Here is a 112,756-nt window from a genome sequence, read left to right as displayed (position 1 = left end):
CTCACCTTCTCGCCGGTTGGATACTGGTCGTTACTCAGCTGCTGATAGCATACCGATGATCAAAGCGTAGAGCGGCAGAAGCCAGAGCAGCGTGGCGCCGAAACCGGAAATCCAAAATCGCTTGGGAATATCGTCATCGGCCAGCCGCCGTACCCGCCGTCGCGGTTTCCGCGCCTCTGACATCCTCCATGTCCAACCTGTGAAGAACAGCCAACTTAGGATGCCGCCGATTAGCGTAACAGCGACGAACAACACCATCCCAAGACCGATCGCCAATGATGCAAGAAGGCCGCTGAATTCGTAGTTCACGAACGCTATTATTGCCGTGACGCCGGCCAAACAGAGCAAGACCAAAGGCCAATTGGCCCGAATGCTTACAATGGTTTCTTTCGCTTCAGATGGTACGGCGCGTATTGCAGCCGCGATGTTGTCGTTCAATTGATCCTCCCGAGGGTATGGCCTTTCCGCTGTTCGCGCGGATTGCAGTATTTCAATCGGGATGAGTGGCAAAAAGTTCCGGATGATTTGATATCGGGAGTACGTGCGGGTTTCTAATTATACCGGCGGCATTCAGCCTTGACGTCATCGGGCGATGAATTGCCCAACCCAAACGCCACATCTGTCGTCTGCAGGTCGATCACGGCGTCGGCCGCTGTGTTGCTGCGAGATATCTCGATCGTTTCACCGATTTCGCGGTCGTATCGCGCGGTTAAGGAGGCGGCGAGCTTATTCCATGTGGGGCTCCTCGACCTCCTTCGCGGGTTATTACCAGCCCTGCAATAAAGCCGGGAACGCTGCCTATTGGTGCATCTTCTCTCTCGACCCATCAAATCGGCGAGGTCGTCGAGAATCCCCGCCGCTCCGACGTGGCTCTCGTTCGCCATTGCTGCGAAGGCCAGCCGTAGATCCATTGCCGTTGGCGGTCGTCATTCCCGATTGCTCAAGAGTTTTCACTAGGGTCAATATCGCCGCACAATGCGCACGGTTCATGCGGACCACGACATCCATCAGCTCATCATTGGCGTTATCTTTCTTGCTACGCACCTGCAGCGCTCGGGCAGCATCAGCGGCACAGGTTTCGGCCAGTTCAGCTTATAGGCCGCAACAACGTCGGCCAGACCGAGCGCCACCACCTCGGGGTCCGGGCGAACGGCAGAGATCGCCGTTATCAGGTCCGCCACCGCGAAGGGTGCTGCTCGCCCGGACTGGATGGCAGAGTTGACCATGTCGGGTATTCGAGGCAAGGCTGTCGTCCCACTTCATCCCCAGCAGTTTTGCGAGTTCCCTAACGAAGGGTGTGGCTAGTGCCTCGGATCGGTGCGTCAGCAATCGTGTAGCCGAAAACAGCTTGCATTTCCCCCTCATTGCGGCCGAGCATTTTGGCGGCGACGGCGCCTGATTTGAGGGCCAAGCGAACACGCCAGCAGCCGAGCCAGGCCGGGTCGGCGCGGATCAGATCATCAATGGATTTCACGACGACACCCGCCGCGAAGGCGACGTCGGCTTCGTTGACGTCGCAACCACGCGACAACCCCCAACCTGGGACGGTGAGGCCATGTTGGCGTCGTTGGAACGGCGGGGGATCGATTCCATGCAGAAGAATACCAGTCGTTTTGGTTGCTTGCTCCCGACGCTTACAAAACGATGGTTTGCGCCATTCGGAGTGGAACCACTAGAACTGCCAGTGGACGGTGCACGTTCTTTCACCTATCGATTATTCATGAAATCGTCGATCAATCATATGCCTGCGCGCAAACAGCGCGAGCTCGGCAGGGTTCTGGAAATCCTGCACGAGGAATTCGAGGATGCGCTGAAACAGGGCACGGCCGAGTTCAAGAAGCGCGGCCGGATCCTGAAGATCATCCTGTTCGGCTCCTATGCCAAGGGCGGCTGGGTCGACGAGCCGTTCACCATGAAGGGCTACCGCTCCGATTTCGATCTGCTGATCATCGTCAACGACCGCAGGCTCTGCGAGTTCGCCGACTATTGGTACAAGGCCGCCGACCGGCTGATCCGCGACAAGTCGATCGAAACGCCGGTGAGTTTCATCGTCCATTCCAGGCGGGAGGTGAACACCTATCTGAAGGAGGGACAGTACTTCTTCTCCGATATCCGCAAGGAGGGCATCGTCCTTTATGAACTGGACGATGAGCCGCTTGCGGAGCCGCAGGCTCTTTCACCAGCGGATCGGTTGCGGGTCGCGAGAGAGCACTTCCAGGACCGGGTATCACTTTCGAGGTCTTTCCTAAAGATTGCCACGTCTTGCATTGTTGAAAAGGAATTCCGAATTGCGGCATTCGAGCTCCACCAATCGCTCGAGCAGGCTTATGCCTGTGTCTTGCTGACGCTAACGAACTACGGCCCGCCCTCCCACAATATCAAGTTCCTGCGCTCGCTTGCCGAGGAACAGGACCGGCGTCTGGCCGAGGCATTCCCGCGCGATCAGCATCGCGAACGGGCCTGGTTCAACACACTGAACGAAGCCTATGTGAAGGCACGGTATTCCAAGCACTACGAAATCAGCGAGGAGGCGCTCTCGTGGCTGGGGGAACGGACCGCAGTCCTGCTCGAGCTGGTCAATTCGGTCTGCTCGGGACATCTGCAGTTTCTGGAACGCAGCTCCAGCTAGTGCCGATTTAAATGCGGCCGATTCGGCTGTCTGGCAATCGCAGCGCTGCGTGACCCGACAGTTGGTTCCCGTTGAGAAACCTGATCGGCACCGCAGGAACAATATGGGCTTTCATTGCGAGCCCGCCCTTTTGAACATTGGTCGTCGGTCCAGATCCCGGTGGCCGATTTGAGCAGAGCCATCCTTCCATATTCGGCTAGACGTCCACACGAGCCGGCCGGCGTACCTGATCGGCAATCAGCACGCGCGGTTGCGAGCCGCCACGATCATGCGAGGCGCTGCTCGGTCTCGGCGTCGAACAGATGGACACTGCTTGCGGCAAATGTCAGCCGGACGCTTTCGCCAGCCGCGACCGCACTCCTGCCGTTCAGGGCGACGACAATCTCGGGCGTCGTGGCGGTGGTGATGAACGTCACCGCGCCGGTCGTTTCAACTGCCGCGACATCCACCCTGAACCCGGCGGCATCAGCCGCCGCCAAAATAAGATGCTCCGGGCGAATGCCGACCATCAGGGCGCGCCCGGCCGGCAGCGGATAGTCGAATTCAATCGTTTGCGGCTCGGCAAGATCCAGAACAAGGGCCCTTCCGTCAGGCGTCGATCGCGCCGGAATGAAGTTCATCGCCGGTGAGCCGATGAAACCGGCGACGAAGCGATTGCTCGGTCGGTCATACAGATCGAGCGGCTTGCCCTGCTGTTCGATGACGCCGTTGCGCATGACGACGACATGATCCGCCATCGTCATGGCCTCCACCTGGTCATGTGTGACATAGACCGAGGTCGCGCCGAGGCGATCATGCAGCGCCCTGATCTCCTTGCGCATGTGAACACGCAGTGCTGCGTCCAGGTTCGAGAGCGGTTCGTCGAACAGAAAGGCCTGCGGGTTGCGGATGATGGCGCGGCTCATCGCGACCCGTTGACGCTGCCCCCCCGAGAGTTCCCGCGGATACCGGTGCAGCAGGTCCGACAATCCGGTAATCGCCGCGACATCGGCGGCCGCCCTTTTTCGCTCGGCCTTTCCGACCCCGTTGATCTTCAGGCTGTAGGTCAGGTTTTGCTCGACGGTCATATGCGGGTAGAGCGCATAGGACTGGAACACCATGGCCAGATCCCGCTTTCGCGGCGGCACCCCGTTCATGCGCTTTCCGGCGATGATGAGATCGCCGCTCGATATGGTTTCCAGCCCCGCCAGCGAGCGCAGCAAGGTGGACTTGCCGCAGCCGGACGGTCCGACAAGAGCCACGAACGAACCCTTTGGAATGGAAAGATCGATATCCTTCAGCGCGTGATAGGCGCCATAATATTTGTTGACGGCCGAGAGTTCGATTTGGTGGGTCATTTCAATGCTCCCGATGTGAGCCCGGACACGATGCGGCGCTGCAACAGAACGAAGATGGCAAGGATGGGCGTCACATACATGGTGGCGTAGGCCATGATGTTGTTCCACTCGCTGGTGTTCGGCCCCATGAAGGAATTGAGCCCGACGCTGGCGGGCTGGAGCTGGATGTCCTGGATCATCGATTTGGAATAGACGAATTCGCCGAAGGCCTGCATGAAGATCAGGATGGCGCTCACCAGAATGCCATTGCGCGCCAGTGGCAGAACGATGTTGAAGAAGGCGCCGATGCGGGAATTGCCGTCCACCAACGCCGCCTCTTCCAGCTCCATCGGCACGGCCATGAAGGTTGCGCGCACAAGCACGACAAAGAAGGGCATGCTTTTGGCGGTAATGGCCAGGATCACGGCAAGGCGCGGATATTCGAGCAGCCCCAGCTGCGAAAAGCCGACGAAGATCGGCGTTATCATCAGCGAGGCGGGCAGCACCTGAAACATCAGGATGAGGAACAGCCCGACATCCACCCAGATATTGCGGTAGCGCGCCAGTACATAGGCGGAGCCGGTGCCGAGGATCGCAATCAGGGCCACGGCACCGAAGGCGATGACCGTCGAATTCCACAGGTAGCGGCCCATGTTCCGGCTTTCCCAGACATAGGCGAACGTGCTCCATTGGGCCGCCGAGGGCCAGAAACTCGGCGGGGTGGCAAACATTTCCGAGCCGCTTTTGAGCGCCGTCACGTACATCCAGTAGAGCGGGAAGAGATAGATCGCCGCCATCACGATGGACAGGGCGAGCAACAGCCGGTTGCGTGCGGTTTCGCTCATCCGCGCACCTCATGACGTGTGGAACGGACGTAGACGGTGGCGGCAAACATCACGAAAACGGTCATGATGACGGAAATGGTGGCACCCTTGCCGAAATCATATTGCCGGAAGGACAGATCCCAGGCCCAGTATTGCGCGACATTGGAGGAATTGTTGGGACCGCCGTCGGTAATGGCGGCAAACAGATCGAACTGTTGCAATGTGAAGATCAGCCCGAGCGCGATGATCGCACCGATCGTGGAGCGCATCATCGGCAGGGTGATGGTCCAGAAGCGCTGCCAGGCATTGGCGCCGTCCATCTCAGCCGCCTCGTAGAGATCTGCCGGAATGGCGGCAAGGCCGGTGGCAAGCAGGATCATGTTGAAGGAAGTGCCAAGCCAGATATTGGCCAGGATGACCGCCCAGAGCGAGAAGTTCGGGTCAGACCGCCAGAAGATATTGCCGTTCAGGAGGCCGGTTTGCTGCAGCAGGAAATTGAGTACGCCGAAATCGCCCGACAGGATCCAGTTCCAGATGGCGCCGACGACGAGGCCGGGCATGACCCAGGAAACCAGAAACAGGCCCCGCAACCAGGATGCGCCGGGAAAATTGATCCAGAAGAACAAGGCGAGCGCAAAGCCCACAAGGAACTGCCCCGTGATCGACCCCACCACGAAGACAATCGTGTTCCTGAGGATGGACATGGTTTCGGGCTGGGTGAGCAGGTCCACGTAATTCTTGAAACCGACAAAGGGCCGGATGACGCTGCCAAGGCTGAACATATCGACTTCCTGGAAGCTCATCAGGATGTTGTAGGCCAGCGGAAGTCCTGACAGCGCCAGGAGAAACGTGAAGGGCACCCCGACCAGAACAAGGTCGAAACCACGGCCGTCCGTTATGCTGGAGAACAGTCTTTTCATCAAAACCTCGCGGAAGCCTGGTTGACGGCGCGGCGGGTGAGTGCCGGGCCGTCACTGCGGGATGGCGGCGGCTTCAGCCCCCGATCGACTTGATCCTGGCAGCCGCCTGATCAAGTGCTGCCTTCGGCTCCGTCTGACCTGTCAGGGCTGCCTGTATCGCGTCCTGGATGGCCTTCGAGATTTTCGGCCATTCCGGCGACGGGCCGCGAGGCTGCGCGTATTTCAGCTGTTCCACGAAGGTGGCGAGCGCTGAATCCTTCAAGGCATTGCCCGTGGGCGGAACCGGAAGGTCGGACCGGGCCGGAAGCTGGCCGAAATCCTTGTACATGGTCACATCCTTGGACGCGAAGAATTCCAGGGCCTTGAAGGCCTCCTTCGGATGCTTGGTGCTGGAAAAGATCGCCCAGTTGAAATCGCCCATGGCGGATGAACGCTGAGCACCCTCACTCGGCACCGGCAGAAGGGCAGTGCCCCACTGGAATTTGGCATCTTTCAACATGCGGTCGATTTCCCAGGGTCCGGAAATCGCCATGGCCGCATTGCCGGCATTGAAGGTGGCCGTCGAATCCCACTGGCTTCGGGTGAGGGTGTCCGGCGAGGCCAGCTTTTCATCCAGCATCTGCTTCCAGACCGCAAGAGCCTTGACGGCACCCTCGCTGTTGATCGTTTTATAGGTAGCGCCGCCCATCTGCGCCCAGGGCAGGAACTGGAAAGTGCCCTCCTCGTTGGCCTTGGCGGAAAAGGTGATGCCGTAGATGTTCTTGGAAGGATTGGTGAGCTTTTTCGCCGTCGCCACCAGTTCGGTCCAGGTCTGCGGCGGCTTTTCGGGATCGAGACCGGCGGCCTTGAACAGATCCTTGTTGTAATAAAGCGCAATCGTGTTGGTCGCCTTCGGCACCCCGTAATATTTTTCGTCCCAGGTCACCGATTTCAGCGGGCCGGGGAAATAGTTTTCCGGCTTGATGACCTTCGATTGCTGGATCATGTCGGTCAGGTCCAGAAAAGCCTTGCGCGACGCGAACATGGCATGGTTGGGATTGTCGATGGTGATGATGTCCGGCGCCTTGCCGGTGGAATAGGCGCGCATCGCCTCGCTCACCACATCGTCGAACTGAAGCTGGCGATATTCGATCTGGATGCCGTTCTTTTGCGCGTTGAACTCCTTGACGAGGTTCGGCGCGGGCTGGATATCGCGGTCCAGCGACCAGAGAACGAGTTTCACATCCTCCGCTTTCGCACTCATGCCGGCAAGGGACGCACTGGCCAGAGCCAATGCAACGGAAATCATAGTCCTGCGGATACCCATGGTTCTCCTCCTTCTTGGTTATCCTCGATTCTCATCCGGCCGGCGCAGAGCTCCTTCTCTGACCAGCCGGTCTGCGCATCAGACGGGATCGACGACGAATGTGCCGCCTCTTGCCTGTTTGAGATGGTTCAAGGCATGGATCTGGCCGGTCATTTCCAGCGCATCCCGGTAAACGGGATCATGCCATCCCTCGATGTCGATCGAACCCGACCAGCCGGCCAGCCGCAGTTCGGAAATGATGTCGGTCCAGTTGCTGTCGCCGAAGCCCGGCGTGCGCATGAAGACGAAGGGGTGCCTTCCGAAGATGCCGTGCTCGCGGATCACGTCCCAGCGGATGGTGGCATCCTTGCCGTGGACGTGGAAAATCCGTTTTGCCCATTTGCGGATCTGCGGCAGGGGCTCGATGAGATAGACCATCTGGTGGCAAGGCTCCCATTCAAGGCCGATATGCTCGTCCGGCGTCTCATTGAAAATGAGCTCCCAGGCATCGGGGTTATGGGCGATGTTCCAGTCGCCGGTTGCCCAGTTGCCGTCCATGGCGCAGTTTTCAAAGGCAATCCGAATGCCCCTGTCGGCGGCGCGGCGGGCAAGCTCGCTCCAGATCTGCCGGTAACGCGGCAGGCTTTCCGTCAGCGGCCTGTTACGGATGCGCCCGGTGAAGCCGGCAACGCAGGTGGCGCCGAAGTGATGGGCGTTGTCGATGCAATCCTTCCAGCCCTGAAGCGTCTGGAGATCGAGTTCCGTTTCTTCCAGCGGATTGCCGAACATGCCGATGGTGGAGATGGTAATGTCCCGCGAACCGATCGCGTCGCGGCAACGCTTGCCGAGTTCGGCGATGTCCTGACCGTTTGTGGTCTGCCAGAAAAACGGCTGAAAACTTTCAAAGCCCATGTCGGCAATCTGGGAAATCCGCTGGGAGGCCTGCCCTTTTGTGGCGCTGACCATGGTGCCGATGCGGATGGAATGGTTTACCTGTCCGGTCATATTGCTGGCCCTTATGCTGCAAGGTCGATGGTTTGCCGTGACCTGGCGCTGTCGATTGCACCAAACACCATGGCAAGGCTCTTGATGTTGTCCTGTCCCGCGGTTTCCGGCACGCCGCCGGTTTCGATCGCCGACAGGAAGTCGGCGATGACGCTGGCATGGCCGTGGGTTTCCTCCTCCCGGGCGGGCGGCAGAACCTCGATCGGCACTGCGCCGCGCAGCAAACCGCTGTCGCTTCCCGCAGCAAAGGCGAGGAAGCGGTCCTCCCCGTCCCAGGTCAGCATTCCGTTCGAGCCGACGAGGCGCCATTCGCTTTCCCAACTGGTGCGCTGGCCTTCGGCGCACCAGGAGCCGCGATAGGTGAAGACCACGTCGTCGGTGAGTTGAAACACCGCATTGGCGCTGGCGCCGTGGGCGTACCAGGAGCCGGGCGGATTTGTTTCCAGGCAATAGACCGAAAGCGGTGTCTTGCCGGAGACAAAGCGGGCGGCGTCAAAGGTGTGGATCGCCATGTCCAGAAGCAGGACATTGTCCATCTTTTCGCGGAAACCGCCGAAATGCGGGGCGATGAAGAAATCGCAATGGATCGCGGTGAGCTGACCAATCGCGCCGCTCTCGACGAAACGCCGCATGCGCCGCACGCCGGAAATGAACCGCCGGTTCTGTACGACGGCATGAATGCGCCCCGCGGCCTCGGCGGCGCGGATGAGGTCCGTCGCCTCCTCCATCGAGGTGGCCATGGGTTTTTCGCTCAGCACATGGCATCCGTGGGAAAGCGCGGCCTTGACGACGGAATGGCGGGCGGCGGGAATAACGACGTCGAACACGATGTCCGCACCGGTTTCGGTGAGCACCGCGGCAAGGTCGGATCCGACGGAGATGGGCTGAAGGGAAAACTCGGCGGCCAGGGACTGCGCCACCGACACATCAAGATCGACCAGACCCACGACGGTCAGCGCCTGCCTCAGCTTCGGCCTGGACTGGAGCGCCCGCAGCCACCCTTTGGCCATGGCTCCGCAGCCACACAAAACGACCTTGTATGTCACCGATATCCTCCCATGCAATGTTTACGGGACAATACCTCCGCGCATCCGTAAACGTTTACGGCACTATGAACGCCGCGATTTTTTTGTCAATACTGTTTCCGAAAACGATTACGGTCGTATGTCGAACCCCTGAAAGGCTTCCCCTGTGACAGGCATCCGCCAACTTGCCGATTATCTGGATATTTCCATTGGCACCGTGTCGCGCGCGCTCAATGGCAAGGCGGATGTGAATGCCGACACCCGCAGGCGCGTCCTGGAGGCGGCAGAGAAGCTGGGCTATGTTCCCAACCAGTCGGGCCGCTCGTTGCGCAAGGGCTCGACCGGCGTGGTCGGTTTCATGATGCAGACCGGCCCGGAAATCACCAGCCAGGGCGATGCTTTCTTCATGAGCGTCTTCGACGGGGTGCAGACCGTGCTCAGCCGCCACAAGCTCGATCTCGTCGCCCTGCTCTGCTCTTCCAACGAAGATCCCTATGCCTATCTGCAGCGCACCGTGGCGCGCGGTTTTGCCGATGCCATCATCCTCTCGGCCACCCGCCGCAATGATGCGCGGTTCGAACTGCTGCACCGGCACGACATTCCCTTCATCTCGCTCGGCCGCAGCCTGACCGATGTCGGCCAGCCCTGGATCGATCTGGACTTCGAAGGAATGGCGGAGGTGGCGATCAAACGGCTGGTCAAGGCGGGCCACAGAGATATCGGGATCATCTGGCCCCATGGCGATCTCAACCTGGGTTACCTGTTTGCCGATCGATGCCGCCAGGTGCTCGCGGAACATGGGCTTGCCCTCAGCGACGATCATGTCTTCCGGGCAAAACCGAGCGAAGCGGGGGGCTACGCCGTGGCACACGAGATCGCCTCCAGATCTCCGCGCCCTTCGGCAATCGTCCTGGTCAATGAGATCCTGGTGACAGGGCTTTACAAGGGACTCGAGGACGCCGGCGTCAAGCCCGGCAAGGACATTGCAATCATCGGTCGCTATAGCCCCCAGGCACAGTTTCTCTCCCCGGCATTGACCTGCTTTACGTTGTCGCTTCGTGATCTGGGGATCAGCCTGGCGGAGCATCTGCTGTCGGTCATGCCGGCCTACCAGTCCCACTATGTCGGACAGACGCCCCGCGTGGTCTGGCCCATGACATTGATCGAAGGCGCAAGCGGCTGAACGGCAGTCCCGGCGGATATCTCAAGGTCGACGCAGTAGATGACGTCTCGGCCATGGCCGGCCTTGAGAATATTGGAACTGGAGACCTCCGTTCGGACCAGCGAGTTTCGCAAAACACTTGACATCCGGACTGGCTGAGGCAAATTCCCTGTCATGGGGTTGCGATCACCCCACGAGGCTACGGCCGAAGAATCGCGTCCACAAAACCGCTGGAACGGAGGACGCGTTATGCCGTCATTTCTGGAAATCACACCTGACAAACTTGCCCGCATCATTGGCACACCCAATCTGCCGACGATCATCGACGTCCGCAACGATGAGGATTTTGGAAGCGATCCTCGTTTGATCCCCGGATCGATCCGCCGAGACTTTCGCCGCGTCACCGAATGGGGCCCTGAAACATCCGGTCCCGCCATCGTCCTTTGCCAGAGAGGACAGAAGCTTGGCCATGGCGTCGCGGCACATCTCAGGGCGATGGGGAAACAAGCGGAGACGCTGGAAGGAGGGTTTGAGGCCTGGCGTGATTCGCAAGGCATTCTCGTTCCTGAGGAAAAGCTCCCTTCGAGAGACGTCCAAGGACGAACCGTCTGGGTGACGAGGTCCCGCCCAAAGATAGACCGCATCGCCTGCCCGTGGCTGATCCGTCGGTTCGTCGATCCTTCCGCGATCTTCCTGTTCGTTCCGGCGAGCGAAGTCGCGCTGGTGGGCGACCGCTTCAACGCGACGCCTTTTGACATCGAGGACGTCTTCTGGAGCCATCGCGGGGAACTGTGCACCTTTGACATCATGATCGACGAGTTCGGATTGAAGAGCGACGCTCTCTTGCATCTCGCCACCATCGTGCGGGGCGCCGACACGGCCCGGCCCGACCTCGCCCCCGAAGTGCAGGGTCTGCTCGCCATCTCGCTCGGACTGTCACGGATGTTCAACGACGACCTTGAACAGCTGCAGGCAGGCCTGCTGGTCTATGACGCGATGTATCGCTGGTGTCGCGACGCCACGGAGGAGACTCATAATTGGCCAAATCCGAGGAAGGGGTAACGGTCTTGACGGATACGGCAAAAAGCCTTGTCGACAGGCAGCCGGTCGCTGGCGGCGACGTCGTGCCGCTGTCCGAAGCGGTCAAGGTCTGGGCACGGGTCGCCGCCCTCAGCTTCGGCGGCCCGGCTGGCCAGATCGCGGTGATGCACCGGATCGTTGTCGACGAAAAGCGCTGGGTGGGAGAGCATCGTTTCCTTCACGCCCTCAACTATTGCATGCTTCTGCCGGGTCCGGAGGCCCATCAGCTCGCCATCTATATCGGCTGGCTGCTCAACAAAACCAAGGGCGGCATGATTGCCGGCCTTCTGTTTGTCCTGCCCGGTTTCATCTCCATCCTGGCGCTGAGCTACATCTACGTCCTGTTCGGCGACGTGGCCGTCATCGAGGGGATGTTCTTCGGCCTGAAATGCGCCGTCCTCGCCGTCGTCGTTCAGGCGGTCCTGCGGATTGGCAGTCGCGCCCTCAAGAACAGGGTGATGGTGGCGATCGCGGCCGTCGCGTTTGTGGCGATCTTCCTCCTCCACGTGCCGTTTCCGCTGATCATCATAGGTGCGGGTGCCGTCGGATATTTTGGCGGCCGGGCCGGGGTCGCCGCGTTCAGGGTCGGCGGCGGGCACAAGTCCGGTTCGGGCAATATCCTGGAAGATCGGGACTCCGTTCTCGGCGAGGACATCCCCCTCCATGCACGGTCGAACCTGGCCTGGTCTCTGAAGACCTCAGGCGTCCTCGCGGCGCTGTGGCTGCTTCCGGTCGTCGTTCTGCTGCTGACGCTCGGGCGTGACAACGTATTTTCGCAAATCGGCGTGTTTTTCAGTCAGATGGCCGTCGTCACCTTCGGCGGCGCCTATGCCGTGCTCGCCTATGTCGCGCAGGAGGCCGTCGAGCAGTTCGGCTGGCTCCGTCCGGGTGAAATGCTCGATGGGCTCGGCATGGCGGAGACCACACCGGGTCCATTGATCATGGTCACGCAATTTGTCGGCTTCCTGGCGGGCCATCGTGATCCGGGAGCTCTCAATCCACTGACCGCAGCCACCCTCGCCGCCATCCTGACGACCTGGGTGACGTTCCTGCCAAGCTTCCTGTGGATTTTTGCTGGCGCACCATTCATCGAGAAGATGCGGGGCAACATCGCCCTGACGGGGGCAATGTCGGCGATCACCGCGGCCGTCGTTGGCGTGATCCTCAACCTCGCGGTCTGGTTCGGCCTGCACGTCCTGTTTGGCGAGGTCCGGCAGATATCGGCGGGTCCGTTGTCCGTGGATATTCCTGTCCTGAGCTCGGTTATTTTGCCCTCGCTGGTTTTGACGGCCATTGCCGCCATGGCCATCTTCCGCTTCGGCCTGTCGGTCATCACGACGCTTCTCGGATCAGCGGTTTTGGGAATCTGCTGGAAGTTTATCGCCTTGAGTTGATGTTGGTCGAGACGCCTGGCGTCGCAGCATCGTTCAGATTGATGCCAGTGAAGGGGCGATCGCCGGTAAATGCTGCGCTCGACGCGACTGGCGCCTGGCTACTTCCACTGCGTCGCATTGCCCGCGGCGCAGCCGTAAGGCGGCAAGGACGCTGCAAAGGTGGTCTTCAGCCTGGCGCAGCCCCAGCCGTTGATCGGACCGGGCATGGCGCTGTTGAGCGTGATGCCGATTTCATCATAGGGGCTGTCGGTGTTGGTGACGTAGCGATGCCAGCGGAAACCGACAAGAACGACGATTGCAAGGACAATCGTCAGCAGCAGGCGAAACAATTTCCTCATGGGAGTATCCTTCAGACGCACAAAATCCAGCGTCTAGCACCCCTAAGCCGGAGCTGGAAGTGCTGCTGCCAAAGCGCCTGCGGATCCTCTCGGGCGCAAGGGCCGCAACGGGATTGCGACCCTTGCCGAGACCGGCCCCCCGAGGGGCCGGGATTTTATACGCCTTGCCGATCAGCCCCACTTCATTTCACCGGTGGCGACCTTGGAGCCTATGTCGAGCGCGATGCCCATGCCAAGGCCCGGAAAGCGTGCTTCCATCGCCGCCTTGAGCCCGGCCGAACCCTTGGCCTTTGCCAGTTCTTCCTCGAACGCCTTCAGATAGGCGAGCGTATGCGCGACGCCGGACAGGTCGGTCAGTGCGTCCGGCGTCATATGGCCGGCGACCACGATCGCCGGTTTGCGTGCCGCGATCTTTTCGAGATTGGCGATCCAGGCGGCCCGCAATTCGGCGCTGTTGGTATCTGCCGTCCAGACGTGAACGCCGTTGAAGATCATCACGCCGCCGACCACGGCGTTCAGCGACGGGACGAACAGATAGCGGCGATTGGACAAGCCTTCCGCGTCAACGATCTCGACAGTTTCACCGTCGACCGTCAGCGTCTTGCCGTCAAAGGCCTCCGGCATGACGACGTCGGCCAGCGCCTGCGGGCCGTTCTCCTTGAGCTGCGGCCCCCAGACGGCAAGCTTCTTGTCGACATTGCCCTTGATGGCCGCGACAGTTGCCGAGGCGGCGATCACCCTGGCATCCGGGAAAGCAGCCCTGATCGGGCCGAGGCTGAAATAATAGTCCGGATCGGACTGGCTGACATAGATCGTGGTGAGCGTCTTGCCCGTGGCCTTGATCGCTTCAGCGACGGCCCTGCCGTCGGCGAGCGTGAAGCCGCCGTCGATCAATATGGCTTGCGTCGCGCCGGAGACCAGGACCGGGCTGCGGAAGAAACCATTCTGCCCGGCCGGAAAGTGCTTCCACGCCAGGCCCGTGGCGGCATGGCCGGGACCCGCGGGCGCGAAGACGGCGGTAGCGCCGGCGGCGAGAGTGGTTTTCATGATCGTTCTCCTCGTGAACATGGAATGTCTCCTGGTGTTGCGTTCGGTGTCCGGAATTCAAGACATCACGGCGGGACAGGCCGCCTGATGGAACCAGAGAGAGGGTGATGCGGACCTTGCCGCTCGTGCCGCGCTCCTTGTGACGCCGTCAATGACATGACGGAATAGAACCAGGAAGACCAACAAACACGACAGAATGTATGCTAGAAGCTGACAATCACGGGGAAAACCTTCATGCAGGATGCGACCAACCTCAATCGGCTCGCCTATTTCGTGGCCGTCATCGATGCCGGATCCTTCACCCGGGCGGCCGAGTATCTCGGCATTACCAAGGCGGTCGTCAGCCAGCAGGTTGCAAGGCTCGAGCAGGAGGTCGGCACGACCTTGCTGATGCGCACGACGCGGCGTCTCCAGCCGACCGAGGCGGGCCGAATGTTTCACGCCCGATGCGTGTCGATTCTCAGAGAGGCCGAGGACGCCTTGGGGGAACTGGCGCAGGCCAGGTCAGAACCCAAGGGCCTGCTGAGGGTCACCGCACCCTATGACTATGGCACCTCGGTCATCGTGCCTGTGGTCACCGCCTTCACGGCCCGCTATCCGGATTGCAAGGTCGAGCTGAACCTCAGCGACAAGATGGTCGATCTGGTCGCCGACCACATGGACCTCGCCATTCGTGTCGGCTGGCTGGCCGATTCAAGCCTGCAGGCAAGGCGGATCGGTTCGTTTCAGCAATATCTGGTCGCTCCGCCTCAACTGGCCGGCAGGATAAAGGAACTCGATGGGCTCGCCGATTTGCCCGCCCTGCCCTTTGTTGCCAACAACGCGCTGCGCGAGCCGTTGGAGTGGAGGTTCACGCGCGGTGATCAGGAGACGTTCACGGTGCGGTTCAAGGCATCGATCTCGATCAACACCACGCCGGCGGTCATGCACGCGGCAAGGCATGGCGGCGGCTTGTCGGTCCTGCCGGACTTCCTTGCCAGGGCCGAGCTGGCCAGCGGACGCCTGATTCACGTCCTGCCGGATTGGCAGCTGCCCTCGGGCGGCGTGTTCACGGTCTATCCGGCGGCACGCTTCCGTCCGCCCAAGGTCTCTGCATTCGTGGAAATGCTGATCGCGGCGTTGAGAACCGAAACACCGCGCGGGGAATGACATCCAGGTCTCGACCATCTGCGGCTTGACAGATTTTCCAATTCACTCATAGTAGAAATTGGTCAGACAATCTGACCGCCTGCGCATCAAGGGAGTGATGCGCTCGGAGGAGTTCGATGTTCGTGGCTTTGGAGCCGCGCCGGCTTTATCGCCAGGTCGCGGAACAGATTCGTGTGCTGATCGATACGGGGGAGCTTAAGCCGGGTTCGAGGCTTCCGCCCGAACGGGAGCTCGCCGAACGATTTGCGGTCTCCCGGCCGACAGTCCGCGAGGCGCTGATCGTGCTCGAGGTCGAAGGTCGGATCCAGATCCGCATGGGATCCGGCGTCTACATCATGAGCACTCCGAGACAGCCCACGGTTGTCCTGCCCAACGACGAAGGAGGCGGCCCCCTCGAGATCCTTCAGGCGCGCTGCCTGATCGAAAGCGGCATCGCGGAAGAAGCCGCGCGTCTCGTGACGCCCGAGAGCATTGCCCGCATCGATCTGCTCCTGGAGCGCATGGAGCAGTCGCTGAACGACGGCCCGGTCGCCCTTGCCTGCGACCGCGATTTTCACACGGCAATCGCCGACATCATCGGCAATTCGGCGCTGAAGCACTTCACGGGACTGATCTACGATACGCGGATGTCGCCCTATTTCACCAAGCTTGCGAGCTATTTCGAGGGGCCGCACACATGGAAGCTGGCGCTCGAGGAGCACCGTGTCATTCGTGACGCCATTGCCGCGGGGGACCCTGCCGCGGCGCGCGAGGCCATGCGTCGTCACCTGACGCTGGCGCAAAAGAGATTCTCGGAAAGCTTCGGGGAGGAGCCGACCAGAGAAGACTGACCGTCCGCGATCGCGGCCGGATCGACCATACAGTTCCGTTTCACCTGGGAGGAAAGAATGAAACACCGACTGAAGACACTGCTTGGCGCCGCCGCACTCATCGTTGCATCGACGCTTTCGGCGCATGCCGAGACCGTGCTGAAATGGGCTCATGTCTATGAGACGCCCGAGCCTTTCCACACCGACTCGGTCTGGGCCGCCGGAGAGATCGCCAAGCGAACCAATGGCCGCTACAAGATCGACGTCTATCCGGCTTCGCAGCTCGGGAAAGAGGCCGACATCAACCAGGGCCTCAAGCTCGGCACCGTGGATATCATCATCTCCGGCTCCAGCTTTGCCGCGCGCGATCACAAGCCGATCGGCGTCACCTATTATCCCTATATCTTCCGCGACCCGAGCCATCTTCTGGCCTACACCAAGAGCGACGTCTTCAAGAAGCTCGCCAAGGGTTACGAAGACAAGACCGGCAACCACATCGTCGCCCTCAGCTATTATGGAACGCGCCACACCACGTCCAACCGGCCGATCTCGAAATGCGCCGACATGGCGGGCCTGAAGATGCGCGTACCGGATGTACCGGCCTATCTGGCCATGCCGCGCGCCTGCGGTGCCAACACCACGCCGATCGCCTTTGCGGAAGTCTACCTGGCACTGCAGAACGGCACTGTGGAAGCCCAGGAAAATCCGCTGACGACGATCGAGGCCAAGAAGTTCTACGAGGTCCAGAAGAACATCGTGCTGACCGGCCATATCGTCGATCACCTGAATACCGTCGTCTCCAAGACCCGCTGGGCCAGTCTCTCCGACGAAGACAAGAAGATCTTCTCGGACGTGATGCTCGAAGCCGCAGCCCGCACGACCAAGACCATCGAAGCCCGCGAAAAGGCGCTCGTCGATGAATTCAAGAAGAAGGGCCTGACCGTTACCGACGTCGACAAGGCAGACTTCGAGAAGAACGTCATCGACAAGGTGAAACTCGAGGACTTCGGCTACGAAAAGGCCGACTGGGACGCCATCCGCGCATTGAAGTGATGATCCCGGCCCCGGCGTGCAACGCGTCGGGGCAACCCCCTTGCGATTTTTCATGAACGGAGTGGACCCGATGACGGAGCATTCGCACGCGCCGATAAGCGTGGAAGAAATGGCGCATGCCTTTGAGGAAGAAGCAGCGCCCGTTGACCTGTCTCCCTATGCCATCGAGGACTGGGTGACGCTTGCGGTCTTCTGGGCCATGGGTCTGGCCGTATTCCTGCAATTTTTCACACGCTACGTGCTGAACGACAGCTTTGCCTGGACGGAGGAAATCGCCGCCAACTGCCTTGTGGTCGTGGTGTTTCTCGGCTCCGTCATGTGCGTGCGCATGGTCCGCCACATTCATGTCGACCTGCTCTACCGTTTCCTGTCCAAGCGGGCCGGACGGCTCCTGGAACTCGTGGTCGATGCGATCAGCATTGGCTTCTTTGCCTATATCACTTGGCTGATGTGGCGTTATCTGGAGATCGTCGGGGAGGAGCGAATGGTGACGGTCGACCTGCCGCGCGGCATCGTCTTCTACACCGTCTTTGCGGCATTCGCCCTGATGTTCCTGCGATCCGCCCAAAACCTGGTCAAGGACCTGACCGGCACCGAGAGCGTGCGTGAGCAGGCGCAGGACGACATCCACACGGGGGGAATCTGACATGCTGCTCCTGATTGGATCATTCCTCGCACTTTTGATGATCGGCTCACCGGTCGCCGTGTCCATGGCTGTCGCGTCGCTGCTCTATCTGGTGATCTACGGCGTGGCGCCTGACATCATCGCCGCCCAGCGGATGATCGCCGGCGTCGAAAGCTTTCCGCTGATTGCCGTGCCGTTCTTCATCCTGGCCGGCAACCTCATGAACATTGCCGGCGTAACGGGCCGCATCTATCGCTTTGCGCTATCGCTCGTCGGCTGGATGAAGGGCGGCCTGGCGCAGGTCAACATCATCGGGTCGGTGGTGTTTTCCGGCATGTCCGGAACGGCGCTGGCAGATGCCGCCGGTATCGGCACGATCGAAATCAAGGCCATGAAGGATCATGGCTATCCGGTCGAGGCAGCTGTCGGCGTCACCGCAGCGTCGGCAACGCTCGGCCCGATCTTTCCCCCGTCACTGCCGTTCGTCATCTACGGCATGATGGCGAATGCATCGATCGGTGCCCTGTTCATGGCCGGCATCATTCCCGGCATCGTGATGACATTGCTGATGATGCTCACCGTCTATATCTTCGCCAAGCGCAAGGGCTGGGGCTCGGATACGCCCTTCGAGTTGAAGCAGTTGCTCGGTGCCTCGCTCGAAGTGGCGATCGTGCTTGCCTTCCCTGCGACCGTCTACCTGATGATCCTGGCGGGCCTATCGGTCAATGTCGCGGTGCTGATCGGACTTGCCTTCCTGGTGGCGCTCGACTGGTATTTCGATTTTTCCGCCGTCATGGCCCTGATGACGCCGGTCCTGTTGATCGGGGGCATGACCATGGGCTGGTTCACGCCCACCGAAGCCGCCGTTGCTGCGGTCCTCTGGTCGCTTTTCCTCGGCCTGGTACGCTACCGCACGATGACGGTAAGGGCATTGGCCAAGGCATCCTTCGACACGATCGAAACGACGGCCTCGGTTCTCTTCATCGTCACCGCGGCATCCATCTTCGCCTGGCTGCTGACGGTCAGCCAGGCAGCTCAGCTGTTCTCCGATTTCCTGTTCGGCCTGACAGACAACTGGTGGACCTTTCTGATCATCGTCAACGTACTGCTCCTGATCGTCGGCGCCTTCCTCGATACGATCGCCGCCATCAGCATCCTGGTACCGATCCTGATGCCCGTGGCCGCGCGCTATGGCATCGATCCGGTGCATCTCGGTCTCATCATCACCCTCAACCTGATGATCGGCCTTTTGACGCCGCCGGTCGGCATGGTGCTCTTCGTTCTCTCCCGCATCTCCAAACTGTCGGTGGAGAAAACGGCGCTCGCCATCCTGCCCTGGATGATCCCGCTGTTCGTTGCGCTCGGCCTTATCACCTTCATCCCGGCGATCACGCTCTGGCTGCCCACCCAGCTCGGCCTCATCCGATAACCGCCGGTCCCCGATACTGGGGAACGGCAATCTCTTGAACGAAAGGTACAGTGCGATGCAGACGCGCGTTGCCCGCCTTCACGCTCAGCGTGACCTCCGAGTGGAGACACTGGATGCCCCCGACCTCGGCCCGGGCCAGGTGCTGCTTAGAATGGCGGCGGGTGGCATCTGCGGCTCCGATCTCCATTATTATCAGGACGGCGGGTTCGGCCCGGTGCGGGTTCGCGAACCGATCATCGCCGGCCACGAGGCCTCCGGCTTCGTCGAAGCCCTGGGCGCAGGGGTTGGCGGGCTGGAACTCGGGCAGTTGGTTGCGGTCAATCCATCGCAGCCATGCGGCCATTGCCAATACTGCCGGACCGGCCAGCCGATCCATTGCCTCGACATGCGCTTCATGGGTTCGGCGATGCGCCTGCCGCACGAAAACGGCATGTTCCGCGAGAGGCTGGTCGTGCCCGCAATCCAGTGTCATCCGGTTGGAGATGGCGTGTCGCCGGGCGAGGCCGCCTGTGCGGAGCCGCTTGCCGTATGCCTGCATGCTGTCGCCCAGGCCGGAGACCTGTCGGGCCGCACCGTGCTGGTCACCGGGGCAGGCCCGATCGGGCTTCTGACGGTTGCCGCGGCCCGGCATGCGGGTGCCGCCAGGATCGTGGTAACGGATCTGGCCGATGCAGCCCTGTCGCGGGCGCCGTCCATGGGCGCGACCGAGACGATCAACGTGGCTTCCAATCCGGAGGGGCTTCTTCCCTTCCAGGAGGGCAAGGGCAGTTTCGACGTGGTGTTCGAATGCTCGGCTTCCGCTGCGGCCCTGCGATCGGCCTTTCCCGCGCTCAAGCCCCGCGGAACGCTCGTCCAGATCGGCGTGACCGGTGACATGACCATCCCGCTCAATGCGCTGGTGGGCAAGGAGATCGTCTGGCGCGGCTCGCAGCGCTTCCATGCGGAATTCGCCGAGGCGGTCGATCTGATCGCCAGGCGTCGCATCGACGTGCGGCCGATCATCTCGCACAGTTTTCCGCTGGATGCGGTGACCGCGGCTTTCGAACAGGCCGCGGACCGATCCAAGGCCTGCAAGGTACAGATCACATTCGAGCAGACCCAGACAATCGGGAAGGACAGGACATGAGACATACGTGGCGCTGGTTCGGCCCGATTGACAAAGTGAGCGTCAGAGATGCGGCGCAGGCCGGAGCGGAAGGCATCGTTTCCGCGCTCCATCACATTGCCACCGGCGAGGTCTGGCCGGTCGACGAGATCGCCAGGCGGCACGAGGAGATCAAGGCCGGCGGTCTGGTATGGGATGTCGTGGAGAGCGTTCCGGTCTCCGAGGATATCAAGACGCAGACCGGCGACTGGAAGCGCCATATCGCCAATTGGCAGGAAACGCTGCGGCGTCTGTCGGCCTCCGGCATTCGCACCGTCTGCTACAATTTCATGCCGATCCTCGACTGGACCCGCACGGACCTGCGCTGGGACACACGCCACGGCGCCAAGGCCATGCGGTTCGACCTGACCGATTTTGCCGCCTTCGATATCCATATCCTCAAACGTCCCGAGGCCTGCGGCGATTATCCGGAATGGCTGCAGCAAGAGGCGGCGCGGCGGTTTTCCGGGATGGCGGATGCGAAGATCGCAGCCCTGGGCAAAAACATCGGGGCGGGGCTGCCGGGCTCGGCGGACGGTTATACGCTCGACCAGCTGCTGGAAAAGCTTCGTTCCTATCAGGGTATCGACCGGGCACGACTGCAACAGAACCTCGTCGACTTCCTGACCGAAGTCACGCCCGTGGCGGAAGAGGTCGGCATCAACATCTGCGCGCATGGCGACGATCCGCCCTGGCCGCTGCTCGGCCTTCCGCGCATCCTGTCGACCGAAGCCGACTACGCCCATATGCTGGATCAGGTCGGGGCGCGCGCCAATGGCGTGACGCTCTGCACCGGCTCGCTCGGCGCCAGGGCCGACAACGACCTGCCCGTCGTTGCCTCGCGCTTTGCCGACCGCATCCATTTCGTGCATCTGCGCAATGTGACGCGGGACAGCGACACAGTCCCCTGCTCCTTCTTCGAGGACGAGCATCTGGAGGGCGCAACGGACATGGTTGCCGTGATCGCCGCGCTGCTTTCGGAAGAAGCCCGCCGGCGCGGCGAAGGCCGCGAGGACCATTGCATCCCGATGCGGCCGGATCACGGGCAGGAAATCCTCGACGACCTGACGCGCGGCGCGCAGCCGGGTTATCCTGCGATCGGACGGCTGAAGGGGCTGGCGGAGCTTCGCGGCATCGAGCGAACGCTCTCGCATCCCCGCTATGGCCTGGGGGTCTGATCAGGCACCGGGTGCGGCCCGGCACCCGGTTCACGGATAGGCGGTCGAGCCGTCCGGCTTGCGGGTGACCTTGCGCTCCCAGTGCACGTAGTCTTCCGTCTCCAGCACCTTCTCATCGATCTCGATGCCCCAGCCGGGTCGATCCGGGCGCAGGTTCATGTGCCCGTCCACCGGCAGATAGGGGTCGAGCGCCCAGGGCGCATGCACGTGCGGCTTGAACTCCAGGATCTTGAAGTTCGGCTGGGCGGCGCAGAAATGGATGTTCACGGCGGTCGCCAGCGGGCCCATCGGATTATGCGGCGCGATCGTCACGTAATGCGCCTCGGCGATGGCCGCGATACGGCGCATTTCGGTGACACCGCCGACGACGCAGATATCCGGCTGGATGATGTCGGCGCCGCGCGCGGACAAAAGCGCCAGAAACTCGAAGCGATTGTAGAGAGATTCGCCGGTTGCCAGCGGCACGGTCACCTTCGATTTCAGCTCCGCCCAGGCAGGGATATGTTCAGGCCGTATCGGCTCTTCATAAAAGAGCGGGTCATAGGGCGCGATCGCCGCCGCCAGTTGGACGGCCTGGTAGGGTTCGTAGATCTTTGCATGCGCATCGAAGGCGAATTCAAAATGCGAGGGGGTGATCTCGCGGATCTTGCCGAAATAGTCGCCGGTTTCCTTCACCAGTTCGCCCCAGCGGCTGTTGTGAAGATCGCGGCGGTAGGGGCTCAGCTTGAACGCGGTATAGCCGTAGTCTTGGTTCAGCCTGAGCGTCTGATCGAGCGCGTCCTGCGGATCGGGTGCGGTATAGACGCCGCAATAGACGCGGACGCGATCACGCACATTGCCGCCAAGCAGCATGTAGACCGGCAGACCCGCAGCCTTGCCGGCGATGTCCCACAATGCATGATCGATTGCAGAAATGGCGGCAAGGCCGAGCGCTCCGGGAGGAAACCGGCACTGTTGGTTGAGCTTCAGGACGAGGAATTCCACGCGGCGCGGGTCTTCTCCTTCGATCTGATGGAAAAGATAGTCGAGAAGCGGGGGGAGTGCCCAATCGGGGCCGTGATTGTAGCATTCGCCCCAGCCGGAAATGCCTTCGCTGGTCTCGATCTTAAGCAACAGGCGCGGACGGTCGTCCACGCGCTGCATGTATGTTTTTATTCCGGTAATACGCACTTTGGTTTCTCCGTCAGGCGACGAGCGCTTCGTTTTTGACCCGATCGACAATGCCGCGCAAAATGCGCCGTTCATCGCCGTCGAGAGCGACGACGCCCGGAATGCGGACCGGGCCGACATCGGTGCCAAGCATGCCGAGCGCTTCCTTCACAACGGTCACGTTGGCGCCATTGTTGTATTTGGTGCGCAGCATTTCGAAGCCGGCAATGCCGTCGATCAGTTGGCGCGCCGCCGCATAGTTTCCGGCCTCCAGCGCGCGATGGATCGCGTGCGAGCGTTCGGGGAATACGTTGACCAGACCCGAGGTGAAGCCCTTGGCGCCCATGGCGTAGAATGCCGGCGCCCAGCCTTCGGCGAGACCGCAGACCCAGATCGCCGGAGCGTCATGGGTGGCTCGAATGACTTCCGCCAGCAGCATCAGGTTCGACGAGGCGAACTTGATGCCGGCAATGTTCGGATGCAGGGCGAGTTTTCTGAAATCCTCGACCGAGAAGCCGTCGCTGCGCACATAAGCGATGACCGGTACGGTGCAGAAATCCGCCAGTTCCAGGAAATAGCCGGCCTGGTAGGACGGCCCGGCGAACGGGTCCATCGGATGGTGGCCCATGATCGCATCCGCACCTTCGGCAATCGCGTCCTTCGCAAGCGCCTTTGCTTCGGTCAAAGAGCGACCGACGGCAGCGCTCACCAGCGACTTGCCTTCGGCGGCCTTGATCGTGGCGGCATGCACGACGCGGACTTCGTCCATGGTGAGCGTGAAGAACTCGCCCGTATTGCCGGCCGCCATCAGGTTGTGCACCTTGGCGACCGCCAGGCGCTTGATCAGCGCGCCGAGCTTTTCGACGTCGACAGTCCCGTCTTGCCGGTAAGGCGTCACCGGGACACCCGAAATGCCGGTCAGCGCCTTTCTTACAGTCTGCAGCCTGTCATTCACGTCAGATATCCTTTTTGTTGCCGAAAACGATGTTCAGATAGGTTTCACCGGAGCGGACGACGTGGTTGCGCATCTGCCGCTCGGCGAGATCCGCATCGCCCGTGACGATGGCCTTGGCGATGGCGGTGTGCTCCTCGAGCGCTTTCTGACGTTCGGCGGGATCCATGTGGATGACGCGGCGGATGCTGGCGTCGTAGAATTGCTGCCGTTCAATCAATTTCGCCAGGTAACCGCAGCGGGAGCTGCGGTGAATGTGTTCGTGGAATTGCTCGTTGAGGGAAATCAGGCTGTCCGCATCTGCGGACGACGTCGCCTTGGCCATCAGATCGGCGATTGCCGTCAACTCGACGCCGGCCGGCTTGCCGATGCGCTTTGCGGCCAGGTGCGCGATCATCGATTCGAGCGCCGCGCGGGCGAGAATCATCTCCTCCGCCCAGCCCATATCGAACCGAATGATCACCCCGCGCCGGGGCAGAGCCTCGACCAGGCCTTCCGTCTCAAGCTGGCGCAGGGCCTCTTTGATCGGCGTCGTGCTGACGCCGAATTGCTCGGCGAGGCTGCGCTCGTTGACCTTCTCCCCCGTCGCGAACCGTCCGGCGAGGATGGCGGCGCGCAGGGTGCGATGGACGTGATCCCGCACCGTCATCTGAAATTTCGGGTCGATCTTCGCAAACGCTTCGGACCGTGGGCTTCCAGTTGGCTCAGGAATCATTTTTCGCGAAATCCGTTGACGAGGCAGTGAGAGTGTGGGATCTGATATACCAGACTTCAGATCTATGTCGATACGAAAATCTGTCGTCGATGCGATTTGAGGAGCCCCGGAGGAGGATTTTTATGCTCAGACGTCACGTCATTCTGCTTTCCAGCATTGCTGCCCTGTCATTGGTCGCGCCAGGCCTCACTTCGGCGGCGACGCCGAAGGATCAACTGGTCGTGGCCATGGACACTTCGTCCCTGCGCGGGGTTGACCCCAACGAGATCAACCAGCTGGAAGCCGCCGAGATCGTCGCCAATCTCTACGAGCGACTGATCGTCCTGCCCGCTGCCGACATTTCCAAGCCACAGCCGGGCATCGCCGAGAGCTGGACGGTTTCTCCCGATGGCAAGACGTTTACGTTCAAGATCCGCTCGGGCGTCAAATTTCACTCCGGTAACCCGTTGACGGCAAAGGATGTCGAATGGTCGCTGCGCCGGCTGGTCAAGCTCGGCCTCGCGCCCTCGACGGACCTGCGCCAGTGGGGCTTTACGGCTGACAACGTCGAGAAGCTCATTCGTGCGACGGACGGATCGACCGTCGTTGTCGAAACCCCGGAGGTCTGGAATTCAAACCTCATCCTCTATTCGCTCGCGAGTTTCTCCACCTCGATCCTCGACAGCAAGTTCCTTGCCGACAAGGACAAGGGCGGCGATATGGGGAGGGAATTCCTGCAGACCGCCGACGCGGGCTCCGGCCCCTATACGCTGCGGACGTGGCGCGTCAACGAGCTGATCATCGCCGATGCGTTCAAGGACTACTGGCAGGGCGAACCCAAGATGCGCCGCGTTTTGCTGCGCCACATCCCTGAATCGTCCGCCCAGCGCCTTCAGATCGATGCCGGCGACGCCGATGTGGCGACGCGGCTTTCGTCCACGGACCTCGGCGCGCTCGAAACGGGCGGCAAGGTGACGATCCAGAAGACCCCCGGCTTCGGCTTCTACTATCTGGCCCTGAACCAGAAGGATGAAATTCTGTCGAAACCGAAGGTGCGCGAGGCGTTCCGCTACCTGATCGATTATGACGGCCTCGCGGGCACCGTCATGAAATATTACGGCATCAAGCAGCAGACGATCGTGCCGGCCGGCCTGCCGGGCGCGATCGACAAGAACCCGTACAAGCTCGATATCGAAAAGGCCAAGCAGCTTCTCACGGAGGCCGGTTATCCGAACGGTTTCTCCAAGGTCTATTATGCGACGCCAGTGACGCCCGAATATGAAGTCGCCCAGTCGCTTCAGGCCAATGCCGCCAAGGCCGGCGTCAAGCTCGACCTGCAGGGCGGCGACCATATCGGCAAGTTCCGCAACCGCCAGTTCGAGATCTTTTCGGCCCGCTCGGGCGACCGTTTGCCCGACCCGCATGCGGTTCTGCAATCCTATGCGACGAACGCCAACAATACCGACGAGGCCAAGCTCGTCGGCCTGAATGCCTGGCGCACGGCCTGGGATGTTCCCAAGGACATCCAGCAGATGGTCACCGCCGCCGCGCACGAGACCGACCAGTCGAAGCGCGCCGGACTCTATACCAAGATCAACGAGGCCTATCTTGCTTCGTCGCCGGCCCTGGTCACCTCGTTCCTGCGCACCGACGCCAAGGCGGTTCGCAACGAAGTGAAGGGCTATATCGGCCACTCGACCTGGCTGACCCGCTGGGACACGGTCAACAAGGGCAATTGATCGCCTCTTCTAGGAACTGCGCAATTGAGCATGTCACAGACCATCGAAACGCGACGCGCGGGCAGCAGGAAGCTGCTGTCCGCCGGGCGTAAACTTGCCACGTCCCTCGCGGTGATCGCGACGACGTTGCTTGGCCTTCTGATCATCACCTTCGTCGTCGGCCGGATGATCCCGGCGGACCCGGTTATCGCCGTGGTCGGCGATCAGGCGGATCAGTCGACCTATGATCGCGTCTACAAGGAGATGGGTTTGGACAGGCCCATCTATGTGCAGTTCGGGTCCTATCTTGCCGATATCGTGCGCCTCGACTTCGGCCAGTCGCACGTCACCAAGAACCAGGTGGCAAGCGATCTCGCGCGGGTATTCCCCGCGACACTGGAGCTCGCCACGCTCGCGACGATCATCGGCGCAGGGTTTGGCGTTCCCCTCGGCATCCTGTCGGCGGTACGCAAGGGCACCTGGGTCGATCATCTCGCCCGTATCGTCGGGCTGCTCGGACATTCCACGCCGATCTTCTGGATCGGCACGACTGTGATCCTGATCTTCTACGCCAATCTCGGCGCCATTCCCGCCGGTGGCCGCATCGACATCTATAACGAGGGGCTTGTCGAAGGACCGACGAACTCGCTGATCATCGACTCGATCCTGGCCGGGGAATGGGACGTCTTCTGGAGCGCACTCCACCACGTCATCGCACCCGCGCTCATCCTCGGTTATGCGGCCATGGCCTATCTCAGCCGCATGAGCCGCAGCTTCATGCTCGAACAGCTCAGGCAGGAATATATCCTGACGGCCCGCGCGAAAGGCCTCGGCACGCGGCCGATCATCTGGCGCCACGCCTTCCGCAACATAAGGGTTCAGCTGCTCACGGTCGTGGCACTCGCCTATTGCGGCCTCCTTGACGGCACCGTGCTCATCGAAACGGTATTCTCCTGGCCGGGCCTCGGCCAGTATCTCACCTCCGCCTTGTTCTTTGCAGACATGAACGCGGTTCTCGGCAGCGTCCTGCTGATCGGCATCATCTCGATCGCGATCAACCTCCTGTCGGATATTGTCTACCGCTTCATCGATCCCCGAACCCGATGACCCAGGACCCCGGTACCGCCATGACCAAATCCGGTTACTTCACCGACCTCCACAACTGGCTCATCAACGAGGACTTCACCTCCACGAGACAGGCCAGGCTGCACAAGGCCTATGTGGCATGGCTCAGCCTGCTCGCAAACCCGCTGGCGTTTGCAGGCTTCGCCGTGGTCGTGACCCTCGTCATCATTGCCGCCCTGGCGCCCGTGCTGACGGTTTACGACCCCTACGGCCAGGACTTGACGATGGCACTCAAGGCGCCCTCGGCAAGCCACTGGTTCGGGACCGACGAGTTCGGCCGCGACGTTTACACCCGCATCGTCTACGGAGCGCGCACAACGCTCTACATCAGCATCCTGGTGACCGTCATCGTCGCTCCGATCGGCTTCGTGATCGGGGCGAGCGCCGGTTATCTCGGCGGCTGGGTCGATGTCGTGCTGATGCGCGTCACCGATATCTTCCTCTCCTTCCCCAGCCTCGTCCTGGCGCTGGCGTTCTCGGCAGCGCTCGGGCCCGGCATCGAAAATGCGGTGATCGCCATCGCACTGACCATATGGCCGCCGATCGCCCGGCTGGCACGGGCGGAAACACTGACCTTCCGCAATGCCGACTTCGTCGTCGCCGCAGAACTGCAGGGCGCGCGCATGGGCCGCATTCTGCTTCGCCATATCGTGCCGCTGTGTGCGCCGTCCATCATCGTCCGCCTGACCCTCAACATGTCGAGCATCATCCTCACCGCCGCCGGCCTCGGTTTCCTCGGCCTCGGCGCCCAGCCGCCCATGGCCGAATGGGGTGCCATGGCCGCTGCCGGACGCAAGTATCTTCTCGATGCGTGGTGGCTGACGACGATCCCGGGTCTTGCAATTCTGGTCGTCAGCCTGGCGTTCAATCTCTTCGGCGACGGCCTGCGCGACATACTGGATCCCCGCAATGCTTAAACCACCCGAAAACATCCTGACCGTTCAGAACATGTCGGTGGAATTCCCGACGCTGTCGGGCGTCGTCACCGCCGTGCGCAACGTCTCCTTCAGTGTCGGCCGCGAGAAAGTCGGCATCATCGGCGAGTCCGGCTCGGGCAAGAGCACGGTCGGGCGAGCGATCATGCGGCTGCAGCCGCCACAGGCGGTCGTCAAGGCCGACAGGCTCCAGTTCGAAGACATCAACCTGCTGACCGTGCCCGAAGAGCAGATGCTTTCGGTGCGCGGACGGCGGATCTCGATGATCCTGCAGGACCCGAAATATTCGCTCAATCCGGTCATGACCGTCGGAGAGCAGATTGCGGAAACCGTCATCCTGCATGAGCGTGTCTCGCGCAAAGAAGCGCGGCAGCGGACGCTGGCCATGCTGGAGCGCGTCAACATCCGCGATCCGCAGCGCGTTTTCGACCTTTATCCGCATGAGGTTTCCGGCGGAATGGGGCAGCGCATCATGATTTCCATGATGCTGATCGCATCGCCGTCACTGATCATCGCCGATGAGCCCACTTCGGCGCTGGACGTGACCGTGCGCCAGCAGGTTCTGTCGATCCTCGACGACCTGGTGACGGAGCGGAACCTCGGGCTGATCTTCATTTCCCACGATCTCAATCTCGTGCGCAGCTTCTGCGACCGCGTGATCATCATGTATGCGGGTCGAGTGGTGGAAACGATCGCGGCCGCTGATCTGGACGACGCACAGCATCCCTATACCCGCGGCCTGTTGAACGCGCTGCCGAGCCTCGACCATCCGCGCGATCGGCTCGAGGTCCTGCGCCGCGATCCGGCCTGGTTGGAGAACTGAACCATGACCATGATCAAGGTCGATCATCTTGCGGTTTCCTATGGCCACGGCGACAGCCTTCTCCGTGTCGTCAACGATGTGTCCTTCGAGGTTGCGAAGGGCGAGACATTCGGACTGGTCGGCGAAAGCGGCTGCGGCAAATCCACGGTCCTTGGAGCGCTTGCCGGCCGGAACCGACAATGGAGCGGCTCGATCCGCATCGACGACGAGACGATCGGCCTGAAACGCTCGATTTCGCAGCTCGCAAAGCAGCAGATGGTGTTCCAGGATCCGTTCGGCTCCATCCATCCCCGCCATACGATCGGGCGAACCTTGCTGGAGCCTCTCGAAATCCACGGCAAGGACAACCGGCAGGAGCGCGTCGAAAAAGCGCTCAAGGATGTCGGACTGCCCCTCAATTTCCGTTATCGTTTCCCGCACCAGCTTTCGGGCGGACAGCGGCAGCGTGTGGCGATTGCCCGGGCACTCATCCTGGAACCGCGGATCCTGCTGCTCGACGAGCCCACCTCGGCTCTCGACGTCTCCATCCAGGCGGAAATCCTCAATCTCTTGAAGGATCTGCGCGATCGGGAGAAGCTGACCTATATCCTTGTCAGCCACGACCTGGCGGTCGTCGCTCATCTCTGCGATCGCGTCGCCATCATGCAGAACGGTGGCTTCGTGGAGGTTGCGACCAAGGCGCAACTGCTCGCGGACATCGTCGCGCATCCCTATACCCGTGTGCTGATGGATGGCAGCAGAGGTTATGTCGCCTCAAGGCGCCCGGTTGATACTACAGCCTGAATGCTGGGGTTCATCCGGCGGCCGCCGGAAGCGGCAGCGGTCTCTTTGCAGAAATGCGCATGCTCTCCTCTTCTTGTCTCCCGGACATCGTTTGCCTTGCCGGCTTCTCCGCCGGCAGTCGTCACGGCAAAAGCGCGGGGGTCTCCAACCCGAAACGTTCGCCAAGCGTGGCGAACGCCTCCCGCGTTGCCGGATCCAGTGGAACGCCACGCCGTTCACGCTCTTCGGCGACCGCCCATTCGCGGTCGCCCGGTGCCATCACCCGCATGCCCTCGCGCGGCGGCGAAGAGCGCAACACCTCGACATACCGCTGCATTCCGGCGGTGAAGACGTCTTCCGGCACGAAAGCGCCGGGTTTCATGGCCAATACGAAAGCGCCAAGGGCGCGGGGCGTGGAAAAATCCGGACCGTTCATCGGCAGGAGGTCGAAGCTCAGCCGCATGCCCGACAGAACCGCACTCAGGATTTCCACCAGCCCCGCGAGCCCCGCGCCCTTGAACCCGAACTCGCCGCCGACCGGCGCCAGCATCTCCGCCAGCGACGGATCACGGATGTCGCGGCCCTCGACATCGGAGGCGACCCCCGCCGGGAGCTCGCGGCCGAGGCTGCGGTAGAGCTTGACGCGGTTATAAGGAATGGCGCTCGTCGCCATGTCGAGCAGCCAGGGCCTTTGTCCGGCAACCGGCACGGCAAACGCGATCGGATTGGTGCCGTGGAACCGCATCGCCCCGTCGTGCAGACGGACGAAACTGTCGGAATTGCAGAAAGCGGCGCCGATATACCCTTTCTGCGCCGCATCCAGCGCATAGGCGCCGGCCGGACCAAAATGCGAGCTGTTGCGGATCGAGACGACGCCGATGCCGCATGTCTCGGCAAGCTCGATCGCCTTGTCCATGCCGCGATAGGCGGCAAGCGCCCCGTGGCCGTGATCCGCGTCGAGCAAGGCCACCGCCGGCAGGGACTGCACCACCGTGATGTGCGGGCGCTTGTTGACGCGGCCGCCGGTCATCACGGTGATATAGTGGTCGAGCAGGCGCACCCCGTGGCTGTCCACGCCGAGCCGCGAGCCATGCATCATCGCCCGGGTCGCGGCATCCGCGGTCGCTTCATCGGTGCCGGCGGCGAGAAAAACCGCGCGGCAGAACCGCTCGACATCGCCGATTGCCGCATGGACCGTATCCTCGGTGGCTGAAATCTGGCTCAAAGCGTCTGTCCTCCGTCGATCACCAGTATCTGGCCGATCATGAATACTGCTTCGTCGCCGGCAAGAAAACCGCCGCCGCCATCTCGTCCACTGAACCCAATCGGCCCGCCATGCGCCTTCCTCTTCCACCAACGCAGGCGGAACGCGCGGCGCGCTACATGGTTTCGGAAACGGTGTAGCCGGTCAGCCAAGCCAGCAGCTCGCCGCTATCGACGAGCAGCAGATCAACGCCGACGAATGCCGTGGCGCCCCGGGCGTGTGCGATACGGTGATCGAACTCCGCCCGGGAGGGCATGATCAGGCAAGCTCGCAGATGTCGAGGATGGTCAGCATGTAGACGCGGATCATGTCGAGATAATCGACGATATCGACACGTTCGTCGGGCATGGTGTTGTAACGCCCGCCGGGGCCGCAGACGATGCCTTCCATGCCAAGTTCCTGGTAGAGGTGGCCGGCATCGGTACCGTAGAAGCGGGTCGGCGTGATCGCGCCGGTCGGCTGCTTTTCGCCGCGCACGGCTTCATAGGCCGCATTGATGGACTTGACGATGCGCGATGTCGGCGAGACCTCGAAGGGCGGCATGAGCGGGCGGCCCTCGATCAATTCCGGAACCAGCTTTGCCTTCAGGCCGGGGAAGCGGCCTTCGAGAGCCACAAGTTCCCGTTCGAGATCGGCGAGCACACCCTCCTGGGTCTGGCCCGGCGCATAACGGCACGAGCCCTTGAGGCGAACGAAATCTGCCACCTGCGGCGGACGCCATTCCTCAAGGCCGCGGCCGAGCGCACCGTGAACCACGCCGACATGACCGCGGTTGATCGACCGGTGCACGTCGCTCCTGGCGCCGCTGAAGGTCATCGCATTGATGCGCGGGATGATGTCACAGGCCGCCGCGATCGCATCGACGGATTCTTCACGCTTGGACAGATGGCGGGTGTCGCCCGTCAGTTCGATCACGTAGCTGAGGGCCGCCGCATGCATTGTGACGGCGACCAGATCGCTCGGCTCGCTGTTGATGAAATAGTCCGCCTTGACACCGTGTTTGATCGCCGCAAGCGTGCCGACGCCGCCCTGCAGTTCGCCAACCACGAAGGTCAGGATGACGTCGCCCTTGAGCTTGACGCCGGCATCGAGCAGCGTCTTGACCGCGCAGAAATAGGCGGCATCGCCGGCCTTCATGTTCGACACGCCGATACCATAGATGAACTTGTCATCGATCAGACCGGCATAGGGATCGACCGTCCAGCCTTCCGTCACCGGATTGGTGTCGAGATGACCGTTGAACAGCAGGCTCTTGCCACCGCCAGTGCCTTTCAGCCGTCCGATCGTGTTGAAGCGCCGGCCTTCATCAAAGGGCTGCAGTTCCGCTTCGACGCCGATCTTTTCCAGTTCACCGGCCATGTAGCGCGCAAGATCACGTTCGCCGTCGGTTTCCGAATGGCTCTTGTGCTGGACCAGTTTCGACAGGAAATCGAGGCAGGCCTTTTCGTCGATCCGATCCACCAGGGACTTCGGGTCCATTGTCATGCTCCTTGATGCATTGTCACAGGTATTGGCCGGCTGGGCGCGGTACCGCCTCGATCAGGCGGCGGGTATATTCGGCGCGATCCGGGCTATCGATATCCGCAGCCGGTGCGATTTCGACCAGATTGCCGCGATACATCACGGCGATCCGGTGGGCGATCTGGCGGATAAGGTTCAGGTCGTGGGTAATGAAAAGGTACGAGGCACCACTGGTCTTCTGCAGCTCCAGCAGCAGCTGGACGACGGATGCCTGAACCGATACGTCGAGCGCTGAGGTGATCTCGTCGCAGATGACCAGTTTCGGCTTCGAGGCAAAGGCGCGAGCGATCGCCACGCGTTGTTTCTCGCCGCCCGACAACTGATGCGGATAGCGCTGGGCATGGGTGCGTGGGAGGCGCACCTGCTCCAGCATGTCGCCGACCTTCTGGTCGAGATGAGACGCGTCCCCGAACAGCTTTAGCGGCCGCGACAGGATCTCGCTGATCTTCTGGCGGGGATTGAGCGAGGCGTCGGGGTGCTGGAAGATGATCTGCACGTCCTTGCGATAGGCATTGTCCATGTCGCCAAGGTTCCTGATCTCGCGACCGTCGAACCAGATCCTGCCCTCGAAGCGGTTGAGACCGGTCATCGCCTTTGCCAGTGTCGACTTGCCGGAGCCGGACTCACCGACGACGCCGAGAATCTCGCCCGGATTGATACTGAGGCTGATGGCATTGTTGCCGGCGACACGTTCCGTCTTGCGGCCGGTGATCGCTGCCAGGAACGGCCTGCGGCCATAATGGACGCTGACGTTTTCGATCCGCACCAGCGGCTTGCCCGTTTCAACGACCGTGTCGCCGACAAGCCTGTGGGCCGGATCGGGAACCGCGGCAATCAGCTCGCGCGTATAATCCTGCTGCGGCCTGGCAAAGATGTCACGCACCGCACCCTGCTCGACGATCTCGCCGCGGCGGATGACCGCGACGCGGCTGGCCGTGCGCGACACCAGCGCCAGATCGTGGGAAATGTAGAGCGAAGCGACGCCGGTCTCGGCCTGCAGTTCCACGAACAGGTCGAGGATCTGGCACGAGGTGATGACGTCGAGTGCCGTCGTCGGTTCGTCGAAGATGATGCATTCCGGATTGCACGCAAACGCGGATGCGATGACGACGCGCTGCTTCTCGCCGCCCGATGCCTCGTGCGGCATGCGGTTCATCATCGCTGCCGGCGTCTTCAGGCCGACGCGGTCGAGCATCGCCTCGCCTTCCTTCCATGCCTGCTGCCGTGTCAGCCCGCGGTGACGGACGAGCACTTCGGCCAGCTGGGTTCCGAGCGACAGCGTCGGGTTGAGCGACGTGCTCGGGTCCTGGAACACCATGCTGATGCGCCGGCCGCGAAAGGCCTCGATCTGGGCATCGGTCTTTTCGAGCAGGTTCTCGCCGCTCAGCAGGATGCGACCGCCCGGTTCGCGGGCGTTCTTGGGCAAATAGCGCATGATCGACCAGGCAAGCGAGGTCTTGCCGGAACCGGATTCGCCGACCAGGCCGAGGATCTCGCCGCGGTGGACGGCAAGATCGATGTTCCTGAGCGCATGGAAGACGCCGGAGGCCGTGTCATAATCCAGCGAGTAGTTCTCGATCGCGAGGACCGGAGTTTCTGGTGTCGTCGTCATGGTCGTGGCCTCAGGTTCGCGGATTGAGGGCATCGCGAAGACCGTCGCCCAGAAGGTTGAAGCCGACGGCGACGATGGCAATCGCCACGCTCGGCCAGATCAGGATACCGGCACTCAGGTGCATGTAGCGGCGTGCTTCCGAGACCATCAGGCCCCATTCGGCGGCCGGCGGCTGCGCGCCGAGGCCGAGAAAACTGAGCGTCGCAAACAGCATGACCGCGAAGGAGACGCGGATGGTCATTTCGACGATGATCGGTGCAATCACGTTCGGCAGCATTTCCCGCAGGATGATGTAACCAGAGCTTTCGCCACGGGCGACAGCCGCATTGACATAATCCTGCTTGCGCACCGACAGCGCGACGCTGCGGGTGATGCGGGCCATGCCCGGCGCGAACGCGATGGCAACGGCGATCAGCGCGTTGACCGTGCTGGAACCGAGGAGATTGACGACCAGAAGCGCAAACAGCAGGCTCGGGATCGACATGACGGCATCGATGGTGCGCATGATCAATTCGTCCGCCCGACCGCCGAGGAAGGCGGAGGTGGTGCCGATGAAGGCGCCGATCAGCGTGCCGGCGATGGTTGCGAGTACGGCCATGACGACGGTGGCGCGGGCGCCGATCAGCAGGCGGCTGAAAATGTCGCGGCCGTATTGGTCGGTTCCCAGCCAATAGGCAGCGCTCGGCCCCTTGTAGCGCGCCAGGGGAGAGAGGGTTTCAGGGTCGTACGGCGCGAGCATTGGCCCCAAAAGCACGACCACCAGCACCAGAAGGACGAGGAACATGCCGATGGCGCCCTGCGGCGTGCGCAGCAGGCGTTTGACGAAATCAGTCATACTGGATCCTCTTGTCGAGCAAGGCATAGAGGATGTCGGCGATGAAATTGACGATCGAATAGGTGGCCGCCATGATCAGTACGCCGGCCTGGATGGCCGGCAGATCGCGCGCCTGGATGGCGACGATCAGCTGGCGGCCGATGCCAGGGATCGCGAAGATCTCTTCGACGACGATGACGCCACCGAGCAGGTAGCCGACATCGAGCGCAACGATGGTGATCGTCGGCAGCAGCGCATTGCGCAGCGCGTGGCGACGAAGCACCGTTCCGCGTGAAATGCCCTTCAATCGGGCGGCGCGGATGTAATCGGTGTGCAGCACATCGACGAGTTCCGAGCGGATCATGCGCGAGACGTGGGCGATCAGGATCACCGAGATAACACAGACCGGAAGGACCAGATGGGCGATGCCGCTGGTGAAATTTTCCGTGAGCGGCACATATCCGGTCGGCGGCAACCATTTCATCAGGTCCGCAAAGACGAGGACGGCGACGGTGGCGGTGACGAATTCGGGAAGCGCGACGCCGGCATAGGAGATCAGGCTGACGATCATGTCGGCGATCTTGCCGCGGCGGACGGCGGCGATGATGCCGAGCGGAATGGCGAGAACCAGCATGAGGCCGATCGACAGGAAGGCCAGAAGCAGCGAGCGGCCGAGAGCTTCGAGCATGACCGGACCGACGGGCTGGCCGGTCCGCAGCGAGGTGCCGAGATCGCCCCGCAGCACGTGGCCGAGCCAGGATGCGTATTGCTGCCACACGGGGGCATTGAGCCCCATGTTTTCGCGTAGCGCAGCGAGGGCTTCCTGGGTCGCATTCTCACCCAACATCATGACGGCGGCATCGGCCGGCAGGACCTGCGTGATGGCAAAGACGATGAGCGATACGATGAAGAGCGTATAGACGATCATCACCAGCCGCTTGGCAACATAATTCGGGGACACGATCGTGTTCCTTGTTCGAGTAGCCGGACGCTCCTCGAGCGTCCGGCATTGTTCGGGGTCAGCCGCGTTTCGGCGCCTTGTCGGTCAGGGACACATGGTCGAGGCGGAAGACCGAGGCGCGCGGATGCGCCTGGTAACCGCTGACCCAGCTGCGCTTGGCCGACAGTACGTCGAAGAAGGACGGGATGATCGAGGGGACTTCCTCGTTCATTAGCTGCTGGGCCTTGGTATAGAGCTCTGTCCGCTTGGCCGCGTCGATCGTGCCGCGGGCTTCGGCGACCAGGGCGTCGAAGGCCTTGTTGTTCCAGCGCGTCTCGTTCCAGGAGGCATCCGAGGTGTAGAGAAGCTTGAAGATTCCGTCCGGTGTCGGCTGCATGTTGTAGAAGCCCACGTAGAAGCTGCCCTTCTTCCACACCTGCTCCAGATAGGTGGCATGCGGCATCGTCTGGACATTGATGGTGATGCCGGCTTCCTTGGCCATTTCCTTGAGGGCGACGGCAAGCTGGGTGCGCACGGCCGGGCGATCGGAGGCGATCAGTGTGGCCTGCAGGCCATTCGCAAAACCGGCTTCCGCGAGAAGCTTCTTGGCTTCGCCGATATTTTTCTGACGCTGCTTGGTCGCCTTGAAGAACTGGTAGGACGGGTTCAAAGGCGTGTCATTGCCCGGCGTGCCAAAACCTTCGGTCACAAAATTGACCATGGCTTCGCGATCGACGGTCAGCGCAATCGCGCGACGGACGCGCGGGTCGTTGAACGGCGCGGTGTCGCAACCGAAGTTGATGTTGCAGAACTGGCCGGAGGGGGTGCGAAGCACCTCGACACCGCTATTGCTGTCGAGACGCAGGTATTCGGTGGGCTGGAGCGTCGAGATGATGTCGATATTGCCGGCGATCATCGCCGAACCTTCGGCGGAAATGTCCGGGAACACCTGGATCTCGACACGATCGAGATAGGGGCGTGCCGGGTCGTAGTAGTTCGGGTTGCGTTCGACGACGATCAGACGGTCAGGCTCGTAGGAGACCAGCTTAAACGGGCCGGTGCCGACCGCCTTGGTGGAGAGGCTCTTGAGGTCGCCGGTAGCGATCGAGGCCGGGATGATGCGGGCGGTGGTATAGGCCATGGCGACAGGCAAGTCGGCATAGGCGACCGAGAGCTTGAACATCACCGTCGCGTCGTCCACGGCGACAATGTCTGAGATCGGGCCGACATTGTTGCGGCCGGGCGACGCGGTTGCCGGATCGAGGATTGCCTTGAAGGTCGCCACGACGTCCTTTGCCGAAAACGGCGAGCCGTCATGGAATGTCACGCCCTTGCGCAGCTTGAACGTCCATTCGGTCAGGGCGTCATTGGGCGTCCAGCTTTCCGCCAGATCCGGCTCGACCGACATGTCGACCTTGAGGCGCGTCAGGTTGCTGTAGAGCAGCTCGGTCACCAGGTATTCCGGGTTGACGCGGGTCAAAAGCGGATGGATGACACTTGCCGCCTGGTCAACGGAGATCCGCAGCGTACCGCCCTTGACCGGTTTTGTGGCCTGGGCCAGGCCAAGCGCCGGCGCGGCAAAGACGGCGGCGGTGCCGGCGAGGAAGATGCGACGTTTCATTTCCAGCATTTTTCAGTTCCCTTATGGTTCAAGCGCGGTTTTCAGGAATGGAGTCGGCGGCAAAGTCCGCCGCGAGATAGGCCAGTATGCTTTGCGCCAGGGCGATGATGTCCTGGCGGGTCGTATGCTCTTCGGGACTGTGGATGCAGCTTTCCGGGCGGCCGAGCCCGCCCAGCAGCACTTCCTGCGCAAAGCCGGACTTCTGCACGTAGCCGAAGTCGGAGCAGCTTGCGGCGCCCCATTTTTGAAAGTCTTCCGGCTTGTAGCCGAAGCCCCGCGACAGCGCTTTTTGCCAGCGTGGCCAATGGGGACCTTCCGGATCGTCCGTGGGGATGAGGTGGCCGACAAGATCAATTTCAAGCCCGAGCCCCGAGCTGGCGACGCTGTCGCGGACCAGGTTTTCGATCTCGGCGCGTGCATCCTCATAGCTTTCTTCCGGAGCGTAGCGCCGGCTCACGAGAATCTTGATCTCAGCCGGGACCTGGCCGCCGGCAGTGCCACCGTTCACGGCCGAAATGGAAAGCTGGGGTCGCAGCGGGCCCGATGCGTGCGGCGGCGGCGTCAGCGCGGATGCCCGGCTGGCCACGTCCGGCTTCAATGCCGTCAAGGCATTGAGCAAGGGCAAGGCGGCTTCGATAGCATTGATGCCGGTACCCGTGCGGTTTCCCTCTCCCGCATGAACGGCGTGCCCCCTGATCGTCACCTGCAGGTGGAAGACGCCGAAGCAGCCAGCCCAGATGCGCGGCGCCGCGGACCCGTTGAAATTGAGGATATGGCCTTTCAGCATGCCCTGCTCCGCCAGATAGCGAATGCCGGGATAAAGGCCGCCCTCCTCATCGGTGCAGAGGAGCAGCATCGGATCGTAGGAGAGCGGCAGACCGCATTTTTGGGCGGCCCGCAGTGCCAGCAGGGTTGCGGCGATCGTGCCCTTCATGTCGGCGGCGCCGAGCCCGAACAGGTCATCACCCTCGACCGTCAGCTTCAGCGGATCACGGACCCAGCCCGGCGCGACCGGAACCGTGTCGACGTGATAATAAAGACCGCAGACGGGCTTTCCCGTGTCGCGGGTGGCCACGAGATTGGTCCGCTCGCCAGACGCCGGACCACCGGCTACGTACCAGAGATCACGCGGCACGACGACCCGCTCGAACTCAAACCCCAGCGGCGCCAAAAGCTCGGTCATCAGGTCGGCGAAAGCGTCATAGCCCAGACCCGGCGGGAACGAGGTGTCAACTTTAATCATCCGCGCCAGATCATCGACAGCAGCCTCGACATCCAGCTCAATCGCTGCCATGGCAGACTGAAAGACCTGTTGCGAAGATACTGGCGGCTGCGTGTTCATGGCAGTGTCCTCGGTACCCGTCACGCCAGCCTCCTCAGCTTGCGCTTTAATATAAACTATATAGTAATAGTGCGTAGATCGAGACTATGAGTCAACTCCAAAGAAGAGGCAAATAATTGCCGGAATTGCCCAATAATTCATCAGGAGCGATCAGGCTGACGGAACTGTCATTGCCGCTTTACGAAGTGGTCAAACGACAGATCACCGAAGCGATCATGCTCGGTAAACTGGAACCCGGCTCGGTCCTGCCGAGCGAAGTGGCGCTGTCGCAAACCTACGGCGTGGCGGTCGGCACCATCCGGCGAGCCCTGATGGACCTGACGAATGACGGCCTTCTCAGTCGCCGTCGCAAGACCGGCACCGTTGTGACCGGCCGCAAGCCGCAGCACAGCCTGCGACTGTTTTTCCAGTACTTTCGCCTGCATGGGCTGGATGGCTCGCTCAGCAAATCGGTGACAAAGGTGACTTCGCTCGACAGGAGCTTTGCTTCCGCCGCCGACGCGGGGAAACTACAGATCGAGGAAGGATCGCCGATCGTCACCTTCCACCGGGTGCGCTACATCGACGATCGGCCGATCATGCACGAGACGCTGACACTTTCCTGCGAACGGGTCCCGGACTTCCCCGACAGGCCGGAGGAGATCCCTCAGCTCTTCTATCTCCATCTACTGGAAAATTACGGGGTCCGCATCTCGGCCATACGCGAACAGATCGGTGCCGATCTCGCGAACGACCTCGATTCCCGTTGGCTGGATCTGGCACTGCCCGCTGCAGTCTTGACGATCGACGAGGTCGCCTATGATCAACTCGCTGTGCCCGTTCTCATATCCGCTCATCGCGCGACGACCGCGCATCACAGGTATGTCAACGAGATCCAATGAGCATGCGCCTGTCGTGCCCGGTGGAGTTCCCTGGCATAGGTGACAGCCGGGCCAGGTCTTGGGCGGCGAGCGTCAGCAGGAGACCGTTGAGCAATTCCGGCTCAACGGTGCGGATGCCGTGTCACGCGCCGCCTTCGACGAGAAGCCGAATGACGCTCTGCTTCATGTGGAAACTCATGACTTCCTGCGCCTGCACCGGGTCGCCGGCCTTGATGGCTTCAAGGACGCGTTGGTGCTCTTCGACGACCCGCGGCGCCACCTGGTCGCGCGGCCGTTCTTGCAGCTTGCGGGTGAACTCCATCATCAGCTTGATCTGGTTGCGCATCGTACCAAGCGCAAAGGGGAAATACGGGTTGCGGGTGGCTTGCGCCACGGCCATGTGAAAGGCGAAATCTGCTTCAAAGACGCCCTCGCCGGGCGGCAGGGTCAGCATCCGCCGGTGCGCTTCCTCGATACCGCGGATCCCTTCGGGATCGCAAAGCCGCGCTGCATCCTCCGCCGCCGCACATTCCACCACCTGGCGAAACCGCATGCAGCGCTTCATGTCGAACACCGTCTGGATCGACAGCCCTTCAATATCGGCGGCCGACGGCACGACATCCGCTCGAGGCTGCACGAAATTGGCCGAACCTCGTCGGGAAATGATCCGGCCGGCGTCACGCATCTTCACCAGGGCCTTTCGCAGGACCGGGCGTGACACGCCGAATTGACGTGCAAGCTCCGCTTCCGGAGGCAGGCGTCCGCCCTCCTGCCAGGCCGGCGCCTCCAGCATCGCTTCGAGCCTGGCGAACACATGCGACGACAGGTCCTTCACCGAGCGGGTTTGCTGAATTTTCTCATCCATTGCCGCATCCTATCCCCGCCACCCCTCCTTTCCAATAGGGCCGGATAATTACTAATATTTACTTATATTGACAAATGAGTTCGCTTGCGCGATCTATATGAAGGGCTCCCACGCCCAAGCCAGCCCCGACACCGCATGACCTGAAAAACGCCGACATGACAGAGAACCGCATGTTCATCGAGCCGAATTCATCGACCCACCCCGCAAACAGCCATCTCGCCCGGCATACACCGCGCGTGGTTTCCGTGCGAGCGATCCCGGTTGCGGGACGCGACAGCATGTTGCTCAACCTCAGCGGCGCGCACGCTCCCTTCTTCACCCGCAACCTCGCGATCATCGAAGATGATTCGGGTCATGTGGGGATTGGCGAGGTTCCGGGCGGCGAGACGATCCGTCAGACGATCGAGGAAGCAGGCCCCCTCCTCATCGGGCAGACGATCGGCGGTTATAACGGTCTGCTCGACCAGGTGCGCAAGACTTTCGGCGACCGTGACAGCGGCGGCCGCGGGCTGCAGACCTTCGATCTGCGCACGACAATCCATGTGGTCACGGCGCTGGAGTCGGCGCTGCTCGACCTTCTTGGCCAGCATCTCGGCGTCCCGGTGGCGGCCCTTCTCGGCGACGGCCAGCAGCGCGACCGGGTCGAAATGCTGGGTTACCTCTTCTATGTCGGTGATCGCCAAAAGACCGACCTCCTCTATCGTGACGGCAAAGGCGAGACCGACGCCTGGTTGCGGTTGCGCGACGAGGAGGCGCTTACGCCGGAGGCGATCGTCCGGCTCGCCGAGGCGACGCAGGAGCGCTACGGTTTTCGCGACTTCAAGCTGAAGGGCGGCGTCTTGCGGGGCGATGAGGAGATCGAGGCGGTGACGGCCATTGCTCGCCGCTTCCCCGATGCCCGCGTCACGCTCGACCCGAATGGCGCCTGGTCGCTGGAGGAAGCGGTTCGTCTGTGCAAGGGGCGCGGCGACGTACTTGCCTATGCGGAGGACCCCTGCGGCGCCGAGCAGGGTTATTCCGGCCGCGAGATCATGGCCGAGTTTCGCCGCGCCACCGGCTTGCCGACCGCCACCAACATGGTGGCCACCGATTGGCGCCAGCTATCGCACGCGATCCAGCTGCAATCGGTCGACATCCCGCTCGCCGACCCGCATTTCTGGACCATGCAGGGCTCCGTGCGCGTCGCACAGGTCTGCCAGACCTTCGGCATGACCTGGGGCTCGCATTCCAACAACCATTTCGACGTGTCGCTGGCGATGTTCACCCATGTGGGCGCGGCAGCGCCCGGGCGCGTAACCGCACTCGATACCCATTGGATCTGGCAGGACGGGCAGCGGCTTACCCGCGAGCCGCTGAAGATCGAGGACGGGCATATCGCGGTGCCCGACCGTCCCGGGCTCGGCGTCGAGCTGGACATGGAACGCGTCGAGGAAGCCCACCAGCTCTACCTGAAGCACGGGCTGGGCGCGCGCGACGACGCGACCGCCATGCAATATCTCGTCAAGGACTGGCGCTTCGACAACAAGAGGCCGTGCCTGGTGCGCTGACGAAGGAACGACAGGCCGCCATGCGCCGCGGCGGCCATCACCAGGAAGCGGCGTCAAGGATCATTGAGGAGGATGAACCATGAAAGCACGAACACTGCTCGCCATCTCGCTTAGCCTCGGCATCGCCCTTGCCGCAGGCGCCGCAAGGGCGTTCCCGGACGGCCCGATCACCATTATCGTCCCCTTCCCGCCAGGGGGCGCGACCGATACGACTGCGCGGTTCATGGAGCCGCACATGTCCAAGGTGCTGGGAGCAAACATCGTCGTTGAAAACAAGCCGGGCGCCACCGGCGCGATCGGCGCCGGCCTGGTCGCCGATGCCGAGGCTAACGGCCAGACCCTGTTGGTCGCCTCGCTCGGCACTTTCGCCACCAACCCCTATCTGCAAAAGAAGCTCTCCTACGATCCGATAAAGGACTTCGATCTTCTGACGGTCGCAGTGAGCACGCCCAACGTGCTGGTCGCCACGCCGAAATTCAAGCCGGCCAGCGTGCAGGAACTCGTGGCTGCGATGAAGGAAAAGCCGGAAAGCGTCACCTTCGCAAATTCCGGCACCGGCTCTTCCGATCACCTGACTGCTGCCCTCTTCTGGCAGGCGACCGGGACCAAGGGCGTGCATGTGCCCTACAAGGGAGGCTCGGCGGCACAGGCCGACCTCGTCGGCGGACACGTGGACGTATCGTTCCAGAACCTCGGGGCCATCATCAACTTCGTGCAGGGAGGGCAGATGAAGGCGCTCGCACAGACGGGCGAGAAACGCCATCCGCTGCTGCCGAACGTGCCGACGCTCACCGAACTCGGATACAGCAATATCGTCGTCAACGCCTGGCAGGGCGTTGCAGCCCCGAAGGGTCTGCCGGCCGACGTCAAGGCAAAACTCAACCAGGCGATCCAGGCGTCGCTCAAAGACCCCGAGGTCGTTGCCAAGTTCAACAAGCTGGGCTTCGACGTCGTCGCCAATTCCAACGAGGAATTCGGCACCTATCTCAACAAGGAGATGGCGCGCTGGAAGGACGTCATCGAAAAGGGCAATATCAGCGCAGAGTGATCTGGAGATCGACGGGCAACCTCAAGCCCTTGGGCGGCTTCCTGGCATCAGAGGGGAAGTCGCCTCAAGGTCCGAAGGAGGCTTTTCCGGGATCCGGTCCCGTATCTGCGACCTCGATGCGAAAGAGATCTTTGATCGAGGCGACCACATCCTCGATCCGTTCGACGGGGCTGCGGCTCTCCGGTTCGACCGGAACGACTTCCAACACGCTTGACAACTTGAACGACCGGACGCCGTCCGTCACAGTTGTGTACAATCTTCCGTTTTCAATCCTGATGCCTTCGGCAAAAAAATCGTCACTGTCCTCGACTGCCACCAGAAACATTCACCACTCCACGCCATCTTCGGATAGCCCATAAGATCGAGCGGGATGCATCATTTCAAATCGAGAAAACGAGGTAGGCGCGGCTGCTCCTTTCGGAGGTGCCGGGTGGGGCAGGCTCACAACTAGCTCTTGTTGCGCGCCAGGCCCGGCTTTCTCCCCCATCAAGAGGCGGAAATAGCTCTTCTGGTGGATATGCGAATCACGAACAGTCAACAATGATGGCGATGCGGGAAGACCCCCACCATCAGCAATGGTCCCGCCTCGCGACTGGAGTCCGGAATCCAGTCGCTTGCTTTCAATAGCGCAACGCCAGGGGGCCTATGTCAGCGGTTTCGGCAGTCGAAACTTGCCGCGTTGTCGACATTTCCTTCGCCCTTGTATTGCGCATAGGACGGGTAGGGGCATAACGGACGGGTCCGACCAGGAAAAGCCTTCCCCGAAGCTTCGACACTTCGCGGAGCCTCATCCTTTTCCACCCAGTCGACCAGCCTGGTCAACATGTCGAACTGGTCGAGACCTGAGGGGCCGCCACGGCAGTGGGCCATGCCCGGAACGAGATAGAGCCTGGCCCAGTCCTCCACCCGCTTGCCGGCCCTGGTCGCAGTGCTCATCCGGTTGAAGAAATCGACCGTATCGTTGGAAGAGAACCACGGATCGCTGACCCCGTGGAAGAAAATGATCTTGCTGCCCCGGGCGGCGAAGGAACTGAGATCCGCCCATTGATCGGCGTTGATCAACCGCTGCTGCGGATCGTCGATATCGGCCTTCTGAACGGCATCGTCCACATCGAAGCTCGTGGCGTTGTTCTTGAACTGCCGGTTGCGCTTGTCATCGAACCGCATGAGGCCTGGAATGGGATCTGCCGTGCTCATGACGCCGGTATCGTAGGGAAACGCCACATAGGCGGGGCGGCCTGACGCATCGAGCGTCGGCGAAAACGTCTCGGTCACCACATCCACCTGCTGCTTCGTTAGGCAGCCCTCGGCTTTACCGGCGAGGCAAAGGAGGTTCGCCGGATCGAATTTGCAGGCGGCTGTATCTGCGATCATCCCGTCCTCGATGCCATCAAGACCATCGCAGGACTTCAATATCCCCTTGAGGACCAGATCGCGATCGCCATCCGAAAAAGCTTTCGCTCGGTCGGGCGCGCCGTCGGCGCCGGCCGGAGATATCTTGTTCATCGCAACGTTCTTGGCGGCAAGCGACATGTTCGAACGGCTCGTGCGCATGGCCGGAGCCCCGGCGATAATACCGTCGAACAGCATAGGGAACCGTTGCGCAGAGGCCATGGCCTCGCGCCCGCCGGTCGAGCATCCCGCGAAATAGGAGCGATCGGCGACCTTGCCATAATAAGCCGCGACCAATGCCTTGCCCAGCACCGTTACCTTCTCGACCGACCAGCCGGCGAAATTCAGCGTCGCGATCTGATCCGCCCTGAAGGAGGCGTCCCAGGCTTCGCCCTTGTGGCCGCTATCGTGGGAAATGACGGCGAAACCACGCGAAAGACCGTTCTGAGTTCCGGTGGCCACGTCTCCCAGGGCTGGCCGCACCACACCATTCAGACCCCCGCCACCCTGGACCAGAAACCTTGCTGTCCATTCGTCCGGCAGGGCAATGGAAAAACCGATGGCATAGGGCTTGCCGTCCGCGCCGGTGCGGTGTTCGAACGACCCGCTGACGAGACAATGCGCCGGCCCCTTGTCCTTGATGTGATCGGCGCTCGCGACCTTCATGTCGAACCCGGCAAGATGAAGGGTCTTCGCCGCCGAGCATCTGGCCTCGGGCAAAGAGCCCGCGGCGACGGCCGGCGTCAAGCCGGGCATCAGGGCCGCAAAAACTGTGGCAACAACCAGCCTGGTCATATCCGATCGTCCTCCTCCATGACGCAGCCTCCTCAAGCCGCGCCGCAATCGCACCAGATTTCAGGCTCCCTGTCAATTAACGGCTGCGCCGCTTGCCTGTCAAAGTCGGTCAGTCGAACCGTCCGTCGACCGTTTCCAATTGTGCCGGCGGGATGGACCGGGCTGGCCACGTGATAGCGGTCCTCACGTCCTTCATTGCTGCAATTCGACGCGTCGTCTCGACGAAATCGAGCACGATCTTTGATTTTTCCTCCGCATGCCAGGCGACGAGCAATTCGACTTCTGCTGGAATGTCGTCAAGCCGCCTGTACACGAGATAGGGGCTTGGATTGTGGGCGAGCCAGGACGGCGCGATCGCAATCCCCACTCCGGCCGCCACCAGCGTGCCGATCGCCAGGGTATGCGAGACCTCCTGCACGATGACCGGATAGACGCCGGCGCGGCGCAATGCGCCCATGATCGCATGGTAATAACTCGCCCCAACAGTCGGGGCATAGGTGATGAGGGGTTCGCCGGCGAAATCCTTGACCGTCAGGTCTTCCTTCTGCGCCAGCCGATGTTCCCTGGGCAGTACCGCCACGAAACCCTCCTGCAGGATATGTTCGGTCTTCAGGAAACCTGCCGGGTTGGTCGGACGGATGAAGGCCACCTGAACCTTGCTGCTCTGGAGCAGTTCGAGTTGCTGCGCCGTACCGAGCACCTGCACGTCGACGGTCATCGCCGGATAGCGTTTTCGAAAGTCGGAAATTACCGGCGGCAGGACATGCGATAGCGCCACATGCACGCCGCTGACGGAAATCGTTCCGCTATCGTCACCGGAAATGGAACGGGTATGCGTGACCGCCCTGTCGATGCCACCTAGTATTTCCTGGGCGTGGCGCAGGAAGATTTCGCCGGCCGGCGTCAGCTTCACGCGTCGGGTGGTGCGGCGGAAAAGCTTGGTGCCGAGGCGATCTTCGAGCTGCCGGATCTGCTGGCTGAGCGGCGCCTGCGCCATGCCGAGCTTGTCGGCGGCGCGGCTGAAATGCAGCTCTTCGGCGACGCAGGCGAAGTAGTGGAGGTGACGAAATTCAATGCCGTATTTCATATCCAAAACATATCAATACTCCCGTGATTTTGTAATAGATAATAATTTATTCCCGTGATTAGTTTTAAAAAAAACGACAATAAAATTGGAACAGCTGGAGCTTCGGCTTCCGAAACGGAGCGTAATGACGCGTTTCTGGGTGTTAAAAATTTTGCGGACCGTGCTGACGCTTTGGTTCGTGGTGACTTTCGTATTCGTGGTCCTGAGAACGTCCGGGGATCCGGTCGTGGCGCTTGTCGGCGCCGATGCCACGCCTGAGGAAGTCGAACAGTTCCGCCAGCTCTGGCGTCTCGATGATCCGCTCTGGATCCAGTATGTGCGCTACGTCATGCAGATGGCGACCGGCCAGTTCGGCATTTCCTATCGCGACGGCCGCGAGGTCATCGACATCATCGCCGAACGGGTTCCGTGGACGCTGATCCTCGGTATCTTCTCCTATATCGGCGCCATCCTGATCGGCGTTCCGGCCGGTATCATCGCCGCCATCAAGCGTGGCTCGACCTTCGACAACCTGATCATGGCGACCGCTGTCTTCGGTTTCGCACTGCCGAACTTCTTCCTCGGCATCCTGATGATCCTGCTCTTTTCGCTGAGCCTGCAATGGCTGCCGAGTTCCGGCACCGGGACCGTCTGGCACCTGATCATGCCCGCCATCACGCTTGCGACCTTCACGGCCGGCACGCTCGCCCGCTTCACCCGCTCGGCGATGCTGGAAGTGCTGGACAAGCTCTATATCCGCGCCGCCGCCGCCAAGGGCGTCGGTTACTGGAAACGCATCATCTTCCACGCGCTGCCGAATGCCAGCATCCCGCTCGTGACGATTATCGGCCTCAATCTCGGCGAACTGATCGGCGGCGCCATCGTCGTCGAAACCGTCTTCGCCTGGCCGGGCATCGGGCGCCTTCTGGTAACGGCGGTCTCCTCGCGAGACCTTGCGGTCGTGCAGGGGTTGGTGCTGATCATGGCGGTGACGATGGTACTCGCAAACCTCGTCGTCGACCTGCTCTACGGCCTTCTCGATCCGCGCATCCGCGTGCAGAATTGAGGGCCGGCCGATGAAGCGCATTTCTCCCATTCTCGTTTTTGCCGTTGTCATCCTGGTGATCGCCGTGTTCGTCGCGATCGTCGGCAATATCTTCACGCCGCACGGCATGTCGCAGCAGAACCTGCTTGCCCGCCTGAAACCACCGGCCTTCATGAGCGGCAGCAATCCAAACTTCCCGCTCGGCACCGACCGCATCGGTCGCGACATGGTGGCAAGGGTGATCGCCGGGCTGCAGATGTCGCTTTCGGTGGCGATTGCCGGCACGATCATCGGCGCCGTCTTCGGCTCCCTGATCGGCTTCATCTCTGCGCATTTCCGCGGCTGGGTCGAGGAAGTGCTGATGATGCTGGTCGACTTCCAGGCGTCGCTGCCATTCATCCTCATCACGCTCACGCTGCTCGCCTTCTTCGGCAACAGCATGACGCTGTTCATCATCCTGATGGGCCTGTTCGGATGGGAGAAATACGCTCGTCTTTCGCGCGGCGTGGTTCTGTCGGCGATCAACCAGCCTTACGCCAAGGCCATCGTCGCGCTCGGCGCCGGCAACGGCCGGCTCTACCTCAAGCATGTGCTGCCGAACGTGGCGAGTGCCCTGATCGTCCAGGTAACGCTGACATTCCCGCAGATCATCCTTCTGGAAACCTCGCTCAGCTTCTTGGGGCTGGGCATCCAGGCGCCGCAGACCAGCCTCGGCCAGATCCTCGGCGACGGCCGTGACTATCTCTCGACCGCCTGGTGGATCTCGATCTGGCCCGGCCTGGTCATCTTTCTCGTCACGCTTTCGATGAGCATCGTCGGCGACTGGCTGCGTGACCGCCTCGATCCGATGCTGCGTGCCCGAACAACCTGAAAATGCCGTTCGAACATAAATGAACAAGGGAAGGTGGAACGATGTTTACAAGACGTGAAGTAGGAAATCTCATTCTCGGAGCGGGGGCGCTGTCGATGGTCGGCAGCCTCCCGAAGGCCAATGCCGCCGAGCGACCGTCGCTCAATATCGCGGTCGACAATCTCTGGGCCAATATGGCGACGATCAACGGCATCTCCACGACGTCGCGCCGTATCTTCCCGAATTTCTACGACAACCTCGTCGACCGCGACTACATCAAGGACGAGAACGGCCTGATCTTTGCGCCGAAGCTTGCCACCAAATGGGAGCAGAAGGGCAATATCTGGACTTTTACATTGCGTGAGGGCGTGAAGTTCCATGACGGCACCGAGATGACGGCGGAAGACGCGGTCTTCACGCTGTCGCCCGAACGGCTCTGGGGCGCAAAGCCCTTCGAGCCGCGCGGCAAGACGTTTACCGCCGGCTTCAAGCGCGTCGAGGCGACCGGCAAATACACGTTCGAGATCGAGACCGAGCGGCCGGACCCGAACATGCCGAGCAAGCTCACCGGTTATATCGGCTTCGTCGTGCCGAAAAAATATTACATGGAAGTCGGCGTCGATGCCTTCGGCCAGAAGCCGATCGGCACCGGTCCCTACAAGGTGACGACCTTCCGTTCCGGCGAAATCATGGTTCTGGAAGCCTTCGACGACTACTGGGACGGCCCACCGCCGGTCAAGCAGATCTCCTGGAAGATCGTTCCGGAATTCGCCGCCCGCATGGCCGGCCTCGTCTCCAAGGAATTCGACTTCATCGTCAACATTCCGACCGACCAGGAAGCGGCGCTTGAGAAATACAAGGGCGTGACGCTGAAGCGTGTCCTGGCCGACAACTATCCGGCCTTCGCCTTCAACACGCGTCCCGATCCGGTTGACAATCCGCTCGTTGATCCGAACCTGCGCTACGCCATGGTCCAGGCGATCGACATGAACGCGATCGTCCAGGCGCTGTTCAACGGCACGACCGAGCATCCGGCTGTTCCTTTCAATTTCAAGGAATACGGCAAATTCTACGACCCGAACCTGCCGGTGAAACTGCCTTATGACGTGGCCGCCGCCAAGGCGCTCGTCGCCAAGACCAAATACAAGGGAGAGAAGCTCCTCTGGCACATCACTCGCCAGTTTTACCCGAACTACGAGGCGGCTGCCGAAATCATGGTCGAGCAGTGGCGCGAGATCGGCGTCAATGTCGAGGCCCAGGTCCTCGACAATTTCGAACTCGTCTATCGCCGCCCCTATCACATGATGAACATGTCGATGAGTTCGGACTTCATCCCCGGCGATCCCTACCAGCCGCTGTGGCTCGATTGGGGTCCGACCGCATCGCGTTCGACCGCCACTTGGAAGACCTGGGACCCGTCTCCGGAATTTCTCGCACTCGGCAAGAAGTTCGATGAGGCGACCGGTTTCGAAGAACGCAAGAAGGCCTATCTGGCGCTCTCGGAAGAATGGCAGCGCATCACGCCCGGCTACTACATGTGGAAGAGCGTCTACAACTGCGCTCACCGCGCCGGCATCGAGTTCAAGTTCAAGCCGAATGGCGAAATGCGCATCTACGGCGATTACTTCAAGTTCGTATGATGAGCATCAAACGCAAGCATGCGCTGAAGGACATGACGTTCGCGGAGTTCCGCGAACGTCTTTCCGAAAAGCCCGTCATCCTGCTGCCCTTCGGAAGCCAGGAGGAACAGGGACCCCATGCCCCGATGGGCGATTTCATGCTGACCGAAGCGGTGGCGGCAAAAGTGGCGGAAGCCTCCGATGCGATCGTCGCGCCGATCATCCCGTTCGGCTACGCCGATTTCTTCAAGACCATTCCCGGCGGCATCCAGTTCCGGGCCTCGACCTTCTCGGCCGTGGTCGAGGACACCGTCACCGCTTTCCTCGATCACGGCATCGAGCATATCCTGATCCTGAACGGCCATACCAGCAACGCGCCTCTCTTCGACCAGACGCTTCGCCGCATCCGCGCCGAGCGCGGGGTTTCCGTCGCCTTCATCAATCTCTGGCAGGCGATCCCGGATGCGCTCTGGAAGGAACTGCACGGTCCCTCAGTCGCCGCAGCCCGCGGCCATGGCGGCGATCCGCTGACCTCGATCTACCTGCATCTCTTCCCAGAGCTGATGCGCATGGATCTCGCCCGCCCTTCGGTGCGTGAAAAGGCCTTCGGCCTGCCGACCGGCGGTGTCAACAATGTCCAGTTCGAGGGCATGCCGGTGCATGTACCGCTCAACTGCCATGAGGTGAATGCCGACGGCATGCTCGGCGGCGACCCGTTGCTGGCCAGCGCCGAAAAGGGCGAGAAGATGGTCGAACATCTGGTCGGCTTCTGCGCCCGTTTCGTGGAGCACCTGCGCTGCTGCGACATGCGCTCGGTCACGGCCTTTTCACGCCAAGAGGAAAAGGCGACATCATGAGCAACGAGCGGCTTACTATCGAACATCTGAGCGTGCCGCTGCCCCGCGGTGCCGATCGCGCGCATGCGGTCGAAGATCTGTCGCTGTCGGTCAGCAAGGGCGAAATCCTCTGCATCGTCGGCGAATCCGGCTCCGGAAAATCGCTGACCGCGCTCGCCACCATGGGCCTCCTGCCCCGCAACCTCGGCAAGCCCGCCGGCAAGGTGATGTTCGAGGGCAAGAACCTGCTCACCCTCGACGAGGCGACCCGCCGGGACATTACCGGCCGGCGCATCGCCATGATCTTCCAGGAGCCGACCGCCGCGCTCAACCCGATCTTCCGGGTCGGCGAGCAGGTATCCGAGACATTCCGCATCCACACATCGCTGAGCCAGGCGGAGATCCGCAAGAAGGTCATCGACCTCTTCCGCGAAGTGCAGCTTCCCAATCCGGAGCAGATCTTCCATTCCTATCCGCACCAGCTGTCCGGCGGCCAGTGCCAGCGGGTGATGATCGCGACCGCCCTTGCGCTCGATCCGTCCGTGCTGATCGCCGACGAACCGACCACGGCACTCGACGTCACCACCCAGGCGCAGATCCTAAAGCTGATGCTGGAGCTTCGCGCCCGGCACGAGACCGGCATCATCTTCATCACCCACGATTTCGGCGTGGTGGCCGAGATCGCCGACCGCGTCGCCGTCATGCAGATGGGCAAGCTCATCGAGATCGGCACCCGCGACGAGATCCTCAACCATCCCAAGCAAGATTATACCCGCCGCCTGCTCGCCGCCGTGCCGACGCTGACGCCGAGGAAGGAACGCGAAGGCCTCGGCAGTCCGGTTCTGATCGCCAGGAACATCGTCAAGACTTTCACCCGCTCCGGCCTGTTCGGCGGTGGCCGCACGGTGAAGGCTGTTGACGATGTCGATATCACCATCCGCCGCGGCGAGACGCTGGGCCTGGTCGGCGAATCCGGTTCCGGCAAGTCGACGCTGGCACAATGCGTCATCCGCCTCGTGCAGCCGGAAAGCGGCGACATCCTGATTTCCGGCGGCGATTTCGCCGGCCTCAACGGCAAGGCGTTGCGCGAGGCGCGCCGCAAGGTGCAGATCGTCTTCCAGGATCCGTACACCGCGCTCGACCCGCGCCAGAAGGTCGGCGATTCCATCGCCGAAGGCCCGGTCATTCACGGCCTCGACCGTAAGGCGGCGATGGCCCGCGCGCTCGACCTCCTCGAAGCCTGCGGCCTCGACCGTGCCTCGGCCACCCGTTTCCCGCACGAGTTCTCCGGCGGCCAGCGGCAGCGCATCTGCATCGCCCGGGCGCTTGCCGTCGAACCGGAGCTGCTGATCGCCGACGAGAGCGTTTCGGCCCTCGACGTCTCGGTGCAGGCGCAAGTGCTGAAACTGCTCGCCGACATGCAGGAGCGGCTCGGCTTCGGCATCCTGTTCATCACCCACGACCTCAGGGTCGCGAGCCAGATCTGCGACAATATCGCGGTGATGCGCAACGGCCGCATCGTCGAACGGGGCGATCCGGCCTCGCTGTTCGGTGCGCCGAAGGAAACCTACACGAAGGAACTGCTCGCCGCCGTGCCCGGCAAGGGCTGGCAGCACCACGCCGCCAAAAACGAGGCCGGGACGGAAAGATCCCGGGAGGAAACCCCATGAAGAAATATCAGATCGGCAACGTGCCGAAGCAGCTCGATCCGGAACTCATCGCCAAGTTCGAGAGCGTCGAAGTGGCGACGATCGGACATTTCCGCCATCGCGGCTTCGTGCACCATTCGATTGCGCCGGTCGTCGAGCCGGGCAGGACACTGGTCGGCACGGCGGTGACGGTGGCGATCCCGGCGACCGACTCTACCCTCCTCCACCACGCGATCGGCTTCATCCGCCCGGGCGATTTCCTGTTGGTCGACCGGCTCGGCGACGACCGGCACGCCTGCATCGGCGGCGGCGTCGCCTTCGCGATCAAGACGGCGGGGGCCATTGGCGTTGTGCTCGACGGGCCCTGCACCGATGTCGAGGAAATCCTGGAACTTGATTTGCCGTTCTGGTCACGCGGCGTCTCCGGCATCACCACCAGGCTCAACGATCTCGGCGGCTCGCTTAACCTGCCGATCTCGTGTGGCAACGTTCCGGTGCTTCCGGGCGATGTCGTGGTTGCCGATGCGAGCGGCATCGTGGTGATCCCGATCGACGAGGCGGAGGAAGTCGTCGAGGAGGCGATTGCACGACAGGCACGCGCGGGCCGCAACAAGGACAAGATCGCAGCCGGCGAAAAGCTCGGCGCTCTGTCGGGCGCAAGTCGCCTGGTTGCCGCCGCGCTGGAGCCGAAATGATGGAAAATCCGCAATACAATCACCTGCGCGTCGAGCGCGGCGTCTACCGCAAGATCGCAGGGGTCAGCGAACGTGGCGTCGTCACCTCCCAGCACTACGCGGCGGCCGAGGCAGGCGCCGCGGTCCTGTCGGCGGGTGGCAATGCCGTCGACGCTGCGGTGACCGCCGCCTTTACCCTGCAGACCGTCGAACCCTGGATGACCAGCCTTGCCGCCTGCGGCTACATGCTGGTCGCCCAACCGGACGGCAAGGTCGAAGTCATCGAATTCACCGGCCGCGTGCCTTCGTATTTTGACGAGGAATTCTACAAGCCCGATCCGACCATCAAGACCTTTATCGGCCATCCCGCTTCGATCGACAACCGCAACGTCCGCGGCTTCACCGCCGCCGTGGTGCCCGGCTGCGTGCGCGGCTTTGCCGAAGCCCTGAACCGTTACGGCACGATCGGCTTCGACCGGGCACTTCAGCCCGCGATCGACCGTGCCCGCAAGGGCATGTATGTCGACTGGCACACGACGCTGGCCATCGCGATCGCCGAGGGGGAACTCGGTTTGGATCCCGGCGCCCGTTCGATCTTCCTGCCGAACGGCCATGCGCCGGAGCCCGGCGCCACCCTGCCGCTCGACCAGCTTGCGAAGACACTGGAGCAGCTGGCCAACGAAGGCCCGGATTCGCTCTATGGCGGCGCGATCGGCGAGAAGCTGGTGACCGACCTCAACTCCGGCGGCAGTTCCATCACCCTGGAGGACCTGGCCAATTACGCCCCCCTCCTCTATCCGTCCCGGACCATGTCGCTGCAGGGGAAGACCGTGCATGTGGCCGGAGAAACCAGCGCCGGCCAGCGGCTCTTCGACGCGCTCGATCACTTCGACAGGAAGCGCGGCAAAGGCCCGGTCGACGCTGATTTCTTTACCGCCATGGCGCAAGCCCTCTGGGAGAGCTTCGGCGCCCATCGCAAGCGCCTCAACCCGGCCGAGACGACCAACAAGACCAGCACGACGCAGGTCAATGCGGTGGATTCCGAAGGCCGGATGGTGGCGATCACCTTCACGCTGCTCAACCGGTTTGGCGCCCGCGCGCTGTCTCCTTCGACGGGCATTCTCTTGAACAACGGCATGTCCTGGTTCGACCCGACGCCTGGACGCGCCAACTCGCTGACGCCGAATGCCTATGCGCCGAGCAACATGTGCCCGGTGGCAATCACCGACGAGGGCGGTGCGTTCGCGGCCTATGGCGCCGCCGGCGGCAACCAGATCGTGCCGTCGCTTGCCCAGCTCACCGGCATGATCCTGCATGCGGGCATCGACATCGAGGAAGCGATGAACATGCCGCGCATGACGACCGGGCCGCATAGCGACATCATCGTCAATGTCGACATGCCGGCAGAGCAGATCGAAGCGCTTGAAAAGATCGCCAAGGTGAAGCCCGCAGCGGCGGTCGTCTATCCCCGGCCCTTTGCCGCTCCCGGCATGGTCGGCAGGCGCGGCAATGCCTTTATCGGCATGCCCGACATCACCTATCCCGCCGCCTACGCCGCCACGGCCTGAACGAGACTCCTATGACCGACCTGACCTTCGCCCCCGTCGAGATCGACGGCGTTCTCGAGATCATTCCGCCGACTGCGCCAGCCATCCCCATGGTGTTCGACTCGCCCCATAGCGGCTTGACCTTGCCGGATTTCGAACGCACCGCTTCCGACGAACTGGTACGCGCCGCTTCCGACACCTATGTGGACGACCTCTTCGGCTTCGCACCCTCGATCGGGGCTCCGCTGCTGATCGCCCATTTTCCCCGCAGTTTCCTCGACCTCAACCGGTCGATGAAGGACGTCGATCTGGAAATGGTCGATGGAGAATGGCCTCATCCGACGCGCGACAGCGCCTCGGCCCGCCGCGGCATGGGGCTCACCTGGCGTTACGCCTGGGGCAACACACCGATGTATGGTCGCAAGTTGACAGTGAAGGAGCTGGAGGACCGTATCGACACCTATTGGCGGCCCTACCACCGCGAAATTGTGCGGCTGCTCGACGAAACCCATGCCGCCTTCGGCAAGGTCTATCACGTCAACTGCCACTCGATGCCGGCGATCGGCCATGTGCTCTCGCCCGATCCGGCCGGCACCGTCCGCAAGGACATCGTGGTCGGTGACTATGAGGGCGTGTCGAGCGAGCCGGATTTCGTGAAACTGGTGGTCGAGACGCTGGAGGGGTTCGGTTATTCGGTGTCGCTCAACGTGCCCTTTAAGGGGGCCGAGCTGGTTTCGGCCTACAGCTCGCCTGGAAAAAACCGCCACAGCATCCAGATCGAACTCAACCGCAAACTCTACATGGACGAGAATACCCGAGAGAAAATCGCCGGTTATGATGAATTGAAAGCCAATCTCGCCAAGCTCGGCACGGTCATGCGCGACTATGTCATCCACGAAAGCTGAGAGGCAGCGGGCGCCACCAGGTCCCGCGACAGGGCACATAAGCTCTCCTTAACGCTCAATACGTATTGTGAGGTGCAACAGGCCAGCGCGGAATGGTAGGCGATCTTCATTGACGACAGCGGTTCCCCTTCAGTTACATTCATCGTCGCTGCCCGCGGCCCCGGACGGCCGGGCCGCTCCGATGCTGGTCACCCGAAACATCGCTCATCTGCCGACGGATGTTCTGGTCATGGGCACCGATGCAGCCAAGCTGGACCTCGATCGACTTCCGGTGGGAAACATCGAGCTGTCGGTTGTTCCAGCGTGTGACCGCCTGGAGAACCTGCAAACGATCGTGGAGGGGTCACAACCCCACCTTATCCTGCTCGACATTCAATTCGCGGGCTTGTGCGGCGTGCAGATCTGCCGCCAGCTGAAACGCAGTTCGGTGACGTCTGAAATACCGGTGATCCTGGTCACTCCCGAGGGCGATATCGATGGAAGGATCGCTGGTTTTGAGGCCGGTGCGGCTGACTGTGTCTCAAGCACGATCGACAGCAGGGAACTGGGTGCGCGCGTCAACGCGCACCTCGCGTCAAGCCGCAGTCGCAAGCAGATCCTTGACCAGGACGAACAGCTTCGGACTGCACTTGCGAGCATGAGCCAGGGTGTCTGTCTCTTCCATGCGGACGGCACATTGGCCTTGTCCAACAGTCGCTATGCCGAGGTTTACGGCGTCGATCCGGCCTTGATTCATCCCGGACAGTCGCTCGAAGACATTATAAAGTTGAGGGACGAAGTCGGAGCCTTTCCAACGATGTCCAGAGAGGAATACCTCGCATGGGCTGAAGACACGAACGCCGGCGCTTCCTCGCAAGTCTGGATCAAGGAACTGAGATCGGGCAAGGTCATCCGAGGCTGTCATCAGCGCACGGCTGACGGAGGCTGGGTATCGACGCATGAGGACGTTACCGAGGCGCGATTGGCCGAACGATCTCTTGCTCAAGCTCATGCGCAGGCCGAGCGCGCAGAGCAGGAAGCAAGAGCCGCCCATGCGCGCCTGCTGGCCGCCTTCGAAGTCGTCCCGGAAGGCCTGGCACTGTTCGATGAAGACGATCGATTTGTGATGTGGAATCGCCGCTACGAACAGCTTTACGCCGATAGTGGTGCTCCCCTCGCCAAGGGCATGGGTTTCGAGGAGAGACTTCGCAGCGGGCTGCAGCGTGGCCAGTATCCCGACGCGATCGGCCGTGAAGAGGAATGGCTGGCGGATCGATTGGCGCGTCACGCGGAGCCGAAGAGTGCCCATGAGCAGCGCCTGCCGGGGAACCGATGGGTCCGGATCGAGGAACGACGTGTTTCGGGCGGCGGAAGCGTCGGGATTCGCGTCGACATCACGGATCTCAAGATGCGCGAGGCGTCCTTTCGGCTGTTATTCGAAGGAAACCCGCTGCCGATGTGGGTTCAGGACCGGAAGAGCCTTCAATTTCTCGACGTCAACCAGGCCGCTCTCGATCACTACGGTTATGATCGCGACCTTTTTCTTTCCATGACACTTCTGGACATCCTTTCACCAGAGGATCGGGAAAGAATGAAAACCGCGGTGCCGGGTGAGGAGCAGGTGAGCGACGCCAATCGTTCCCAGCGGCACCGGACGGCTGGCGGTGCCGAAATCGAGGTCTTTATCTATTCGAGCCAACTTGCCTTCGACACCCATCCGGCGTCGCTGATTGCCGCAGTCGACGTCACCGAGCGAAAACGTGCGGAAAGGGCGCTGCTTCAGCATCGCGACGATCTCGAGGAAACAGTGCGCAGCAGAACTGCGGAAATTGCCCGTCAGGCTGCGGAACTGGAACGGATGCTCGATCAAGAGCGGCAGGTCAACGAATTGCAGCGGCAATTCGTCTCCATGGCGTCTCACGAATTCCGGACGCCGCTTTCGATCATCGACGGCGCGGCGCAACGTCTGGTTCGTCGCAAGAACGCGGTGACATCGGAATTCATCGGCGAGAAGACGGAGCAGATCCGCAGCGCCGTTTCGCGAATGCTGGAGCTGATGGAAAGCATCCTCGCAGTCGGACGCCTGGATCACGGGCACCTCGATATCGTCCGCAAGCCATGTGCATTGGGCGACATCATCAGCACCTGCAGCGCGCGGCAGGAAAGCATACGCAAATCACACCGGTTCCTGCTTGATCTGGAGCGGCTCCCCTCGACTATCTATGGCGACGGTGCCGCGCTGGAGCAGGTGTTCACCAATCTCTTCTCGAATGCCGTCAAATACGCGCCGGACTCTCCGGACGTCTATGTGACGGGGTGGCAGCAAGACGACTGTGCCCAGATCACCGTTCGAGACGAGGGCATAGGCATCGATGCGGACGACTTGCCCAAGATGTTCGGGCGCTATTTCCGGGCCAGAAGTTCGTCCGGTATCGCGGGTACGGGCATCGGACTCAACCTGGTGAAACAGGTGGTTGAACTCCATAACGGGGAAATCCACGTTGACAGCGTCAAGGGTGAAGGAACTGTGTTTACGATCAAGCTGCCGATCGCGAGGCCTGAGCAAATCGTGGAGGACGAGGCCCAGACGTTGACCGACCGGGCCGGGCCGCCGATCGACGGCCAGTCCTTAAAGTAACAAAGCGCAGGCTCGCGGTGATTGGGACCCGGCTCCGATCGGTTCGATAACCCGTCTTGTCCCCGGTCATCCGGGCCCTAAATCCGGCTCATGGACGCTGAGCGAATCACAGGTTCTACCGAATCGGCAAGGGCGTCTTCGCGGAAACCTCTCCAAAGGCCGAGCCCGGCCATTGTGGAACAAGTCGAGCGTCTACTGGGTGGGCGCACGCGCAATATCCGGCTTCACGGAGAGCTGGCCCGGCTTTTTCGCGAACGCTCCTGGCCGCAGACTGCCAAGATCATCCGCGCGTGGATGATCTGGGTCATCGTGCTCGACGTCCTGACATTGGGCCTCTACGCAATCCTGCTTCCCACCCATACCGTGATGTCGATGCTTTGGCCGGCATCCATCCTTCCCCCCGCAGCGCTCGTCGCCGCGATTACCTTTCTGCGGCCGCGCGCTTTGTGGCTGCAGGGAGTTTTGCTCCTGACGTCGGTCTTTTTCATCCTCCTGTCCGTAGCCTTGGTGGGCGTCAGCGCCGGTGGCGAGTTTTATGAGCGCCATCTGACCATCATGCTTTTTGTGGCCGTCACTGCCATCATTATCTTTCCCATCCTGCTTGGCTGGGCCGTGGCGATCGGTGCTTCGGCCCTTGGTATCTACCTCGTGTTTCAACTGCACAATCCAGGTATCGAGGTGGGGAGTGCCGTAGCCGGCACGCTCTTTTTTGCGAGCGGCGTGGCAGCAACCATCGTTGCCCGGCGCACCGCCACGATCTTGGCTCACAAGAGCTTCCTGCTCGAGTTGCGGGACCGAAGTCGCCTTGCCGAGCTTGCTGATGCCAATTCCCAGCTGGAACTGCTTGCACAAACCGATCCGCTGACCGGTGTTGCCAACCGGCGCTCGATGATGGAAACGCTCTATCGGTTCTGGAACGAGGACCTGACACGAACCAGAGGCGCGGCGATGCTGATGTGCGATGTCGATGACTTCAAGCGCCTCAACGACAGTCTCGGGCATGCTGAAGGCGACCGCTGCCTGGTGAAGGTAGCCGGCATCATTCAAAGCAGTATGAGAGACGAGCGGGACCAGGTCGCCCGTTACGGAGGCGAAGAGTTTCTCGTCTTCCTTCCGGGTGCTGATGAACAGGAGGCCAGAATTGTCGCCGAAAGAGTTCGCAGCCGCGTAGAGGCTGCGTCACTTCCGAACCCTGCCTCTCGCGTCGTTCCCTATGTCACTGTCAGCATTGGATTAGCGGCGGTGATGCAAGACGGGGAATTCGTTTCCGCGGAACATCTTCAGCGCCAGGCGGACGCCGCGCTCTACCTTGCCAAGAAGGCCGGCCGGAACTGTCTGATGATCCATGCTCCGGAGCCCGGCCACATCTCCGATTAGACCTGCTCTGCCTCGATCCGACTTCAATGTCCGGATGCTCGGCCAATCAGGGAGGGCCATTTGCCAAGCGTTTCGGTCAATTTTATCCGATCTTCCGCAGCGAGCCGCGGCAGGCCGGGAACTCTCACGTCGCCGACGGAAATGCCAAACTCTATCTCCACGGCTTCCTTGACGACCGTCACGTTTGCGCCGTTGCGGTACTGCGTCCGCATCCGCTCGAACGGTTCGATGATTTCGATCATCCGGCGGGCCTCCCGATAATCTCCGGACTCAAGCGCTGCATGAATCGCCAGCGAGATTTGCGGCGCGACATTGACGAGGCCGGACGTGAACCCCCGGGCGCCGGCAGCGGTGAAGGCTGGCGCCCAGCTTTCCGCCAGGCCGCAAACGAACGGCGCGTTGCCCTCGGCAGAGGCCGCGACGGCCCGAGATAGAAGCAGGATGTCAGTCGTCGCGAACTTGATGCCGGCGATGTTCGGATGAGCCGCGAGCCGCAGCATGTCGTCAAGGCTGAAACCGTCCGCCCTTACGTAAGCCACCATCGGCAACAGGGAGGCATCGGCGAGATTGCGGAAATAATCGATCTGGGCGGCGGGCGCGGCGAAAGGATCGACCGGCTGATGCGACATGACGGCGGACGCACCGATCGCCTTCGCTGTCCTGGCCATGCCAATCGCCTCTCGCAACGAGCGGCCGACGGCCGCCGTCACCGGCGCCTTGCCATCGACGCCCGCCACTGCCGCTTCGGTGACGACCGTGATTTCCGCCGGGGTGAGCGCATAAAACTCACCGGTATTGCCGGCCGCGACGATATTGTGGATGCCGGCTTTCGCCACCCGCGCGTAGATCGCACGGGTGATCCCGATGTCGACCTCGCCATCCGCTCCGTAGGCCGTGATCGGTACACCGGAAATGCCGGTCAGGATTTCGCGGAATGTCTGGATATCCATGAGCTTTTCCTCAAATTGCGAAGCGATGAACAGGCGTGCCGCGGACCCCCGGCTCGAAGGCGTAGATCGTGCCGTCTTCGAAAGTGCCGTTGTTGTCGGTAGAGAGCGTGGTCACGTAGAGAGTAGCGAGATCGGGTCCGCCGAAGCAGGGCATGCTCGGCCCCTTGGCGGGCATCAGATAGGCCTCGACAACCGTTCCATCCGGCGAGATGCGGTTAAGCCGTCCCCCCTGCTGGCCGGCGATCCAATAGAATCCGTCGGCATCCATGGCGGCGCCGTCCGGCCGCCCTTCCTCCGGTGTGAAGTTGTGCAGGCGGCGAGGCGGACCTTTGACGCCGTGCGCCGGATCGAAATCGAAGATCTGGGCGTAGAGCCCACTGCTGTCGGAATGGTACATGGTCCGCCCACCCGGGCTCCAGGCGATACCGTTGGAGGTCATCAGGTCGCCATCGATGATTGTGTCGAACGACCCGTCCGGCTTCACCCGGTAAAGGCGGCCATTGCCCGTCTGCGGTATCGCCTCGTCGCGGGTGCCGACCCAGAAGCAGCCATCCGGCCCGGCCTTGCCGTCGTTTAGCCGACTGTCCGCCCGGCCGCCGTCCGGATCGCAGAGCAGTTTCATCGAACCGGTTTCGGGGTTCAGCAGATATACGCCGCTTTCCAGCGCCACCGCGACGTCGCCGTGTTCACACAGGGCCAGACAGCCGATCTTCGCCGGCATCTCGAACCGATCGACGGCGCCGCCGGCCCGCAGGCAGATTGCCGCGGGCGCGAGGATGTCGACGAACCAGAGATCGCCGGTGCGCTCGTCCCAAGTGGGAGATTCTCCGACCTTAAGGGGAAAGTCGATGACGCGGCGAACCTTCGGTGTGATGATCTTTGTTTCGCTCATCGTGCAGCCTCCGTGAATACGATCAATCCGTTTTCGTCCCGGAGCCGGATTGTCCCATCGTGTTGCGAATCGCAGAAACCTCCGCCCTGGAAGAATGCGGCGACCGGGCTTTCATCCACCGGCTCAAGGCGTAGATGATCGCGCGAAAAATCCTGCGGGCAGTAACCGAGCCGCTCGGCAAGGTCATCTTTCCACCAGCCGGCGTCGTTGCGCGACATGCCATAGACGACTGCGGCAGCGATGTCGGGATGGGTGAGGCCGATCTTCACAAGCTGGAACAGGTCGCGCGGGCTGATCCAGATCGCCGCCGCCCGTTCGCTGTTCGGATAGGGACCGGCATTGCCGATGCGGATCGACAGCGTGTGGATCCCCGCCTTGTCGTAATAAAATCCGGCGACCATCTCGCCCCAGCATTTCGACAGGCCGTAGCGCGTGTCGGGACGCGGCACGTCGCGGGGCGTGATCGTCTGGGAACGGGGATAGAAGCCGGTCGCGTGATTGCTGGACGCGAAGACGACGCGTTTCGTGCCGTTGGCGCGGGCGGCATCGTAGAGATTATACGTGCCCAGAATATTGCTCTGCAGCATGTCGCCGATATCGGCCTCGCGGGGAAGCCCGCCGAGGTGAATGACGCCATCCATGCCTTCGAGTGCGGCACGCATAGCGCCTGCATCCGCCAGATTACCCTCGAAGAAGCTCTCGTTCGACGCGAGTTCCTTTGCAGGACTGATGTCGATCAGCCTGATGTGATCGACCTCGGGGCGCAGAAATCCCCTGAGCTGCGTGGCGATATTGCCCGCACCACCTGTTATCGCAATCCGTCTCAAAACCCCTCCTCGCGATGGCTGGCATCGCATGAAATCGAAGGCCTCCTAGCCTCCCACGCCCTGGAACATGCGGGCGCGCGCATTCAGTATATGGTTCTTCATGGCGTCATGGGCCGCCGTTTCCCGCCGCGCCAGGATCGCCTCCACGATCGCCTGGTGCTCGTCCTGCACGTGCCGCACATGCAGCGGCGTCCGCTTCAGGCTGAGGCTGCGGGTCACCGACATGCCGATCGAAAAATGCGGCCTGAACCAGTCGCGGACAGTGACGTGGAACTGGTTGCCGGTCGCCGCGGCGATGGCGTCGTGCAGGTATTGGTCCTCTTCCGCACCGAGTTCACCGATTTCCAGGCAGTGTTCGAGGGCCGCAAGCGCCGAAAGGATCCGGATCCTGTCATGAGCCTGCCAGTTGCGTGCCGCCAGTTCTGCCGCCTCCGCCTCAAGTCCGGCGCGGAACTCGAAGAACCGTTGCACGTCGGCGAGCGATCCGACCGGAACCTGCTTCAGCACCGACGAGTCCGGCCGCTGCCGCACATAGGAACCGGATCCCTTGCGCGACACGATCAGCTGATCCCTGCGAAGCCGCTCCAAGGCTTCGCGCACCACGGGGCGGGACGCCCCGAACATGACTGCGAGGTTCGGCTCGGACGGAAGGCGCTCGTTGACGGGAAAACGGCCGTCGGCGATCATGCCTACGATCTTCTCGTAGATGATGTCGCTGAAACGAGGCTCCGCCTTGGAGGCCGCTATCACGCCCGATTGGTTCATCAACGTCCCTTTTCACGTCTCCGTTCGCGAAAGGCCAGTTCGGCTTCCGGTGGACAAAGACCGAAAATGCCCTTGCCCGCCCTTACGCGTTCTTCGACGAAATTCTCGAAAACGGTCTGCTCGAAGGCTTCGTCGGCCACCTCTTCCGCCATCGCCGCCGGAATGACAACCAAGCCTTCGTCATCGCCGACCATGATGTCGCCCGGATAGACGGGCACATCGCCACAGCCGATCGGCTGGTTGAGATCGAGCGCGTGGTGCCTGATTAGGTTGGTCGGGGCGGAAGGCGCGGAGTGATAGGCCGGTCCGACGAGGCGCGGAGCGTCCTTGCTGATCTTGTGCACGTTGCGAATGAAGACGTTCCGCAGGCCGTGTTTCAGACGCACCGACGTCAGCGTTGCTGCCGAGACGCTCTTCAATTTTTGGCGCGATTCGTCGCTGAAAGTCATGCGTCTCCTCCCTGTCGACATGGCTTTTGAACCAGCAGTATTTAACCTGTAAAAATCTGTCAATACTTGTAATCATCTGAAAACCTGCTTATGGTCATTTTAGCCGATGGGATGGAGGTCCTCGGCGGTCGTGGCGGTAGGGAACCTGCCATCGATCGCCTTTCAGGTCGGCGGTTCATTTGGGAGGAAATTTATGCGCGACGACGAAAATATGTCTTCCGGCTTTACCCGCCGGACGTTCCTCGCAGGCGTTGGCGGGGCTGTTGCCCTGTCAGTTGCGGGCGGCAGCGCCAGCGCGGCCGCGACCAAGGAGGCGCCGCAGCTTGCGGCTCTCGTCAAGGACGGCAAGCTGCCGCCGCTTGCCGAACGTCTTCCGAAGAACCCGATGGTCGTGAAGCCCTGGGAAAAGGTGGGCGCTTACGGCGGCACGCTGCGGCGCGGCCTTCGCGGCTCGTCCGACCATAACGGCATCCTGCGCATGGTCGGCAACCAGGGCCTGGTGCGCTGGAACATGGATTTCACCGCCGTCCTGCCGAACCTTGCTGAGAGGTGGGAGGTCAATGCCGATGCTTCGCAGTTCACCTTCTACCTCTTGAAGGGCGTGAAGTGGTCGGACGGCCATCCGTTCACGGCCGACGACGTGGTCTTCGCCATCGAGGATGTCGTCAAGAACAAGGACCTCTACAGCTCGACGCCGGCGCAGATTGCCGTGGCCGGCAAGCCGGTCGTGGTCGAAAGGATCGACGACTACACCGTCAAGTTCACCTTCGCCGCAGCCAACGCGCTTTATCTGGAAAACCTTGCGACCCCGCTCGGCCAGCATCCGACTCTGTTTGCCAAGCACTACTGCAGCAAGTTCCTGCCGAAATACAACCCGAACCTTGACGCGGACGTAAAAGCGGCCGGTTCATCGAGCTGGCCGGACCTCTTCCGCGCCAAGTGCGGCGACATCGAGATTCCGCAGCGCTGGGGAAATGCCGAGAAGCCGGTGCTCGATCCGTGGATGATCAAGGAAGCCTATTCCGGCGGCGCAACCCGGGTGCTGATGGTCCGCAACCCTTACTTCTGGCAGGTCGATACCGACGGCAACCAGCTGCCCTATATCGACGAGCTGAATTTCGGCATCTCGCAGGACGTCGAGTCGCTGATGCTCAACGTCATCTCCGGCAAGATCGACATCCAGGAGCGCCATATCAACTCGCTCGCCAACAAGCCGACGCTATCGCAGAACATGAAGAAGGGCGATTACCGCCTGCTGTCGCTCGTCCCGTCCGCGGCGCAGCAGTGCTCGCTCTACCTCAACATGACCCACAAGGACCCGGTGCTGCGGAAGATCTTCGCCGACAAGTCGTTTCGCCAGGCGCTGTCGATGGGCATCAACCGCCAGGAAATCATCGACATCGTCTATTTCGGCCAGAGCGAGGGCTACCAGACCGGACCGCGCCCCGGCCATCCGTGGTATCACGAGAAGCTGGCCCGGCAGTTCACCGAGTTTGCGACGGACAAGGCCAATGCCATGCTCGACAAGGCGGGCCTCGACAAGAAGAATGCCAACGGCATCCGTCTCCGGCCTGACGGCCAGCCGCTGTTTTTCGCGGTCGACGTCATCCCCACGCTCTATCCCGACCTGGTCGACGTGCTGGAACTGGTGAAGGCGCATTGGGCGAAGATCGGGGTGAGCATGAAGGTCAACACCATCGAACGCGCGCTCTATTATACGCGAGGCGACGACAACGCCCATGATGCGCAGGTCTGGCCGGGCCCCGGCGGCCTCGACCCGATGCTCGATCCGCGCGACTTCTTCGCCTTCCATCCCCAAGGGTCGCGTTACGCCATCCCGTGGACGCTCTGGTACACGTCCAACGGCACCAAGGGCGAAGAGCCCCCGGAAAGCCAGAAGAAGCGCTTCAAGCTCTATGACGAGGCTCGTTCCACGGCCGATGTCGACAAACGCGGCGCGATCATGAAGCAGGTCTTCGATATCGCCGCGGAAGAATTCGAAGTCATGGGAATCTGCCTCGCCGTGGGTGGTTTCGGGGTGATCCGCAACAATCTGCGCAACGTTCCGGAAAAACAGCCCGATAGCTGGTCCTGGCCGAACCCCGGCCCGGCCCTGCCGCAGCAGTTCACGTTCACGAGCTGAGCGGGCACGCGCTGACTTACTCCAACTGTGCCGCCGCCTAACCGGCGGCGGCACCCTTCCGGTCCCATGCATCCACTGCCCGAACGATAGCCGACGAGCTTTCGGATCGGCATGCCGTGCAATCCGAATTGCGAGCTTTGCATGCTAAAATTTATCATCAAACGTCTGCTATGGATGATCCCGTCGCTGTTTGCGGTGAGCTTCCTCGCCTTCGTTCTGATCCAGCTTCCGCCAGGCGACTTCGTCACCACCTATATCGCGACGCTTGCCTCTTCCAACGAAGTGGTCGATCAGAACACCGCCGCCGCACTGCGCGAGCGGTTCGGCCTCGACCAGTCCATGCTGGTGCAATATCTGAAATGGATCTGGGGAATTCTGTCCCGGGGTGATTTCGGCATTTCCTTCGAGTGGCAGCAACCGGTCTCCGGCCTTATCTGGGAACGCATGGCGCTGACCCTGGTACTTGCGCTCGCAAGCCTGATCGCCACCTGGGCGATCGCGCTGCCGATCGGCGTCTATTCGGCAGTGAAGAAATATTCGATCGGCGACTATGCATTCACGGCCTTCACGTTCTTCGGCCTGTCGATCCCGTCTTTCCTGTTGGCGCTGGTGCTGATGTATATCGCCGCCGTCGAGTTCGGCGCGGATGTGGGCGGCCTTTTCTCACCTGAATACGAGACGGCCCCCTGGAGCATTGCCAAGACGCTCGACCTTCTGTCGCGTCTGTGGCTGCCGGTGGCGATCCTCGCGGTGTCCTCTACTGCCAGCCTGATCCGCGTCATGCGCGCCAACATGCTGGACGAGCTGCCCAAACCCTACGTCACGACTGCTCGTGCCAAGGGGCTCTCGGAGTTCCGGCTGCTGATCAAATACCCGCTGCGCATCGCGCTCAACCCGTTCATTTCGACGATCGCCTGGCTTCTGCCCAACCTGATCTCCGGCTCGGTCGTCGTGGCGATCGTGCTCAACCTGCCGACAGCGGCGCCCCTGCTTCTCCAGGCGCTGATGGCGCAGGACATGTATCTCGCAGGCGCCTTCGTGCTCCTGATCTGCGCTCTCACGCTGATCGGCTCGCTGATCAGCGACATCCTGCTTGCGCTGGTCGATCCGCGCATCCGGCTCGAATAGGAGGCCCGAATGGTCGATGCAACCATCCTCAACGATCGCCCCGATCGCGTCGCCGTCGCGGCGCAATGGCAGCTGATCTGGTGGGCCTTCAAGCGGCACAAGCTCGCCATGGCCGCCCTTTTCGTCACCGTCGCGATGTATACCGTCGCGATCTTCCCGGGCTTCTTTGCGATCAACGACCCGATCATGCAGAACGCCCGTTCGACCTTCCATCCGCCGCAGAGCATTCATTTCCTCGATACGGCAAACGGGTTCAGTTTTGGCCCGTACTATTACGGGATGAAGCTGACGCGCGATCCGAACACGCTTGCCGCCATCTTCGTCGAGGATCCCAATACGAAGATCCCGATCCAGTTCTTCGGGCGTGGCTACACCTATTCGGTGCTTGGCCTTTTCGAGACCGACATCCACCTCATCGCCACCACGGACGACACCAAGCCGCTCTATCTCTTCGGCGCCGACCGTCTCGGACGCGACGTCTTCAGCCGCACGGTGCAGGGTGCGCAGATCTCGCTGTCGATCGGCCTGGTCGGCGTTTTCCTGTCGCTGCTGCTCGGCATCGTGCTCGGTGGCATTTCCGGATATTACGGCGGCCGGATCGACTTCGTCATGCAACGCGTCATCGACTTCGTGCTGTCGCTGCCGACCATTCCGATCTGGCTGGCGCTCGCCGCAGCCCTGCCGCAGGGCTGGCCGGCAGCGATGCAATACATGATGATCACCATCATCCTGTCTTTCACAGGCTGGGCACAGCTTGCCCGCGTCGTGCGCGGCCGCTTCCTGTCGCTGCGAACCGAGGAATTCGTCGCCGCCGCTCGTCTCGACGGCGTCTCGGAAGGCCGCATCATCTTCCGTCACATGCTGCCGAGCTTCTCAAGCCACATCATCGCCTCGATGACATTGGCCGTGCCGGCGATGATCCTTGCGGAAACATCGCTCTCTTTCCTCGGCCTCGGCCTGCAGCCGCCGACAGTCTCCTGGGGGGTTCTTCTGCGCGAGGCGCAGAACATCCGCTCCATCGCCACCGCGCCATGGCTGTTCATGCCGGGGCTTGCGGTCGTCATCGCCGTCATGGCGCTCAACCTTTTCGGCGACGGTCTGCGTGATGCGGCCGACCCGTACAACAAGTGAGGCGCGGATGACCGATATCCTATCCATCACGCCCCGTCCTTCGATGGCAGCGGGCAAGACGCTGCTCGAGGTGAAGAACCTGGTGACGGAGTTTCCGCTTCGCACCGGCATCTTCAAGGCGGTCAACGACATCTCGTTTTCGATCGAGCCCGGCAAGACCCTGTGCGTGGTGGGCGAAAGCGGTTCCGGCAAATCCGTCACCGCCCGCTCGATCTTGCAGATCATCGACTCGCCCGGCCGCATCGCCTCCGGCTCGATCATCCTCAATCGCCAGGACGGCAGCTCGGTCGACCTTGCAAGGCTTGATCCGCGCAGCAAGGCGATCCGCGCGGTCCGTGGCCGCGACATCGCGATGATCTTCCAGGAGCCTATGTCGTCGCTTTCGCCGGTGCACACCGTCGGCGACCAGATTACCGAAGTGCTGCGCCTGCACTTGAACATGAGCAAGGCGCAGGCCCGCAAGGAAGCCGCCGAACTGCTCCGGCAGGTGGAAATCCCCAATCCGGAACAGGCGCTCGACCGTTATGCCTTTCAGTATTCCGGCGGCATGCGCCAGCGCGCCATGATCGCCATGGCGCTTGCGTGCAAGCCCCAGCTGCTGATCGCCGACGAGCCGACCACCGCGCTCGACGTCACCACCCAGGCTGAAATCCTCGACCTGATCAAGCGCCTGCAGCAGACGACCGGAATGGCGGTGCTGTTCATCACCCACGACATGGGCGTGGTGGCACAGATTGCCGACGACGTGCTGGTCATGCATCACGGCGTCATCAAGGAATACGGGCCGGTCGACCAGATCTTCCATACGCCGCAGGATGCCTACACGAAGATGCTTATCGGTTCCGTGCTGAAGCTGGAACAGAAGGCGGAAATCCGCCTCGCCCGGCCGCCGCTCGACACCACCGCAGAGCCGATCCTCGACATCCGCAACCTCTCCATGCATTTCGGGGAGATGAAGGCGCTGAACGACGTCTCGATCGCTCTCCTGCCCGGCGAGACGCTCGGCATCGTCGGCGAAAGCGGTTCCGGCAAAACGACCCTCGGCCGCTCGATCATGCGGCTCTACGATCCGGTATCCGGCGAGATGCATTACCGCCGCGCCGATGGAAAGGTGGTCGATCTCGCCAGGCTTGAGGGAAGTGAACTGAAGGCCGCCCGCCGCGAGCTGCGCATGGTCTTCCAGGACCCGTTCGGTTCGCTCAACCCGCGCATGACCGTCGCGCAGGTGATCGGGGAGCCGCTGCTGGTCAACGGACTGTCGAAGGGCAAGGAACTCGACGAGCGGGTCTGCCACCTGATGGATCAGGTCGGCCTCGATCCCGCAGGGCGGGAGCGCTACCCGCATGCATTTTCCGGCGGCCAGCGCCAGCGCATCGGCATCGCGCGCGCAATCACCCTCAATCCGCGCATCATCGTGGCGGACGAGGCGACCTCGGCGCTCGACGTCTCGGTGCGCTTCCAGGTGCTGGATCTCCTGATGCGGCTGCAGGACGAGCTCCAGCTCGCCTACATCTTCATCAGCCACGATATCGGCGTCATTCGCTACATGTGCGACCGGGTCGGCGTCATGTATCGCGGAAAGCTCGTGGAAGTCGGCGAGGCGGAGAAGGTCTGCAACAATCCCGATCATGCCTATACGCAAGCATTGATTTCGGCCATTCCCCGGCCGGATCCCCGCGATCGCGATCGCTCGAAGCGCTTCCGGTACATCGAACCGAGCCCCCATATCGATCCCAGCAACGTCAAGAATAGAAGTTCTGCACGATGAAGATCACGGGAATCCGCACCTTCCTCATGCATGTGGGTCAGCCGCACCGTTCGAAATGGGCGTCCGACGACGCATCTGCCTCTTCCGGTCCAGGATTGCAGGAACGAGGTTATTTCGGCGGCACCCGCAACTGGCTGTTCCTGAAGATCGATACAGACGAAGGGATTACCGGCATCGGCGAATGCTCTGGCTGGCCGCGCGTCATCGAGACCGCGATCAAGGATCTCGCGCCGCTCCTGATCGGCGAGGACCCGACCCATATCGAAAAGCTGTGGCAGAAGATGATGATCGCCATGATGGGCCACGGCATGCTCGGCACGGTCGGCGGCGGCGCCATGACCGGCATCGATATGGCGCTGTGGGACATCAAGGGCAAGGCGCTCGGCGTGCCAATCTGGAACCTGCTCGGCGGCAAGGTTCGCGACCATATTCCGATCTATTCGCATGCCAATACCGTGGAACAGGCGCTTGCCGTGAAGAGCCGCGGCATCAAGGCGATAAAATGCGGCGGCGTTTCCGATCCAGTCCGAAAGGTCGCCGCGTTGCGAGAAGCGGTCGGCGACGAGGTGGATATCGCCATCGACCTTCACGGTGCACCATGGATGACGCCCGCCGATGCCTGCCGGCTGGTGCGCAAGCTCGAGCCTTATGAGCTGATGTGGGTGGAAGACCCCATCGCGCCGGAGAACGTAGATGGCTACCGCCGCATCCGCGATGCAGCGCATGTGCCGCTTGCCGCCGGCGAACGGAGCGCCACGATTTTCGGTGAGCGCGAGTTGATCGAGAAGGAACTGGTCGACATCATCCAGCCGGATACCGGACGTGCCGGCGGCATTACCCAGATGAAGAAGATTGCCGCCATGGCGGAGGCGCACCACATCCAATTCGCGCCACATTCCGGCTCGCTCGGGCCGGTCGCCGAATATGCCGCTCTGCATTTGATGGCCGCGATCCCGAATGCGTTGATCCTGGAACGCCTCGACGACGACTGGGAGGGACGCAAGAGTGTGATCGTGCCGCATCCGGTCCAGGAAAACGGCTTGATCGTGGTGCCGGGCGCGCCGGGACTGGGCTGCGATATCGACGAGGAATTCGTTGCCCGCTACCCGAGCCAGGGCAATCTTTCCGTACAGGTTCAGCCAGATTGCGGCGCCTATGCGCCGGGCACCTGGGGCGAACATCTCTATGTGCAGACGCGTGTGTCGCGTCGGCAGTATTTCGGCAAGTAAGGATACAGAAGATGAAGATCGACCGGATGCGGGTTTTCATGACCCGCGACAAGGACCGCCCGCGTGTCATCGTCGCGCTCGATACCGACGACGGTCTGACCGGCTGGGGCGAATGCTACAATCACGGGCCGGACAAGGCGCTGCCGCCGCTTCTGGACTATCTTTACGGCTTTGTTGCCGGCCAGGACCCGACGCGGGTGGACTACCTCGTCAATCTGATGATCCAGCAGAGCCGGTTTCCTCCCGGCGCCATGGGGCTTGCGGCGATCGCCGGCCTCGACCATTGCCTCTGGGATCTGGCCGCGAAAGCTGCGGGCCTGCCCGTCTACAAGCTGCTCGGCGGCGAGGTGCGCGACAAGATCAAGGTCTATGCAGGCGTCTACACCGCGCCGGACGCACCGGCTGCGCGCGACGAATTCGACCGGCTGAACGAAGGCTGGGGGTTCACCGCGTTCAAGCTCAGCCCCTGGCGGATCGACATGCATACCAACCGCTGGGGCAATGTGGTGAAGGCGTCCGCCGACTACTTCCGCCAACTCCGCGAGACGGTGCGCGACGATTACGAGATCGCCTTCGATGCGCATGCCAAGATCTATGAACCCGCCGCCGCCCGACAGCTCGGCAACGCGCTTGCACCCTACGACCCGCTGTTTTACGAGGAGCCGCTGCGGCCGGAAAACATCGAGGCATGGGGCGAACTCAAGCAGGGGCTCGAATGCACGCTGGCGACGGGCGAAAGCCTCTACAGCCGCTATGAATTCCTGCGCCTGCTGCAGGTGAAGGGTGCGGATCTGATCCAGCCGGACATCTGCGTCGTCGGCGGGCTTTCGGAAATGCGCCGCATCGCGACGCTTGCCGAGGCCTTTTATGTCGGCGTGGCCCCGCACAACCCGATGGGACCTCTGGCAACCGCGGTCAACGTGCATTTCTCGGCCGCCCAGCAGAATTTCAAGATCCTCGAATACCGCCTGCCGACGGGCCAGGCCTACGTTTATGGCGGGACCGAGATCGAGACGCGGGAGGATTCGGCCCGTTACGTCGCCGATCCCTACCTGCCGAAGGACGGTTATCTCGAGCTTCGCCCGGACCGTCCCGGCTGGGGTGTCGAAATGGACGAAAAGGCGATGCAGGAGGACGGATACGTCCATTGGCAGCGTCGCGTGCCGAAGCGACCGGATGGATCCTATGCCTTCGCCTGAAATCACGGGGAAGGCTTGGCCAAGCATTCGCAGCGGGCCGCTTGAGGCCCGTTTCCTGCCCGACAACGGCGGCCGGATGACCCACCTCGTCCATGACCGGCTGGGCGATATCCTGGTGCCGACGCCCGGTCCGGAATTCGAGCCGCTGAACTGGCCGAAGGCCGGCGCCTACCCGCTGTTTCCCTATCACAACAAGCTCGTCGGCGCCGCTTTCGTGCATGACGGCAAGCGTCATGAAGTCCTGCCGCACCCCACACTTGGCACAGATGCGCAGCATGGTCCGGCCCATCGCCGCGCCTGGCAGGTGGCCTCGCTTGGTGCAGATCGGATCGAACTGGTGCTCGACTACGACGCCGATCCGGACTGGCCCTTCGACTTCCGCGCTGTACAGCGCTTGGTGCTCGGCGACGACCGGCTCGATATCGAGCTTGCAATGACCAATACGGGACAGGCCTCCATGCCCGGCGGATTTGGCTGGCATCCGTATTTTGCGGCTGATCTCGGCAGGCCGGCATCCTGCGATGCCAACAGGATTTGGCCGCCGGGTGAGGCGGGCGTTCCAGACGGGACCCGATCTGAAGTCCGGAGTGAGAAACCACTGCCGAACGAAGCCCATACCCTTTTTCTCTCGGACTGGCAGCGGGCCACGGTTGTGACCAATGGTGGCATCGAGGCCACTTTGACGGCTGGGCCGGACCTGAAACACCTCGTGGCCCATCGCACCGCGGGCTATGTATGCCTCGAACCCGTATCGCACGTTGCCGGCGCTTTCGGTTTTCCTGCCGGCGGTGATTCAGGACTTTTCGTACTGCGCGCCGGGGAACAGCGCTCGGCAAGCTTTAGCCTTTCTTTCGGGGGATTTTGAGAACCCGGCACCGGATTGACCCCCTTAGCGGCGCAACAACTCTGATAGAGATTTTCATCTTACAAAATTCAGTTTCTCGACTTTGATGTTCCCCGGGCGCCGGTCAGGTGCTTGCGCATGAGAGCCGCCGCGACTTCGTTGTCGCCCACCTCGAGCCGTTCGAGTATTTCCAGATGCTCCCGACAGGTGACGGCCACGCGATCCGCGCCATGCTGCCAGTTGTAGTTGGATAGACGGCGAAGCTGGTTCTGGCGGTTCATGGCCTCCTCGATATAGCGGTTTCCGGAGGCTGCGCTGATGCCGAGGTGGAATTCCGCGTTCATTTCGAACAGGGTGACGCTGGATGCGTCGGTCCAGGCGGCACTCAGCATCGCCTCGTGCCGTGATCGCATCGACCTGATCCAGTCAGCGGAAAGCGAAAAATCCGGCGACAGGATGGCTGCGCATTCGATAAGCAGCCGAAAATCGTAGCTTTCTTCTCGAGCACGCACGTCGCGGACCGGGTCGAAAAACTGCCAGCCATACCCTTTTCGGCGCTGAATCACGCCGAGGCCTTCCAACTTGATCAGCGCCTGACGGACGGGCGTGCGCTCCTGCCCCGTCAGCCGCATCAGTTCCAGCTCCGCGAACTGCTCCGGCAATGCGCCGTCGCGCCGCAGCTTGGCGATCGCGACGAGAAGTTCTTCATCGGCGGCCGGCGCCTCCAGTGTCTCCACCCTGGGAGGAATTGCCGAAAGCGTCATGCCCTTGTTTTGCTCGTGCTGCACGAAACCTTGCGATTCCAGGAGTTCGAGCGCCATCCGAACGGGCGTGCGGGATACGCGCAGCCGGTCCGCCAACTGGTTCTGGCGCAATCTGGCCCCCGGCTGAAGATTGTCCTCATGGATGACGTCGACGATGCGGCGCATCAGGTCCTGCTGAAGAGGCGTGGACGCGTCTGACATTTCCGCTTGCCTTTCCGATAATTTTGGTTTTTGTTGTATGAAATACTTTTTACGCGAAGGCAACCGTTCGGCCTGCCGCCATACAGCATCTGGAAAACGTCATCATGACCTTGCCTCTTCCCTGCCCGCTCATCGAGATTTCTGGTACGCCATTCGAGCGCGGCCAACAATATGGCGAACAGGCGGCGGAGCGTATCCTCAAGGGCATCGGGCACTACAAGGACCAGCTGCATTCCTCCGGCCTGACAGACAGCGACCTGGCGGCGATGATCGACCGTTTCGCCAGCGCGATCGAGGACTTTGGTTCCCAGTATATCGAGGAGATGCGCGGCATCGCCCGGGCCGTGAACACCGATCTGGCTGCAATCCTGCTGCTCAATGCACGCACGGAAATCCTCAAGCTTGCGCGCCGCCGGGAAAAGGGTCAGGCGGACTTCATCCAGTCGGATGGCTGCACCGGCGTTTTCGTCATGCCCTCCGCTGCTCGAGACAACGTCTTCATCCACGCCCAGAATTGGGACTGGAAGGCCGAATGCGCCGAAACGGCGATCGTGCTCAAGATCAAGCGCAGCGATGGGCCCGACATCATCACCTTCACCGAAGCCGGCGGCCTTGCGCGGACCGGCTTCAACTCCGCCGGCATCTCGATCAGCGGCAACTACCTCGAAACCGACCGGGATTACCGGGAACTCGGCGTGCCGCTCGCCATCATCCGCCGCAAGGTTCTGGAACAGGACCATCTGGCGATGTCCATGCAGGCGGTCTACGGAACCCGCAAGTCTGCGTCGAACAACATGATGATCGGCCACGCCCATGGCGTCGCAATCGATTTCGAATGTGCGCCCGACGAAACTTTTCTGGTTCACCCGCAAAACGGCGTGCTGGTGCATGCCAACCATTTCCAGAGCCAGGTTGCACTGTCAAAGCTGCTCGACAAGGGCGTCGTCAACATGCCGGACTCGCTCTACCGTGATCTGCGCGTCCGCCAGCTGATCGAGCCGCATGTCGGCAAGGTCACGGTGGACACCGTCAAGACCGCACTCTCCGATACGTTCGAAAGTCCCTGGTCGGTCTGCCGCCCGCCGCGCAAATCGCTGTCCAACAATCAGTCCGCGACGGTCGCCATGATCGTCATGGTGCCGGGCGAAGGCCGCATGGAGGTCGCGTTGCTGCCGGCGCTCGGAGCACATTTCTGGAACTACAGCCTCGACATGAGGATCAGGCCCGTCGAAGAGCCCCGCAAGGCTCAAACGAACGCGGCCTAAACAAAAATCCATAAGGGAACAAATACGGGAGCCTCCAATGAAAGTTGAAAGTCTGTTGAAGACGACGGCAGCGGTCGCGCTGCTGGCCACGACCGCCGCAGGCGCGGCCATGGCGCAGGACAAGACGATGCGCGTGCGCATCAATGCAGACATCCGCTCGACCGATCCCGGCGTCAACCGTGATGCCAATAGCGACGCGATCGTCCTGCACATGGTCGAAGGCCTTGTCGGATACAAGGACGACGCCTCGATCGCGCCGCTCTTGGCAAAGTCGGTCGACATTTCCCCCGACGGCAAGACCTATACGTTCAAGCTGCGTGACGGGCTGAAGTTCAGCAATGGCGAGCCGTTGACCTCCGCCGATGTCCTGTCCTCATGGCAGCGCTACGTGGATCCCAAGACCGCCTGGAGGTGTCTCAAGGACGTGACAGGCTCCGGCGTCGCCAATGTCACCAACGTGGCGGCGCCGGATGCCGCAACCGTCGTCTTCACGCTGGAGAAGCCGACCGCCCTCTTCCTCGCCACCATTGCCCGCACCGATTGCGGCGGCACCGGCATCTACCAGAAGAGCTCGCTCGATGCGCAGGGCAAGTGGGTGAAGCCTGTCGGAACAGGCCCCTTCATGCTGCAGGAATGGCGCAGCGGCCAATATGTGCAGCTTGCTGCCAATCCCAACTACGTCTCGCCCGGCGGCGAGCGTACCGGCTATGTCGGTGACAAGAAGCCGAAGATCGCGGCCGTGCGCTTCATGATCATTCCAGACGATGCTGCGGCCAAGGCCGCGCTCTATTCCGGAGACATCGACGTGCTGAGCGACGTCAACAATGCCGACGTCGAGGAACTCTCCGGCAGCGACAAGCTGAAGGTGGACAAGGTCGCCAGCATGGGCCTGACCGCTCTTCTATTCCAGACCCGCGATCCGCTGCTGAAGGACGTCCGGATCCGCAAGGCGCTACTGCTCTCCCTCGATATCGCGCAGATCTCGGAAGCCTTGACGAACGGCCAGTCGCCGGCGAATTTCTCGGTCATTCCGGTCCCGAGCCCCTATTCCGGCAAGCAGCAGAAGGAAATCCCGGCCCGCAACCTCGACGAGGCGAAAAAGCTGCTGGCGGAAGCCGGATACAAGGGCCAGCCGATCAAGTGGCTGGCGACGAAGTTTTATCCGTCGCTCTTCGATGCCGCGGTCCTCGTCCAGGCGATGGCGCAGGAAGCCGGCATCAATATCGAGATCGAGACGCTCGACTGGGCGACGCTGCTCGACCGCTACACGGCCGGCAACTACTCCGCCATGTCGTTCACCTATTCCGCACGCCTCGATCCTTCGCTTTCCTACGACATGGTCAGCGGCAGCAAGGACAAGAGCCCGAACAAGGTATGGGACAATCCGGAGGGCCTGAAGCTGATCGCCGAGAGCACAACGATCGGCGATGCCAAGGAGCGGCAGGCGCTGCTCGACAAGCTGGAAGGCATGATCCGCGCCGACGTCCCGTTGATCCCGCTCTATTCCGGCACCCGCATCGGCGCGGTGCGCGCCAATGTGGAAGGATACAAGACGTGGCCGGTCGGTTATCCTCGCATGTGGGGCGTTTCCTTCGCACAAGGGAAATAGCTCATGCACGCCCTTTCGAAATATGTCGCGAAGCGTCTGTTATGGACGCTTCCGACACTCCTGATCGTGGCCGTCATGGTGTTCTTCCTGGTGCGGATGATCCCCGGCGACCCGGCCCAGCTGATCCTCGGCGATAGCGCCAGCCCGGACGAGCTTGCAGGCCTGCGCGCCAATCTCGGCCTCGATCAGCCGGTGGCGATGCAGTTCCTTTATTGGCTCGGCAATGTCCTGCGGGGTGATCTGGGCCTATCCATCTCCAACGGCGCGCCCGTCCTGCCCCTGATGCTCGACCGCTTCCAGGTCAGTGCCACCATCGTCCTGATCGCCGTGGCACTCGCGACGCTGATCGCGGTTCCGGCCGGCCTTGTGGCGGCATGGCGGCAGAACGAGCATGTGGATGTCGCCATCGTCGCCGCCTCGACGCTGCTGATGTCGGTTCCCAGCTTCTGGCTCGGTCTCGTCCTTCTGCTGGTCTTTGGATTGAAGCTCGGATGGCTGCCGGTTGTCGGCTACGTGCCGTTCACCGAAAAACCGTGGACCGCCCATCACCTATGTCATCCTGCCGGTCGTGACGTTGATGCTGATCGAGGTCGGCGTGCTCACCCGCATGATGCGCGCCAGCGCCATCGAAATCCTGCGGCTGGAATATGTCATGCATGCCCGCGCCAAGGGTCTTTCGGAACGAAAGGTCCTGCTTCGCCACGTGCTGCCCAATGCCTTCGCCCCGACCTGGACGATGATCGGCCTGGTGCTCGGCGGGCTGCTCGGCGGCATCGCGGTCCTGGAAACCGTCTTCACCTTGCCCGGCCTCGGGCGCCTTCTCGTCGATGCGATCTTCGCTCGCGACTATCCGGTGGTACAGGGATGTCTGTTGTTCACGGCCTTGATCTACGTGATCGTCAATCTGATCGTCGATCTGTGTTATCCGCTGTTCGATCCGCGGGTCACCGCCTCATGATCAGGCAGCCCGCAAACCTCCTCATCGGCTCGGCCCTGCTGATTTTCATCGGTGGCATGGCCCTCGTGGCTCTGTTCTGGACGCCCTACGAGCCGGCGGCAATCAAGCTCGTTGCCAAGCTGAAACCGCCATCGGCGCAATTCTGGCTCGGCACCGACGAATTCGGCCGCGATGTCGTCTCCCGCCTGATGACCGGGGCGGTGCAGAGCATGACGGTCGCCATCCTGACGGTTGCTTTCGCGATCACGGTCGGCACGACCACCGGACTGATCGCAGGCTACACGCGAGGGCTGGTCGACCGGATCCTGATGGTCTTCAGCGACGCGCTCCTCGCCTTTCCCGGCACCCTGCTGGCGCTCGGCCTGATGGTGATTTCCGGCCCGAACAAATACGGCATCATCCTGGCGCTCGGGATCGCCTATTCCCCCTCGGTGCTGCGCGTTGTCCGGGCAAGCGTCTTGTCGGCCAGGGAACGGGAATATGTCGAGGCGTCGCGCGTCATCGGCAATTCCGAATTCGCCACCATGTTTCGCCATGTCCTGCCCAATTGCACCGCGCCGATCGTGGTGCTCGCCACCTCGATGTTCGGTTGGGTGGTGCTGGCGGAAAGCGGCCTGAGCTTCCTCGGCCTCGGCGTGCCTCCGCCGGCGCCGACCTGGGGCAACATGCTGTCTGCGGCGCGTACCTATATCGAAAAGGCCCCCTGGCTCGGGCTCGCCCCCGGCATCTGCATCTCGATGACGCTGCTCGGCATCAATTTGCTCGGAGATGCGCTGCGGGACCGCTTCGACCCGAGAATGGAGCAACGGTGATGAACGCAGAAACTTCCCGGCCCCTGCTCGACGTCCGCGATCTCCGCGTCACGACCTCGAACGGGCACCCAATCCTCCATGACGTGTCGTTCGATGTCGAGGCGGGCAGCATCGTCGCACTGGTGGGCGAAAGCGGCAGCGGCAAGACGGTCGCCGCACGCGCGGCCATGCGGCTGCTCCCCAAGGCAATCACGCCGGTCTCCGGAAAGATCCTGTTCGAAGGCAATGACGTCCTGAAGATGACGGGTAGCGAGATCCGCAAAGTTCGTGGCGCCGAGATCGGCATGGTCTTCCAGGAGCCGATGGTATCGCTCAATCCGGCGATGACGATCGGCGCACAGTTGGTCGAGGGGCTGCGGCTGCATGAGAAGCTGAGCGTCGAGGCGGCGCGCGCACGTGCATCCGAAATGCTGGAGCGGGTGAAAATCCCGAACCCAGAAGCCTGCCTTGCCGCGTTCCCGCATCAGTTCTCGGGCGGCATGCGCCAGCGCATCATGCTCGCCTCGGTCATGCTGCTTCGGCCGAAGCTGCTGATCGCCGACGAACCGACGACGGCGCTCGACACGTTGACCCAGCGCGAGGTCATGGAGGTCATGGTCGATCTGACGCGCACCTTCGGAACCTCGGTTCTATTGATCACTCACAATCTCGGTCTCGTCGCCCAATACGCGAAGAAGGTCTTCGTCCTGGAGCGGGGCAGACTGATAGAATCGGGACCGGTCGAGGAGGTTCTGCATCGGCCGAAAGAGCAATATACGCGCACGCTGATCGACGCCCTGCCGAAACGTGACCACGGCCGGGTGCCCCCCGCCGAAGCGGCGCCGCTGATCGAGGCCCGCGGTGTCGAGGTGACCTTCTCGGGCGCCGGCAATATGTTCAGCACCGCGGAAAAGAAGCTTGCGGTAAGGGGTGTTTCGCTCGGCGTGCGCCCCGGCGAAGTCGTCGCCGTTGTCGGCGGTTCCGGTTCCGGCAAGACCACGCTCGGACGGGCGATGCTGGGCCTGCTGCCGTTGTCGGGAGGAGACATCCTGTTTCGCGGGCGCCCGATGGCATCCGCCGACCGGGCCGCTGCCCGTGATTACCGCCTGCAGTGCCAACTCGTCTTCCAGGATCCCTATTCGTCCCTCGACCCGCGCCAGAAGATCGCGGAAATCGTCGGCGAGCCGCTCATACATGGCCCGAAACTCAGCGGCCGGGAAAAGGCCGAGCGGGTGAGTGATATCCTGGGTGAGGTCGGCCTTGCCGGACTTGGAGATCGTTATCCGCATGCCTTGTCCGGCGGGCAGAGGCAGCGCGTCGCGATCGCGCGTGCGGTCATCCGCAATCCCGCTTTCGTCGTCGCCGACGAGCCCGTCTCGGCGCTCGACATGACGATCCAGAAGCAGGTTCTCGATCTCTTCCGCAAGCTGCAGGAAAACCACGGCTTCGCCTGCCTTTTCATTTCGCACGATCTTGGCGCCGTCTCCCGCGTCGCCGACCGGATCGTCGTCATGCAGCAGGGCCTGATCGTCGAGGAAGGCAGCGTCGGCCAGATCCTCGATCACCCGCAACACCCCTATACGCAGGCTCTGCTTCAGGCGACGCCCACCCTCGGCCTTGCCGCGTAATGAGACCCAAGACCGCTCGACGGCAATCCCTTCGTCTCTCATGCCGGGAACGTCATGCGCCGATCCCGCCCTCCGTCAACAAGCTGGTTGCGGCAAAGTGACGACGCAGATCCCAAAAAGGGCCGATTTCCTCTGATCGAAGAATGAAAGCAATTCACATGCAGCAGCTCAACGCCAATTCGCTCGAATCCTACTGGATGCCTTTCACGGTCAACCGGGATTTCAAGAAGAAGCCGCAGATCATCACCGGTGCGTCCGGCATGTATTACCACATGAGCGACGGCCACCGTCTTCTGGACGGGATCGCCGGCCTCTGGTGCGTGAATGCGGGGCATGGGCATCCAAAAATCGTCGAGGCGATCCAGAAACAGGCAGCACAGCTTGATTTCGCCTCCTCGTTCGGGCTCGGCCATCCCCTTGCCTTCGAATATGCCAGCCGGCTGACGGCCCTCGCACCGGAAGGGCTGGATCACGTCTTCTTCACCAATTCCGGGTCGGAGGCCACCGATACCGCACTCAAGCTTGCCCTCGCCTATCACCATGCGCGCGGGCAAGGACAGCGGCAGCGCATCATCGGTCGCCAGCGCGGTTATCACGGCGTCGGTTTCGGAGGGCTTTCCGCGGCAGGCATGGGGCCGCACAAGAAGCAGTTCGGCATGCTTTTGCCGGGTGCTGCCCATATGCCCCACACGCATGATCCCGCCCGCAATGCCTTCAGCCGCGGCCAGCCAGGCCACGGCGCGGAGATCGCCGACGCGCTCGAACAGATGCTGCAGACCTTCGATCCATCGACGGTCGCAGCGGTGATCGTCGAGCCCATTGCGGCCTCGACGGGCGTGCTCATCCCGCCGGTTGGCTACCTGGAACGACTGCGGGAAATCTGCACGCGCCACGGCATCCTGCTGATCTTCGACGAAGTGGTGACCGGCTTCGGCCGCCTCGGTCATCCGTTCGCGGCCGACCGTTTCGGCGTCACGCCCGACCTCATCGCCATTGCCAAGGGCATGACGAACGGTGCGGTGCCGATGGGGGGCGTTATCAGTTCCTGCAATGTCTACGAGACGCTGATGGAAATCGCCCCGCAAGGGGCTGTGGAGTTCTCGCATGGATACACCTATTCCGGTCATCCGCTGGCTTGCGCGGCGGCCATGGCGACGCTGAACGTCTATCTGAACGAAGGCGTGTTCGAGCAGGCTGCGGCGATCGAGCCGGTCTGGCAGGAGAAGGCCCATTCGCTGAAAGGCCTGCCTGCCGTTGTGGATATCCGCAATCTCGGGCTGCTCGCCGGCATCGAACTTGGCGAAGACGTCGCCGGCGGCAGGGTCTTGGCGAAAAAGGTCTACGATTTCTGCTTCGAGCGAGGCGTGATGATACGGCCGGTAGCAAACACCATCGTTCTTTCTCCTCCCCTTGTCATTTCGGAGACGGAAATCGACATGCTCTTTTCGACCATCGCCGCCGGTTTGAAGACGTTGTAGCAGTGACGGCGGGTGGCTTGCGGGCTGGTATGGGTGCGGAAATCGAGATCAAAGGTCTGAGCTATGATCTGATCGACCTGCCCAGCCGGGGCAGGCGATGATCTGGCGCGCATGCCGAATATCCACCGGACACTGCTGGAGAACGTTCTAAGGACCGCCGGCGACGATGCATCTAAGGCCAAGGCCGTCATGCTCGCATGGCTGAATGCGGGCCGGAGCGACGCACTCCGCCCCGGGGATGTCCTGACCATCGAGGCTGAACCGGCCATGATTTCTCCCCGCTGCGCGGTGGCGGCGTCCGTCAGGCGAGCCGACGGCCTCTCAAGGACATTCAATACATCGACTGCAATCGAAACGAATGCCGAGGTCGAACAGCTGCGCGGTTGTGGCATCCTTTCCGCTCATCCTCAGGCGTTACCTTGCCGGTCAGTCACCGATGCTGGAGGGTCCCCGGATATTCTCCGGGCCTGAGCGTCCTGGAACTATCGCTCCTTCTCTCAGTTAGTGGGTCCCACACAACCAAAGAGGAAATGCGATGGCAGTTACATCCGAAACCCGCTCCATCTTCGTGACCGGCCTCAAAAACGCGCACGCCATGGAAAAGCAGGCCCTGTCGATCATGAAGCCGCAGGTGTCGCGGATCGAAAACTATCCGGAAGTGGCGGCCCGGCTCGAGCAGCATATTCGTGAGACGGAAGGTCAGATCGCCAGGGTCGAGGAAGTTCTCAAGAGCCTTGCGGAAGATCATTCGAGCTTGAAGGACATGGCATTGTCCCTCACCGGCAGCATGGCGGCGATGGGCCACAGCGTTGCCGGCGACGAAATCATCAAGAACTCGCTGGCCAATTTCGCTTTCGAGAACTACGAGATCGCCGCCTACAAGTCGCTCATCACCATCGCCGAACATGGCGGTTTTCCGGGACTGGCGCCGGCGCTGAAGAGCAATCTCGAGGAAGAGATCGCCATGGCCAAATGGCTGGACGACAATCTCAAGAGCGTGACGATGAGGTTCGCGTCACTCAAGGAAGCGGGCGAACGTGCAAAAACCTGACCAACGCGGGTCCGTTACCGACCGCTCCTGCGGACAGGCCCGCAGGGGCGGCTTTGCGGCACGACTGCCGGTATTCATGGAGTAGCGGAATCCGCTTCCACGGCTGTCAGGTTGGGCCAGGTAAGCGTATTCGTCGGCGTTGGCCGGGGCCGGATCGTCCTCAAAGCGCGAGCTCGCGTCGAACCGTCTCCAGGCGGTCCATGGCAATCACGCCGTCGGCGATCGTCGGCGCGGGTGTCGCCGCACCCCCAAGCGCGGGAACCACATCGGCCAGCAACGAATGGTAACCCTTGGGGTCCTCGTTGGCTGCGGCGGTAAAGTTCGGCTTCCAGGTCAGCGTGTCACAGTCCTCCTTCAGCGTTGCGCCCAGGTCGTCGATCTTGAAGGGCGGATTGCGATGCCAGCGGATTTCGATCACGTCATCCACCTCGATACGCTGGTGGTCACCCATCAGCTCGATCCGCTCGACCGGAGTGCCGCGCGACTGGATCGTACCCATGGCAATGTTGCCGATCGCTCCGCATTCGAACTCAAAGGCGACATGGAACAGCAGCCGGCCCGGAGCTTTCTCCACCTTGCGCGTCGAGATCGAACGAACCGGCGACACCAGAAAGGACGCCAGGTCCATGTAATGAACGCAGTGGTGCAGGAAAAAGCCAGTATAATCGACATTGCCGGCGAAATAACCCGGTGCCGTCATGTAGTAACCGGTGAGGCCGAGCACCTCCCCGAAGCGGCCGGACTTCACGATATTCGCCGCCATGCGGTTGCCGATCGAATACCGCTTCATGAAACCGAGCAGCAACGGCTTGTTCGCCTTTTCCGAAGCGGCGAGAAGCTCCCGCGCGCCGGCGGCGGAACCCGATGGCGGCTTTTCCATGAAGACCGGCAGGCCCCGTTCGAGCGCCGCCTTGCCGAAGGCGAGGTGCTGATCCGGGCCGACGGCCATCCCGACCGCATCGATGCCGCGGGTCGACAGCAGAGTCTGTGCGTCCGTCGTCAGGTTGGTGACGCCAAATTGCCGGCCCGCGTCCTTGAGGCGTTTGCCATCGATATCGCACAGCGCGACGATTTCGACGTCATGGCGCACGAGTTGGGGAAGCAGCATCTGGGTTGCGTGAACGCCGCAACCGATCCAACCGATTTTCAAAGTCATCGACGATATTCCGTAAGCAGGAGATGGGATTTCATGAATGCGCTGGAGGCCGCGAGGCGGTCGCTCTCATCCTCATGCGGCGGACGCCATTGGGCAAACGGCACGCCGAAGCGATCGTCGGTGCGCCGGAACGGTTCCAGCGAGACCGGCCCCTTGTAGCCGATCTCGTGCAGCGCCCGGCAGACATCGACCCAATCGGTAGAACCCGTGCCTGGGAAGCCGCGGTGGTTTTCATTGGCCTGGAAATGCACCAGCCGGTCACCGGCAAGCCGGATGGCCTCGGCGATCGAGCTTTCCTCCATATGCATGTGGAAGGTGTCGAGCATCAGCTTGACGGCTGGATGATCGACGGCATCCAGAAGTTCCATCGCCTGCTGCGTCGTGCAAAGAACGTCGCTTTCAAAGCGGTTGAGCGGCTCGACGGCCAGCAAAACACCCATTTTGGCGGCGTGGTCTCCGGCCTCCTTCAGGCCTTTGGCGCAACGCTCCTTACGGGCCAGCCGTTCGGCCTCGTCGACCGGCTGCGGGGCACGACCGGCGAACACGAGAGGATTGCCCGTCAGCGGCCCGCCGACGATCTTCGAACCGAGGCCTGCGGCGCAATCGACCGCATATTTCAGGTATTCGACACCGGCGCGATGGGCTTCGGCATCGGCCGAGGCGATATTGCGCTGCAGATTGACGCGGGCGGCAAGCACCACGCCGAGACCGGCGTCGGCGAGCGCTTTTTTCGTTTCCCTGACGTCGAGTTCGCCAGCTTCCGGGACCAGAAGCTCCACGAAGTCAAAACCGTGCCGACGCATCGTTGCGAAAAGCGGGAAGTGCTCGGCCGTGAAGGGCCTGGCATACTGCATGGAAATCAACCCGATGGGGTTCATTGTTACGTCCTCTTTTACATTCCGTTTCATCGGCTGCGCCGACCATTGCCTGTTCTCATCCCTTGACCGCGCCTTGGGTCAGCCCGCCGATCAGGCGCCGCTGCACGAGAAGAAAAAGGATGGTCGCGGGCATTGCGCCGACCACTGCGCCTGCCGCCAGCAGTCCCCATTCGATCTGGTATTCGCCGATCAGCGTCTGGATCGCGACCGTGACCGGGCGCACGTTGCGCCCGCCGAGCGTCAGCGCGTAGAGATATTCGTTCCAGGCGGTGATGAAGATGTAGATGCCGGTCGAGATGATGCCCGGCATGGTCAGCGGCAGGACGATCTTGCGCAGCGCCGTCAGGCGCGAGCATCCGTCGGTCATGGCCGCCTCGTCGAGGCTCTTCGGAATCGCGCCGATATAGCTTGTCAGCATCCACACCGCGAACGGGATCGCCACCGTCGCATTGGCGAGGATCAGGCCGAAATGGGTGTCGAGGATGTTGAAACGGCGCATCAGCACAAAGAGGGGCACGATGAGCAGCACGATCGGGAACATGTTGATCAGAAGGAACTGCAGCATCAACAGCTTGCGGCCCGGGAACCGGAAGCGCGAAAAGGCATAGGCCGCCGTAACCGATACGACCAGGCCAACGACGACCGTGCCGGCGGCGATGATCAGGCTGTCGAGCATGTTCTTGAGGAAGGATGTCTGCTCGATGAGCCGAACGTAGTTGTCGAGGCTCCAGCCGAGCGGCGAAAGCGACACGCCCGTGGCACCCAACACCGCGGTCGGCGTCAGCGATGTCAGGATCATCCAGGCGAAGGGCGCCATGGCGAAGAGGACGATCAGCAGGACCGGGAGGTCGGTGGTGACGATCCGGCGAAGTGTACTCTGTTTCATCGTTCCACCTCGCGCATCGTCCTGGAGAGATAGAGAACCACGAAGGCGCCCAGCAGGATCGTGAAAGTGACCGCGATCGCTGTGCCGTAGCCGAAATCGAGGTTCTGGCGCGCCTTGATGAAGGCATAAAGCGGCAGCGTGTGCGTGGCATAACCGGGTCCGCCGCCGGTCATCACGAAGATGACGTCCATGGAATTGGCGACCCAGATCACCCGCAGCAAACCGGCGGTCGCAAGCACCGGCGCGATGCCCGGCAGCGTGATATGGACGAACTGCCGCCAGGTGGAAGCGCCATCGATCGACGCCGCTTCATATTGGCTGCGCGGAATCCCCTGAAGGCCGGCAAGGATCATCACCGCGAAGAAGGGAAAGCCCTGCCAGGTCAGAGTGGCGATGATCGCATAGATCGCCACTTCGGGATCGGCGAGCCATGGAACTGCGGACTGGACGATCGACAGGTAGATGAGGATATCGTTGAGCACGCCCGTGTTCGGATCGTAGATCCAGCGCCACATCAGCGCGATCACGACGCTCGGCAGTGCCCAGGGAATGATGATGAGCGCCCGTGCCAGCCCACGCCAGGGAAACTCGCGATTGAGGAGCAGGGCCGCGACAAGCCCGAGCCCCATCTGCAACGGCACGGTCAATCCGATCCAGATGATGGTGTTCCAGAGCGCCGTCCAGAAGACTGGATCGTTGAACAGCCTGATGTAGTTGCCGAAGCCGACGAACTTGCTGGCATTGGGGCGAAACAGGATCAAGTCATAGAAGCTGGTCAAGACCGCCTGCACCATCGGCATGAAGACGATGACGACGGTGACCACGACGGCTGGAGCAAGCAGCAGATAAGGCAGAAGCCGCTCGGACCGCCATATGGCACGACGCTCCTTGGGAGTAGAGATCGATAGGGACATGCTCATCCTGCCTGTGGACCACGGCGGAGAAGGAGGTCCCGACATGTTGCTGCCGGGACCGGAGGCGACGTTTACTGGGCAAACAGCGTCTGCAACTGTTCCATCATCTGCTTGGGCGTGATCTGGCCGGTCAATGCCCGCTGCATGTTGATCTGCCAGGCCGTGTTGACGAATTCCGAGACCGCCGAGGTCTGCGGCAGCACCCTGGCGAACGGCAAGGATTGAACCGTCGCTTCGACGAAACGACGCTCGTGCAGCTTCCAGTCGGCAGAACCGCTCTTCGTGACCGTCAGCTGGCCTGTCGCGCCGTTGAAGGCGACGTTGTTCTGGCCTTCGGCCAGGAAGGAAATCCACTTCCAGGCCGCGTCCTTGACCGATGACGAGGAGAAGATCGCAAGCGACTCATCGCCATACGAGGTCCATTGACCATTGCCGCATTTCGGAACCGGCACGGCGGAAACCTTGTCGCCGAGAGCCGCAACGAGATCCTTGGACGAACCGATATGGTGGATGGTCATCGCCGTCTTGCCGGACTTGAACGCAGCGACGATCTCCTGGAAACCGTCATTCGGCGCAGACGGCGGAATGACCTTGTCCTTCTGGAAGAGATCTACCAGCCATTGGTTGGCGGCGACCGCCTCGGGCTTGGTCAGGCCGCCCGGCTTCAGCTCGGCGCCCTGGGACAGGACGAAGGCGCCCCACTGGTCCCAGCCGCCCTTGCCGCCGCGCAAGCCGAAGCCATAGGTCTGCGGCGCATTGGTGAGCTTGATCGCCGCATTGCGGAACTCTTCGCAGGTCTTGGGTGGCTGCAATCCGGCCGCCTGGAAGAGATCGGTCCGGTAATAGAGATAGAGGACCACGTACTGAATAGGCAGGTAATATTGCTTTCCGTCCGGACCCTTGTTCAGGTCGAGCAGGTTGTCCAGCAGGTCGGCCTTGCCCTTCCACGCGTCGAGCTGCTTGCCGATCGGCTCCAGCGCGCCCATTTCCGCAAGCCGGGGCTGCGCGAAGAGCTTCACCATCGCCGCGTCAGGCGCATTGCCGCCGACCAGCGCGGTATAAAGATTGTCGTAGTAGCTGTTCCACGGCACGTTCTCGGCTTCGACCTTGATGCCGGGATTGGCTGTCTCGAACTTCTTGACCAGGTCCGACATCGGGTTCGCGGGGTTGTCGAAATGGTACCAGAAGCGGACGGTTTCCGCCTTCGCCTGACCGAACGCGGCCGAAGCCGCAAGAGCGGCGCCAAGCGCGAGTGTCTTCAGAAATTTCATAGTCTCCTCCTCTTGATCGTTCACGTCATCGACGTTGTGTCAGTCGCGTTGCTGCACTGCCTGCGGCCGCCAACGCCTCCCGCGCGGCCGAAAGTTCATTGGTGTTCTGCAGGAAACCGTGGATGACGCCCGGCACGACGTGCAGCTCGTCGTCCCGGCCGAGAGCCTTGAGACGCTGGCTCAGGCTCAAGGTGTCGGAAAGCAGCGGGTCCACTGCCGCCGCCATCAGATAAAGCGGCGGCAACGCCACCAAGGCCGCATCGGACGCCGTAAGGGGGCAGGCAAGCGGGTCCTCCTGGACGGCGCGCTTACCGGCATAAAACGACCAGTAGCGCTGCATCTTGGCACGCGTGAGTGCCGGGCCTTCGGCGAAACGGATGTAAGATGCCGTTTCGAAAGAACGCGCATAAGTGCCGTAAAAGAGCAGCGCCGCATCCGGCAGCCGGCGGCCATCTGCCTGTTCATGCAGTATCGCTGCAAGAGCAATGTTGGCTCCCGCCGAGTCGCCGGAGATGACCAGGGGGCCAGGGCGGACGCCTTCGCCGGCAGTCACCTCGAAAAGACCTCGGAGCGTTGCAACGACATCCATGAGCCCGGCCGGATAGGGGGCTTCCGGCGCCAGCCGATAATCGGGCATCACGACCGGCATGCTGCTTTCCAGCGCCAGAACTCGCCCGCAACGCTCATGGGTTTCCGGCGAACAGAAGGCGAAGCCGCCGCCATGCACGAACAGGATGGCGCCATCCGCGGCATCCGGCGGCACGAACACCTTGAGACGACAGCGGGCCGAACCAAGGCGGGCATCTTCCGCTACCCAAACCTCCCCGACATTTGCCATGGCCGGCAGATTGACATTCCACCGCCCATTGGCGGCAAGCGTCTGTGCACGACCTTCAGCCGGGGAAAGGGTCGTCGGATCCGGCAGAGGTCCGAGTTCCGCCGCAACCCGCTGCGTCAGCACCAGCATTTCGTCCGAAAGCGTGTCCGACAGTTGAGAGAGGTCGTTCACTGGGTCGCCTCCGGGAAAACTTCCGGCCCGAGATCAACGATCGTCGCGATATGATGACGCATGGCGGCGGTCGCCCGTCCGGCATCGCCGCTTTCGATCGCGTCGATGATGCTGCGATGTCGCAATGCCGTCGCCTCGAGATCCCGCGCCATCGGGCTTCGAGAAATCTTGAACCGGTGATTATGCACGAGGCAGCGATGAAGGATCGGATCGAGTGCCGGCAGGTTGGCATCTTCGAAAATGCGCCGATGGAAATCGCGGTCGAAGGCCGCAAGCTCCAATTCGTCACCTGCCGCGGCCGCAAGCAGCATCTTGTCGAGGAGGCTATCGAGCTCCTTGACCAGCGTACGGCTGCGAGCGCGCATGACCCGCGCCATGCCGTTGCCCTCTATCTGCTGACGCAACCGGAACATCTCGATTGCCTCGTCTTCCGTGCATTCGGAAACCTGTGTCCCACGATGCCCCCGACGACGGACCAGCCCTTCCTCCTGAAGCTGCAGGAGCGCCTCGCGAACGGTGCCCTGACTGCACTGGAAGTGGGCCGCCAGCTCCAATTCCGTAAGGCCGGTTCCCGGCGCCAGCGTTCCGAGCATGATGTCGCGCTTCAGCGCATCAAAGGCAGCACCTGCCTTGGGCGATCTGATCGATGTCGATCTCGCGGAAAAATAGGCCATCTCACTCATCCAGCCGGTTGCGCATTTTAACAACTATCATTATCGATATTGATATCGATAACTGGCGTCAAGCTTGAAAATAGTCGGGAGAACATCGTGGCTGGCATAGCGTTGAAGAAGATCCGGAAGTCGTATGGCGCCCTGGAGGTTATTCACGACATCAATATCGAGATCCCAAGCGGCGAATTCCTGGTTCTCGTCGGCCCATCTGGATGCGGGAAGTCGACGCTTCTTCGCATGATCGCCGGACTGGAGCAGATATCCGGTGGCGAACTGGATATCGAAGGCCGCACGGTCAACCTGCTTCCGCCGGCCGAGCGTAACATCGCCATGGTCTTTCAGGACTACGCTCTCTACCCGCACATGAGCGTGCGGGAAAACATGTCGTTCGGCCTCAAGATGCGCGGCGGCGACGACCGGGAAATCGAAAGCCGCGTCGGTCAGGCCGCCGATGTCCTCAAGATCAGGGATTTTCTCGATCGCCGGCCGGCTCAATTGTCTGGCGGCCAGCGCCAGCGCGTCGCCATGGGCCGTGCGATTGTCCGTGAGCCGGCGGCCTTCCTGTTCGACGAACCGCTTTCCAACCTCGACGCTGCGCTGCGCGTCGAGATGCGCCTGGAAATCGCAAAACTGCACAACCGCATGAAGGCGACCACGGTTTATGTCACGCACGACCAGGTGGAGGCCATGACGCTGGCCGACCGGATCGTGGTGATGAACGGCGGCGTGGTGGAGCAGATCGGCAAGCCGCTCGACCTCTATCACAAGCCGTCGAGCCTGTTCGTCGCCCGCTTCATCGGCAGCCCGACCATGAACACCCTGCCGGCGAAGATCGCCTCCGACGGAGAAGGCCTGAAACTTCTGGGAAAGACTGCGGCCGGCAGCATTCCAGGCGCAAGGGCATTTGCCGGCCAGGAGGTCACGCTTGGAATTCGGCCCGAAGAACTGACCCCCTGTCCTCCCGAACAGGCGTGGTTCAGCGGCGAACTGATGGTGGCCGAACGGCTCGGCAGCCAGACCTATGGCTATGTCGAAGTCGGCCATTCGAAAATGCTGACCATCGAGTTCCCCCGAGATCGCGACATCACGGTCGGCGAAACGATCCATGTGAGGGGCAATCCCGAGAGAGTGCACCTATTCGACACCGGGACCGGCAAAAGGCTGAACTGAGCCTGGAGCCGTTCAAGCCGTTGGCGATCGCAGCAAGAACGACTGTCGCGCCTGCGCTGGCGGATGCCTCCACCAGCGCACGGCTGAGCGCGATCGCTCCCGTCACGAGAATGCGTTCACCCTGGCCCGCATCCACTTCAGCTCGCCAATCCAGATCAAAGGGCGAGAAGGGCGCCGACTTGCTTCAGGAATTTGTCGTCGCCGTCGTTTTGCCGGGCGTCGAGCATCGTCGCCGCGTCCTTGCCCGACGGGTAGCGAAGCTGGGCGGAGCCGTCGGTTACCATCGACTCCAGGCGTCGATGCAATAACGAGACGGTAGCGGCAGGGACTGCGGATCCCATTCTGGGGGGATTGACGGCAGCGGCGGGGCGATAAAACATGATAATAATTCTCATATTTTGTTGCGTGGCTAATCTATGGCGTTTAAGAAGCGCCAATCTCGACTTTCCATCCTGACGTTACCCGAGGCCATCATGACTGCGCATTGGAACGCCTCTTCCACAGTTCCGCTTGATATGACCGATGGCAACACCAACCTGCTCGATATGGCGATCCTGGCGCATTACGAAGAGCTTTGCGGAACTGTTCGGCGTCGAGGTCATGCCCCCCTCGCCGCTCAGGAAATCGTTCACGAGCTGTATGTCAGATTGCGGCAGAGGCATACGATCCTGGAAGGGAAAAAATCGCTCCGGGCATTCCTCATTCGCGCGTGCGTTAACCTCGGAATTGACGTGCACCGACGCCAGCGTTTGGAAATGCAACTGTTTTCCGGAACGGAGACGGAAGCGCTGCAGATCAGCGCGCCGGTATATTCTCCAGAACAAGCGCTCGACCTCGAATATCGATTGGCTAGGTTGAAGATTGCAATTATGGAAATGTCGGTGCAGCGACGGCGGGTTTTTGTCGCCAGCCGCGTCGGCCAATTGTCGTCGGATCAAATCGCAGCGCGCATGAAGATCAGCAAAAACATGGTAGATCGCCACCTACGCAAGGCGTATCTGCACTGCCTCGATCGCCTCGACGATACTCTTTGAACAAAAACTGCATCTGCCGCGAAAGTGTCCGCCCATGCCAGACAATCGAGCTCGCGATAGAAAGATGCGCGAGCAGGCTGTCGATTGGCTGCTGCGGCTTCAAGAACACCCCGAGGACTTGGACGCACAATCGGACTTCGAGCTATGGCTTGCCGGTGATCCGGCCCGTGCCGTCGTTTATGAACGTGCGCGTCGCGCCGTCGGAGACGCAACTCATCTTTTGTCAAGCGATCTGGAGTTTGCGGGCAAGGCAGCCCGCGGGCCAATGACCGGTCGACGCAATGTCGTCATGGCGATAACGCTTTTGGTGTGCAGCTCTACTGCATTCTATCTTGCGGACGGACCGGTGCGGCTGCAGGCGGATGTGATTTCAGGCGTCGCGAAAACGCAGAGACTGACGCTTGCCGATGGTTCGAGGATCGAGCTCAATGCAGATTCCGCCATCGCATTTCGTCTGGAAAAGGATCGGCGGCAGGTGCAGCTGCTGCGGGGCCAGGCCTATTTCCAGGTGGCCGCAGATCAATCCCGCCCCTTCACGGTCGTCGCCGGCAATGGCGCGACCACGGCGCTGGGTACCGCTTTTGACGTCAATCTGACCAGTGACGGCGCCCGTGTCGTCGTCACAGAACATGCGGTGATGGTTGGTCCAGAGGGCAGCCCCGAGACGCGCTGGGTGACCGAACGCCAGAAGATTGACTATGATGCGAATGGCCGGCCGGCTGAACCGGAGCCAGCCGACCCGGATATCGCCACCGCCTGGCGTCGAGGGCGCCTGGCATTCGATAACCGCCGGCTTGCAGCGGTGATCGAGGAATTCGCCCGTTACATTCCAGGCAAGGTCGTTGTTGCGCAGACCTCGCTTGCGAACAGGCACATTTCCGGAAGTCTTGATCTGACGGCTCCCCAGACAGCGCTGGACGGCTTCGCCAATGCCTTCGGAATCAGGATCACACGCCTTGGTTCGTATCTTACAGTGCTCAGTGAGTAATTTTTCCTAACGGCCTGTCCCTGGAGGGGGACCTCATGCGTCTAAAAACCAGACGCATATTTGAGACGGGACGGATCCGGTAATCCATGACATGTTCGACGCATAGATACAGCGCTCGCCCGCTGCATCGGCTGCTTGCAGTATTTCTTGCCAGCTCTGCCATCACCATTGCCGCGACCGTCGCTCACGCACAGCACGCGGGCGGCACCCAGCTGAATGTACCCGCGGGCAGCCTGACGACTGCATTGAACAGATTTGCGGCACAGACCAAGCTGCAGATCGTATTCGATGCTTCCGTCACCGCCGGCGTCAGTACCGCCGGCATTTCCGGACACCTGAGTACCGATACAGCCCTTTCCGGCCTGCTCGCCGGCACCGGCATCACTTATCGTTATAGCGGCGCCTCGATGGTGACACTGAGCAAGCCAGGTGCCGCCTCCATCGCCGAAGCGGATGGCGAAACCACGCTGGAGACGATCGTCATCAAGTCCGACCGTCATTATGGCGAGGGCAAGCCGAACGTTTCGGAGATTGGCAAGGAAACCATCGAGCGGGCACAGGCTTCCAGCATTCCCGAGCTTCTGAAAAAGACGCCCGGCGTGTCGATGGGCGGCGGCGTGCGCATACAGGGTCAAAGCATATCGATCCGTGGCTTCTCCCGCCAGTCGGATACCCGGATCCTGCTCGATGGCGCGCCGAAAAATTTCGAGAAATACGACCAAGGCACGATCTTCGTTGAGCCAGAGCTCCTTAAGCGGGTCGAGATCGAAAAGGGCGCCACATCGGTCCGTTACGGCAATGGTGGTTTCGGCGGTACCGTGAAAATGGAAACGAAGGACGCTGCCGACATGTTGAAGCCTAGCCAGAGCTGGGGCGCATGGGGCAAGACCGCCTACCAATCCGCCAACCAGGAATTCCTGGAAACGGGCGCGCTTTACGGTCGGTCCGATTTTGGCACGCCGATCACCTATGACGGTCTCCTGTCGCTGACCTGGCGCAAGAGTGATGACATGCGGATCGGCGGCGGCGAACATTACCTGTACTCCGACTCCGAGCTCGCTTCGGGAATGGTCAAGGGTGGTGCGGAATTCGACGGCCACGAGATCAATGCGTCGGTCATGTACGGCGAAAGTAACAACTGGGGACCGGTTGCGGCGATCCGCGGGCAACTGGATTTCACCCAAACCGATATCGATAGATACGGCTATTACGAGGCGGCTCGTCGACGGCTTGCTTGGCGGGAGCTGAAAGACCTCACATCCACCTTCGAATACCAATATACCGGCGACAGCGATCTAGTGAATAGCCGATTCATGGCGAGCTATTCCTCGACCGGCCAGCGCGCCACCCGCCCCGGCAATACCACCGCGAGCGCTTCCGTCGGCGGCATTGAGAATGAGGCCACCTATTCGGACCTTCATCTGGAGCTCGAAAACACATCGAATTTCACACTGGGCGGTCTCGGTCACAAACTGAACTACGGCGTGCAGTATAATGGCCACAAACGTGAAGTGACGATGTTCGACATCGTCAACGCCGCCAAACCCGATTACAATTTCGGTTATTATGCACCGTGGTTCATGCCCGAGGGCACACAGGATACGGCGTCTGCATTCATCCGCGACACGATCGAGGTGACCGACGCGCTGACGGTGACACCCGGTCTTCGTTTCGACTGGGTCCGTTCGGAAGGCGTTGAGAATGACGCACCCCGGTATAACAACCCTGCCGGCCTGCACGACTATTCGGCAGTGACGCATCAGGGCTTCACCCCAGCCATCAGCGTTGTATGGCAAGCGACGCCCGATATCCGGTTGTTTGCGGACTGGGCATACGCGATGCGGGCCCCCAATATCGACGAGATCTATTCGACGCAGAGCGCAGCAACCAGCGCTTCTGGAACGTCCCGCGACCTTGATATTGAGCGCAACAACACCATCAATATCGGCGCCGACTTCAATTTCGACGACGTGTTTCTCTCGGGCGACACGCTCTCGGCCCGGGTAGCCTTATACAACAACCGCGTCACCAACCCGGTTACGCGTCGCATCGGAACGGCCAATCTCTCGGGCATGGGCGCGATCGGGCAAGTGCCGTGGTACTGGAACACACCTTCCTATTACACCCGCGGCATCGAGATGCAGTTCCACTATGATACGGAAAAGGTTTTCGCGGATCTCGGCATGTCGTGGATGACGGGAACACGCAATGGCGCGATCAACAATCTTCGTGGCAGCGATACCTTTATCAACGATCTCGCGCCAGCAACGATGCAGGCTGCCCTGGGCTTCAAGGTTCCCGACCGTGATCTTTCCTTCGGTTGGAGCGCCACCCTGGTAGCCGATCAGGACCAGACGCCGTACAATCAGGATGGTCGAACCTATGCGCGACCGCCGGGCAAGGGATATGCGGTGCATACTCTCTTCCTCGACTGGACGCCGAAAGACGGGTTCATGAAGGATACGGAGCTGCACATGGCGCTCGAAAACGTGTTCGACAAGGAATATGAACCTTATCTTAGCGATGGCATCACCGCGATGCCGGGGCGCAACCTGAAGGTATCGCTGAGCCGGCGTTTCTAAAGCACTTTGCATGGCGTGGTGAGGCATCCAACTGAATGAGATTTCGCTGACGCGCGACATCTATGCAGTCTTTCGCCGCAGGGGCGACGTCCGTCCGACCGTATCGGTACTTCTGCGAGAAATCGAACGATCAAGCGATCTAGGCACGTCCTCTTCGCAGGAATGAACCCTTCCGCGGTCGGAATATTGTCAGAAGGTCGCCGTGCTGATGAGAGGGCGGCGAAGGCAAGGCGAGGGCTTCCCGAAGAGCGAGAATCCTCTTGCTCAAACAGCCTGTCTCCGTGTGTCCAGTCAATCCAGACCTGACCGGATGGACCGAAAAGCCGTGGCTACGTGCCGTTTGATAGTCCGAACGCATAGGTTCTCGTATCTAGCACCAGGGCTTGCTCACGGTTCCGATAGCGGAGGCGACGTATGGTGCGCCCGGCCAACTGCAGAAACTCTTACGATTCCAGCCGGTGGCGAACGGTTTCGGTGACGGGAACTTTCCAAGCGACCCGAGGTTAGGAGGCCGTAACGAAAACTGAGAGGAAACACTTCATGATCGTAAAACTTGTTACTGCGAGCGCTCTTGCGCTTGGTCTTGCTACGTCTGCATTCGCACAGGGTGCTGGCGGTGGTTCCGGCACCGGTGGCTCGGGCTCGACCGGCGCCTCGGGCGCCGGGACCGGAGCCGGGACGGCGACCGATACGACTGCCCCCGGAACGTCGGCAACGGGGAACACCAACACCCAGGGCGCCGGCACGGCCGGAAGCAGCAATGCCAATTGCGGCAAGAGCCCGACGACTGCGGGAGCCGGCGGCACCAACGCGTCCACCTCCAACCCGAACAGCCCAACCAACCAGGCAAATTCCTGCTGACACGATCAGGCAGATCTCGTCATCCAAAGCCCCGTGGCCGTACCGGCTGCGGGGCTTTTTCACGTTCCTGCTATACCAGCCGCCTCAGGAGCCAAGATTTCGGTCGTTCATGCGCCCTGCGAACAGAGGAACCTCCTCGATATTCGCCAAGACGCGCTCCTTCAGCAGGAATCGCCGCACGTTCTCTCGGATTGCCGGCAAGGAGAAGATGCCTTGAGCGGCCATCCGACAAGCTTTCGACAACACCTCGTATGTGTCGCCTCTTTTGTCGATCGGCCATTCGTCGAGAAAGTCAAAGACGTCTTCCAGGCTTGCAAGCTCCTGAATATAGCGGGATGTTTTCACAAACAGCGGTTTGTCAAACAACGTATTAGCCATCGCGACCTCCTTTCCTCTTCGCCGTGGACCGCAGATTGATTTAGGAAATGGAGCAGTGGGTTCAAGACATCGCGGCTGTTCGCCCGAGAGCATTTTTAGACACGATGAAGCGATCCGCCAGGCTGAAAGCGGCCTGTTTTACAGTCCTGTGACAGAATTGAAAGAAAGCTGGAAAACTCTGTAACCGGCCTGACACGATAGCGCTCTAAGGAACCGTAAACGCCTTCGCACCTGCGAAAGGCATTTGCGAGACCGGAGAACTGCCGTGAAGATCATCCAGATTACCGACACCCATTTCAGCCCGGAGAAGTCGCATTTCAACGGCAACTGGGCGCCGCTGCTCACCTGGATCGAGGATAGCCGGGCCGACCTCATCATCCATACCGGGGATCTGACCGTCGATGGCGCCGACAAGCCGGAAGACATCACCTTCTGCATGGACCTGATGCGTCAGGTTTCGGTCCCGATGCTGATCGTGCCCGGCAACCACGATGTCGGCCATTTGCCGGGTTCCGCCCAGCCCGTCAATGCCGAGCGCCTCGAGCGCTGGCGGGAATTCGCAGGAGAGGACCGTTGGTTTCACGACGCCGGCGAATGGCGTCTTGTAGGGCTCAATTCGCTGCTCCTCGGCCAGGAGAACGAAGAAGAAGAGGCCCAGTTCGAATGGCTGACCAAAACACTGGAAGGGCGGAACAGCCGCCGCCTCGCCCTCTTCGCCCACAAGCCGCTTTTCGTCGACGAGCCGTATGAGGGCGATACCGGGTACTGGGGGGCACGGCCGAAGGAACGCACCCGGCTCTTCGACCTGTTCGCCGCGCATGACGTGGCACTTTTTGCCAGCGGCCACCTGCATTGGGCCTGGCAGGGCCGTCATGAGAATATCGCACTCACCTGGGGTCCCTCGGCTGCCTTCATCATCGACAAGCTGGAGCGTGAAATGCCGGGAGAGCGTCTGATCGGCGCCGCCGTTCACACCTTCGGCGACGACGTACGGACCGAGATCGTCGCCGTGCCGGGTATGACCGCTTATGTCATCGACGATGTTATCGACGAGGTTTATCCGCGTCCGGTGAAGACGGAGGCGGCCGAATGACCTCCCTTTCGCTTCGCGGCATCCAGAAATCCTTCTCCGGCAATCCGATCCTCAAGGGCGTCAGCTTTGATGCCGGTCCGGGCGAGTTCATCGCCCTCGTCGGGCCTTCCGGCTGCGGCAAGAGCACGCTGTTGCGCATCCTCGCCGGCCTCGAAAGCGCTGACGCCGGTGAAATCATGCTTGGCGACCGCGACCTGTCGCCGGTGCCGGCGGCCGACCGCAACATCGCCATGGTGTTCCAGTCCTACGCGCTTTACCCGCATCTGACGGCAGCGCAGAACATCGCCGTGCCGCTGGTCATGCGCAAGCTGACGCGGACGCAGCGCCTGCCGGTGATCGGCCCGCTGATGCCCGGCCAGCGCAAGGCGGTCGCGGCGATCAAGCGCGACGTGCGCGAGATGGCCGCGTCGCTGAAGATCGACCATCTGCTCGACCGCAAACCCGGCCAGATGTCAGGCGGCCAGCGCCAGCGCGTCGCGCTCGGCCGCGCCATGGTGCGCCGCCCCTCCGTCTTCCTGATGGACGAACCGCTTTCCAACCTCGACGCCAACCTGCGCGTCCATGCCCGCGGCGAGATCGTCGAACTGCACCGCCGCGCCGGAGTGCCGACGCTTTATGTCACCCATGACCAGGCGGAAGCGCTATCGATGGCCGACCGCGTCGCCGTGATGATCGGCGGTTCGCTGCTGCAGCTCGCCTCGCCGCAGGTGATCTACGACGATCCGGCGCATATCGAGGTTGCCCGTTTCGTCGGCCAGCCGCGCATCAACCTTTTTCCGTCGCAGGTCGGCGCCGATGGCACGATAGCGCTCGGCGATATCCGGGTGGGATTACGTCGGGAGATGGTCGTAGCCGGTGCTTCGGTGACGATCGGCATTCGCCCGGAATTCATCCGGGTCTCCCGCACCGGCCAGCAGGGCCTGCCGGCACGCATTGACCGGATCGAGTTCCTGGGCTCCGAGATCGTCCTCTATTGCCGCCTGGATGCAATCGGCGAACCGGTGGTCGCCAAGCTTTCGCCCGCCGAAGGCGTCGGTCTTGCCGCCGGCATGCCCGTGCGTCTCGATTTTTCCGCCGACCGCCTCTTCGTCTTTGCCGAGAAAGGTCATCGCCTGCCTTCGACACCGCTCGATGCCACCGTCATGCTGGAGACGGTCCATGGCTGAGGCGACCGCTGCTGCACTTCCGCTCGCCGGGAAACCTGCTCGCTCGGCCGCCGAACGGCAGGAGGCGCGCGCCGGGCTCATCCTGTCGCTGCCGGCCATGGTTCTTCTGTTCGTCTTCATCCTCCTACCGGTAGCGGTGGTGATCCTGTTCGGATTTACCGATTACGAACTCGGTTATACGGGCTTCCGCTTCGTCGGCTTCGACAACTACACGGAACTTTTCACCGACCGGACCTTCCGCCGCTCGCTGTGGAACACGACGGTCTATGCGGCGATCGTCGCACCGATCTCGATCTTCATGGCGCTCGGCCTTGCAATGCTGATCGAAAGCGAAACTATCGGCCGCTCCTTCTTTCGAACCGCCTATTTCCTGCCGGTCGCCTCGCTGCTCGTCGCCATGGCGACCGTCTGGCAATATCTCTTCCACCCGACGATCGGCCCGATCAACGCGCTTCTGGCGCTCGGCGGCCTGCCACGTCCCAACTGGCTCGGCGCCTCGACATCCGTCCTCTACAGCCTGTCGATCATCGGCATCTGGCAATCGGTCGGCTTCAATCTCGTGCTTTTCCTGGCCGGCCTCACCGCGATCCCCCGCGAACTCTATGCGGCAGCGCATGTCGATGGCGCCCGCTCGGCCTTCGACCGGTTTCGGCTGGTCACCTGGCCGATGCTCGGGCCGACGACGCTGTTCGTCACCACGATCAGCATCATCAATGCAGTCAAGGTCTTCGAGACGGTCAAGACGCTGACCGAAGGCGGGCCGAACAAGGCTTCCGAAGTGCTGCTTTTCACCATCTACCAGGAAGGGTTCGTCTACCTGAAAGTCGGTTACGCCTCGGCGATGACCGTCGTTTTCCTCGCCATCCTGGTGGTGCTGATGTTCCTGCAATACCGCGTCCAGGACAAGCAGGTGCATTACTCATGAACGCTTCAGCCTTCACCCTCGGCCGCGCCGTCCGCCTGTCGATCCTGATCTTCGGGGCGGTGATCTTCCTCGCACCCTATGTCTTCATGATCTCGACCGCCGGCAAGGCCCAGAGCGACATCTTCTCCTCGTCGCTGTCGCTCATCCCGCAGCACTGGTCCTATGTCGCCAACTTCACCAAGGCGCTGACCCGCGTCTCGATGACGACGCTGTTGTGGAACGGCGTCGTGGTCTGCGCGCTGATCTTCGTCTTTCAGGTGATGATCGCCATCCCCTGCGCCTATGCCATGGCGAAGCTGAAATTCCGCGCCGCAAGGCTGATGATGGTGCTGGTCATGCTCGGCCTTTTGGTGCCGATCCATGCGACCGCCCTGCCCCTCTACGTCGCCTTCGACCGCATGGCGGTGCTCAACAGCTATTTCGCGCTGGTCGCCCCCTTCACCATCTCGGTTTTCGGCATCTTCCTCTTCCTGCAGTTCTTCCGCGCCATTCCGGACGACCTGATCCATGCCGCCCGGCTCGACGGCATGTCGGAACTCGGGATTATCGGCCGCGTGATCGTGCCCAATGCCTGGCCGGCGATCACCGCGTTTGCGATCTTCTCGGTCGTTGCCCATTGGAACGACCTCTACTGGCCGCTGATCGTCGTTTCCAACCAGTCCTACGCGACGCCGCCGCTCGGCCTCCTCTATTTCCGCGCCGCCGAGGCCGGCGACGACTACGGCGCGCTGATGGCCGCCACGCTGATCATCACCACTCCCCTCGTCGCTGCTTTCCTTCTCGCACAGAAGCGCTTCGTCGAGGGCATCACCATGACCGGTCTCAAAGGCTGACCGGCATCAAACAGGAGACTATGCGATGAAGCATCTCACCAAGTTTTTCGCCGCAGCGGCGATTGCCATGACGGTGTCGCTTCCGGCCCATGCCGAAACGACATTGACCGTGCACTATCCGATGCCGGGTTTCTTCAAGGACGTGATGGACACGATCTCGAAGAAGTTCATGGAAGAAAACCCGGACATCAAGATCCAGTTCGCCAACCCGTCGGCGACCTATGAAGAGGGCATCCAGCTGATCATGCGCCAGGCCGGCACGGCGGAAATGCCGGACCTGACCTTCATCGGCCTCAACCGCCTGCGCATGGTTCAAGAGCGCGACCTGCCCGTCGATCTCGCTCCGTTCATCGCCAAGGAAGGCGATATGGGCAAGCTCGGCTTTTCCGACAACATCCTGAAGCTCGCACAGGTCAAGGGCAAGCAGGTCGGCCTCGCCTTCGCGACGTCGAACCCGATCATGTACTACAATGCCGACCTCGTTAAGGCCGCCGGCGGCAATCCGGACGTTCCACCGAAGACCTGGGATGAGGTGATCGCGCTCGGCGCCAAGATCAAGGCGCTCGGCAACGGCGTCGAAGGCATCGATTTCCGCTGGCAGGGCGACGACTGGATGTTCTCGGCACTTCTGTTCGGCGCCGGCGGTCAGATGTTGAGCGCCGACGAAAAGTCCGTCGCTTTCGCCGGACCGGAAGGCCTGAAGGCTGTCGAAACTCTCGACCGCATGGTCAAGCAGGGTGGCCTGCCGGTCTTCACCGCCCAGGCCGGTGAACAGGCCTTCTTTGCCGGCAAGGTCGGCATCGAATTCAAGACGACCGGCGCCCTGCGCAACACGATCAAGAGCGTCGGCGACAAGTTCGACCTGCGCACCGCGCAGATCCCGCTGATCGATCCGGTCAGGGGCAAGCTGCCGACCGGCGGCAACGCGGTCGTCATCCTCGCCCGCAATGCCGAAAAGCAGCAGGCAGCCTGGAAGTTCGCCAAGTTCGCCGCCGGTCCTTATGGCGCCTCCGTCGTCGTCCCGGGCACCGGTTATGTTCCGAACAACGAGCTCGCCGCCAAGTCGCCGGACTATCTCGGCAACTTCTACAAGCAGAACCCGCTTTTCGTCGCCGGCCTCAGCCAGATGGACCGCATGATTCCCTGGTATGCCTTCCCGGGCACCAACGGCGTCAAGGTCACCCAGGCGATCGTCGAGAACCTGTCGCGCATCGTCGAACAGCAGGCCACCCCGAAGGAAGCACTGGAGGATGCGGCTTCCGAAGTGAAGGGCTTGCTGCCGCGCAGCTAAGATCCGTCCCGGCTTGATCGGATCATGGAACCGCCGTTTCCGACCGGAAGCGGCGGTTTTCCCTTTACGACGCAGGGTGTCTCAGATCGCCCGCACCGTGCCGCCTCGCCGCAGCATATAGGCGACATCGAGATGACGGGCGGGAGCCGCATTCTCGGCCATGTCCAGCAGCAGCGAGGCCGCCGCCGCCCCCATGCTCGCATCCGGCATCTCCACCGTCGTCAGCGGCGGGTCCATCAGCCGTCCGATGGCGATCCCGTCGAAACCGGCCACGGAGATATCGCGTGGTACGGAAAGCCCTTCCCGCCGCAGGGCGCCGATGACCCCGAAAGCCAGGAGATCGTTCGAGGCGATGATCGCCGTCGGCGAAAACATGGAGAGCTCAGCGCTAAGGTCGAGCTGGTCGTATCCGCTGACGAAGGGGATCTGCACCGCTTCCAGCGGCGGAATACCGCTTTCCGCCATGGCGTCGCGATAGCCTTCGTGGCGGAACCGGGCGCGGTCGGAGGTCGCGAAAGCGCCGGAGACGAACAGAATGCGGCGATGCCCAAGTCCGATCAGCAGCGTGGTCAGCTCGTGGCCAGCGCCCCGGTTGTCGACGGTGACGGCGGCGGGAAACAGCGCGGTCGGCATGTTGTGGAGGAGCACGGTCGGCGGCAGCGAGGGCATGAGGGCAACGCTCGTGGCCGGATCGCAGACGGTCAGGATCAGGCCGGTCGGCCGGTCGTTGAGAAGCGAGGCGACTGCGTCCGCCTCGCGTGCAGGGTCGTAGTTCGACTGGGCGATCAGCACGCCATGGCCGGCAACCAGCATGCGGTTCTGGATGCTGGAAAGCGACGAGGCGAAGACGGGATTGGTGATGCTGGGGATCAGCACGCCGACCACCGGCCGTTGCCCTGGCCTGCCGGCCGATGAATGTATCGGCCGATAACCGAGCTCTGCCGCCGCGCGGCGGACCCTGCGGGCCATGCGGTCGCTGACATTGCCGTTGCGACTGAGCGCCCGGCTCGCCGTTGCCAGCGAACATCCGGCTCTTGTTGCCACCTGCTGCAATGTCGTCATCAGGGAATGCCTCTTCCGTTTACCAGGCCGCACGGCCTGCCGAGAGCAGATTTCGTCCCGATATGTAAGAGTTTTATGTCAGCAACGGCGGATTCTCCTCAGACGCGGCAAAGCCGACTGTCGCCAGGCAAGCTTTAAGGCCCATCTTGTTCTGGCGCGTCAAACGCTCCACGGCCCTGATCGCGAGGCCGAAACACGGCAAATGCCATTCATCGCATTTTTAAGATTGACAGCCCTCGTGTATGTAATGTTATTACATTTATCAAGCGAGCGTAACTCTGTAACATGCCCTAGCCCGCTCCCGACGCCGCGATCAACAATCAGGAAGGAAGCTCATGAATTTGTCCCTCGCTCGAAACAGTCTGCTGGCCGCTGTTGCGTCAGGTCTGATCTTGGCGGCTTGCGGAGCGTTTGCCGATGAAGATCATGAGACGAAGCAAGCATGGCGTCTGTTTGTCGGCGATCACACGATCCCCGTCGTGCGTGCCATCAACTTCGAGAACGGCAAGGAACTCGGCCGCTATGACGTCAAGGGTCCCGCGGCCCTGACCGCCAGCGCCTCCGGCCAGACCGTATTCGCCACCCAGTCGGATCATGACATCGTGCACGTCATCAAGACTGGCATCGATTTCTCCGATCACGGCGGGCATCGGGATCTGGAGGTCTCCGACGTCGGGTTGTTGCCCGTGACTTTCGAGGGCAGGCGTCCCTTCCACGTTGTTCCGCATGACGACCACGCGATCCTTTTCTACGATCGAGGTGGCAAAGCGGAGATCATCGATGAAACGGCTCTTCTTGAGGGCAGGACCGAGGTAAAGACAGTCGATACGACGAGGCCGCATCACGGCGTAGCGGTGACGATGGGTCGTTTCGTGCTCGTGTCCGTCCCAAACACTGAAGTCGAAACCAAGCCCGACGAGCTTCCGCCGAGGGTCGGTCTTCGCGTCGTCGATGAGGCGGGCAAGCAGGTCGGCGACATCGCCAAATGCACCGATCTTCACGGCGAGGCCACCTCGGCCCGGCTCGTCGCCTTCGGTTGCAAGGAAGGCGTTCTTGTCGCACGGCCCGGGGGCATGGACGGACCGAAGCTGGACATGCTCGCTTACCCGGCGGACCTGCCGAAGGGCAGCACCGGGACCTTGCTTGGTGGCAAGGCGATGCAGTTCTTCCTCGGCAACTACGGCGAGGACAAAATCGTCCTGATAGATCCGGATGCCGAGAAGCACTTCCGGCTGATCGACCTCCCCACCCGCCGCGTCGACTTCCTGCTGGATCCGGCAACGCCGCGCAATGCCTACATCCTGACGGAGGACGGTGATCTTCATGTGCTGGACGTGATCAAGGGCGAGATCGTTCGCAAGGCCGGGGTCACCGAGCCCTACAGCAAGGACGGCCATTGGCGTGATCCGCGGCCGCGTCTTGCCGTTGCGGACGGTCATATCGTCATTACCGATCCGCGGCACTCGCTGATTCGCGTCGTCGATGCGGAGAGCCTGAAGGAGGTCCGTACGATTCCCGTCGAAGGAAACCCTTTTACGATCGTTGCCGTCGGCGGCTCCGGCGCATCGCACTGATGCGGACAACCTTTGGCTCCGGAATTGTCACCGCAGTTCCGGACCGGGATCATTTCATCAGAAATGACGATGCAGTAGTCCGGAGCCTGACGACTGCGCTTTCTTCCGGCCTGATCTTGGACGAAATCTTCCGGATCCTTTGTGCGCCCTGGGGACAACCAGCCACGGCGTTGACAGTCGGCAAAGGGCGTGTAGGTTGGCGCCGTCAAGGTTCTTCCATCCCGCGATGGAAGCTAAGAGGGAATCCGGTAAAAACCGGAGCTGTCCCGCAACTGTGAGCGGTGAGCCGTTCGTCCAACATGTCACTGGCAGCCAATGCCGGGAAGACGGGCGATGAAGGCTTTGACCCGCAAGCCAGGAGACCTGCCTGACGATAGAAGTTCCGTGGTCGGGGTGTGCCACAGGGATGACGGTTCCGTCGGGCCATCGCGCCTGCCGTAACCTTCATTTTTGCTGCCTCCTCAATGAGTGAGACGAAGGCAGTGAAAACACAGGGATTACCTTCCCAGAATTTATCCGGTCGCGCCGTCCTCCTGATCGCGAAATCCGCCTTTGCGGCATCGCCGCATCGGGAAATGCGGCGGCTCGCGGAGCTTGCGGCCGGCGCGACCGGAGCCCGAACCGTGCGCTTCGCCTTTACCGAGCAGGGAACCCCTTCCCTGCGCGAAGCGCTGTCCGATCTGCTCGACGAGGATGTCGAAACCGTCGTGATCGTGCCGCTTGTCCTGCCCATGGAGCCAAGCTTCCATATCTGGCTGACGAAATCGCTGACGCGCTGGAAGGCCGCCGACAGCCGCCCCTGGCCCGCCTTGTCCGTCGCCAAGGATATCGCCTCCAGCACGCTGATGGCGCATCTTCTCGGCGAACTGCTTGAGACGGCCGAGGCGCTGGATGCTCCAGAGACCGAAAACCCGCCTGTCATCGAAGGTTCCCTCGTGCCGGCCCAGAAACGCCGCGTGCTGGTCTGCCAGGGCGGTCCCTGCAACGCGGCCGGAGCCGATGTGATCTGGGGACATCTTCGCAACCAGCAGGAGCGGCAGAAATTGCGCGCTGCCGGCGATGGCACGATGACGGCAAAGTCCACATGTCTCGGTCCCTGCAGCCTGGCGCCCGTGCTGCAGGTATTTCCCGAAGGCACCTATTACGGCGGCGTCAACGAAAATGCGATCGACCGGATCATCGGCGAGCACCTGCTGGGCGGCCGTATCGTCGAGGACTTCGCCTATCACCCGACGGGCCGCAAGCAGCGGCTTCGCACCCCATCCGAACAGAACAAGAGGAGAGAGAATTGAGGTCGCAGACCGTATCGCGCCTGGCCGCCGCCTGGCTCACCGCCGCCACCTTTGTCACCGCGGGCACTGTCTTCGCAGGCGAGCCGCTTCGCGTCGGTGCCACCTACATCACCAGCGGCACGGACCCGGCCAAGGGCTCGAACGGCTGGGCTCTGGTCAGCCATGGCGTCGGCGAGAACCTCTTCACCGTCGATCGCAACGGCAAGCTCGTGCCGGAACTGGCCGAGAAGGCAGAGCGCATCGCAGACCTGACCTGGACCGTCACCCTGAAGCCCGGCCGCCTGTTCTCCGATGGCACGCCCGTCACCGCCAGGGCACTGGCAGCCGGTTTCGATACGACGTTCGCCAACAACAAGGCGGCGCTCGCGACCGGCGGCAAGCTGACCTTCGAGGCGGGCGACGACCTGACGCTGAAGGTGACGACCGAAAAACCGGTGCCGTTCATTCAGGCACTCTTTGCCGAATGGCCGCTGGTTGCCTACAAGCCCACCGGGACCGGCAATGCCGTCTTCAGCGGTCCTTACCGTGTCTCCGACTTCAAGGCGGATGCCTCGATCACGCTTGCGGCCAACATGCATTTCGCCGGCGCCGAAAAGCGTTCGCCGGTCAATTTCCGCAGGTTCGGTGATGCCCAGACCCTGACGCTGGCGCTGGAAGCAGGAGAACTCGACATGGCCTTCGGCTTGCCGTCGGAGGTCGTGAGCCGGCTCAAGACCAGTCCGGACCTGACGATCAAGTCGTTCCCGGTCGGGTACCAGTATCTCGCCTTCTTCAATACTGCCCGGCCGCTGATGGCTGACGTGAAGGTGCGCCGGGCGATCGATCTGGCCTTCGACCGCAAGGAGCTTGCGGCCGCGATCAACGGCGGCGAACCGGCCACAGGTGCCTACGCCGCCTATTTCCCCTTTGCCGGCAGGGAGGCCCGCCCGAGCGATCTCGCCAAGGCTGGAGCGCTGCTCGACGAAGCCGGCTGGGCAAAAGGCAGCGGCGGCATGCGCGAAAAGGGCGGCACGCCGCTGCGCCTGCTGGTCATCACCTATCCGCAGCGCCCGGATCTCGTCACCATGCTGCCGGTGGTCAAGGCGGAACTCGCAAAGATCGGCATCGCCATCGATACGCAGGTGGTGGAGAACATCCAACAGGTCGCTTCGGCCGGCGACTTCGACATCGCACTCTGGGCGCAGCACACTGCCCCGAGCGGCGATGCCGCCTTTTTCCTGAACTCGATGCTGAGAAGCGGCGCTTCCCTGAACTACGCGAAATATGCCTCGCCAGACTTCGATGCGATCCTCGACCGGTTTGCGACCGAGGGCGATCCGGCAAAGCGGGTGGCGATCGCGCTGGATGCCCAGCAGAAAATCTTCGCCGATGCGCCCGCCTCCTTCCTGGTATCGCCCGTCTGGTATGTCGGCCTGTCGAAGCGGCTCAAGAACTACGAGCCGTGGGGATCCGACTACCACGTCCTGCGCGCCGATATCGGCGAGGCGGAGTAGGGCCAGGTGATGCGGCTGGCCCGGTTCGGCATACAATCGATAGCGGGGTTGCTGGCGGTTTCGCTCGCCTCCTTCTCGGTCATCACCCTGATGCCGGCCGATCCGGTCACGATCGCCATTCGCGCCTGGAGCCTGCCGGCGACGGAGGAAACCGTCGCCGCGTTGAGGGCGGAGTGGGGGCTCGATCAGCCGCTGCCGGTCAGGTATCTGCACTGGCTGGCGGATTTCCTCACCGGAGATTGGGGCCGCTCCTTCCGGACCGGAGAGCCCGTGCTTGCCGAGTTCGCCGAGCGGTTGCCGGTCTCGCTGTCGCTCGGTCTCGCCGGCCTGGCTCTGGCGATCGTGCTGGCAATTCCGCTCGGATTCTTCTCAGCCGCCCATCCCGGGGGCATTGCCGATCGGATGAGCCGGGCTCTGTCGATCTTCGTTCAGGCGGTGCCTGCCTTCTGGCTGGGCCTTGTCCTTCTCTGGGTCCTCGGTGTGCGGCTGCGCTGGGTCAGACCCTTTGCCAATGATTGGACCGCGATCGTCCTGCCAATCCTGCTGATCGCGCTGCATTCCGTTGCCGTTCTTTCCCGCGTCTATCGGCGCGACCTGAAGGAGACCGCCGGGCAGCCGCATTTCCGCACGGCGCTTGCCAAGGGCCTGTCGGAAAGGCAGGCACTCTGGAGGCACGGCCACCGCGGCGCGCTTTATGCTCTCCTGTCGGCAGTCCGTTCCGAAGCCGGCTGGGTGATCGGCAGCACCGCGACCATGGAGATTCTCTTCGGCCTTGCCGGCATCAGCCAGTTCCTGGTGCAAAGCATCGCGGCACGCGACCAGATGGTGCTGCAGGCCTATGTCATGGTCATTGCCATCTGGATGCTTGTATTGAATGCCAGCGCCAATCTCGCCATGCGCCTTCTCGATCCGCGCCTTGCCCGATGCCCCGGCTGATCATGCTCGCGGCGCTCGCCGTCTTTCTCTGTGTCGGCGGCTTCTGGCAGCCACATGATCCCGATGCGGTGGACATGCTTGCCCGTCATTCCGGCATGACCGCCGGCCATCTGCTCGGTACCGATCATCTCGGTCGCGATCTTCTGTCGCGCATCATGGCCGGCGGCTGGCGGACGGCCTGCGTCATCCTCTCGGTCGGTGCCATCGGCTTTTTCTTCGGCACCCTGCTGGGCACCGCTGCCGCCGTGCTTGGCGGCTGGCGGGAAACGGTGGTCCTGCGGTTCTGCGAGTTCTTCGTCATGGTGCCGACGCTCATCGTCGCACTGGCGGCAGCGGCGATTTTTGGCCTGTCCCCGCTCAGCGCGGGGCTGGCGCTGGGTCTGGCCGGCGTCGGCCCGCATGCGCTGCTTGCGCATGCGCTTAGCCTGAGGGTGCTCGGCCAGCCGTTCATCCTGGCGGCAAGGAGCCTCGGTATTGCACCTTTGCGGATGATCGCCCGGCACCTTCTGCCCAATACCCTGCCTTTGATGTTCGCCTATGTCGGTAATCAGGCGGGACTTGCGGCGGTTGCCTATGCCTCGCTCGCCTTCATCGGTCTCGGGGCCGATCCATCGAAGCCGGATTGGGGATCGATGCTGTTTGAATATCGCGTGTTCATTTTCGACCACCCGATGCTGATGATCTGGCCAGGCGTCGCGCTCGCGCTGGTCACGCTCCTGCTCAACGGCTTTTTTGACAATGGCCAAGCCTGATGCTGGTTCTGTGGGAATGGAGGCGGTCCTGCCGCCGTTGGCGGCGGGTATCCGCTTATCGCGCAAGAACCCCCAACGGCGAGATGGTCTTCAGGTCCGGATCCACGAAGCCGGTCGCCTTTGCGACCTGCGCGTGGCTCATGCTGTAGCCGTAGTCGAGAACCCGTACCCCGTCCATGATGAAGAGCTGGGCCTTGTCCAAACCGGGCCTCAGATTTCCTCTCACTGTGACGACTTCATAGACCCGCGAGAGATGGAACGGCTCGGCAGCGACCACATGCACCAGTTGGTTCGGTGGCGGAGCGGCGCTGTGGCTGCAGGCGCCGGCCCAGGGGACAAGCATGAACTCGTAAACCAAATCGCCGTCCTGGTCGACCGGCAGGATGAAACCGGTCAGTTCCACCGTACGGGCTTCGTCACGCCAGGCAAGTGTTTCTCCCTGGGGCCGGCTGGACGCCATGCCCGGCAGGGCAGCATCCAACCTCGATTGATCCGCAGGCCGCAGGGCGCTCCAGAGAACCGGCTGAGCGCCTGCAAAAACGCCGGATGCCGGACAAATCGTCCCGATCACCATCGTCGTCAATTTCAGGAGGAAAAGCGCGCGCCTCATCTGCATCTCCGTCTACAGGGCGTTCCCCAGCCGACAGGCCACCGCCGCTCCTGTCCCGGATGTTAGCTCGATTTCTTGACTGAGGTCAAAGCCAGATGGAAGAGGTTGCTTCTCAGCCTTCGCTCGAACTCTGGCCGCAGTCACTGGAGTGGCAGCCTCGATTTTCCATATCGCTATGGCGGGGGGCACCGCCACGGAAGAGGCTCATCCGAGGGAATGCGAAGCCAGGGCATAAACCCTCGCATTGCCATTCTGTCCGGCGCCGTAACTGGCTGCCTCCTCGGTCACCATCGTCGTCAGGGTGGCGTAGATGCTGAGCCCGCACTGCTGGACGAGCGCCGCAAACGGGCCGCTATCGAAATGTGTATCAACGCGCAGGAAGCCGTCGGCGTGGGCCGCAATATGCGGGTGGATCACCGTGATGGCGTCCTCGTCGTTGCCGGCGACCACCGGCCCGACCACATGCCCTCGCCCGAAGCGCCGGCGCATTGAGAAGGCGCGCAACCGCTCGCCTTGGTAAAGACCGTAACAGATCGAACTCTCGAACAATCGCAGGAGATGCAGGCTTCGATCAGTACCGAAGGCTGGAGCATCGAAGGCGATCACGGTGTCGAGATCGTCGCGATCCAACCGCCGCAGAAAAAGCCCCTTCTCCAGAGGCGGAAGCGCCATCGGCGCGATCGCTGTCCCCTGATATTGATAAACCGTCTGCTTCGGCTTGAAGCCCAGAGAAGCATAGAGCCGCTGTGCTTCCCGCGTCGAGTTGAGACGAATGCGGTTGCGGCCGCAGTCCGTCATGATCCGTTTCATCAGCCACCTGGCCGCGCCGTTGGCCTGCAGCCTCGGGGAGGTGATCAGCATCCCGAACGTGGCGAAGCCGTCGCCATGAGGAAACCACATGCCCGAGGCTCCCACGCGGCCGATCTCGTCAAGCGCGACATATCCTTTCCCGATGTCGATCAGATGCTGCCAGTCGGCTGCCCGGTGAGGCCAGCCCACCGAGATCGACAAAGCCTGCAGCTTGGAGATTTCGACACTCGAGAGATCCGCAATGCGCATCTCGAAATTATCGACGTTCAAGGTTCCTGGTAATTCACTATCCATCATTATCCAGCCGAGATCGTATATCCTGTTAGGCGAACCGCTCGGATATCCCGGCAGTCACGTTAGTCGAGATCCCGCGAAACATTTCACTGCTGAAGCGAAACCGAACACAAGATTTGACCGTATCGCGTCCACTTTCGGCAGCCATTGGTTTCTCCTGCCTCTAACCTTGCTTGCCAGGATTGGTTCGCATGCTCTGCAAAAGCAAGGCGTGGCGGCCACGGGGTCGTGGCTTTTAGAGGCGGGAACAGTCGATGCGCGCTTTGGACATCCTGGAGAAGCTGGTCGGCTTTCCCTCGGTCGTCGGCACGCCCAACGGCAATATCGTCGAATGGATTGCGGACTATCTCAAATCCTTCGGGATCGCCGCGCATATCCTGCCGGGGCCTGAAGGCGACAGGGCCAATCTTTTTGCCACGATCGGCCCTGCCGGCCACCCGGGCTACATCCTGTCCGGCCATATGGATGTGGTCCCGGCCACCGAGGCCGGCTGGGACAGCGATCCCTTTTCATTGAGGAACGAGAACGGCAGGCTCTACGGGCGGGGAACAAGCGATATGAAGGGGTTCTTGTCGGCCGCTCTGGCAGCCGTGCCCGCGCTTCTTGAAAGTCCGCTTTCACGCCCGATCCAGCTTGCCTTTTCCTACGACGAGGAAGCCGGCTGCCGGGGCGTGCCGCATCTTCTCGCACGGTTGCAGGACCTTTGTGCCCCGCCGCTGGGTGCGATCATCGGGGAGCCGAGCGGGATGCGCGCCATTCTGGCCCACAAGGGAAAGGCGGCGGCCCGGGTAACGCTCAAGGGCCGTTCAGGCCACTCCTCCCGGCCGGATCTCGGCCTCAACGCGATCCACGCCATGACGGACGTGCAGCAGGCTGCGGTTGCCGCAGCCGCCGGTCTTTCCCGCGGACCCTTCGAGGCAGAATTCGAGCCACCCTATTCCTCGCTGTCGATCGGCACGATCAGTGGCGGTCAGGCGGTCAACATCATTCCCGAAATCTGCAGCCTTGAACTGGAGGCCCGCGCCATCTCTTGGGCAGATCCCGAAGCGCTGCTCGCCCCGGTGCGGGCGGTTGCCGAGGGCTTGGCGACGAAAGGCTTCGATGTCGACTGGCAGGTTCTCAGCGCTTACCCGGCGCTGCTGCTGGCGCCGACCTCTCCCCTCGCCGCGCTTTTGCAAGATCTGACGGGGGTCGAGCCGCTGGCGGCTGTCAGCTATGGGACGGAGGCCGGTCTTTACCAGCGCGCCGGCATAGATGCGATCATCTGCGGGCCTGGCGACATTGCCCGCGCCCATAAACCCAATGAGTTCATTCTGGCGAGCGAACTCGACGACTGCCAGGCCATGATTGAAGCGCTTGGTCGGCATTGCCGCGCAGAATTCCAATGAGCAGGAACGTATCCGGACCATGACATTCCTCTTCAATTCCGATGCGGCCCGCGGCCGGATTTTCCAGGATGCCTTCGCTCGGGAAATCCCGGACCTGCCATTCTCCATGGATCCGGCGACGGTGGACCCCGAACAGGTGCGCTATCTCATGACCTGGACAGTGCCGGAGAATCTGGCGCGTTACCGCAATCTCGCAGTGCTGTTCTCGACCGGCGCCGGTATCGACCAGTTCCGCGCCGCCAGCGTGCCCGACGAGGTAAAGATCGTGCGCATGGTCGAAGAAGGCATCGTGCGGATGATGCAGGAATATGCGGTCCTCGGCGTCCTGTCGCTCCACCGCAACCTGCCGGCCTATCTGGCGCAACAGCAGGCGGAGGTCTGGAAGGTCCTGCCGCAGGCTCAGGCCGCAGAGCGCCGTATCGGCGTCCTGGGGCTAGGCAATCTCGGCCAGGCCGTGCTTGAGCGGCTGAAACCCTTCGGTTTTCCCCTGTCCGGCTGGAGTAGGTCCGCGCGCGAGATTGAAGGTGTCAGGTGTTTCTCCGGCGAGGATGGTCTGAAGACCATGGTTGCCGAGACCGACGTGCTGATCTGCCTCTTGCCGCTGACCGACGAAACCCGCAGTTTTCTCGACGCAGAGCTTTTCGCCAGTTTGCCGGCGGGTGCCGGACTGGTTCATGTCGGACGTGGTCCCCAGCTCGACCAGGACGCGCTTCTCGCTGCACTCGACAGCGGGCACATGTCCGGCGCCGTGATCGACGTCACCGACCCGGAACCCCTGCCGCCTGGCCATCCCTTCTGGCATCACCCACGCATCCTGCTGACCCCGCATATTGCCAGCATCACCCAGCCCCATACCGCCGCGCGCGCCGTCATCGACAATATCAAGCGGCTTCGCGCCGGGCTCGACCCGGTCGGCCTGGTCGATCGGCAGCGCGGTTACTGAACCTTCAACCTCGAAAGGAATGCCATGTCGCTTCTCAAGACCATCGA

105 protein-coding genes, 1 pseudogene and 1 riboswitch (1 of these 107 running past the window's edge) are annotated in these 112,756 nt (G+C 61.9%); of the genes and pseudogenes, 62 read left to right on the top strand and 44 right to left on the bottom strand.

Annotation, left to right across the window (positions count from 1 at the left end):
* Window positions 1-30: 30 nt before the first annotated feature.
* The 3 genes from ACZ9EJ_RS23110 to ACZ9EJ_RS23100 all read right to left on the bottom strand — a co-directional run bounded on the left by ACZ9EJ_RS23110 (window position 31) and on the right by ACZ9EJ_RS23100 (window position 1,531).
* On the bottom strand, window positions 31-438 hold the full coding sequence (locus ACZ9EJ_RS23110; protein ID WP_046640625.1) for a hypothetical protein: 408 nt from the start codon (window positions 436-438) through the stop codon (window positions 31-33).
* Between the two features lie 569 nt (window positions 439-1,007).
* The gene (locus tag ACZ9EJ_RS23105; protein ID WP_046640623.1) at window positions 1,008-1,226 is read right to left on the bottom strand and encodes a DUF1403 family protein; all 219 of its coding nucleotides are present in this window, start codon (window positions 1,224-1,226) and stop codon (window positions 1,008-1,010) included.
* A 59-nt stretch (window positions 1,227-1,285) separates the two neighbouring features.
* Window positions 1,286-1,531 (bottom strand): DUF1403 family protein, encoded by a 246-nt coding sequence (locus ACZ9EJ_RS23100; RefSeq protein WP_052764603.1) that lies wholly within the window; start codon window positions 1,529-1,531, stop codon window positions 1,286-1,288.
* 189 nt (window positions 1,532-1,720) lie between these two features.
* On the opposite strand from ACZ9EJ_RS23100, the gene ACZ9EJ_RS23095 reads away from it, so the two are divergent.
* A complete protein-coding gene (locus tag ACZ9EJ_RS23095; protein ID WP_046640622.1) occupies window positions 1,721-2,629 on the top strand; it encodes a nucleotidyltransferase and HEPN domain-containing protein in 909 nt (302 codons plus the stop codon).
* 266 nt (window positions 2,630-2,895) lie between these two features.
* Here ACZ9EJ_RS23095 and ACZ9EJ_RS23090 read toward each other — a convergent pair whose 3' ends face one another.
* The 6 genes from ACZ9EJ_RS23090 to ACZ9EJ_RS23065 form a co-directional block, all read right to left on the bottom strand.
* Window positions 2,896-3,966 carry an ABC transporter ATP-binding protein gene (locus ACZ9EJ_RS23090; RefSeq protein ID WP_046640621.1) on the bottom strand — a complete coding sequence of 357 codons (1,071 nt, stop codon included), beginning with the start codon at window positions 3,964-3,966 and terminating at the stop codon, window positions 2,896-2,898.
* A complete protein-coding gene (locus ACZ9EJ_RS23085; RefSeq protein WP_046640620.1) occupies window positions 3,963-4,790 on the bottom strand; it encodes a carbohydrate ABC transporter permease in 828 nt (275 codons plus the stop codon). The genes ACZ9EJ_RS23090 and ACZ9EJ_RS23085 overlap by 4 nt, the downstream gene beginning before the upstream one ends.
* Entirely contained in the window at window positions 4,787-5,689 is a 903-nt protein-coding gene (locus ACZ9EJ_RS23080) for a carbohydrate ABC transporter permease (protein WP_046633294.1), read from the bottom strand. The genes ACZ9EJ_RS23085 and ACZ9EJ_RS23080 overlap by 4 nt, the downstream gene beginning before the upstream one ends.
* 73 nt (window positions 5,690-5,762) lie before the next feature.
* Window positions 5,763-6,995, bottom strand: a complete 1,233-nt coding sequence (locus ACZ9EJ_RS23075; RefSeq protein WP_046640619.1) for an ABC transporter substrate-binding protein — start codon at window positions 6,993-6,995, stop codon at window positions 5,763-5,765.
* Window positions 6,996-7,073: 78 nt separating this feature from the next.
* Window positions 7,074-7,979: a sugar phosphate isomerase/epimerase family protein gene (locus ACZ9EJ_RS23070; RefSeq protein ID WP_046640618.1), complete on the bottom strand. Its 906-nt coding sequence runs from the start codon at window positions 7,977-7,979 to the stop codon at window positions 7,074-7,076.
* 11 nt (window positions 7,980-7,990) lie between these two features.
* A complete protein-coding gene (locus ACZ9EJ_RS23065) occupies window positions 7,991-9,025 on the bottom strand; it encodes a Gfo/Idh/MocA family protein (RefSeq protein WP_046640617.1) in 1,035 nt (344 codons plus the stop codon).
* A gap of 145 nt (window positions 9,026-9,170) precedes the next feature.
* Between ACZ9EJ_RS23065 and ACZ9EJ_RS23060 the strand changes: the two genes are divergently transcribed.
* The 3 genes from ACZ9EJ_RS23060 to chrA all read left to right on the top strand — a co-directional run bounded on the left by ACZ9EJ_RS23060 (window position 9,171) and on the right by chrA (window position 12,640).
* The gene (locus ACZ9EJ_RS23060; RefSeq protein ID WP_046640616.1) at window positions 9,171-10,187 is read left to right on the top strand and encodes a LacI family DNA-binding transcriptional regulator; all 1,017 of its coding nucleotides are present in this window, start codon (window positions 9,171-9,173) and stop codon (window positions 10,185-10,187) included.
* A 228-nt stretch (window positions 10,188-10,415) separates the two neighbouring features.
* The gene (locus ACZ9EJ_RS23055) at window positions 10,416-11,228 is read left to right on the top strand and encodes a chromate resistance protein ChrB domain-containing protein (RefSeq protein WP_046640615.1); all 813 of its coding nucleotides are present in this window, start codon (window positions 10,416-10,418) and stop codon (window positions 11,226-11,228) included.
* A 5-nt stretch (window positions 11,229-11,233) separates the two neighbouring features.
* Window positions 11,234-12,640: a chromate efflux transporter gene (gene chrA / locus ACZ9EJ_RS23050; RefSeq protein WP_046640644.1), complete on the top strand. Its 1,407-nt coding sequence runs from the start codon at window positions 11,234-11,236 to the stop codon at window positions 12,638-12,640.
* Window positions 12,641-12,738: 98 nt separating this feature from the next.
* Here chrA and ACZ9EJ_RS23045 read toward each other — a convergent pair whose 3' ends face one another.
* Window positions 12,739-12,978 (bottom strand): hypothetical protein, encoded by a 240-nt coding sequence (locus tag ACZ9EJ_RS23045; protein ID WP_046640614.1) that lies wholly within the window; start codon window positions 12,976-12,978, stop codon window positions 12,739-12,741.
* A gap of 171 nt (window positions 12,979-13,149) precedes the next feature.
* Window positions 13,150-14,046: an MBL fold metallo-hydrolase gene (locus tag ACZ9EJ_RS23040; RefSeq protein ID WP_255743327.1), complete on the bottom strand. Its 897-nt coding sequence runs from the start codon at window positions 14,044-14,046 to the stop codon at window positions 13,150-13,152.
* 213 nt (window positions 14,047-14,259) lie between these two features.
* Between ACZ9EJ_RS23040 and ACZ9EJ_RS23035 the strand changes: the two genes are divergently transcribed.
* The 7 genes from ACZ9EJ_RS23035 to uxuA all read left to right on the top strand — a co-directional run bounded on the left by ACZ9EJ_RS23035 (window position 14,260) and on the right by uxuA (window position 21,412).
* Window positions 14,260-15,174, top strand: coding sequence for a LysR family transcriptional regulator (locus ACZ9EJ_RS23035; protein WP_046640612.1), 915 nt, complete (start codon window positions 14,260-14,262; stop codon window positions 15,172-15,174).
* Window positions 15,175-15,290: 116 nt separating this feature from the next.
* Entirely contained in the window at window positions 15,291-16,004 is a 714-nt protein-coding gene (locus ACZ9EJ_RS23030; protein WP_046640611.1) for a FadR/GntR family transcriptional regulator, read from the top strand.
* 57 nt (window positions 16,005-16,061) lie between these two features.
* Window positions 16,062-17,036, top strand: coding sequence for a sialic acid TRAP transporter substrate-binding protein SiaP (locus ACZ9EJ_RS23025; RefSeq protein ID WP_046640610.1), 975 nt, complete (start codon window positions 16,062-16,064; stop codon window positions 17,034-17,036).
* A gap of 70 nt (window positions 17,037-17,106) precedes the next feature.
* Window positions 17,107-17,682 (top strand): TRAP transporter small permease, encoded by a 576-nt coding sequence (locus tag ACZ9EJ_RS23020; RefSeq protein WP_046640643.1) that lies wholly within the window; start codon window positions 17,107-17,109, stop codon window positions 17,680-17,682.
* A gap of 1 nt (window position 17,683) precedes the next feature.
* Window positions 17,684-19,090, top strand: coding sequence for a TRAP transporter large permease (locus ACZ9EJ_RS23015; protein WP_046640609.1), 1,407 nt, complete (start codon window positions 17,684-17,686; stop codon window positions 19,088-19,090).
* Window positions 19,091-19,145: 55 nt separating this feature from the next.
* Window positions 19,146-20,216, top strand: coding sequence for an L-idonate 5-dehydrogenase (locus ACZ9EJ_RS23010; RefSeq protein WP_046640608.1), 1,071 nt, complete (start codon window positions 19,146-19,148; stop codon window positions 20,214-20,216).
* Window positions 20,213-21,412: a mannonate dehydratase gene (gene uxuA / locus ACZ9EJ_RS23005; protein ID WP_046640607.1), complete on the top strand. Its 1,200-nt coding sequence runs from the start codon at window positions 20,213-20,215 to the stop codon at window positions 21,410-21,412. The genes ACZ9EJ_RS23010 and uxuA overlap by 4 nt, the downstream gene beginning before the upstream one ends.
* Before the next feature lie 30 nt (window positions 21,413-21,442).
* On the opposite strand, the gene ACZ9EJ_RS23000 is transcribed toward uxuA, so the two are convergent.
* The 3 genes from ACZ9EJ_RS23000 to ACZ9EJ_RS22990 are packed head-to-tail and all read right to left on the bottom strand — an operon-like array spanning window position 21,443 to window position 24,228.
* Window positions 21,443-22,582 (bottom strand): mandelate racemase/muconate lactonizing enzyme family protein, encoded by a 1,140-nt coding sequence (locus tag ACZ9EJ_RS23000; protein WP_046633269.1) that lies wholly within the window; start codon window positions 22,580-22,582, stop codon window positions 21,443-21,445.
* Between the two features lie 13 nt (window positions 22,583-22,595).
* Window positions 22,596-23,516 (bottom strand): dihydrodipicolinate synthase family protein, encoded by a 921-nt coding sequence (locus ACZ9EJ_RS22995; protein ID WP_255743190.1) that lies wholly within the window; start codon window positions 23,514-23,516, stop codon window positions 22,596-22,598.
* 1 nt (window position 23,517) lies between these two features.
* The gene (locus ACZ9EJ_RS22990) at window positions 23,518-24,228 is read right to left on the bottom strand and encodes a GntR family transcriptional regulator (RefSeq protein ID WP_046633267.1); all 711 of its coding nucleotides are present in this window, start codon (window positions 24,226-24,228) and stop codon (window positions 23,518-23,520) included.
* 122 nt (window positions 24,229-24,350) lie between these two features.
* Here ACZ9EJ_RS22990 and ACZ9EJ_RS22985 point away from each other — a divergent pair, with 122 nt between their 5' ends.
* Genes ACZ9EJ_RS22985 through ACZ9EJ_RS22965 form a run of 5 tightly spaced genes read left to right on the top strand, consistent with a single transcriptional unit; the run spans window position 24,351 to window position 29,591 of the window.
* Window positions 24,351-25,946, top strand: coding sequence for an ABC transporter substrate-binding protein (locus ACZ9EJ_RS22985; RefSeq protein WP_046640606.1), 1,596 nt, complete (start codon window positions 24,351-24,353; stop codon window positions 25,944-25,946).
* Window positions 25,947-25,970: 24 nt separating this feature from the next.
* Window positions 25,971-27,032 carry an ABC transporter permease gene (locus ACZ9EJ_RS22980; RefSeq protein WP_080955736.1) on the top strand — a complete coding sequence of 354 codons (1,062 nt, stop codon included), beginning with the start codon at window positions 25,971-25,973 and terminating at the stop codon, window positions 27,030-27,032.
* Entirely contained in the window at window positions 27,029-27,967 is a 939-nt protein-coding gene (locus ACZ9EJ_RS22975) for an ABC transporter permease (RefSeq protein ID WP_251090134.1), read from the top strand. The genes ACZ9EJ_RS22980 and ACZ9EJ_RS22975 overlap by 4 nt, the downstream gene beginning before the upstream one ends.
* Window positions 27,960-28,808: an ABC transporter ATP-binding protein gene (locus ACZ9EJ_RS22970; protein WP_251090135.1), complete on the top strand. Its 849-nt coding sequence runs from the start codon at window positions 27,960-27,962 to the stop codon at window positions 28,806-28,808. Before ACZ9EJ_RS22975 ends, ACZ9EJ_RS22970 begins: the two co-directional genes overlap by 8 nt.
* A 9-nt stretch (window positions 28,809-28,817) precedes the next feature.
* Complete coding sequence (locus ACZ9EJ_RS22965; protein ID WP_476100493.1) at window positions 28,818-29,591, top strand: ABC transporter ATP-binding protein; 774 nt, start codon at window positions 28,818-28,820, stop codon at window positions 29,589-29,591.
* Window positions 29,592-29,712: 121 nt separating this feature from the next.
* On the opposite strand, the gene ACZ9EJ_RS22960 is transcribed toward ACZ9EJ_RS22965, so the two are convergent.
* The 8 genes from ACZ9EJ_RS22960 to ACZ9EJ_RS22925 all read right to left on the bottom strand — a co-directional run bounded on the left by ACZ9EJ_RS22960 (window position 29,713) and on the right by ACZ9EJ_RS22925 (window position 38,684).
* Window positions 29,713-30,786: an Ldh family oxidoreductase gene (locus tag ACZ9EJ_RS22960; protein ID WP_046640641.1), complete on the bottom strand. Its 1,074-nt coding sequence runs from the start codon at window positions 30,784-30,786 to the stop codon at window positions 29,713-29,715.
* Window positions 30,787-30,949: 163 nt separating this feature from the next.
* Entirely contained in the window at window positions 30,950-31,090 is a 141-nt protein-coding gene (locus tag ACZ9EJ_RS22955; protein WP_476099902.1) for a hypothetical protein, read from the bottom strand.
* A 2-nt stretch (window positions 31,091-31,092) separates the two neighbouring features.
* Window positions 31,093-32,313 (bottom strand): M20 family metallopeptidase, encoded by a 1,221-nt coding sequence (locus tag ACZ9EJ_RS22950; protein ID WP_046640603.1) that lies wholly within the window; start codon window positions 32,311-32,313, stop codon window positions 31,093-31,095.
* Between the two features lie 22 nt (window positions 32,314-32,335).
* Window positions 32,336-33,967, bottom strand: coding sequence for a dipeptide ABC transporter ATP-binding protein (locus ACZ9EJ_RS22945; protein WP_046640602.1), 1,632 nt, complete (start codon window positions 33,965-33,967; stop codon window positions 32,336-32,338).
* Between the two features lie 10 nt (window positions 33,968-33,977).
* Window positions 33,978-34,802 (bottom strand): ABC transporter permease, encoded by an 825-nt coding sequence (locus tag ACZ9EJ_RS22940; RefSeq protein ID WP_046640601.1) that lies wholly within the window; start codon window positions 34,800-34,802, stop codon window positions 33,978-33,980.
* Window positions 34,795-35,742: an ABC transporter permease gene (locus tag ACZ9EJ_RS22935; RefSeq protein WP_046640600.1), complete on the bottom strand. Its 948-nt coding sequence runs from the start codon at window positions 35,740-35,742 to the stop codon at window positions 34,795-34,797. Before ACZ9EJ_RS22935 ends, ACZ9EJ_RS22940 begins: the two co-directional genes overlap by 8 nt.
* A 58-nt stretch (window positions 35,743-35,800) precedes the next feature.
* Entirely contained in the window at window positions 35,801-37,351 is a 1,551-nt protein-coding gene (locus tag ACZ9EJ_RS22930; protein WP_046640599.1) for an ABC transporter substrate-binding protein, read from the bottom strand.
* A gap of 19 nt (window positions 37,352-37,370) precedes the next feature.
* Window positions 37,371-38,684, bottom strand: a complete 1,314-nt coding sequence (locus tag ACZ9EJ_RS22925; RefSeq protein ID WP_046640598.1) for a M20/M25/M40 family metallo-hydrolase — start codon at window positions 38,682-38,684, stop codon at window positions 37,371-37,373.
* A gap of 116 nt (window positions 38,685-38,800) precedes the next feature.
* Here ACZ9EJ_RS22925 and ACZ9EJ_RS22920 point away from each other — a divergent pair, with 116 nt between their 5' ends.
* Entirely contained in the window at window positions 38,801-39,565 is a 765-nt protein-coding gene (locus ACZ9EJ_RS22920; RefSeq protein ID WP_046633248.1) for a GntR family transcriptional regulator, read from the top strand.
* A 121-nt stretch (window positions 39,566-39,686) separates the two neighbouring features.
* On the opposite strand, the gene ACZ9EJ_RS22915 is transcribed toward ACZ9EJ_RS22920, so the two are convergent.
* Window positions 39,687-40,409, bottom strand: a complete 723-nt coding sequence (locus ACZ9EJ_RS22915) for a FadR/GntR family transcriptional regulator (RefSeq protein WP_046633246.1) — start codon at window positions 40,407-40,409, stop codon at window positions 39,687-39,689.
* A 155-nt stretch (window positions 40,410-40,564) separates the two neighbouring features.
* Here ACZ9EJ_RS22915 and gudD point away from each other — a divergent pair, with 155 nt between their 5' ends.
* Window positions 40,565-41,956, top strand: a complete 1,392-nt coding sequence (gene gudD, locus ACZ9EJ_RS22910) for a glucarate dehydratase (RefSeq protein WP_255736350.1) — start codon at window positions 40,565-40,567, stop codon at window positions 41,954-41,956.
* Window positions 41,957-42,035: 79 nt separating this feature from the next.
* Window positions 42,036-43,004, top strand: a complete 969-nt coding sequence (locus ACZ9EJ_RS22905; protein WP_046633245.1) for a Bug family tripartite tricarboxylate transporter substrate binding protein — start codon at window positions 42,036-42,038, stop codon at window positions 43,002-43,004.
* A gap of 64 nt (window positions 43,005-43,068) precedes the next feature.
* On the opposite strand, the gene ACZ9EJ_RS22900 is transcribed toward ACZ9EJ_RS22905, so the two are convergent.
* The 3 genes from ACZ9EJ_RS22900 to ACZ9EJ_RS22890 all read right to left on the bottom strand — a co-directional run bounded on the left by ACZ9EJ_RS22900 (window position 43,069) and on the right by ACZ9EJ_RS22890 (window position 46,278).
* Entirely contained in the window at window positions 43,069-43,320 is a 252-nt protein-coding gene (locus ACZ9EJ_RS22900) for a hypothetical protein (protein WP_476099897.1), read from the bottom strand.
* Window positions 43,321-43,652: 332 nt separating this feature from the next.
* Window positions 43,653-45,191, bottom strand: coding sequence for a tannase/feruloyl esterase family alpha/beta hydrolase (locus ACZ9EJ_RS22895; RefSeq protein ID WP_052764602.1), 1,539 nt, complete (start codon window positions 45,189-45,191; stop codon window positions 43,653-43,655).
* Between the two features lie 109 nt (window positions 45,192-45,300).
* Window positions 45,301-46,278, bottom strand: a complete 978-nt coding sequence (locus ACZ9EJ_RS22890) for a LysR family transcriptional regulator (RefSeq protein ID WP_255736353.1) — start codon at window positions 46,276-46,278, stop codon at window positions 45,301-45,303.
* Window positions 46,279-46,402: 124 nt separating this feature from the next.
* Between ACZ9EJ_RS22890 and ACZ9EJ_RS22885 the strand changes: the two genes are divergently transcribed.
* From ACZ9EJ_RS22885 to ACZ9EJ_RS22840, 10 genes are all read left to right on the top strand, one after another.
* Window positions 46,403-47,323, top strand: a complete 921-nt coding sequence (locus tag ACZ9EJ_RS22885; protein WP_046633241.1) for an ABC transporter permease — start codon at window positions 46,403-46,405, stop codon at window positions 47,321-47,323.
* A gap of 10 nt (window positions 47,324-47,333) precedes the next feature.
* Window positions 47,334-48,173: an ABC transporter permease gene (locus tag ACZ9EJ_RS22880; protein WP_046633239.1), complete on the top strand. Its 840-nt coding sequence runs from the start codon at window positions 47,334-47,336 to the stop codon at window positions 48,171-48,173.
* A 41-nt stretch (window positions 48,174-48,214) separates the two neighbouring features.
* Window positions 48,215-49,792: an ABC transporter substrate-binding protein gene (locus tag ACZ9EJ_RS22875; RefSeq protein ID WP_046640597.1), complete on the top strand. Its 1,578-nt coding sequence runs from the start codon at window positions 48,215-48,217 to the stop codon at window positions 49,790-49,792.
* Entirely contained in the window at window positions 49,789-50,628 is an 840-nt protein-coding gene (locus ACZ9EJ_RS22870; protein WP_052754158.1) for a creatininase family protein, read from the top strand. The genes ACZ9EJ_RS22875 and ACZ9EJ_RS22870 overlap by 4 nt, the downstream gene beginning before the upstream one ends.
* Window positions 50,625-52,277, top strand: a complete 1,653-nt coding sequence (locus ACZ9EJ_RS22865) for an ABC transporter ATP-binding protein (RefSeq protein ID WP_046633234.1) — start codon at window positions 50,625-50,627, stop codon at window positions 52,275-52,277. The genes ACZ9EJ_RS22870 and ACZ9EJ_RS22865 overlap by 4 nt, the downstream gene beginning before the upstream one ends.
* Window positions 52,274-52,951: an RraA family protein gene (locus ACZ9EJ_RS22860; RefSeq protein ID WP_046633232.1), complete on the top strand. Its 678-nt coding sequence runs from the start codon at window positions 52,274-52,276 to the stop codon at window positions 52,949-52,951. Before ACZ9EJ_RS22865 ends, ACZ9EJ_RS22860 begins: the two co-directional genes overlap by 4 nt.
* A complete protein-coding gene (locus ACZ9EJ_RS22855; protein ID WP_476099893.1) occupies window positions 52,948-54,498 on the top strand; it encodes a gamma-glutamyltransferase in 1,551 nt (516 codons plus the stop codon). The genes ACZ9EJ_RS22860 and ACZ9EJ_RS22855 overlap by 4 nt, the downstream gene beginning before the upstream one ends.
* Before the next feature lie 11 nt (window positions 54,499-54,509).
* Window positions 54,510-55,382, top strand: coding sequence for an N-formylglutamate amidohydrolase (locus ACZ9EJ_RS22850; RefSeq protein WP_052764601.1), 873 nt, complete (start codon window positions 54,510-54,512; stop codon window positions 55,380-55,382).
* Between the two features lie 109 nt (window positions 55,383-55,491).
* Entirely contained in the window at window positions 55,492-57,999 is a 2,508-nt protein-coding gene (locus ACZ9EJ_RS22845) for a PAS-domain containing protein (protein ID WP_476099891.1), read from the top strand.
* Between the two features lie 90 nt (window positions 58,000-58,089).
* Window positions 58,090-59,376 carry a GGDEF domain-containing protein gene (locus ACZ9EJ_RS22840; protein ID WP_046640595.1) on the top strand — a complete coding sequence of 429 codons (1,287 nt, stop codon included), beginning with the start codon at window positions 58,090-58,092 and terminating at the stop codon, window positions 59,374-59,376.
* Between the two features lie 23 nt (window positions 59,377-59,399).
* On the opposite strand, the gene ACZ9EJ_RS22835 is transcribed toward ACZ9EJ_RS22840, so the two are convergent.
* Genes ACZ9EJ_RS22835 through ACZ9EJ_RS22815 form a run of 5 tightly spaced genes read right to left on the bottom strand, consistent with a single transcriptional unit; the run spans window position 59,400 to window position 63,259 of the window.
* A complete protein-coding gene (locus ACZ9EJ_RS22835; RefSeq protein WP_046640594.1) occupies window positions 59,400-60,326 on the bottom strand; it encodes a dihydrodipicolinate synthase family protein in 927 nt (308 codons plus the stop codon).
* Between the two features lie 10 nt (window positions 60,327-60,336).
* Window positions 60,337-61,218, bottom strand: a complete 882-nt coding sequence (locus ACZ9EJ_RS22830) for an SMP-30/gluconolactonase/LRE family protein (RefSeq protein WP_046640593.1) — start codon at window positions 61,216-61,218, stop codon at window positions 60,337-60,339.
* Window positions 61,215-62,045: an NAD-dependent epimerase/dehydratase family protein gene (locus tag ACZ9EJ_RS22825; protein WP_046640592.1), complete on the bottom strand. Its 831-nt coding sequence runs from the start codon at window positions 62,043-62,045 to the stop codon at window positions 61,215-61,217. The genes ACZ9EJ_RS22830 and ACZ9EJ_RS22825 overlap by 4 nt, the downstream gene beginning before the upstream one ends.
* Before the next feature lie 45 nt (window positions 62,046-62,090).
* Window positions 62,091-62,810, bottom strand: coding sequence for a FadR/GntR family transcriptional regulator (locus ACZ9EJ_RS22820; RefSeq protein ID WP_046633216.1), 720 nt, complete (start codon window positions 62,808-62,810; stop codon window positions 62,091-62,093).
* The gene (locus tag ACZ9EJ_RS22815) at window positions 62,810-63,259 is read right to left on the bottom strand and encodes an RraA family protein (protein WP_046640591.1); all 450 of its coding nucleotides are present in this window, start codon (window positions 63,257-63,259) and stop codon (window positions 62,810-62,812) included. The genes ACZ9EJ_RS22820 and ACZ9EJ_RS22815 overlap by 1 nt, the downstream gene beginning before the upstream one ends.
* Before the next feature lie 193 nt (window positions 63,260-63,452).
* Between ACZ9EJ_RS22815 and ACZ9EJ_RS22810 the strand changes: the two genes are divergently transcribed.
* From ACZ9EJ_RS22810 to ACZ9EJ_RS22780, 7 genes are all read left to right on the top strand, one after another.
* Window positions 63,453-65,402 (top strand): ABC transporter substrate-binding protein, encoded by a 1,950-nt coding sequence (locus ACZ9EJ_RS22810; RefSeq protein ID WP_046640590.1) that lies wholly within the window; start codon window positions 63,453-63,455, stop codon window positions 65,400-65,402.
* A gap of 141 nt (window positions 65,403-65,543) precedes the next feature.
* Entirely contained in the window at window positions 65,544-66,530 is a 987-nt protein-coding gene (locus ACZ9EJ_RS22805) for an ABC transporter permease (RefSeq protein ID WP_037085996.1), read from the top strand.
* A 9-nt stretch (window positions 66,531-66,539) separates the two neighbouring features.
* A complete protein-coding gene (locus ACZ9EJ_RS22800; protein WP_046640589.1) occupies window positions 66,540-67,661 on the top strand; it encodes an ABC transporter permease in 1,122 nt (373 codons plus the stop codon).
* Between the two features lie 7 nt (window positions 67,662-67,668).
* The gene (locus ACZ9EJ_RS22795; RefSeq protein WP_046633206.1) at window positions 67,669-69,429 is read left to right on the top strand and encodes an ABC transporter ATP-binding protein; all 1,761 of its coding nucleotides are present in this window, start codon (window positions 67,669-67,671) and stop codon (window positions 69,427-69,429) included.
* Entirely contained in the window at window positions 69,426-70,658 is a 1,233-nt protein-coding gene (locus tag ACZ9EJ_RS22790; protein ID WP_046633204.1) for a mandelate racemase/muconate lactonizing enzyme family protein, read from the top strand. Before ACZ9EJ_RS22795 ends, ACZ9EJ_RS22790 begins: the two co-directional genes overlap by 4 nt.
* 11 nt (window positions 70,659-70,669) lie before the next feature.
* Complete coding sequence (locus ACZ9EJ_RS22785) at window positions 70,670-71,857, top strand: galactarate dehydratase (protein WP_046633202.1); 1,188 nt, start codon at window positions 70,670-70,672, stop codon at window positions 71,855-71,857.
* Entirely contained in the window at window positions 71,844-72,722 is an 879-nt protein-coding gene (locus tag ACZ9EJ_RS22780; protein WP_052764599.1) for an aldose epimerase family protein, read from the top strand. The genes ACZ9EJ_RS22785 and ACZ9EJ_RS22780 overlap by 14 nt, the downstream gene beginning before the upstream one ends.
* Before the next feature lie 68 nt (window positions 72,723-72,790).
* Here ACZ9EJ_RS22780 and ACZ9EJ_RS22775 read toward each other — a convergent pair whose 3' ends face one another.
* The gene (locus ACZ9EJ_RS22775; RefSeq protein ID WP_046633199.1) at window positions 72,791-73,666 is read right to left on the bottom strand and encodes a GntR family transcriptional regulator; all 876 of its coding nucleotides are present in this window, start codon (window positions 73,664-73,666) and stop codon (window positions 72,791-72,793) included.
* 104 nt (window positions 73,667-73,770) lie between these two features.
* On the opposite strand from ACZ9EJ_RS22775, the gene ACZ9EJ_RS22770 reads away from it, so the two are divergent.
* The 8 genes and pseudogenes from ACZ9EJ_RS22770 (at window position 73,771) to ACZ9EJ_RS22735 (ending at window position 82,446) form a co-directional block, all read left to right on the top strand.
* Entirely contained in the window at window positions 73,771-74,931 is a 1,161-nt protein-coding gene (locus ACZ9EJ_RS22770) for a C45 family autoproteolytic acyltransferase/hydolase (RefSeq protein ID WP_046640588.1), read from the top strand.
* Window positions 74,932-74,968: 37 nt separating this feature from the next.
* On the top strand, window positions 74,969-76,540 hold the full coding sequence (locus tag ACZ9EJ_RS22765) for an ABC transporter substrate-binding protein (RefSeq protein ID WP_046633195.1): 1,572 nt from the start codon (window positions 74,969-74,971) through the stop codon (window positions 76,538-76,540).
* 3 nt (window positions 76,541-76,543) lie between these two features.
* Window positions 76,544-76,723 (top strand): annotated as a pseudogene (locus ACZ9EJ_RS22760) (ABC transporter permease); the annotation flags it as partial.
* Between the two features lie 319 nt (window positions 76,724-77,042).
* On the top strand, window positions 77,043-77,498 hold the full coding sequence (locus ACZ9EJ_RS22755) for an ABC transporter permease (RefSeq protein WP_476100490.1): 456 nt from the start codon (window positions 77,043-77,045) through the stop codon (window positions 77,496-77,498).
* A complete protein-coding gene (locus ACZ9EJ_RS22750) occupies window positions 77,495-78,310 on the top strand; it encodes an ABC transporter permease (protein WP_046640586.1) in 816 nt (271 codons plus the stop codon). Before ACZ9EJ_RS22755 ends, ACZ9EJ_RS22750 begins: the two co-directional genes overlap by 4 nt.
* Window positions 78,310-79,917 carry an ABC transporter ATP-binding protein gene (locus ACZ9EJ_RS22745; RefSeq protein ID WP_046640585.1) on the top strand — a complete coding sequence of 536 codons (1,608 nt, stop codon included), beginning with the start codon at window positions 78,310-78,312 and terminating at the stop codon, window positions 79,915-79,917. The genes ACZ9EJ_RS22750 and ACZ9EJ_RS22745 overlap by 1 nt, the downstream gene beginning before the upstream one ends.
* A 143-nt stretch (window positions 79,918-80,060) precedes the next feature.
* Entirely contained in the window at window positions 80,061-81,395 is a 1,335-nt protein-coding gene (aptA, locus tag ACZ9EJ_RS22740; protein ID WP_476099885.1) for an omega-aminotransferase AptA, read from the top strand.
* A 535-nt stretch (window positions 81,396-81,930) separates the two neighbouring features.
* Window positions 81,931-82,446, top strand: coding sequence for a ferritin-like domain-containing protein (locus tag ACZ9EJ_RS22735; RefSeq protein ID WP_046640582.1), 516 nt, complete (start codon window positions 81,931-81,933; stop codon window positions 82,444-82,446).
* A gap of 160 nt (window positions 82,447-82,606) precedes the next feature.
* Here ACZ9EJ_RS22735 and ACZ9EJ_RS22730 read toward each other — a convergent pair whose 3' ends face one another.
* The 7 genes from ACZ9EJ_RS22730 to ACZ9EJ_RS22700 are packed head-to-tail and all read right to left on the bottom strand — an operon-like array spanning window position 82,607 to window position 89,234.
* Window positions 82,607-83,602, bottom strand: a complete 996-nt coding sequence (locus tag ACZ9EJ_RS22730) for a Gfo/Idh/MocA family protein (protein ID WP_046633183.1) — start codon at window positions 83,600-83,602, stop codon at window positions 82,607-82,609.
* Window positions 83,599-84,480 carry a sugar phosphate isomerase/epimerase family protein gene (locus tag ACZ9EJ_RS22725; RefSeq protein WP_046640581.1) on the bottom strand — a complete coding sequence of 294 codons (882 nt, stop codon included), beginning with the start codon at window positions 84,478-84,480 and terminating at the stop codon, window positions 83,599-83,601. Before ACZ9EJ_RS22725 ends, ACZ9EJ_RS22730 begins: the two co-directional genes overlap by 4 nt.
* A gap of 55 nt (window positions 84,481-84,535) precedes the next feature.
* Window positions 84,536-85,366, bottom strand: a complete 831-nt coding sequence (locus ACZ9EJ_RS22720; RefSeq protein WP_046640580.1) for a carbohydrate ABC transporter permease — start codon at window positions 85,364-85,366, stop codon at window positions 84,536-84,538.
* Window positions 85,363-86,325, bottom strand: a complete 963-nt coding sequence (locus ACZ9EJ_RS22715; RefSeq protein ID WP_370649735.1) for a carbohydrate ABC transporter permease — start codon at window positions 86,323-86,325, stop codon at window positions 85,363-85,365. Before ACZ9EJ_RS22715 ends, ACZ9EJ_RS22720 begins: the two co-directional genes overlap by 4 nt.
* A gap of 26 nt (window positions 86,326-86,351) precedes the next feature.
* Complete coding sequence (locus tag ACZ9EJ_RS22710) at window positions 86,352-87,551, bottom strand: ABC transporter substrate-binding protein (protein ID WP_046640579.1); 1,200 nt, start codon at window positions 87,549-87,551, stop codon at window positions 86,352-86,354.
* A 25-nt stretch (window positions 87,552-87,576) separates the two neighbouring features.
* Entirely contained in the window at window positions 87,577-88,560 is a 984-nt protein-coding gene (locus ACZ9EJ_RS22705) for an alpha/beta hydrolase (protein ID WP_476099882.1), read from the bottom strand.
* Window positions 88,557-89,234: a GntR family transcriptional regulator gene (locus ACZ9EJ_RS22700; protein WP_046633172.1), complete on the bottom strand. Its 678-nt coding sequence runs from the start codon at window positions 89,232-89,234 to the stop codon at window positions 88,557-88,559. Before ACZ9EJ_RS22700 ends, ACZ9EJ_RS22705 begins: the two co-directional genes overlap by 4 nt.
* Before the next feature lie 96 nt (window positions 89,235-89,330).
* Between ACZ9EJ_RS22700 and ACZ9EJ_RS22695 the strand changes: the two genes are divergently transcribed.
* The gene (locus tag ACZ9EJ_RS22695; protein ID WP_046640578.1) at window positions 89,331-90,404 is read left to right on the top strand and encodes an ABC transporter ATP-binding protein; all 1,074 of its coding nucleotides are present in this window, start codon (window positions 89,331-89,333) and stop codon (window positions 90,402-90,404) included.
* 155 nt (window positions 90,405-90,559) lie between these two features.
* On the opposite strand, the gene ACZ9EJ_RS22690 is transcribed toward ACZ9EJ_RS22695, so the two are convergent.
* Entirely contained in the window at window positions 90,560-90,688 is a 129-nt protein-coding gene (locus ACZ9EJ_RS22690) for a hypothetical protein (protein WP_285229920.1), read from the bottom strand.
* A 132-nt stretch (window positions 90,689-90,820) separates the two neighbouring features.
* Between ACZ9EJ_RS22690 and ACZ9EJ_RS22685 the strand changes: the two genes are divergently transcribed.
* The 4 genes from ACZ9EJ_RS22685 to ACZ9EJ_RS22670 all read left to right on the top strand — a co-directional run bounded on the left by ACZ9EJ_RS22685 (window position 90,821) and on the right by ACZ9EJ_RS22670 (window position 95,869).
* The gene (locus ACZ9EJ_RS22685) at window positions 90,821-91,438 is read left to right on the top strand and encodes an RNA polymerase sigma factor (protein WP_251090184.1); all 618 of its coding nucleotides are present in this window, start codon (window positions 90,821-90,823) and stop codon (window positions 91,436-91,438) included.
* A 64-nt stretch (window positions 91,439-91,502) separates the two neighbouring features.
* Complete coding sequence (locus ACZ9EJ_RS22680; RefSeq protein ID WP_052764598.1) at window positions 91,503-92,426, top strand: FecR family protein; 924 nt, start codon at window positions 91,503-91,505, stop codon at window positions 92,424-92,426.
* 86 nt (window positions 92,427-92,512) lie between these two features.
* The gene (locus tag ACZ9EJ_RS22675; protein WP_046640575.1) at window positions 92,513-95,008 is read left to right on the top strand and encodes a TonB-dependent receptor; all 2,496 of its coding nucleotides are present in this window, start codon (window positions 92,513-92,515) and stop codon (window positions 95,006-95,008) included.
* A 540-nt stretch (window positions 95,009-95,548) separates the two neighbouring features.
* Entirely contained in the window at window positions 95,549-95,869 is a 321-nt protein-coding gene (locus ACZ9EJ_RS22670) for a hypothetical protein (protein ID WP_046640574.1), read from the top strand.
* A gap of 84 nt (window positions 95,870-95,953) precedes the next feature.
* On the opposite strand, the gene ACZ9EJ_RS22665 is transcribed toward ACZ9EJ_RS22670, so the two are convergent.
* Window positions 95,954-96,247 (bottom strand): DUF982 domain-containing protein, encoded by a 294-nt coding sequence (locus ACZ9EJ_RS22665; RefSeq protein ID WP_046640573.1) that lies wholly within the window; start codon window positions 96,245-96,247, stop codon window positions 95,954-95,956.
* Between the two features lie 265 nt (window positions 96,248-96,512).
* On the opposite strand from ACZ9EJ_RS22665, the gene ACZ9EJ_RS22660 reads away from it, so the two are divergent.
* From ACZ9EJ_RS22660 to ACZ9EJ_RS22640, 5 genes are read left to right on the top strand one after another with little or no spacing between them, the layout of a single operon-like run.
* Complete coding sequence (locus ACZ9EJ_RS22660) at window positions 96,513-97,340, top strand: metallophosphoesterase family protein (protein WP_046633160.1); 828 nt, start codon at window positions 96,513-96,515, stop codon at window positions 97,338-97,340.
* A complete protein-coding gene (locus ACZ9EJ_RS22655; RefSeq protein WP_046633158.1) occupies window positions 97,337-98,506 on the top strand; it encodes an ABC transporter ATP-binding protein in 1,170 nt (389 codons plus the stop codon). Before ACZ9EJ_RS22660 ends, ACZ9EJ_RS22655 begins: the two co-directional genes overlap by 4 nt.
* Window positions 98,499-99,431, top strand: coding sequence for a carbohydrate ABC transporter permease (locus ACZ9EJ_RS22650; RefSeq protein ID WP_046633157.1), 933 nt, complete (start codon window positions 98,499-98,501; stop codon window positions 99,429-99,431). Before ACZ9EJ_RS22655 ends, ACZ9EJ_RS22650 begins: the two co-directional genes overlap by 8 nt.
* Window positions 99,428-100,264 (top strand): carbohydrate ABC transporter permease, encoded by an 837-nt coding sequence (locus ACZ9EJ_RS22645; RefSeq protein WP_046633155.1) that lies wholly within the window; start codon window positions 99,428-99,430, stop codon window positions 100,262-100,264. Before ACZ9EJ_RS22650 ends, ACZ9EJ_RS22645 begins: the two co-directional genes overlap by 4 nt.
* Window positions 100,265-100,289: 25 nt before the next feature.
* Entirely contained in the window at window positions 100,290-101,555 is a 1,266-nt protein-coding gene (locus ACZ9EJ_RS22640) for an ABC transporter substrate-binding protein (RefSeq protein WP_046633153.1), read from the top strand.
* Between the two features lie 81 nt (window positions 101,556-101,636).
* On the opposite strand, the gene ACZ9EJ_RS22635 is transcribed toward ACZ9EJ_RS22640, so the two are convergent.
* The gene (locus ACZ9EJ_RS22635) at window positions 101,637-102,617 is read right to left on the bottom strand and encodes a substrate-binding domain-containing protein (protein WP_046633151.1); all 981 of its coding nucleotides are present in this window, start codon (window positions 102,615-102,617) and stop codon (window positions 101,637-101,639) included.
* A gap of 335 nt (window positions 102,618-102,952) precedes the next feature.
* Here ACZ9EJ_RS22635 and aztD point away from each other — a divergent pair, with 335 nt between their 5' ends.
* The 5 genes from aztD to ACZ9EJ_RS22610 all read left to right on the top strand — a co-directional run bounded on the left by aztD (window position 102,953) and on the right by ACZ9EJ_RS22610 (window position 108,664).
* On the top strand, window positions 102,953-104,191 hold the full coding sequence (aztD, locus tag ACZ9EJ_RS22630; RefSeq protein ID WP_046633149.1) for a zinc metallochaperone AztD: 1,239 nt from the start codon (window positions 102,953-102,955) through the stop codon (window positions 104,189-104,191).
* Between the two features lie 190 nt (window positions 104,192-104,381).
* Window positions 104,382-104,576: riboswitch (cobalamin riboswitch) on the top strand.
* A gap of 97 nt (window positions 104,577-104,673) precedes the next feature.
* Window positions 104,674-105,483, top strand: a complete 810-nt coding sequence (locus ACZ9EJ_RS22625) for a (2Fe-2S) ferredoxin domain-containing protein (protein WP_251090192.1) — start codon at window positions 104,674-104,676, stop codon at window positions 105,481-105,483.
* A complete protein-coding gene (locus ACZ9EJ_RS22620; RefSeq protein ID WP_046633146.1) occupies window positions 105,480-106,976 on the top strand; it encodes an ABC transporter substrate-binding protein in 1,497 nt (498 codons plus the stop codon). The genes ACZ9EJ_RS22625 and ACZ9EJ_RS22620 overlap by 4 nt, the downstream gene beginning before the upstream one ends.
* 9 nt (window positions 106,977-106,985) lie before the next feature.
* Complete coding sequence (locus ACZ9EJ_RS22615; RefSeq protein ID WP_476100487.1) at window positions 106,986-107,912, top strand: ABC transporter permease; 927 nt, start codon at window positions 106,986-106,988, stop codon at window positions 107,910-107,912.
* Complete coding sequence (locus tag ACZ9EJ_RS22610) at window positions 107,900-108,664, top strand: ABC transporter permease (protein WP_046633143.1); 765 nt, start codon at window positions 107,900-107,902, stop codon at window positions 108,662-108,664. The genes ACZ9EJ_RS22615 and ACZ9EJ_RS22610 overlap by 13 nt, the downstream gene beginning before the upstream one ends.
* Before the next feature lie 55 nt (window positions 108,665-108,719).
* On the opposite strand, the gene ACZ9EJ_RS22605 is transcribed toward ACZ9EJ_RS22610, so the two are convergent.
* Together ACZ9EJ_RS22605 and ACZ9EJ_RS22600 are read right to left on the bottom strand one after the other, a co-directional pair.
* Window positions 108,720-109,274: a DUF3299 domain-containing protein gene (locus tag ACZ9EJ_RS22605; protein ID WP_052754155.1), complete on the bottom strand. Its 555-nt coding sequence runs from the start codon at window positions 109,272-109,274 to the stop codon at window positions 108,720-108,722.
* 204 nt (window positions 109,275-109,478) lie between these two features.
* Window positions 109,479-110,378 carry a GNAT family N-acetyltransferase gene (locus ACZ9EJ_RS22600; protein ID WP_046633141.1) on the bottom strand — a complete coding sequence of 300 codons (900 nt, stop codon included), beginning with the start codon at window positions 110,376-110,378 and terminating at the stop codon, window positions 109,479-109,481.
* A 254-nt stretch (window positions 110,379-110,632) separates the two neighbouring features.
* On the opposite strand from ACZ9EJ_RS22600, the gene argE reads away from it, so the two are divergent.
* The 3 genes in view from argE to ACZ9EJ_RS22585 are tightly spaced (at most 24 nt apart) and all read left to right on the top strand, a layout consistent with a single transcriptional unit that may run on beyond the window.
* Window positions 110,633-111,766: an acetylornithine deacetylase gene (argE, locus tag ACZ9EJ_RS22595; RefSeq protein ID WP_046633140.1), complete on the top strand. Its 1,134-nt coding sequence runs from the start codon at window positions 110,633-110,635 to the stop codon at window positions 111,764-111,766.
* A 19-nt stretch (window positions 111,767-111,785) separates the two neighbouring features.
* Window positions 111,786-112,709: a 2-hydroxyacid dehydrogenase gene (locus ACZ9EJ_RS22590; protein ID WP_046633340.1), complete on the top strand. Its 924-nt coding sequence runs from the start codon at window positions 111,786-111,788 to the stop codon at window positions 112,707-112,709.
* Between the two features lie 24 nt (window positions 112,710-112,733).
* Window positions 112,734-112,756, top strand: partial view of a cupin domain-containing protein gene (locus tag ACZ9EJ_RS22585; protein WP_046633138.1) — the beginning only. The gene runs 334 nt beyond the window's last position; only the first 23 of its 357 coding nucleotides appear in the window; its start codon is at window positions 112,734-112,736; its stop codon lies beyond the right edge, outside the window.

Source organism: Neorhizobium sp. USDA 3394, from assembly GCF_056280385.1.
This window is presented reverse-complemented; position numbering and strand designations above follow the sequence as displayed.

What these genes read in the sequence shown, in the direction of transcription:
- ACZ9EJ_RS23105 (WP_046640623.1), bottom strand. Translation starts at nt 1,226, where the DNA reads ATGGTCAACTCTGCCATCCAGTCCGGGCGAGCAGCACCCTTCGCGGTG.
- ACZ9EJ_RS23095 (WP_046640622.1), top strand. Translation starts at nt 1,721, where the DNA reads ATGAAATCGTCGATCAATCATATGCCTGCGCGCAAACAGCGCGAGCTC.
- ACZ9EJ_RS23090 (WP_046640621.1), bottom strand. Translation starts at nt 3,966, where the DNA reads ATGACCCACCAAATCGAACTCTCGGCCGTCAACAAATATTATGGCGCC.
- ACZ9EJ_RS23085 (WP_046640620.1), bottom strand. Translation starts at nt 4,790, where the DNA reads ATGAGCGAAACCGCACGCAACCGGCTGTTGCTCGCCCTGTCCATCGTG.
- ACZ9EJ_RS23080 (WP_046633294.1), bottom strand. Translation starts at nt 5,689, where the DNA reads ATGAAAAGACTGTTCTCCAGCATAACGGACGGCCGTGGTTTCGACCTT.
- ACZ9EJ_RS23075 (WP_046640619.1), bottom strand. Translation starts at nt 6,995, where the DNA reads ATGGGTATCCGCAGGACTATGATTTCCGTTGCATTGGCTCTGGCCAGT.
- ACZ9EJ_RS23070 (WP_046640618.1), bottom strand. Translation starts at nt 7,979, where the DNA reads ATGACCGGACAGGTAAACCATTCCATCCGCATCGGCACCATGGTCAGC.
- ACZ9EJ_RS23055 (WP_046640615.1), top strand. Translation starts at nt 10,416, where the DNA reads ATGCCGTCATTTCTGGAAATCACACCTGACAAACTTGCCCGCATCATT.
- ACZ9EJ_RS23045 (WP_046640614.1), bottom strand. Translation starts at nt 12,978, where the DNA reads ATGAGGAAATTGTTTCGCCTGCTGCTGACGATTGTCCTTGCAATCGTC.
- ACZ9EJ_RS23040 (WP_255743327.1), bottom strand. Translation starts at nt 14,046, where the DNA reads ATGTTCACGAGGAGAACGATCATGAAAACCACTCTCGCCGCCGGCGCT.
- ACZ9EJ_RS23035 (WP_046640612.1), top strand. Translation starts at nt 14,260, where the DNA reads ATGCAGGATGCGACCAACCTCAATCGGCTCGCCTATTTCGTGGCCGTC.
- ACZ9EJ_RS23030 (WP_046640611.1), top strand. Translation starts at nt 15,291, where the DNA reads ATGTTCGTGGCTTTGGAGCCGCGCCGGCTTTATCGCCAGGTCGCGGAA.
- ACZ9EJ_RS23025 (WP_046640610.1), top strand. Translation starts at nt 16,062, where the DNA reads ATGAAACACCGACTGAAGACACTGCTTGGCGCCGCCGCACTCATCGTT.
- ACZ9EJ_RS23020 (WP_046640643.1), top strand. Translation starts at nt 17,107, where the DNA reads ATGACGGAGCATTCGCACGCGCCGATAAGCGTGGAAGAAATGGCGCAT.
- ACZ9EJ_RS23015 (WP_046640609.1), top strand. Translation starts at nt 17,684, where the DNA reads ATGCTGCTCCTGATTGGATCATTCCTCGCACTTTTGATGATCGGCTCA.
- ACZ9EJ_RS23010 (WP_046640608.1), top strand. Translation starts at nt 19,146, where the DNA reads ATGCAGACGCGCGTTGCCCGCCTTCACGCTCAGCGTGACCTCCGAGTG.
- uxuA (WP_046640607.1), top strand. Translation starts at nt 20,213, where the DNA reads ATGAGACATACGTGGCGCTGGTTCGGCCCGATTGACAAAGTGAGCGTC.
- ACZ9EJ_RS22990 (WP_046633267.1), bottom strand. Translation starts at nt 24,228, where the DNA reads ATGATTCCTGAGCCAACTGGAAGCCCACGGTCCGAAGCGTTTGCGAAG.
- ACZ9EJ_RS22985 (WP_046640606.1), top strand. Translation starts at nt 24,351, where the DNA reads ATGCTCAGACGTCACGTCATTCTGCTTTCCAGCATTGCTGCCCTGTCA.
- ACZ9EJ_RS22975 (WP_251090134.1), top strand. Translation starts at nt 27,029, where the DNA reads ATGACCCAGGACCCCGGTACCGCCATGACCAAATCCGGTTACTTCACC.
- ACZ9EJ_RS22970 (WP_251090135.1), top strand. Translation starts at nt 27,960, where the DNA reads ATGCTTAAACCACCCGAAAACATCCTGACCGTTCAGAACATGTCGGTG.
- ACZ9EJ_RS22965 (WP_476100493.1), top strand. Translation starts at nt 28,818, where the DNA reads ATGATCAAGGTCGATCATCTTGCGGTTTCCTATGGCCACGGCGACAGC.
- ACZ9EJ_RS22955 (WP_476099902.1), bottom strand. Translation starts at nt 31,090, where the DNA reads ATGCCCTCCCGGGCGGAGTTCGATCACCGTATCGCACACGCCCGGGGC.
- ACZ9EJ_RS22950 (WP_046640603.1), bottom strand. Translation starts at nt 32,313, where the DNA reads ATGGACCCGAAGTCCCTGGTGGATCGGATCGACGAAAAGGCCTGCCTC.
- ACZ9EJ_RS22945 (WP_046640602.1), bottom strand. Translation starts at nt 33,967, where the DNA reads ATGACGACGACACCAGAAACTCCGGTCCTCGCGATCGAGAACTACTCG.
- ACZ9EJ_RS22940 (WP_046640601.1), bottom strand. Translation starts at nt 34,802, where the DNA reads ATGACTGATTTCGTCAAACGCCTGCTGCGCACGCCGCAGGGCGCCATC.
- ACZ9EJ_RS22930 (WP_046640599.1), bottom strand. Translation starts at nt 37,351, where the DNA reads ATGCTGGAAATGAAACGTCGCATCTTCCTCGCCGGCACCGCCGCCGTC.
- ACZ9EJ_RS22925 (WP_046640598.1), bottom strand. Translation starts at nt 38,684, where the DNA reads ATGAACACGCAGCCGCCAGTATCTTCGCAACAGGTCTTTCAGTCTGCC.
- ACZ9EJ_RS22915 (WP_046633246.1), bottom strand. Translation starts at nt 40,409, where the DNA reads ATGGATGAGAAAATTCAGCAAACCCGCTCGGTGAAGGACCTGTCGTCG.
- gudD (WP_255736350.1), top strand. Translation starts at nt 40,565, where the DNA reads ATGACAGAGAACCGCATGTTCATCGAGCCGAATTCATCGACCCACCCC.
- ACZ9EJ_RS22905 (WP_046633245.1), top strand. Translation starts at nt 42,036, where the DNA reads ATGAAAGCACGAACACTGCTCGCCATCTCGCTTAGCCTCGGCATCGCC.
- ACZ9EJ_RS22895 (WP_052764602.1), bottom strand. Translation starts at nt 45,191, where the DNA reads ATGACCAGGCTGGTTGTTGCCACAGTTTTTGCGGCCCTGATGCCCGGC.
- ACZ9EJ_RS22890 (WP_255736353.1), bottom strand. Translation starts at nt 46,278, where the DNA reads ATGAAATACGGCATTGAATTTCGTCACCTCCACTACTTCGCCTGCGTC.
- ACZ9EJ_RS22885 (WP_046633241.1), top strand. Translation starts at nt 46,403, where the DNA reads ATGACGCGTTTCTGGGTGTTAAAAATTTTGCGGACCGTGCTGACGCTT.
- ACZ9EJ_RS22880 (WP_046633239.1), top strand. Translation starts at nt 47,334, where the DNA reads ATGAAGCGCATTTCTCCCATTCTCGTTTTTGCCGTTGTCATCCTGGTG.
- ACZ9EJ_RS22875 (WP_046640597.1), top strand. Translation starts at nt 48,215, where the DNA reads ATGTTTACAAGACGTGAAGTAGGAAATCTCATTCTCGGAGCGGGGGCG.
- ACZ9EJ_RS22870 (WP_052754158.1), top strand. Translation starts at nt 49,789, where the DNA reads ATGATGAGCATCAAACGCAAGCATGCGCTGAAGGACATGACGTTCGCG.
- ACZ9EJ_RS22865 (WP_046633234.1), top strand. Translation starts at nt 50,625, where the DNA reads ATGAGCAACGAGCGGCTTACTATCGAACATCTGAGCGTGCCGCTGCCC.
- ACZ9EJ_RS22860 (WP_046633232.1), top strand. Translation starts at nt 52,274, where the DNA reads ATGAAGAAATATCAGATCGGCAACGTGCCGAAGCAGCTCGATCCGGAA.
- ACZ9EJ_RS22855 (WP_476099893.1), top strand. Translation starts at nt 52,948, where the DNA reads ATGATGGAAAATCCGCAATACAATCACCTGCGCGTCGAGCGCGGCGTC.
- ACZ9EJ_RS22850 (WP_052764601.1), top strand. Translation starts at nt 54,510, where the DNA reads ATGACCGACCTGACCTTCGCCCCCGTCGAGATCGACGGCGTTCTCGAG.
- ACZ9EJ_RS22840 (WP_046640595.1), top strand. Translation starts at nt 58,090, where the DNA reads ATGGACGCTGAGCGAATCACAGGTTCTACCGAATCGGCAAGGGCGTCT.
- ACZ9EJ_RS22835 (WP_046640594.1), bottom strand. Translation starts at nt 60,326, where the DNA reads ATGGATATCCAGACATTCCGCGAAATCCTGACCGGCATTTCCGGTGTA.
- ACZ9EJ_RS22830 (WP_046640593.1), bottom strand. Translation starts at nt 61,218, where the DNA reads ATGAGCGAAACAAAGATCATCACACCGAAGGTTCGCCGCGTCATCGAC.
- ACZ9EJ_RS22820 (WP_046633216.1), bottom strand. Translation starts at nt 62,810, where the DNA reads ATGAACCAATCGGGCGTGATAGCGGCCTCCAAGGCGGAGCCTCGTTTC.
- ACZ9EJ_RS22815 (WP_046640591.1), bottom strand. Translation starts at nt 63,259, where the DNA reads ATGACTTTCAGCGACGAATCGCGCCAAAAATTGAAGAGCGTCTCGGCA.
- ACZ9EJ_RS22810 (WP_046640590.1), top strand. Translation starts at nt 63,453, where the DNA reads ATGCGCGACGACGAAAATATGTCTTCCGGCTTTACCCGCCGGACGTTC.
- ACZ9EJ_RS22805 (WP_037085996.1), top strand. Translation starts at nt 65,544, where the DNA reads ATGCTAAAATTTATCATCAAACGTCTGCTATGGATGATCCCGTCGCTG.
- ACZ9EJ_RS22800 (WP_046640589.1), top strand. Translation starts at nt 66,540, where the DNA reads ATGGTCGATGCAACCATCCTCAACGATCGCCCCGATCGCGTCGCCGTC.
- ACZ9EJ_RS22795 (WP_046633206.1), top strand. Translation starts at nt 67,669, where the DNA reads ATGACCGATATCCTATCCATCACGCCCCGTCCTTCGATGGCAGCGGGC.
- ACZ9EJ_RS22790 (WP_046633204.1), top strand. Translation starts at nt 69,426, where the DNA reads ATGAAGATCACGGGAATCCGCACCTTCCTCATGCATGTGGGTCAGCCG.
- ACZ9EJ_RS22785 (WP_046633202.1), top strand. Translation starts at nt 70,670, where the DNA reads ATGAAGATCGACCGGATGCGGGTTTTCATGACCCGCGACAAGGACCGC.
- ACZ9EJ_RS22780 (WP_052764599.1), top strand. Translation starts at nt 71,844, where the DNA reads ATGCCTTCGCCTGAAATCACGGGGAAGGCTTGGCCAAGCATTCGCAGC.
- ACZ9EJ_RS22775 (WP_046633199.1), bottom strand. Translation starts at nt 73,666, where the DNA reads ATGTCAGACGCGTCCACGCCTCTTCAGCAGGACCTGATGCGCCGCATC.
- ACZ9EJ_RS22770 (WP_046640588.1), top strand. Translation starts at nt 73,771, where the DNA reads ATGACCTTGCCTCTTCCCTGCCCGCTCATCGAGATTTCTGGTACGCCA.
- ACZ9EJ_RS22765 (WP_046633195.1), top strand. Translation starts at nt 74,969, where the DNA reads ATGAAAGTTGAAAGTCTGTTGAAGACGACGGCAGCGGTCGCGCTGCTG.
- ACZ9EJ_RS22750 (WP_046640586.1), top strand. Translation starts at nt 77,495, where the DNA reads ATGATCAGGCAGCCCGCAAACCTCCTCATCGGCTCGGCCCTGCTGATT.
- ACZ9EJ_RS22745 (WP_046640585.1), top strand. Translation starts at nt 78,310, where the DNA reads ATGAACGCAGAAACTTCCCGGCCCCTGCTCGACGTCCGCGATCTCCGC.
- aptA (WP_476099885.1), top strand. Translation starts at nt 80,061, where the DNA reads ATGAAAGCAATTCACATGCAGCAGCTCAACGCCAATTCGCTCGAATCC.
- ACZ9EJ_RS22735 (WP_046640582.1), top strand. Translation starts at nt 81,931, where the DNA reads ATGGCAGTTACATCCGAAACCCGCTCCATCTTCGTGACCGGCCTCAAA.
- ACZ9EJ_RS22730 (WP_046633183.1), bottom strand. Translation starts at nt 83,602, where the DNA reads ATGACTTTGAAAATCGGTTGGATCGGTTGCGGCGTTCACGCAACCCAG.
- ACZ9EJ_RS22725 (WP_046640581.1), bottom strand. Translation starts at nt 84,480, where the DNA reads ATGAACCCCATCGGGTTGATTTCCATGCAGTATGCCAGGCCCTTCACG.
- ACZ9EJ_RS22720 (WP_046640580.1), bottom strand. Translation starts at nt 85,366, where the DNA reads ATGAAACAGAGTACACTTCGCCGGATCGTCACCACCGACCTCCCGGTC.
- ACZ9EJ_RS22715 (WP_370649735.1), bottom strand. Translation starts at nt 86,325, where the DNA reads ATGTCGGGACCTCCTTCTCCGCCGTGGTCCACAGGCAGGATGAGCATG.
- ACZ9EJ_RS22710 (WP_046640579.1), bottom strand. Translation starts at nt 87,551, where the DNA reads ATGAAATTTCTGAAGACACTCGCGCTTGGCGCCGCTCTTGCGGCTTCG.
- ACZ9EJ_RS22700 (WP_046633172.1), bottom strand. Translation starts at nt 89,234, where the DNA reads ATGGCCTATTTTTCCGCGAGATCGACATCGATCAGATCGCCCAAGGCA.
- ACZ9EJ_RS22690 (WP_285229920.1), bottom strand. Translation starts at nt 90,688, where the DNA reads ATGGTAACCGACGGCTCCGCCCAGCTTCGCTACCCGTCGGGCAAGGAC.
- ACZ9EJ_RS22685 (WP_251090184.1), top strand. Translation starts at nt 90,821, where the DNA reads ATGGCGTTTAAGAAGCGCCAATCTCGACTTTCCATCCTGACGTTACCC.
- ACZ9EJ_RS22680 (WP_052764598.1), top strand. Translation starts at nt 91,503, where the DNA reads ATGCGCGAGCAGGCTGTCGATTGGCTGCTGCGGCTTCAAGAACACCCC.
- ACZ9EJ_RS22675 (WP_046640575.1), top strand. Translation starts at nt 92,513, where the DNA reads ATGACATGTTCGACGCATAGATACAGCGCTCGCCCGCTGCATCGGCTG.
- ACZ9EJ_RS22670 (WP_046640574.1), top strand. Translation starts at nt 95,549, where the DNA reads ATGATCGTAAAACTTGTTACTGCGAGCGCTCTTGCGCTTGGTCTTGCT.
- ACZ9EJ_RS22665 (WP_046640573.1), bottom strand. Translation starts at nt 96,247, where the DNA reads ATGGCTAATACGTTGTTTGACAAACCGCTGTTTGTGAAAACATCCCGC.
- ACZ9EJ_RS22655 (WP_046633158.1), top strand. Translation starts at nt 97,337, where the DNA reads ATGACCTCCCTTTCGCTTCGCGGCATCCAGAAATCCTTCTCCGGCAAT.
- ACZ9EJ_RS22650 (WP_046633157.1), top strand. Translation starts at nt 98,499, where the DNA reads ATGGCTGAGGCGACCGCTGCTGCACTTCCGCTCGCCGGGAAACCTGCT.
- ACZ9EJ_RS22645 (WP_046633155.1), top strand. Translation starts at nt 99,428, where the DNA reads ATGAACGCTTCAGCCTTCACCCTCGGCCGCGCCGTCCGCCTGTCGATC.
- ACZ9EJ_RS22640 (WP_046633153.1), top strand. Translation starts at nt 100,290, where the DNA reads ATGAAGCATCTCACCAAGTTTTTCGCCGCAGCGGCGATTGCCATGACG.
- ACZ9EJ_RS22635 (WP_046633151.1), bottom strand. Translation starts at nt 102,617, where the DNA reads ATGACGACATTGCAGCAGGTGGCAACAAGAGCCGGATGTTCGCTGGCA.
- aztD (WP_046633149.1), top strand. Translation starts at nt 102,953, where the DNA reads ATGAATTTGTCCCTCGCTCGAAACAGTCTGCTGGCCGCTGTTGCGTCA.
- ACZ9EJ_RS22615 (WP_476100487.1), top strand. Translation starts at nt 106,986, where the DNA reads ATGCGGCTGGCCCGGTTCGGCATACAATCGATAGCGGGGTTGCTGGCG.
- ACZ9EJ_RS22610 (WP_046633143.1), top strand. Translation starts at nt 107,900, where the DNA reads ATGCCCCGGCTGATCATGCTCGCGGCGCTCGCCGTCTTTCTCTGTGTC.
- ACZ9EJ_RS22605 (WP_052754155.1), bottom strand. Translation starts at nt 109,274, where the DNA reads ATGAGGCGCGCGCTTTTCCTCCTGAAATTGACGACGATGGTGATCGGG.
- ACZ9EJ_RS22600 (WP_046633141.1), bottom strand. Translation starts at nt 110,378, where the DNA reads ATGGATAGTGAATTACCAGGAACCTTGAACGTCGATAATTTCGAGATG.
- argE (WP_046633140.1), top strand. Translation starts at nt 110,633, where the DNA reads ATGCGCGCTTTGGACATCCTGGAGAAGCTGGTCGGCTTTCCCTCGGTC.
- ACZ9EJ_RS22590 (WP_046633340.1), top strand. Translation starts at nt 111,786, where the DNA reads ATGACATTCCTCTTCAATTCCGATGCGGCCCGCGGCCGGATTTTCCAG.